This is a genomic window from Psychrobacter sp. ANT206 (assembly GCF_056880555.1).
This window is the reverse complement of the sequence record NZ_CP096271.1, coordinates 1,730,146-1,845,488: the sequence shown is the minus strand read 5'-3', so window position 1 is coordinate 1,845,488 and position 115,343 is coordinate 1,730,146. Positions and strand designations below refer to the sequence as shown.

General features: G+C 42.6%; 101 protein-coding genes, 1 tRNA gene and 1 pseudogene (1 of these 103 running past the window's edge). 61 read left to right on the top strand and 42 right to left on the bottom strand.

Features of this window, described 5'->3' with window-relative positions:
* Positions 1-270 precede the first annotated feature (270 nt).
* A complete protein-coding gene (locus M0221_RS07715; protein WP_483283464.1) occupies positions 271-1,143 on the bottom strand; it encodes a LysR family transcriptional regulator in 873 nt (290 codons plus the stop codon).
* 321 nt (positions 1,144-1,464) lie between these two features.
* Here M0221_RS07715 and leuC point away from each other — a divergent pair, with 321 nt between their 5' ends.
* From leuC to M0221_RS07690, 5 genes are all read left to right on the top strand, one after another.
* Positions 1,465-2,883, top strand: a complete 1,419-nt coding sequence (gene leuC / locus M0221_RS07710) for a 3-isopropylmalate dehydratase large subunit (RefSeq protein ID WP_020443717.1) — start codon at positions 1,465-1,467, stop codon at positions 2,881-2,883.
* A 47-nt stretch (positions 2,884-2,930) separates the two neighbouring features.
* Positions 2,931-3,581 carry a 3-isopropylmalate dehydratase small subunit gene (gene leuD, locus M0221_RS07705; protein ID WP_483283463.1) on the top strand — a complete coding sequence of 217 codons (651 nt, stop codon included), beginning with the start codon at positions 2,931-2,933 and terminating at the stop codon, positions 3,579-3,581.
* A 174-nt stretch (positions 3,582-3,755) separates the two neighbouring features.
* Positions 3,756-4,502 carry a hypothetical protein gene (locus M0221_RS07700; protein ID WP_483283462.1) on the top strand — a complete coding sequence of 249 codons (747 nt, stop codon included), beginning with the start codon at positions 3,756-3,758 and terminating at the stop codon, positions 4,500-4,502.
* Between the two features lie 87 nt (positions 4,503-4,589).
* Positions 4,590-5,693: a 3-isopropylmalate dehydrogenase gene (leuB, locus tag M0221_RS07695; RefSeq protein ID WP_483283461.1), complete on the top strand. Its 1,104-nt coding sequence runs from the start codon at positions 4,590-4,592 to the stop codon at positions 5,691-5,693.
* Positions 5,694-6,139: 446 nt separating this feature from the next.
* On the top strand, positions 6,140-7,315 hold the full coding sequence (locus tag M0221_RS07690) for a L,D-transpeptidase family protein (RefSeq protein ID WP_483283460.1): 1,176 nt from the start codon (positions 6,140-6,142) through the stop codon (positions 7,313-7,315).
* A gap of 183 nt (positions 7,316-7,498) precedes the next feature.
* Here M0221_RS07690 and infA read toward each other — a convergent pair whose 3' ends face one another.
* The 7 genes from infA to dinB form a co-directional block, all read right to left on the bottom strand.
* The gene (infA, locus tag M0221_RS07685) at positions 7,499-7,720 is read right to left on the bottom strand and encodes a translation initiation factor IF-1 (protein ID WP_010199824.1); all 222 of its coding nucleotides are present in this window, start codon (positions 7,718-7,720) and stop codon (positions 7,499-7,501) included.
* A 124-nt stretch (positions 7,721-7,844) separates the two neighbouring features.
* Positions 7,845-8,687, bottom strand: a complete 843-nt coding sequence (gene truA, locus M0221_RS07680) for a tRNA pseudouridine(38-40) synthase TruA (protein ID WP_483283459.1) — start codon at positions 8,685-8,687, stop codon at positions 7,845-7,847.
* A 33-nt stretch (positions 8,688-8,720) separates the two neighbouring features.
* On the bottom strand, positions 8,721-9,806 hold the full coding sequence (locus M0221_RS07675) for an asparaginase (RefSeq protein ID WP_483283458.1): 1,086 nt from the start codon (positions 9,804-9,806) through the stop codon (positions 8,721-8,723).
* Between the two features lie 156 nt (positions 9,807-9,962).
* Positions 9,963-11,570, bottom strand: coding sequence for a FimV/HubP family polar landmark protein (locus tag M0221_RS07670; protein WP_483283457.1), 1,608 nt, complete (start codon positions 11,568-11,570; stop codon positions 9,963-9,965).
* 51 nt (positions 11,571-11,621) lie between these two features.
* On the bottom strand, positions 11,622-13,424 hold the full coding sequence (locus tag M0221_RS07665) for a type IV pilus assembly protein FimV (protein WP_483283456.1): 1,803 nt from the start codon (positions 13,422-13,424) through the stop codon (positions 11,622-11,624).
* A gap of 120 nt (positions 13,425-13,544) precedes the next feature.
* Positions 13,545-14,762, bottom strand: a complete 1,218-nt coding sequence (gene queA, locus M0221_RS07660) for a tRNA preQ1(34) S-adenosylmethionine ribosyltransferase-isomerase QueA (RefSeq protein WP_483283455.1) — start codon at positions 14,760-14,762, stop codon at positions 13,545-13,547.
* 176 nt (positions 14,763-14,938) lie between these two features.
* Positions 14,939-16,054 carry a DNA polymerase IV gene (gene dinB, locus M0221_RS07655; RefSeq protein WP_483283454.1) on the bottom strand — a complete coding sequence of 372 codons (1,116 nt, stop codon included), beginning with the start codon at positions 16,052-16,054 and terminating at the stop codon, positions 14,939-14,941.
* Positions 16,055-16,621: 567 nt separating this feature from the next.
* Between dinB and M0221_RS07650 the strand changes: the two genes are divergently transcribed.
* A complete protein-coding gene (locus tag M0221_RS07650; protein WP_020443706.1) occupies positions 16,622-16,867 on the top strand; it encodes a hypothetical protein in 246 nt (81 codons plus the stop codon).
* Between the two features lie 104 nt (positions 16,868-16,971).
* Here the strand turns inward: M0221_RS07650 and maiA are convergent, their stop codons facing one another.
* The gene (maiA, locus tag M0221_RS07645; protein ID WP_483284771.1) at positions 16,972-17,616 is read right to left on the bottom strand and encodes a maleylacetoacetate isomerase; all 645 of its coding nucleotides are present in this window, start codon (positions 17,614-17,616) and stop codon (positions 16,972-16,974) included.
* A gap of 172 nt (positions 17,617-17,788) precedes the next feature.
* Here maiA and M0221_RS07640 point away from each other — a divergent pair, with 172 nt between their 5' ends.
* Positions 17,789-18,649 carry an IclR family transcriptional regulator gene (locus tag M0221_RS07640; RefSeq protein WP_483283453.1) on the top strand — a complete coding sequence of 287 codons (861 nt, stop codon included), beginning with the start codon at positions 17,789-17,791 and terminating at the stop codon, positions 18,647-18,649.
* Positions 18,650-18,713: 64 nt separating this feature from the next.
* Here M0221_RS07640 and M0221_RS07635 read toward each other — a convergent pair whose 3' ends face one another.
* The 4 genes from M0221_RS07635 to M0221_RS07620 form a co-directional block, all read right to left on the bottom strand.
* On the bottom strand, positions 18,714-19,289 hold the full coding sequence (locus M0221_RS07635; protein ID WP_483283452.1) for a VOC family protein: 576 nt from the start codon (positions 19,287-19,289) through the stop codon (positions 18,714-18,716).
* Between the two features lie 153 nt (positions 19,290-19,442).
* Positions 19,443-20,732, bottom strand: a complete 1,290-nt coding sequence (fahA, locus tag M0221_RS07630) for a fumarylacetoacetase (RefSeq protein ID WP_483283451.1) — start codon at positions 20,730-20,732, stop codon at positions 19,443-19,445.
* A gap of 376 nt (positions 20,733-21,108) precedes the next feature.
* Positions 21,109-22,305, bottom strand: coding sequence for an amino acid aminotransferase (locus M0221_RS07625; RefSeq protein ID WP_483283450.1), 1,197 nt, complete (start codon positions 22,303-22,305; stop codon positions 21,109-21,111).
* 188 nt (positions 22,306-22,493) lie between these two features.
* Positions 22,494-23,423: a LysR family transcriptional regulator gene (locus M0221_RS07620; RefSeq protein WP_149491785.1), complete on the bottom strand. Its 930-nt coding sequence runs from the start codon at positions 23,421-23,423 to the stop codon at positions 22,494-22,496.
* Between the two features lie 154 nt (positions 23,424-23,577).
* Between M0221_RS07620 and hppD the strand changes: the two genes are divergently transcribed.
* The 4 genes from hppD (at position 23,578) to nhaC (ending at position 27,718) form a co-directional block, all read left to right on the top strand.
* Positions 23,578-24,684, top strand: a complete 1,107-nt coding sequence (gene hppD, locus M0221_RS07615) for a 4-hydroxyphenylpyruvate dioxygenase (protein WP_483283449.1) — start codon at positions 23,578-23,580, stop codon at positions 24,682-24,684.
* 204 nt (positions 24,685-24,888) lie between these two features.
* Positions 24,889-25,764: a phenylalanine 4-monooxygenase gene (gene phhA / locus M0221_RS07610; RefSeq protein ID WP_483283448.1), complete on the top strand. Its 876-nt coding sequence runs from the start codon at positions 24,889-24,891 to the stop codon at positions 25,762-25,764.
* Positions 25,765-25,859: 95 nt separating this feature from the next.
* Positions 25,860-26,201 carry a 4a-hydroxytetrahydrobiopterin dehydratase gene (locus M0221_RS07605; protein ID WP_020443697.1) on the top strand — a complete coding sequence of 114 codons (342 nt, stop codon included), beginning with the start codon at positions 25,860-25,862 and terminating at the stop codon, positions 26,199-26,201.
* 92 nt (positions 26,202-26,293) lie between these two features.
* Entirely contained in the window at positions 26,294-27,718 is a 1,425-nt protein-coding gene (gene nhaC, locus M0221_RS07600; RefSeq protein WP_483283447.1) for a Na+/H+ antiporter NhaC, read from the top strand.
* Between the two features lie 32 nt (positions 27,719-27,750).
* On the opposite strand, the gene M0221_RS07595 is transcribed toward nhaC, so the two are convergent.
* Positions 27,751-28,623, bottom strand: coding sequence for a LysR family transcriptional regulator (locus tag M0221_RS07595; protein WP_483283446.1), 873 nt, complete (start codon positions 28,621-28,623; stop codon positions 27,751-27,753).
* Between the two features lie 276 nt (positions 28,624-28,899).
* On the opposite strand from M0221_RS07595, the gene speB reads away from it, so the two are divergent.
* The 5 genes from speB (at position 28,900) to M0221_RS07570 (ending at position 33,759) form a co-directional block, all read left to right on the top strand.
* Positions 28,900-29,868, top strand: a complete 969-nt coding sequence (gene speB, locus M0221_RS07590) for an agmatinase (RefSeq protein WP_201532048.1) — start codon at positions 28,900-28,902, stop codon at positions 29,866-29,868.
* A gap of 120 nt (positions 29,869-29,988) precedes the next feature.
* Positions 29,989-31,749 (top strand): 5-guanidino-2-oxopentanoate decarboxylase, encoded by a 1,761-nt coding sequence (locus M0221_RS07585; protein ID WP_483283445.1) that lies wholly within the window; start codon positions 29,989-29,991, stop codon positions 31,747-31,749.
* 120 nt (positions 31,750-31,869) lie between these two features.
* A complete protein-coding gene (locus tag M0221_RS07580) occupies positions 31,870-33,276 on the top strand; it encodes a YjiH family protein (RefSeq protein WP_483283444.1) in 1,407 nt (468 codons plus the stop codon).
* Positions 33,277-33,453: 177 nt separating this feature from the next.
* The gene (locus M0221_RS07575) at positions 33,454-33,627 is read left to right on the top strand and encodes an aldehyde dehydrogenase family protein (RefSeq protein WP_228707432.1); all 174 of its coding nucleotides are present in this window, start codon (positions 33,454-33,456) and stop codon (positions 33,625-33,627) included.
* Between the two features lie 21 nt (positions 33,628-33,648).
* Positions 33,649-33,759 (top strand): hypothetical protein, encoded by a 111-nt coding sequence (locus tag M0221_RS07570; RefSeq protein ID WP_483283443.1) that lies wholly within the window; start codon positions 33,649-33,651, stop codon positions 33,757-33,759.
* Positions 33,760-33,907: 148 nt separating this feature from the next.
* On the opposite strand, the gene M0221_RS07565 is transcribed toward M0221_RS07570, so the two are convergent.
* The 4 genes from M0221_RS07565 to M0221_RS07550 all read right to left on the bottom strand — a co-directional run bounded on the left by M0221_RS07565 (position 33,908) and on the right by M0221_RS07550 (position 36,791).
* Positions 33,908-34,516, bottom strand: a complete 609-nt coding sequence (locus M0221_RS07565; protein WP_483283442.1) for a nitroreductase family protein — start codon at positions 34,514-34,516, stop codon at positions 33,908-33,910.
* Between the two features lie 135 nt (positions 34,517-34,651).
* Positions 34,652-35,362, bottom strand: coding sequence for a pirin family protein (locus tag M0221_RS07560; RefSeq protein ID WP_483283441.1), 711 nt, complete (start codon positions 35,360-35,362; stop codon positions 34,652-34,654).
* Between the two features lie 239 nt (positions 35,363-35,601).
* Positions 35,602-36,324, bottom strand: coding sequence for a YoaK family protein (locus M0221_RS07555; RefSeq protein WP_133104535.1), 723 nt, complete (start codon positions 36,322-36,324; stop codon positions 35,602-35,604).
* A gap of 77 nt (positions 36,325-36,401) precedes the next feature.
* Complete coding sequence (locus M0221_RS07550; protein WP_011513873.1) at positions 36,402-36,791, bottom strand: DoxX family protein; 390 nt, start codon at positions 36,789-36,791, stop codon at positions 36,402-36,404.
* A 150-nt stretch (positions 36,792-36,941) separates the two neighbouring features.
* On the opposite strand from M0221_RS07550, the gene M0221_RS07545 reads away from it, so the two are divergent.
* Positions 36,942-37,847 carry a LysR family transcriptional regulator gene (locus tag M0221_RS07545; RefSeq protein ID WP_483283440.1) on the top strand — a complete coding sequence of 302 codons (906 nt, stop codon included), beginning with the start codon at positions 36,942-36,944 and terminating at the stop codon, positions 37,845-37,847.
* A 292-nt stretch (positions 37,848-38,139) separates the two neighbouring features.
* Here the strand turns inward: M0221_RS07545 and M0221_RS07540 are convergent, their stop codons facing one another.
* From M0221_RS07540 to M0221_RS07525, 4 genes are all read right to left on the bottom strand, one after another.
* A complete protein-coding gene (locus M0221_RS07540) occupies positions 38,140-39,198 on the bottom strand; it encodes a CaiB/BaiF CoA transferase family protein (protein WP_483283439.1) in 1,059 nt (352 codons plus the stop codon).
* Positions 39,191-41,374, bottom strand: coding sequence for a 3-hydroxyacyl-CoA dehydrogenase NAD-binding domain-containing protein (locus tag M0221_RS07535; RefSeq protein WP_483283438.1), 2,184 nt, complete (start codon positions 41,372-41,374; stop codon positions 39,191-39,193). Before M0221_RS07535 ends, M0221_RS07540 begins: the two co-directional genes overlap by 8 nt.
* Positions 41,375-41,451: 77 nt before the next feature.
* Positions 41,452-42,660: an acetyl-CoA C-acetyltransferase gene (locus tag M0221_RS07530; RefSeq protein WP_483283437.1), complete on the bottom strand. Its 1,209-nt coding sequence runs from the start codon at positions 42,658-42,660 to the stop codon at positions 41,452-41,454.
* Between the two features lie 175 nt (positions 42,661-42,835).
* On the bottom strand, positions 42,836-43,987 hold the full coding sequence (locus M0221_RS07525; protein ID WP_483283436.1) for an acyl-CoA dehydrogenase family protein: 1,152 nt from the start codon (positions 43,985-43,987) through the stop codon (positions 42,836-42,838).
* 238 nt (positions 43,988-44,225) lie between these two features.
* Between M0221_RS07525 and M0221_RS07520 the strand changes: the two genes are divergently transcribed.
* Complete coding sequence (locus tag M0221_RS07520) at positions 44,226-44,879, top strand: TetR/AcrR family transcriptional regulator (RefSeq protein WP_011513867.1); 654 nt, start codon at positions 44,226-44,228, stop codon at positions 44,877-44,879.
* 242 nt (positions 44,880-45,121) lie between these two features.
* On the opposite strand, the gene M0221_RS07515 is transcribed toward M0221_RS07520, so the two are convergent.
* Both M0221_RS07515 and M0221_RS07510 read right to left on the bottom strand, forming a co-directional pair.
* Positions 45,122-45,208 (bottom strand) — tRNA-Leu (locus M0221_RS07515).
* Between the two features lie 139 nt (positions 45,209-45,347).
* The gene (locus tag M0221_RS07510) at positions 45,348-46,121 is read right to left on the bottom strand and encodes a ferredoxin--NADP reductase (protein ID WP_011513866.1); all 774 of its coding nucleotides are present in this window, start codon (positions 46,119-46,121) and stop codon (positions 45,348-45,350) included.
* 398 nt (positions 46,122-46,519) lie between these two features.
* Here M0221_RS07510 and M0221_RS07505 point away from each other — a divergent pair, with 398 nt between their 5' ends.
* From M0221_RS07505 to gspK, 8 genes are all read left to right on the top strand, one after another.
* Positions 46,520-47,401, top strand: coding sequence for a tRNA (N6-threonylcarbamoyladenosine(37)-N6)-methyltransferase TrmO (locus M0221_RS07505; RefSeq protein WP_483283435.1), 882 nt, complete (start codon positions 46,520-46,522; stop codon positions 47,399-47,401).
* Positions 47,402-47,459: 58 nt separating this feature from the next.
* Positions 47,460-49,247: a type IV pilus assembly ATPase TfpB gene (gene tfpB, locus M0221_RS07500; protein ID WP_483283434.1), complete on the top strand. Its 1,788-nt coding sequence runs from the start codon at positions 47,460-47,462 to the stop codon at positions 49,245-49,247.
* A gap of 150 nt (positions 49,248-49,397) precedes the next feature.
* Positions 49,398-50,186, top strand: coding sequence for a TatD family hydrolase (locus tag M0221_RS07495; RefSeq protein ID WP_483283433.1), 789 nt, complete (start codon positions 49,398-49,400; stop codon positions 50,184-50,186).
* A gap of 233 nt (positions 50,187-50,419) precedes the next feature.
* Positions 50,420-51,103, top strand: a complete 684-nt coding sequence (locus M0221_RS07490) for a TetR/AcrR family transcriptional regulator (protein WP_011513862.1) — start codon at positions 50,420-50,422, stop codon at positions 51,101-51,103.
* Positions 51,104-51,279: 176 nt separating this feature from the next.
* Positions 51,280-51,963, top strand: a complete 684-nt coding sequence (locus M0221_RS07485) for a prepilin-type N-terminal cleavage/methylation domain-containing protein (protein WP_483283432.1) — start codon at positions 51,280-51,282, stop codon at positions 51,961-51,963.
* 3 nt (positions 51,964-51,966) lie between these two features.
* Positions 51,967-52,446 carry a type II secretion system minor pseudopilin GspI gene (gene gspI / locus M0221_RS07480; protein WP_483283431.1) on the top strand — a complete coding sequence of 160 codons (480 nt, stop codon included), beginning with the start codon at positions 51,967-51,969 and terminating at the stop codon, positions 52,444-52,446.
* Entirely contained in the window at positions 52,443-53,312 is an 870-nt protein-coding gene (gspJ, locus tag M0221_RS07475; protein WP_483283430.1) for a type II secretion system minor pseudopilin GspJ, read from the top strand. The genes gspI and gspJ overlap by 4 nt, the downstream gene beginning before the upstream one ends.
* Before the next feature lie 3 nt (positions 53,313-53,315).
* A complete protein-coding gene (gene gspK, locus M0221_RS07470; protein WP_483283429.1) occupies positions 53,316-54,389 on the top strand; it encodes a type II secretion system minor pseudopilin GspK in 1,074 nt (357 codons plus the stop codon).
* A gap of 49 nt (positions 54,390-54,438) precedes the next feature.
* On the opposite strand, the gene M0221_RS07465 is transcribed toward gspK, so the two are convergent.
* The 3 genes from M0221_RS07465 to ychF all read right to left on the bottom strand — a co-directional run bounded on the left by M0221_RS07465 (position 54,439) and on the right by ychF (position 57,863).
* Positions 54,439-55,119 carry a TetR family transcriptional regulator gene (locus M0221_RS07465; protein ID WP_011513857.1) on the bottom strand — a complete coding sequence of 227 codons (681 nt, stop codon included), beginning with the start codon at positions 55,117-55,119 and terminating at the stop codon, positions 54,439-54,441.
* Between the two features lie 82 nt (positions 55,120-55,201).
* Positions 55,202-56,635, bottom strand: coding sequence for a deoxyguanosinetriphosphate triphosphohydrolase (locus M0221_RS07460; RefSeq protein WP_483283428.1), 1,434 nt, complete (start codon positions 56,633-56,635; stop codon positions 55,202-55,204).
* Positions 56,636-56,771: 136 nt separating this feature from the next.
* Positions 56,772-57,863, bottom strand: coding sequence for a redox-regulated ATPase YchF (gene ychF, locus M0221_RS07455; RefSeq protein WP_011513855.1), 1,092 nt, complete (start codon positions 57,861-57,863; stop codon positions 56,772-56,774).
* Between the two features lie 489 nt (positions 57,864-58,352).
* Here ychF and M0221_RS07450 point away from each other — a divergent pair, with 489 nt between their 5' ends.
* Positions 58,353-58,898: an Rrf2 family transcriptional regulator gene (locus tag M0221_RS07450; RefSeq protein WP_133104550.1), complete on the top strand. Its 546-nt coding sequence runs from the start codon at positions 58,353-58,355 to the stop codon at positions 58,896-58,898.
* 170 nt (positions 58,899-59,068) lie between these two features.
* The gene (locus M0221_RS07445; RefSeq protein ID WP_483283427.1) at positions 59,069-59,218 is read left to right on the top strand and encodes a hypothetical protein; all 150 of its coding nucleotides are present in this window, start codon (positions 59,069-59,071) and stop codon (positions 59,216-59,218) included.
* Between the two features lie 28 nt (positions 59,219-59,246).
* On the opposite strand, the gene M0221_RS07440 is transcribed toward M0221_RS07445, so the two are convergent.
* Both M0221_RS07440 and M0221_RS07435 read right to left on the bottom strand, forming a co-directional pair.
* Complete coding sequence (locus M0221_RS07440; RefSeq protein ID WP_133104551.1) at positions 59,247-59,993, bottom strand: hypothetical protein; 747 nt, start codon at positions 59,991-59,993, stop codon at positions 59,247-59,249.
* A gap of 193 nt (positions 59,994-60,186) precedes the next feature.
* Positions 60,187-60,609 (bottom strand): tetratricopeptide repeat protein, encoded by a 423-nt coding sequence (locus M0221_RS07435; protein WP_483283426.1) that lies wholly within the window; start codon positions 60,607-60,609, stop codon positions 60,187-60,189.
* A gap of 641 nt (positions 60,610-61,250) precedes the next feature.
* On the opposite strand from M0221_RS07435, the gene M0221_RS07430 reads away from it, so the two are divergent.
* The 8 genes from M0221_RS07430 (at position 61,251) to mmsB (ending at position 72,799) form a co-directional block, all read left to right on the top strand.
* Entirely contained in the window at positions 61,251-62,375 is a 1,125-nt protein-coding gene (locus tag M0221_RS07430; RefSeq protein ID WP_483284770.1) for an MFS transporter, read from the top strand.
* Between the two features lie 252 nt (positions 62,376-62,627).
* Positions 62,628-64,298: a fatty acid--CoA ligase gene (locus tag M0221_RS07425; protein WP_011513850.1), complete on the top strand. Its 1,671-nt coding sequence runs from the start codon at positions 62,628-62,630 to the stop codon at positions 64,296-64,298.
* 223 nt (positions 64,299-64,521) lie between these two features.
* Positions 64,522-66,567, top strand: a complete 2,046-nt coding sequence (locus tag M0221_RS07420; protein WP_483283425.1) for a propionate--CoA ligase — start codon at positions 64,522-64,524, stop codon at positions 66,565-66,567.
* A 309-nt stretch (positions 66,568-66,876) separates the two neighbouring features.
* Complete coding sequence (locus M0221_RS07415; protein ID WP_483283424.1) at positions 66,877-68,361, top strand: CoA-acylating methylmalonate-semialdehyde dehydrogenase; 1,485 nt, start codon at positions 66,877-66,879, stop codon at positions 68,359-68,361.
* A gap of 63 nt (positions 68,362-68,424) precedes the next feature.
* Positions 68,425-69,585: an acyl-CoA dehydrogenase family protein gene (locus M0221_RS07410; RefSeq protein ID WP_483283423.1), complete on the top strand. Its 1,161-nt coding sequence runs from the start codon at positions 68,425-68,427 to the stop codon at positions 69,583-69,585.
* Positions 69,586-69,629: 44 nt separating this feature from the next.
* Positions 69,630-70,412 carry an enoyl-CoA hydratase gene (locus tag M0221_RS07405; RefSeq protein WP_483283422.1) on the top strand — a complete coding sequence of 261 codons (783 nt, stop codon included), beginning with the start codon at positions 69,630-69,632 and terminating at the stop codon, positions 70,410-70,412.
* 81 nt (positions 70,413-70,493) lie between these two features.
* Complete coding sequence (locus M0221_RS07400) at positions 70,494-71,735, top strand: enoyl-CoA hydratase/isomerase family protein (RefSeq protein WP_483283421.1); 1,242 nt, start codon at positions 70,494-70,496, stop codon at positions 71,733-71,735.
* A 194-nt stretch (positions 71,736-71,929) separates the two neighbouring features.
* Positions 71,930-72,799 carry a 3-hydroxyisobutyrate dehydrogenase gene (gene mmsB / locus M0221_RS07395; RefSeq protein WP_483284769.1) on the top strand — a complete coding sequence of 290 codons (870 nt, stop codon included), beginning with the start codon at positions 71,930-71,932 and terminating at the stop codon, positions 72,797-72,799.
* Between the two features lie 87 nt (positions 72,800-72,886).
* On the opposite strand, the gene M0221_RS07390 is transcribed toward mmsB, so the two are convergent.
* Complete coding sequence (locus M0221_RS07390) at positions 72,887-73,645, bottom strand: IclR family transcriptional regulator (RefSeq protein WP_483283420.1); 759 nt, start codon at positions 73,643-73,645, stop codon at positions 72,887-72,889.
* A 643-nt stretch (positions 73,646-74,288) separates the two neighbouring features.
* On the opposite strand from M0221_RS07390, the gene M0221_RS07385 reads away from it, so the two are divergent.
* Complete coding sequence (locus M0221_RS07385) at positions 74,289-75,161, top strand: hypothetical protein (protein WP_149491735.1); 873 nt, start codon at positions 74,289-74,291, stop codon at positions 75,159-75,161.
* A 128-nt stretch (positions 75,162-75,289) separates the two neighbouring features.
* On the opposite strand, the gene M0221_RS07380 is transcribed toward M0221_RS07385, so the two are convergent.
* Positions 75,290-75,949 (bottom strand): 4'-phosphopantetheinyl transferase superfamily protein, encoded by a 660-nt coding sequence (locus M0221_RS07380; protein ID WP_483283419.1) that lies wholly within the window; start codon positions 75,947-75,949, stop codon positions 75,290-75,292.
* Between the two features lie 163 nt (positions 75,950-76,112).
* Positions 76,113-76,631, bottom strand: coding sequence for a peptidoglycan-associated lipoprotein Pal (gene pal / locus M0221_RS07375; RefSeq protein ID WP_483283418.1), 519 nt, complete (start codon positions 76,629-76,631; stop codon positions 76,113-76,115).
* A gap of 404 nt (positions 76,632-77,035) precedes the next feature.
* Between pal and pepN the strand changes: the two genes are divergently transcribed.
* Entirely contained in the window at positions 77,036-79,636 is a 2,601-nt protein-coding gene (gene pepN, locus M0221_RS07370) for an aminopeptidase N (RefSeq protein WP_483284768.1), read from the top strand.
* Between the two features lie 92 nt (positions 79,637-79,728).
* Here pepN and M0221_RS07365 read toward each other — a convergent pair whose 3' ends face one another.
* Positions 79,729-80,811 (bottom strand): 3-deoxy-7-phosphoheptulonate synthase, encoded by a 1,083-nt coding sequence (locus tag M0221_RS07365; protein ID WP_133104564.1) that lies wholly within the window; start codon positions 80,809-80,811, stop codon positions 79,729-79,731.
* Between the two features lie 364 nt (positions 80,812-81,175).
* Here M0221_RS07365 and lpxB point away from each other — a divergent pair, with 364 nt between their 5' ends.
* The 3 genes from lpxB (at position 81,176) to M0221_RS07350 (ending at position 84,814) form a co-directional block, all read left to right on the top strand.
* Entirely contained in the window at positions 81,176-82,486 is a 1,311-nt protein-coding gene (lpxB, locus tag M0221_RS07360; protein ID WP_201532274.1) for a lipid-A-disaccharide synthase, read from the top strand.
* A 53-nt stretch (positions 82,487-82,539) separates the two neighbouring features.
* A complete protein-coding gene (locus M0221_RS07355) occupies positions 82,540-83,403 on the top strand; it encodes a ribonuclease HII (protein WP_483283417.1) in 864 nt (287 codons plus the stop codon).
* Between the two features lie 220 nt (positions 83,404-83,623).
* On the top strand, positions 83,624-84,814 hold the full coding sequence (locus tag M0221_RS07350) for a CAP domain-containing protein (protein ID WP_483283416.1): 1,191 nt from the start codon (positions 83,624-83,626) through the stop codon (positions 84,812-84,814).
* A 115-nt stretch (positions 84,815-84,929) separates the two neighbouring features.
* Here M0221_RS07350 and M0221_RS07345 read toward each other — a convergent pair whose 3' ends face one another.
* Complete coding sequence (locus M0221_RS07345; protein ID WP_483283415.1) at positions 84,930-85,595, bottom strand: DUF924 family protein; 666 nt, start codon at positions 85,593-85,595, stop codon at positions 84,930-84,932.
* Positions 85,596-85,684: 89 nt separating this feature from the next.
* Between M0221_RS07345 and M0221_RS07340 the strand changes: the two genes are divergently transcribed.
* From M0221_RS07340 to M0221_RS07320, 5 genes are all read left to right on the top strand, one after another.
* Positions 85,685-86,929 carry a carboxynorspermidine decarboxylase gene (locus M0221_RS07340; protein WP_483283414.1) on the top strand — a complete coding sequence of 415 codons (1,245 nt, stop codon included), beginning with the start codon at positions 85,685-85,687 and terminating at the stop codon, positions 86,927-86,929.
* A 277-nt stretch (positions 86,930-87,206) separates the two neighbouring features.
* A complete protein-coding gene (locus tag M0221_RS07335; RefSeq protein WP_149409490.1) occupies positions 87,207-88,481 on the top strand; it encodes a saccharopine dehydrogenase family protein in 1,275 nt (424 codons plus the stop codon).
* Positions 88,482-88,626: 145 nt separating this feature from the next.
* Entirely contained in the window at positions 88,627-89,250 is a 624-nt protein-coding gene (locus M0221_RS07330) for a hypothetical protein (RefSeq protein WP_483283413.1), read from the top strand.
* Between the two features lie 277 nt (positions 89,251-89,527).
* Positions 89,528-90,340: a PhzF family phenazine biosynthesis protein gene (locus M0221_RS07325; RefSeq protein ID WP_483283412.1), complete on the top strand. Its 813-nt coding sequence runs from the start codon at positions 89,528-89,530 to the stop codon at positions 90,338-90,340.
* A 3-nt stretch (positions 90,341-90,343) separates the two neighbouring features.
* Complete coding sequence (locus tag M0221_RS07320) at positions 90,344-90,676, top strand: YnfA family protein (protein WP_483283411.1); 333 nt, start codon at positions 90,344-90,346, stop codon at positions 90,674-90,676.
* Between the two features lie 243 nt (positions 90,677-90,919).
* On the opposite strand, the gene M0221_RS07315 is transcribed toward M0221_RS07320, so the two are convergent.
* Positions 90,920-91,042: a hypothetical protein gene (locus tag M0221_RS07315; protein WP_020443648.1), complete on the bottom strand. Its 123-nt coding sequence runs from the start codon at positions 91,040-91,042 to the stop codon at positions 90,920-90,922.
* Between the two features lie 224 nt (positions 91,043-91,266).
* Between M0221_RS07315 and M0221_RS07310 the strand changes: the two genes are divergently transcribed.
* The 11 genes from M0221_RS07310 (at position 91,267) to radA (ending at position 102,251) form a co-directional block, all read left to right on the top strand.
* Positions 91,267-91,866, top strand: coding sequence for a 6-pyruvoyl trahydropterin synthase family protein (locus M0221_RS07310; RefSeq protein ID WP_483283410.1), 600 nt, complete (start codon positions 91,267-91,269; stop codon positions 91,864-91,866).
* 5 nt (positions 91,867-91,871) lie between these two features.
* Entirely contained in the window at positions 91,872-92,414 is a 543-nt protein-coding gene (tsaE, locus tag M0221_RS07305; protein WP_483283409.1) for a tRNA (adenosine(37)-N6)-threonylcarbamoyltransferase complex ATPase subunit type 1 TsaE, read from the top strand.
* 71 nt (positions 92,415-92,485) lie between these two features.
* On the top strand, positions 92,486-94,228 hold the full coding sequence (gene mutL / locus M0221_RS07300; protein WP_483283408.1) for a DNA mismatch repair endonuclease MutL: 1,743 nt from the start codon (positions 92,486-92,488) through the stop codon (positions 94,226-94,228).
* 103 nt (positions 94,229-94,331) lie between these two features.
* The gene (gene miaA / locus M0221_RS07295; protein ID WP_483283407.1) at positions 94,332-95,555 is read left to right on the top strand and encodes a tRNA (adenosine(37)-N6)-dimethylallyltransferase MiaA; all 1,224 of its coding nucleotides are present in this window, start codon (positions 94,332-94,334) and stop codon (positions 95,553-95,555) included.
* A gap of 455 nt (positions 95,556-96,010) precedes the next feature.
* Positions 96,011-96,562, top strand: a complete 552-nt coding sequence (gene hfq / locus M0221_RS07290; RefSeq protein WP_483283406.1) for an RNA chaperone Hfq — start codon at positions 96,011-96,013, stop codon at positions 96,560-96,562.
* 272 nt (positions 96,563-96,834) lie between these two features.
* Positions 96,835-97,827: a KpsF/GutQ family sugar-phosphate isomerase gene (locus M0221_RS07285; RefSeq protein ID WP_149491721.1), complete on the top strand. Its 993-nt coding sequence runs from the start codon at positions 96,835-96,837 to the stop codon at positions 97,825-97,827.
* A 39-nt stretch (positions 97,828-97,866) separates the two neighbouring features.
* The gene (locus M0221_RS07280; RefSeq protein ID WP_149409482.1) at positions 97,867-98,433 is read left to right on the top strand and encodes a KdsC family phosphatase; all 567 of its coding nucleotides are present in this window, start codon (positions 97,867-97,869) and stop codon (positions 98,431-98,433) included.
* Positions 98,430-99,014: an LPS export ABC transporter periplasmic protein LptC gene (lptC, locus tag M0221_RS07275; protein ID WP_440824618.1), complete on the top strand. Its 585-nt coding sequence runs from the start codon at positions 98,430-98,432 to the stop codon at positions 99,012-99,014. Before M0221_RS07280 ends, lptC begins: the two co-directional genes overlap by 4 nt.
* Before the next feature lie 75 nt (positions 99,015-99,089).
* Positions 99,090-99,659, top strand: a complete 570-nt coding sequence (gene lptA / locus M0221_RS07270) for a lipopolysaccharide transport periplasmic protein LptA (protein WP_011513820.1) — start codon at positions 99,090-99,092, stop codon at positions 99,657-99,659.
* A 105-nt stretch (positions 99,660-99,764) separates the two neighbouring features.
* Positions 99,765-100,562: an LPS export ABC transporter ATP-binding protein gene (gene lptB, locus M0221_RS07265; RefSeq protein ID WP_440824616.1), complete on the top strand. Its 798-nt coding sequence runs from the start codon at positions 99,765-99,767 to the stop codon at positions 100,560-100,562.
* 243 nt (positions 100,563-100,805) lie between these two features.
* Positions 100,806-102,251 (top strand): DNA repair protein RadA, encoded by a 1,446-nt coding sequence (gene radA / locus M0221_RS07260; protein WP_483283405.1) that lies wholly within the window; start codon positions 100,806-100,808, stop codon positions 102,249-102,251.
* 156 nt (positions 102,252-102,407) lie between these two features.
* On the opposite strand, the pseudogene M0221_RS07255 reads toward radA, so the two are convergent.
* Both M0221_RS07255 and rodA read right to left on the bottom strand, forming a co-directional pair.
* A pseudogene (locus M0221_RS07255) lies at positions 102,408-102,755 on the bottom strand (septal ring lytic transglycosylase RlpA family protein); the annotation flags it as partial.
* A 1,291-nt stretch (positions 102,756-104,046) separates the two neighbouring features.
* The gene (rodA, locus tag M0221_RS07250) at positions 104,047-105,189 is read right to left on the bottom strand and encodes a rod shape-determining protein RodA (protein ID WP_011513816.1); all 1,143 of its coding nucleotides are present in this window, start codon (positions 105,187-105,189) and stop codon (positions 104,047-104,049) included.
* 333 nt (positions 105,190-105,522) lie between these two features.
* On the opposite strand from rodA, the gene M0221_RS07245 reads away from it, so the two are divergent.
* Positions 105,523-106,389 (top strand): D-Ala-D-Ala carboxypeptidase family metallohydrolase, encoded by an 867-nt coding sequence (locus M0221_RS07245; RefSeq protein WP_483283404.1) that lies wholly within the window; start codon positions 105,523-105,525, stop codon positions 106,387-106,389.
* An 84-nt stretch (positions 106,390-106,473) separates the two neighbouring features.
* On the opposite strand, the gene M0221_RS07240 is transcribed toward M0221_RS07245, so the two are convergent.
* From M0221_RS07240 to M0221_RS07230, 3 genes are all read right to left on the bottom strand, one after another.
* Positions 106,474-108,021 carry a M16 family metallopeptidase gene (locus M0221_RS07240; RefSeq protein ID WP_483283403.1) on the bottom strand — a complete coding sequence of 516 codons (1,548 nt, stop codon included), beginning with the start codon at positions 108,019-108,021 and terminating at the stop codon, positions 106,474-106,476.
* Between the two features lie 83 nt (positions 108,022-108,104).
* On the bottom strand, positions 108,105-109,586 hold the full coding sequence (locus M0221_RS07235) for a M16 family metallopeptidase (protein ID WP_483283402.1): 1,482 nt from the start codon (positions 109,584-109,586) through the stop codon (positions 108,105-108,107).
* Positions 109,587-109,831: 245 nt separating this feature from the next.
* The gene (locus tag M0221_RS07230; protein WP_483283401.1) at positions 109,832-109,984 is read right to left on the bottom strand and encodes a hypothetical protein; all 153 of its coding nucleotides are present in this window, start codon (positions 109,982-109,984) and stop codon (positions 109,832-109,834) included.
* Positions 109,985-110,887: 903 nt separating this feature from the next.
* Between M0221_RS07230 and ftsY the strand changes: the two genes are divergently transcribed.
* On the top strand, positions 110,888-111,799 hold the full coding sequence (gene ftsY, locus M0221_RS07225; protein ID WP_223145334.1) for a signal recognition particle-docking protein FtsY: 912 nt from the start codon (positions 110,888-110,890) through the stop codon (positions 111,797-111,799).
* Between the two features lie 66 nt (positions 111,800-111,865).
* Complete coding sequence (locus M0221_RS07220) at positions 111,866-112,438, top strand: methylated-DNA--[protein]-cysteine S-methyltransferase (protein WP_483283400.1); 573 nt, start codon at positions 111,866-111,868, stop codon at positions 112,436-112,438.
* An 85-nt stretch (positions 112,439-112,523) separates the two neighbouring features.
* On the opposite strand, the gene M0221_RS07215 is transcribed toward M0221_RS07220, so the two are convergent.
* On the bottom strand, positions 112,524-113,273 hold the full coding sequence (locus tag M0221_RS07215; protein WP_011513810.1) for a YebC/PmpR family DNA-binding transcriptional regulator: 750 nt from the start codon (positions 113,271-113,273) through the stop codon (positions 112,524-112,526).
* Between the two features lie 343 nt (positions 113,274-113,616).
* Here M0221_RS07215 and M0221_RS07210 point away from each other — a divergent pair, with 343 nt between their 5' ends.
* Entirely contained in the window at positions 113,617-114,447 is an 831-nt protein-coding gene (locus M0221_RS07210) for an ion transporter (RefSeq protein WP_011513809.1), read from the top strand.
* Positions 114,448-114,491: 44 nt separating this feature from the next.
* On the opposite strand, the gene M0221_RS07205 is transcribed toward M0221_RS07210, so the two are convergent.
* Positions 114,492-115,343: the 3' portion of an ABC1 kinase family protein gene (locus tag M0221_RS07205; protein ID WP_483283399.1), read on the bottom strand. 450 nt of this gene lie beyond the right edge of the window; the window shows 852 of its 1,302 coding nt (coding positions 451-1,302); its start codon lies off the right edge, out of view — the gene reads right to left on this strand; its stop codon occupies positions 114,492-114,494.

Here is a 115,343-nt window from a genome sequence, read left to right as displayed (position 1 = left end):
ATATTAATCGCTTATATAACCAATCATTTAAAACCATTTAACCTACTGTTTACTATCATATATTACTAGAGATGTTCAATATATGATTATCAGTGCCAGTTGGGTAAAATTATGTTATAAAAAACGTCAGAGGCATTATAACGTATGAGCGTCATAAATGCTAACTCAGTATCTTTCAGCAAGTAATATTTTAGAAAGTTATTTTATCTTAGCTATCCAACCATAATAGACAAGGGGTTTTATTGAATGATCTGTTATTTAATAGCACCGTTATTCAATGGGTGCTAGCAGATCTAATAGCGCAGTTACACTGTTTGATTGAGTCAGTTTTGGGTTGATTACCACGCCTAAATGACGCTGTAACTCGATATTATCTGCCATATCAATACGCTCTAAGTCTTGGCTAATCATCGTTTGCGGCAATACTGACCAACCAAGTCCTACAGACACTAGCATCCGAATAGATTCAAGTGGGTTGGTGCTCATGGTGGCATAAGGCTTTAGATTGTGTTTGGCAAATTCAGCCAAGGTAATTTGACTGGTAAAGGTATTGGCAGATGGCAAGATAGCAGGGTAACGTGCCAATTGCTCTAGTGTAACATTAGATTTACTGGCCAAAAGTGATAAGGTACCAGTCATAAAGTAAAGTGGATCTGACCATAGGGTATGATAGGTTAAACGCTTGTCATAAACGGGTGGCAGCGTCAAAAAGGCTAGAGATAAGTCACCATCAAGTACCGCTTTATGTGCGGTTTCTGAATCGACGAAATGTACCTCTAGCTGTACGGCAGGATAGGCTTGGATAAAATGCTTAAGAACAGGGGCGAGATGGTGTAAGCCTATATGGTGGCTAGTACCAATGACAAGTTTGCCGGATACAATATGCTTAGAGTGCTGCAGATTGATTTTAAAGTTTTCGTAGTCTTCAAGCCATCGTTTGGCATGAGGTAACATCTCACTGGCTGCTTGAGTTGGGACAATACCGCGACCCACCGTATCAAATAACGTGATATTAAACTCATCTTCTAAGTTTTTGATGCGTTTACTGACCGCAGGCTGAGTAATAAAAAGCTTTTCTGCTGCACCCGAAATACTACCTGTATTCATCACAGTCACGAATGTCGTCAAATTTGTGGTATTCACACCGATGTCCTTAGCTACATAACGAGCTATAAATAAAAGTTGGCTGACCCAATCATAATGTATTAGAAATAAAAGTTTGCAACTATGAAAGAATCATCAATTATTATTATAGGATTAGCCTGCTATAATCACAAGACATCGAAACGTATTTTAGACATATTTATTGTATTTACTTGATAATCTGCGCCATAAATCTTATTTTAGGCATCTATTATCGCAACCATTAGTAATTAACAGATAAAACCATAGCAAACTATGGTCCTAGTACTAGGGTTTTAGTAAATGAGAATAAAGTCATTAGCCACTAAAAAGGATAGCAATATGGCCGGTCAAACGTTATATGACAAACTTTGGAATGCTCACGAAGTCACCAAGCGTGATGATGGTTCGAGCCTGATTTATATCGACCGCCATTTGCTACATGAAGTAACAAGTCCGCAAGCATTTGAGGGTTTGGAATTGGCTAATAGAGCACCGTGGCGTCTGTCGGCTAATATTGCAAGCCCTGACCATAATGTACCGACAGTCACTAAAGAGCGCTCAGAAGGTGTAGCAGGTATCAAGGATAAGGTCTCGCGCTTACAAGTACTGACCTTAGATGAAAACTGCAGCAAATTTGATATCGCTGAGTTTACGATTAATGATGCTCGTCAAGGGATCTTGCATGTCGTCGGTCCTGAGCAAGGCTTGGTATTGCCTGGTATGACAGTTGTTTGCGGCGACTCGCATACTGCCACGCACGGAGCACTTGGCTGCTTAGCACATGGTATCGGTACCTCTGAGGTTGAGCACGTATTGGCAACCCAGTGTTTGATTCAAAAGAAATCAAAGAATATGCAAATCCGCGTCACGGGTGAGCTTGGCGCTGGCGTAACCTCAAAAGATGTGGTGCTTGCTATCATTGCAAAAATCGGTACTGCTGGCGGAACAGGGCATGCGATTGAATTTGCTGGTCAAGTATTTGAAGACATGAGCATGGAAGGTCGTATGACCGTCTGTAATATGGCGATTGAAGCGGGCGCACGCGTGGGTATGGTTGCAGTCGATGATACGACGATTGACTATGTTAAAGGTCGTCCATATGCGCCGAACGAGTCACAATGGCAGCAAGCAGAAGCTTACTGGCGTACTTTTTACTCAGATGATGACGCTGTGTTTGATAGCGTGATTGAGATTGATGGTAGCCAAATTGCACCGCAAGTATCTTGGGGTACCTCGCCTGAGATGGTGGTTGATATCACACAGTCAGTGCCAACGCCTGATCAAGCGATTGATGAAGCACAAGAAGAAGGATGGTTGCGTGCTTATACCTATATGGGTTTGGAGGCGGGTCAAAAAATTACCGATATTCAGCTGGACCGTATCTTTATTGGCTCTTGTACCAACTCGCGTATTGAGGATTTGCGTGATGCCGCAGCCGTGATCAAAGGTCGTAAAGTGGCTGATACTATTAAAGAAGCCATCGTCGTTGCGGGCTCTGGACAAGTTAAATTACAAGCAGAAGCAGAAGGCCTAGATGCTTTGTTTACGGATGCAGGCTTTGAATGGCGTGAGCCTGGCTGCTCGATGTGCCTTGCGATGAATGCTGATAAGCTTGAACCACAAGAGCATTGTGCTTCGACATCCAATCGCAACTTTGAAGGTCGACAAGGCAATGGTGGTCGTACGCATTTGGTCAGTCCAGCAATGGCTGCGGCAGCGGCATTGGCGGGTCATTTTGTGGATGTGCGAACTTTTTAGTTATTACGCGTCATTTAATAATAAGCACAATATTGATAGGAAATACTATGCAAGCTTATAACACCCAAACAGGTATCGTTTGCCCACTTGATCGCGCAAACGTTGATACCGACCAGATTATCGCCAAACAGTTTTTAAAGTCTATTAAGCGTACCGGTTTCGGCGTCAATTTATTCGATGATTGGCGTTATCTGGATGAAGGCTACCCGGGACAAGACAATAGCACACGTGTTATTAATCCTGACTTTATTTTAAATAAACCACGCTATCAAGGTGCTACTATTTTGCTAGCCCGCCGAAACTTTGGCTGCGGATCAAGCCGTGAACATGCTCCTTGGGCGCTTTCAGAGTATGGCTTTCGTACAGTCATTGCCCCAAGCTTTGCCGATATTTTTTATAATAACTGTTTTAAAAATGGCATGCTACCGATTGTATTGGATGAAGAAATCGTTGATACCTTAATGAAAGCCACGTTTGCCAACGAAGGCTATGAGCTGACTGCAGATCTTGAGCGTCAGGTGGTCATCACCCCAACTGGCGAAGAGTATGCGTTTGAAGTCGATGACTTCCATAAGCATTGCCTATTAAATGGTCTTGATGATATCGGACTGACTTTGCAGCAAAGCGATGCTATTAAAGAATACGAGCAAAAAATGATGCAAAAAACGCCTTGGATATTTAATGAAGTCAGAGCCTAGTGTTTAATCATGAAATAAAACCGCTAATGGCAAACGATTAATAACGAATATGAATCGCCATAAAAACGAGCTTAACGCTAATACAGCGTTGAGTTATGGTGACTAAGTGGCTAAAATGAACGGTAATCTATTCTTATATTATATATTTCCATCTGATAAATAGTAGCCACCATTATGAATAAAATACGTTTTGCGGTATGGACAAGTACGGCTATTGCCATAACCTTATTATCTGGTTGTCAGGCATTGACAGGCTATCAACAGATAGATAAAGCAGAAAGCGCAAAGGTATGGACGGGTACTATTAAGCCCATCGCTGGCGAGGTAAATATTGCCTGTGTCGGCACCTACCACTGTGAGATTGTAAAGATAGATCGCACGATGGTGATATCGCCTGAAAATCACAAACCTGTGAATGCCACCATGGTGGTTGCGATGAATGCTGCGAGCCAAAACAATAAAACTCGCACAAGAAGTAAGCATTCTCAAGCTGCTATGACGATGGATATGACGCCGCTTATTCATAATAATGCCATTAAGATTGTGCCATTATCAGCGTCTGCTATGCCAAATCTTATTAACTATTATGCTCGGGTCAAACCCGCTAAACGTGAAGTGCACGTTAATTTTTATCCAGAAAATAATCTAGGCTATGTAGAGCGTTTTGCTATGATTCATGACTTTGCTGGCCCAGGCACTTATCAGCTGCGTGCTTATCAAAAAAAGTCTGGCCAGAGCTCCGGTAGCTTGTTAGATACAGCATCGCCAGAGCCTTTATGTGTTGAGCTTTATCAAGGCAATACCGTGCAGCGCCGCTTCTGCAAGCAGATTGGCACTGAGCATCAAGGAGAGTTTGTAGAAACTGGTATCGCTAAGGCGGCATCAGTGCCATCAAAAGTAAAGGTAAAAGCCAAAGTATAATTATTAAAAGACTGTCGTTATTAGCTAAAATAATCAAGTATAAAATAAGTCATAGAAATATAAATTTACTCAACCTCAAGGACCAGTATGGCAACGATTTTAACATTAGCGGGCGATGGTATTGGCCCTGAAATCATGACTCAGGCCATTGATGTGCTGAACGCTGTCAATGATAAGTTTGCGTTAGGTTTTACCCTTGAGTCTGGATTGATCGGCGGTGTGGCAGTTGATGCAACAGGTGAACCTTTGCCAGAAGAGACGCTACAACGTGCACGCGCAGCAGATGCAGTGTTATTAGGTGCAGTTGGTGGTCCTAAGTGGGATGGTATCGAACGTAGCAAACGTCCTGAGCGCGGTTTGCTAAAAATCCGTAGTGAGCTTGGTTTGTTTGCCAATCTGCGTGTAGCCAAACTTTATCCGCAGCTTGTGAATGCTTCAAGCATTAAACCTGAGATTATTTCAGGCTTAGATTTGCTGATCGTGCGTGAACTGACTGGTGGTATTTATTTTGGTGAGCCGCGCGGTATTCGTACACTAGAAAATGGTGAGCAGCAAGGCTATAACACTATGGTGTATAGCACCAGCGAAATCAAACGTATCGGCAAAGTTGCTTTTGAATTGGCGCAAACACGCGCGCAAGCAGCAGGAACCGCTGCCAAAGTTTGCTCTATCGACAAAGCCAATGTATTGGAAGTTACTGAGCTTTGGAAACAGACGATGATTGAATTACAGCAGTCAGAGTATAGCGATGTGGCGTTATCTCATATGTATGCTGACAATGCTTGTATGCAGCTGATTAAAGACCCCAAACAATTCGATGTTATGGTCACTGGCAATCTGTTTGGTGATATCTTATCTGATGAAGCAGCGATGCTGACGGGTTCTATTGGCATGCTGCCATCAGCCAGCCTTGATGAAGCGGGCAAAGGCATGTATGAGCCTTGTCATGGTTCAGCGCCTGATATCGCAGGACAAGATATAGCCAATCCACTAGCGACCATTTTATCGGTTGCTATGATGTTACGTTATACTTTTAAACAAGAAGCAGCAGCACAAGCGATTGAACAAGCGGTCAGTGATGTGCTTGATGATGGCTTACGTACGGTCGATATCTTGGATCGTAATGAAGCTGGACTTATACAAGTCGGTTGTCAGCAAATGGGGCAAGCCGTATTGGCAAAATTGATTTAATAGAGATTACTTTATCCTAATCTGAATTTTTGAAAATTTATAATGAAAACCCATAATTTGCTAAGCAAGTTGTGGGTTTTTTACTGTTCGCTTTTAGAGAAGATAAGCATTCGCTAATGTTAACGTCTTTAAACAGAAAGCTGCATAAAAGCGTTTGTTTTAACACAGATACTGCAGTCTAATGCGCTTATTAACACAATGCTGTTATATGCTCACATGGGAATATGTCACCATAGCTTATCTATAACTGGTTTAGATAAATCAATATCTACTGGCTCAATCCACATTGTAAAATCAGTCCTATACTAGTCACAGGATTTTTGACATGGACATATGGTATGTTGAACTAATTATATAATCCTAATTGGGCATTAATGGTAATAATTTTATAATTACTTATAAGTTGTTTGTAATAAAAAATATAACTTAACAAATTGGAGTAATACATGTATCAATTGACCAAAATCAGCACGGCAATCGCAGCGCTTGGTCTATCGACCATTTTATTTATGGGGCAAAGTATTGCAGTAACGAGCGATGTCAAAAATGACACGGTCGAAGGAAGTGCAAAAGGTACTGCCACTAAGAGCATAGAGTCCAATAATACAAATCAAGTAACTAGTAATAACAACGATGTCAGCCCAGTAACCAATGGCGTAAGTCAAAAAGTTGCTGGTAAAAGTAAGACAGCAGTATCGTTGAATAAGTATTTACCGACCATAAAATATACCACTGAAAATCTACCAATGGAGGCGCAAAAGGTAAATAGTGCTACTTGGAAACAAGGTATGAAGAGAAATCGTGATACTACCACTAAGCTGCAAGCTCTATTAAACTGGCATCAAAATGGTGTTGGTGCAGTTGATGGCTATTGGGGAAAGAACTCTCGTAAGGCGATGCAGGCTTTTCAGATGGCAAATGGGTTGGCAGTGACCGATACATTAAATACTGAGACGTGGCAGGCATTGACCAAGAATGATAAGCTTATGGCACAACCGGTATTGGTCAACTATCAGCTCACTGATGCAGATATCAATATAAAAACCACGGTTATTCCAGCAGGAGCAGAAGCCAAATCCAAGCTTGAAGGGATGTACTATGAAACTGTCATTGAAGGTTTAGCGGAAAAGTTTCATATCAGTGAAAGTTATCTTAAGGCGCTCAATCCTAATGCTAAATTTGCAGTAGGCGAAACCATTACTGTCTACAATCCAGGCAATCCTAATATCAAACCTGTTAGTCGAGTGGTTGCTGATAAGACTACCGAAACATTGTATGCATATGATGATAAAGGCATCTTGGTTGCTAGCTATCCAACCACAGTAGGAAGTACAGCGACGCCATCACCAACAGGTACGCATACAGTTGCAGTTAAGGTACACGAGCCCAATTATACTTATACAGCAGAGAACGGCAGCAAGTCTATTTTACCACCCGGTCCTAACAACCCTGTAGGTTCGGTATGGATTGGACTCAGTAAGCCGTCTTATGGGATTCATGGTTCGCCTGATCCTGCTCGTATCAGTCGTCAGGCATCAGCGGGATGTATACGTCTAACCAATTGGGATGCGCTTGCATTACTTGGCGTGATACAAAATGGTGCAACTGTTGAATTTAAATAACGACTAAATTCTAGACAAAAAAATACCGCTGATATCTAGCGGTATTTTTTATGGTAAAAACCATATTAACTTACTAAAATATGATAGGCAATAATGAGTAGGTTAGCAGTATCATTATTATTATCAGTTAAACCACTCAAGCATTATACATATGCTCTTATAACTATCTTAGTAGATAAGAATTTAGTTTTTACCACGATAAGTAATGCGACCTTTAGACAAATCATAAGGTGTCATCTCAACCTTAACTTTATCACCAGTCAAAATTCGGATGTAATGCTTACGCATCTTACCTGAGATGTGCGCAATAATTTCGTGTCCGTTTTCTAAACGAACTTTAAACAAAGTATTTGGAAGGGTGTCAATGACTTCGCCTTCAAATTCAATAATCTCGTCTTTTGCCATAATTTGTATCATCAATCAATTTAAAATAAGCCCATATTATACGTAAGTTAGCAGATTAAAGCAATACGGAACCTGATTTTTACTTGACAGCCTGTAAGTGATATGTATGCCAGATTATATGAATTTAATCGGGAAGGTTGAGCCAAATAGGCGTGAGCGGCGCATCGGGCAGTAAGTTTTGAAAATGCTCAGGATAATAAGCATTAATGAAATACAAGCCATCACCTGAAGCAGTTGGTGGTGCTATTGTCCGATCTTTTTTCGCCAAAATATTTAAGAAGTCAGCCGGTTCTAACTCGTGTCTGCCGATCGCATATAACGTCCCCATCAGGTTTCGCACCATATGGTGCAAAAATCCATCAGCTTGAATATCGAAGACGATAAACTGACCATGAGTAAAAAGATTGGCATGGCTAATATGGCGCACGGGCTGATTAGATTGACAAGCGGCAGCACGGTAGCTACTAAAATCATGTGTACCAACGATATCAGATGCTGCAAGCTGCATGGCTTTTAGGTCAAGCGGCTCGTGAATATGTGTCACTTGATGGTTGAGGATGGCAGGTCGCTGAGTTTGATTGAGAGTAATGTAACGATAACGACGAGCAATTGCGGCAAAACGCGCATGAAAGTCAGCAGGCATCGGCTGAACCCAGCGTAAAGCGATATCATCAGGCAAAAGACTATTTACACCACGCAGCCAATTGTGCGTTGGTCGATAAGCATGAGTAACAAAATGTGCAATCATATTGCCAGCATGAACACTTGAGTCTGTGCGCCCTGCAGCAATCACTTCTACTGGTTCATTGGCAACAGTACTAATGGCGGTCTCTAACGCTTCTTGTACGCCAAGTACCTCTCTTTGGCGTTGCCAACCATGATAGTGAGTGCCCAAAAATTCAATAGCAATGGCTAAGGTATAAGTTGGGCGCTTTGCTTCGTTGTTTTCAGTTATGAACATGGTCATTTTGGAACTTATACAGAGTTTATGAGTGATAGTTTAACGTTTTTTGATACTGGTGCCCGTTTGCTGGACGTTATTTAACCAGCGTTGTCGACGCCTTGCTGGGCTATCGTAGCGTAGCAGTAACCACAGTAAGCGTGCATAAATGGCTGGAATAGTTAGACGACCGCCTGCAATCACTTGATAATCGTATTGCCAACTGCCCGCAGCATAAGTGTCACTTACGCCGCCAAACGGCGATTGGCTAGCGCACACTATCATATGACCTTTTTCATAAGCCAGTTGCAAGGCTTCTGCTAACTCTATTGAATAAGGAACGTTGCCAGCGCCATAGCCTAATAAAATAATGCCACAAGGCGGCTGTGATAATAAGGCACGCAGCTGTTGGTTTAATGCATCGGTTGCATTGGGCAAGCAGTACAACGCATGAACGTAAGCGTGCTCGGCACGAACTGCAATATCAGCACTAATATCTTGTTGGTCATCAAGCCAGTGCTGCTGACGAGTATCTGGTAAGCTTTTGACATAACTATTGGCAGGATAAGCCGCTCTAGAGTGACCAGTAAATGCCATAAAGTCATGGCTATGTATTTTTTGCACCGTTTGCGCTGGCCATGATTCGCCGCCGAAGGCAATCTTCACCCCAGATTCACCTGCACTTGCTAGCTTTAACGAGTCAGTAAGGTTGTTCCAAGCATCACTCTGTGCATCTACTTTATAAGAGTGCAGTTCCTCACTATCTAGCAGCGGACGCATACTACCGGTAACGACAATACAAATATCGCTACCTGCAAAGGCTTCTGCTAAGAACGCTCCCAAATAACTGAGTGTATCTGTGCCCGTAATTAACGCAAAACGTCTACTGCCTTGTTGATATGCCGAAAGTAAAAGCTGGTAAAAATGCACAAAATCACTGGGTGTAAACTGACTGCTGTCCTTAATCAGAGTATTGTGAAGCCAAGCAATGGGCGATAGATTAAGCGCATTATCCGATTCTGCCAGTAGTTGCTGCAAAGTTGGCAAAAAAACCTCTGCTGATAGCGGCGCTAATGGACGACCATAACTCCCAAAAGTGCCGCCAGCATAAATAAGTTGGATAGGTACAGGGATTGTATTTGTCATAGATGAGTGCACTGTATTGGTTTTAAATTGAATAGACGATAGAGCAGAATTATTGAAAGAGAAATCATTGCTAGAGAAGAGATAGAAAAAGCACTGTTATTATAAATGCAGCGAGTATTCTAAGTGGCTAGAATACTCGCTGTCACACCAGTCATTTTAAGCAGTGCGATCAAGCAATCGTTGTGCTTGCTGCTGCTGTTCACTATTGCCTTTAGCAATGACTTCATTGAGTAGGCGTTTGGCACTATCGTATTCGCCAAGTTGCACGTATTGACCTGCTAAATCTAGCGTGACTTGATTGCTGTCTAAGGATTTAACAAAATCAAAATCTGCTGCGAACCGTGACGAAAAATCTTCAGTACTGCTAGTGTCAGCTGCAGGAGCTATATCAATAGCATTGTCGATATGAGTATTGGCATATTCGCTATCAACCTCAACTGGCGTGCTTGCTGTTGTAGACTCTGATAAAGATAAAGAATCAAAGTCAAAATCATCGTCTATTACCGTATCATCATCGAACATCAGAGTAGTAGGGGCACTGCTAGAAGCGTCGGACTCATTTTTCATGATATCTATTTCTTCAGCGCTTGTATCTTCAATATTTGCATCTTCAATACTGATATCTTCGAAACTAAAATCTTCAAAATTATCTTCGACCATAGAATGCTGAATTTTTATTTGATTTGGCGTGTCATTCGACACATCATCACTGTATAAAGATAAGGTCAGATGGTCATCATCTAAATAAGTTGTCTCTGTTGTGACAGGCGCATTATTGATAACGTTATTGGTATCGGCGTCACTGTTTAAATCTAAGACAAAGTCATCTTCTAATGATAGCTCATTTAAGCTGCTGTTAAAACTATCATCGGTAGCGTCATCGGTGGGAGCCTCTGTAGATGCAAGACTGTGCTCAGATAATTCAAAATCAAAATCACTGTCAGTAATAGGACTATTATCAGTGTCTATAACCACAGTTGCAGGCGCAAAAATATCTTCATCTACTACATCAAGCGTGGTGACAGGTGCCGAGTTATTACTAGTATGGACAGGTTTATTATTGCCATCTTCTAAATCACTCAGACTAAGATCAAACGCCTGCTCAATATCATCGAAACTATTATCATCAAAAGCATTCGAAGCCGCTAAGGTTTCATTGGTAGCCTCTGACAAGTCATTTTTGTATTCAACATTTTGAACCGTATTAGTATCAAGGACGGGACTATTGCTGCTCGCTTTATTGGTCGGTAAATCGAAATCTAAACTTTCAAATCCAGCATCTTCGCTTTTGTCTGCTAACATAGTTTGTTTAGTGACTTGGTTTTGTTCTTCAGTCAGCAAAGCTTTTAACTCATCAGCTTGTGCGATACTTTTGTCATCATTATTTGCTTTGATAGCATCATAGACTTTATTGAAATTCTCAGACTCATCTATCGTGGCATATACCGCAAGGAGCTTGAGAGATAATTGGCTATCATTTGGCTTTTCGCTTAAGCCGCGATTGAGCGTTTCAATCGCTTTATCATAGCGCTGTTGGTCCATAAAACGTTGAGCAATCTCAATATGATCAAACTTTTTCTCATGATTGATAGCTGTTTGAGTAGGCGTACTTCTAGAAGCAGCATGCTTCGATAAGGGCTCAATTTTGCCAGTATTTGTACTCAAATGCTCTGATGGCTTTTGCGCTTTGTTTTTGCGCATGACCAAGACCGCAACGAGTAAAATAACCACCAATCCGGCGATGATATATAGCATATTGTCCATAGTTACTCCCACGCCTACGATCAGAGCTGCTTGCATTGATCTGTTAGGCAGTTATTGATTGCGTAATTTTTTGAGACGAGCTTGCAGCTCAGCCAGTTTTTGATTTTGTAATTGTAATTTGCGAGTATAGCTCTCAAGCGTACCACTAGTTTTTGATAACTGCTGAGCTTGTGATGCGGTACTTTTTCTTGATGATTTAAGCAGGTCTAACACTTCCATGCTAAGTCCGTTACCTGTTGCCATGCCTGCTTTGGTTTTAGTGCCATCTGCGCTGCCTTCATGACCGGGAGCAAGGACAGAAAACTGTGCCTTTGGTAAAATTTGAGTCTTAGTGGTCGCCGGCTTTTCAGTATGTTTTGTTGCTTGCGTATTGTCACCTTTGGACACAGGATTTGATGCAGTTGGTTTTTTTGCGACAGGTGTATTGGCGCCTCTATATTGCCTTTGAGCACTGATAGCAGCTTCAAGTTTTTGCTGTGAAGGTAGCGCATCATAATTAGGTAAACTCAACTGTGCATCTGCTTTTAATTGATTGGCGTTTCTATTGATAAAAGCGTCAGGATTTTGCGTCTGAATTTCTTTCATAACGGTTTGAACGTCGATATTGTTCTTCTCTGCGATTTGCTGTGCAATCACCCACAAGTTGTCATTACGCTGCACGGTATAATTGATCTCGCTACTAGCTGACTTATCTGATACTTGGCTTGAAGTGTTTTTTGCTGCGGCCGACGTTTTAGGCGTCACTGCTTTCTGCCAGGTATTCGAGTTAGGGGGCACATCATTGAGAGGAGCTGTAGCGACCATATTATTACTATCATTTGGGATAATAGCTTTATTTTTATTGGTGAAAGCTGCTTCATTCGGCGTCAGGGTTTTGAGCGCCATAGGACTAGCAACCATCATATCTGTATTGCTTTGACTCTTCGGCTGTATCTGACGAGTAATTTGTATGTTTAAAATATCGAACTGTTTATCAGTCTCGCTAGCAGAAAGCGTACTATTTGATGAGACGGTTAAAGCTGTATTATTATCATTATTTGCGCCCGCCATGACACTATCGTTTTTTACATCAATAGGATTATTTAATCGACCGTTTTCTAAACGGCTAGGCGCATAGGTTGTGATATTGCTTTGTGTCGTTGTTGCAACTGCTGTTGGTAAGCCAGAGGGTATAGTCGTTGCCTGAACGCTTGGTATTTGTGAGCTTGACGCTTGGATACTTGGCGTTTGAATAACAGGTACTCGTATATTAGGCGATTGAACATTGCGCTCGGGTAATGTTGCAGCCTTTAGTGTAGGTTTCGATGAGCCAGATGATAATAAAGGTGGCGGTGCCCCATTTCTAACCGTCAATGGCTGCGCGTTAGTTGTAGAAACCACGGGTAAGTTAGGCTTTTTTGCCCCTGTTACGATATTTTTAGAAGTCGCAATCGGTAAGCTATCATTAAGCGGCATCAGTAATGTTTTTGGAATAACATTACGCTGATTGCCATCATTAATTGCTAGAACCACATCAGCAAAGGGTTTGGACATAGGCTTGGTGGTGGTAATAAAAACTTGACCACTTGTAGCTGAAGTCGGATGAAAGCGTACGATCATGGAATCAGTTGGGGTTAGACCCATTTGCTGATAAATGGCAGAATTTGCCAAACTGGCTGAAAAGTCAGTGTTTTCAATATCAGTGACCATAATACTGGCAACTAAAGGTTCGTGCTGAGCTGAAATAACAACTGTTTTGCCAATGTTTGCTGCTTGGGCGCTAGATACTAAGGCTGCATAACTTATTGAATAAAACAATGCCATCGATACTGCGCGATGTATGCTAGTCAAGCGGTAAGATAAATGACAAGACATATGCAGCCCTTTGGAGTAAAAGTTGTCTGTGTTGTTATAACAAAATACTGTTTAGTTTACCAGTTTATTCCACTGCTGTTGTGACCAATAGTTCAATTGCATGCTTAATATTTACACACATCAGTCAACTTTTTTATCAAGCAGCATGGCATCACCATAACTAAAAAACCGATACTCGGATTCGATGGCATGTTGATAAGCTTCTTCGATAGATTTTTTTGTGGCAAATGCGGACACTAGCATCAGCAATGTAGACTTTGGTAAGTGAAAATTGGTCAGTAGCTTATCTACGACACCAAACTCAAAACCGGGATATATAAAAATCTCTGTATCACCTGCCCAGCCAGAAAGTGGCTGTCCATCGACTGCGGTTTGTTGGTAAGCCGTTTCAAGGACACGTGTGACAGTAGTCCCGATAGCAATGACTTGCTTGCCATTGGCATGGGTCTGATTGATAAGGTCGGCAGTGGCTTGAGGCAGGTGTGCATATTCGCTATGCATCGTATGATTCAGCAGGTTCTCTGTTTTTACCGGAGCAAAAGTACCTGCGCCGACATGCAGTGTAACAAAAGCAGTTTGAATACCTTTTGCCGCCAGCTTTTCTAATACAATATTGTCAAAATGTAAGCTTGCTGTCGGGGCAGCGACGCTGGCAAGCTTAGCAGGGTCATGAAAAACAGTCTGATAGCGAGTATTGTCGGTCGCATCGGCATGGCGTTCGAAATAGGGTGGAATAGGCAGCTCACCATATAGCTCTAAATCAGGCAGAATGGGCGTATCAAAAGCCAAGATAAATAAGTTCTCTTGGCGTCCAATCATGACACCAGTCATATGACCATCAGCAAGTACAAGACCTTGTCCAAGCTTCAACGCTTTACTGGCTTTAACATGACAAAGAGCGATATGCTTTTTTGCAATAACCGTCATGTCTATGATGTCAGAGTTTGACGTTATTGTGTCTAGATCCGCGCTATTTAAGTCGGATAGAGCGACCAAACGCTCTATTAATACTTCAATCTTTCCACCGGTATCTTTTTGACCAAATAAGCGCGCTTTCATCACCTTAGTATCGTTAAAAACAATCAAGTCGCCTGCATTAAGCAATTCTGGCAACTCAGAAAACAGCTTATCTTCAACTTCAACCTGACGATTAACATTGTTAGCAGGCAAATAAAGTAGCTTTGACGCGGAGCGCTGCGCCAATGGATAACGGGCAATCAGCTGGTCTGGCAGTTCATAATCATAATCATCAACACTTAGATACTCTAAAATATCGTCATTATGACTGGCAGTAATTTCAGAGTTATTATTTAAGGTTTGAGGTTTAGAATCAGTCATAAGAAAGTCTTTCGATAGGTGGGAATTTTGAGAGCAATTGTAGCAGAAATGAGGATATGAAAGAATGTTTTACTAAGTAGTACTTTTTTATTTACCTCTAAATATAAATAAAATAGCCTAAGTAAAAAATTGAGATATTTATTTAGGAAAACTCTCTAAAGAATTCAGGCGAAAAATCATTCAAATAAATTTAATTGTGGCGTGACTTGCGTTGCAGATGTCAGTGAGGAAAATGTCACACCAACCAATCGAATAGGAAGGGCACGCGGAATGTCCAAAAAGAGTTTATCTAACCAAAAGTGAGCGGATTCTGCGCTATCAAATGCCGTCGATAAGGTATGCGAGCGCGTGACTTGAGTAAAATCTGCGTATTTGACCTTTAGAGTAATAGTATAGGCAATGAGCTGTTTTTTGTGCAGCTGACTAAAGGCATCAGCATTTTGTTCATAGACTTGTATTTTTAGTTCATTATCATCCGTTAAGTTTTCTCTAAACGTAGTCTCAGAGCCAACCGATTTGTGTGTACGCTCAGACTTGACCGCACGCTCGTCACGTCCATGAGCGATATCATGATAAAACTGTCCACGCTTACCGAACTCATTGACCAATATGGTAGCTGGCGTGCGCCGAAGGTCAGCGCCGTTACTAACACCCATTGCATGCAGGCGTTTGGCCGTTGCCTTACCAATACCGTGGAAGCGTTCAATAGGCAAAGCGCTGATAAAGGCATCAGCATCCGCTGGCGTGATGACCGCTGTGCCATTAGGTTTATTAATATCAGAGGCAATTTTCGCCAGCATTTTATTAAATGAGACACCGGCAGAGGCGTTTAGACCTGTTTGTCCTAAAATCTGCGCTCGTAACCAATTTGCCATTAATGTGGCTGAGCCTTGATGAACAGACAACCCAGTAACATCCAAATAGGCTTCGTCTAATGATAACGGCTCAACATGTGGGGTCAGACTGTGCATGATACGACGTATCTCAACACTAACAGCACGGTAAACATCAAAGCGCGGCGGTACAAATATCACGTCAGGACAGCGCTTTCTAGCTTCATAGCATGACATGGCGGAGCGTACGCCAAACTTACGAACTTCGTAACTGGCAGCAGCAACCACGCCGCGACCATTGGGATCGCCGCCAACCACCAATGGCTTGCCACGCAGCTCAGGAAAATCACGCTGTTCTACACTGGCATAAAAAGCATCCATATCGATATGAATGATTTTGCGAAGGTTAGATTGGCTAACGTCAGGTTTAGTGTTTGTTGTTGTAACATGTATTGTCATAAAACTATTTTACCTGATTTTTCGCACTGATTTTGGTCTCTAATACTCACTCAAAAAGTGAGAAGTGTTACATAGATTGATAAAAAACAAGATTTTCATTAGGGTTTTTAACTACTGAAAACTATTCTAAAAATTTAATATCGATAGTGCATCATCATCGTTCATGTAATCGATAATATTCAAAGAACTATTAGATTATAAAATGCCAAATCTGATAAATATGCATAATAATTAGTAGTATTTTTAAATGTACTGACCGTTCATATTCCTATCTTGACCATTCATCGGAAATACTATATCTGGTTGTTACACTTTTGCTTGCATAGCGTTACAATAAGATAGCTAGGATACAAAGCGTTTATAGATATAGAGCAAGAAAGGTAAATCATCGTTAAATATAGGCATAATGTTTGATGGGTACAGATGAGTAGCAAATGGACTTGCATCGCTTATATCAAGCTCATCACTTTAGCAACGATAAAGATCATTAATAAATATCAGTATAGAAAACCCTATATTTCATGACGAATAGCTCAAACTATGGTGAGAGAAGTTAAGGAGCTGGGTATGAATAATGAGTTGAGAGGAAGTGATTTAACACGCGCATTGCTTGCACGAGGCGACAAACAAATATGGTGCGCAGTCGATGACGACAGTGATGAACAAGCGATGATGGATCATTGTGGTAACGATTTTACCGCTTATATTGTCGAATTTAAAGATGGCTGTTTTTACTGTAATTGTGGTACGGCTTGGCTGTTCGCAGTACCTATAAAAACAGTGGCTGCCACACAATCTGATATGAATATTTGAATAGCCTACTTTCCATACTTTAAGTTAGAGAGTATAAATGGCAATAGCACCACTATATTTCCAGAAAAAAGCCTCCTAAATCGGAGGCTTTTTTGCAGCTTATATCAAGCATTTGGTGCATCAGACTGCACCATAGGGTCAGCGTCGGCAAAAGCTTTTAATGTTCGACAGTGAGCGTCGATCGCAACGATATTTGGATAAGCACTGAGATCTACCTTGAAGCGTTCGGCAGAAGAGACCTGCGGAATCAGATAGCAATCTGCAAAAGTAGGGCTGTCGCCATAGCAGAATTTACCGTGTGTTTTGTCTTGTGCCAAGCGTTTTTCGAGAGCGTCAAAACCTTCACTCATCCAGCGATGGCACCAAGCCATGACTTGATCTTCAGCTACTGATAGTTCATTACGCAGATACTGCAAAATACGTCGGTTATTTAGCGGATGGATATCACAGCCAATCATAGCGCTCAAAGCTCGTACTTGCATGCGACCTGCTGCATCTTTGGGCAACAGAGGATGCTCAGGATAGACCTCTTCTAACCACTCCAAAATAGCAGGACTTTGATACAACCATAAATCATTTATTTGTACGACGGGTACCAAGCCTTGAGGATTAATAGATTGAAAGACGGCTTCTAATTGCTCATCTTTTGCTAAATTAACCGCAATGTAATCGTAATCTAACTGCTTTAAATTCATTGCGATACGTGTACGGTAAGAGGTACTACTGCGAAAGTAGCCATAAAGTGTCATCATAGGGCATTCCTTTTATTGTGCTGTGTTGTGAGTAAGATAAAGGGTTATAATTACTGAGCTTACTAATGTCTTAAAGAGTAAAAGATACCTATTATGACATTAAGTCTTTATTTCAATTTTCTAATATTGTATTGATAACGCATTTAGTTAATCATTCACAGAGTAAACCATGCCAGCAGCTGAAAACCTGATAGAAAATCTTCCTACGATAAATAAAAACCAAGGCGGCGTACAATCGCTTGAGATTGGGCTGTCGATATTAGACGTGCTCATCGATTGTAACGAGCCGATGATGCTAAAGGATATTGCACAAGCCATGCAAATGCATCCAGCAAAGTGCCACCGTTATTTGGTCAGTCTTATTCGTAAACACTATGCTCGCCAGCTCAGTGATGGACGTTATGGACTTGGTGATAGAGTTCATGCAATGGGCGCGCTAGGAGCAGTAGGTCATAGTGGGTTTAATCAAAATAATATCTTGGATCGTCTGACGCATATTGCTAATGAGATCAAAGACACGCTTAATTGCGGTGTACAAATCGCTAAATGGTTTAGCGAAGGTCCCATTATCATTCAATCTGTTGAACCAGATAGCGCTATTAGTATTATTACTCGTATCGGATCGCGTATGCCGTTGACCACGTCGGCGACAGGTCATTTGTTCGCAAGCTATCAGCCAGATACCATTATCAAACCCTTGGTCATCGCAGAATGGCAGGCGAAGCAAGAGCAAGCAATAACAGAGAAATGGCAGCACTTTAACCAGTTACGAGCGAAAGTTCGTACCCAAGGCTATGCGACTGTTACTGGTGATATGTTAATGGGGATTAATGCGATTACTATTCCCGTTATCATACCGCAGCTATCAACCACTGCGAATCTATATGACAAAGACAAACTATCTGTTGAAAGTTTGTCTTTGGAGTATGCCATTACTATCATTGGTACCACAGAGCAGTTGCCCATGAGTGAGCAGCATAATGTGGTCGAGCAAATATTAGCAATTGCACAGCGCTATCAAATAGTGTAGCTCGTAAAATAGCTAAAACTTATCTTAGCTATTTTATAAAGAATACTCTAAACGCTAAAAAATATTACTCACCAGCAGGCGCGACTTCTCGTGCTTCAGCTAGTTCAGCCGCATGTAAAAACTGAGTATGAGCGGGCGCACGTTTGGTACGTGACCATTCGTCCAGCATCTCATATTTCATCTCTTCAGTAATCATCGAAACTTTTTCTTCTGAGGTAATATCATCGTAAGTAAGCTCCATACGATGTCCATTTGGATCGAAGAAATAGATAGAATGGAAGATACCATGATTCGTCACACCGACCACGTCGATGCCGTTTTCTTCCAAATGCTTTTTAGCTGCCATTAAGGCATCCCGGTCTTTTACCTTCATCGCTAGATGTTGTACCCAGCTTGGCGTATTAGGGTCAAAGCCCATTTCAGGCTGATTAGGCACTTCAAAAAATGCCAATACATTGCCATTGCCCGCATCTAAAAACACATGCATATAAGGGTCAAAGGCTTTGGTCGAAGGTACATGATCCTCAGCGAATGCTAGGATGAAATCCATATTCAGATATTTTTTATACCATTCAACGGTCTCTTTAGCGTCTTTGCAGCGATAGGCCACATGATGGATTTTTTCAATTTTAAAACTCATATCAAACTCCTTTTGATAGGACGTACAATTTATATCAATCGATTGGCTGTTAGTAGTTATGGACATAGGCCATTAACGACTAACAGCTTGACTCTATTATTTGCATGCCTTTTTATAGGCACACATTGTTATATAAAAATCGACAGATAATTGCTATTTGTCAAAATCGAAGGTAAGCGCCGGCAAGACCTTGCCGCGTACTTCGCCAAAGCCAACACGAATACCGTCTTTTTCGCTATAGCCTTTCATGATGACTGTGTCACCATCTTCGATAAAGCTGCGTGTCTCACCGCCTTGGAGGGTGACAGGTTTGGTTGCATTCCACGCAATCTCTAACATCGAGCCATAAGAATCAGGCGTCGGTCCTGAGATAGTCCCTGAACCCATCATATCGCCCACTTCTACTTTACAGCCAGTAATAGTATGGTGAGTCAGCTGCTGCGCCATTGACCAGTACATATATTTAAAATTGGTTTCGCAAACCACCGTAGCTTCTTCAGCATTTTCAGGCAATAGTTCTACTGATAAATGAATGTCATAGCTATTATTGCTGTCTTTTTCGTTCAGATAAGCAAGCGGCTTTGGTTCTTGCGTTGGGCATGGCATCTTGAACGGTGCTAAGGCTTCCATCGTCACAATCCATGGGGATACTTCAGAGGCAAAAGTTTTGGCGTTAAATGGACCTAACGGCACGTATTCCCATTTTTGAATGTCACGAGCTGACCAATCGTTTAGCAAAACCATACCGAAAATATGATCAATAGCATTATCTACGGCAATTGGTTGACCAATATTATTACCTTTGCCAACGACAAATGCCGTTTCAAGCTCAAAGTCCAGACGCTTACAAGGTGAGAAAATAGGGCGGTCATCGGCATTGGGTTTTAGCTGACCCGATGGACGTATCACATCTGTACCACTGACGATGACGGTGCTGGCGCGTCCGTTATAACCTACTGGCATCTCAGTCCAGTTAGGCAGTAAGGCGTTACTTGGGTCACGGAACATAGTACCTACGTTGGTTGCGTGTTCTTTAGACGAATAGAAATCGGTAAAGCCAGGTACTTGAACCGGCAGATGCATAATGACGTCTGATTGTTGAAATAGGGCTTTTTGCTGCAAATCTGTGTTGTCACGTAACGTATCGCAATCACTAGAGAGTAGCGTTTGAATCGTTTTACGCGCTTTGCTCCAATTGTCTCGACCAGAATCAATAAAGGCATTTAACGTGTTTTGATCGAAATATGGACCACCGTCTAAACCCAATAACCCTTCAGATTCAAGTACGGATAAATCCAATACGTGCTCGCCGATAGCGATACCAGCGCGACGTTTGCCATCGATGCTGTCACTAAAAATGCCATAAGGCAGATTATGAATAGAGAAGTCAGAATCGGTTGCGATATCGAGAAAAGATGAGAGGTTTTTGTCAATCGTTGACATGATCGGCTCCTTGCTAAAGCGAATATTAAATTACGTTATAATTAACTACTTACGTATAATGTAATTTATAGCGTAATCGATTGCAAGTTTTTTTATGTGCTCGTCCTATAAATTGATTGAGTTTTGACCGAGACTAAAAGCTATAGTCAGTGAAAAGTCATATCGACACATTAGGTACTGCTGGTATCAATTTTTCTTGCTTGCTGTGCCCATGCAGACAGAGGCTGCAAAAAATTTGTACCAGCAGTACCGTAGCGTTTTGACTATATTTGCCTTTTTTGCTAAAAATATCACCACTACGAAATCCAACGCATGAAAAAAGGCTAAGTAATGATACTTAGCCTTTGTTTATATTTTAATAAAAGCGATTAGGGAATTAATCTTTTAAAACGTCAACCATAGCATTGGCAACATAGTCGATATTGGTACTGTTTAAGCCGGCAACACACATACGTGAGTTCGATACCATATAGATACCATACTTGCTTTGTAGTTGTGCAACTTGTTCAGGCGTCAGACCTGTAAAGCTAAACATACCGTTTTGTGCAGTCAAGTAATCAAAGCTACGACCTGGGATTTTTTCTTCTAATACTGATTTGAGTTTGGTACGCATAGATTTGATACGGTCACGCATCGCATATACTTCGCCAACCCATTGCTCATGTAGCGCTTCGTCGTTCATAACGATATCAACCACACGACCACCATGTGATGGCGGGCTTGAGTAGATACGACGTACCGTAGAGTTCAGCTGACCAAAGACGCGATCAGTTTCATCTACCGTTGGGCAAACAACTGATAGACCACCGACACGCTCGCCATATAGCGATAAGTTTTTAGAGAATGAGTTGCTGACAAACAATGGCAGACCCATATCGACGGCTTTACGAATCGCGTAAGCATCGCTGTCCATATCTTCGCCAAAGCCTTGATAAGCGATGTCCATAAACGGAATCAGCTCGCGCGCTTGAATGACGTTTAGGACTTGATCCCATTGCTCACGAGTCAAATCAACGCCCGTTGGGTTATGACAGCAAGGATGAAGCAGCAGAACATCATCTTTATTCAATGTTTCAAAAAACGCGATCATCTCATCAAATTTGATGCCACCAGTAGCAGTATCGTAGTACGGATATTTACCGACCTCGACGTCAGACCCTTCAAAGATCGCAATGTGGTTGCCCCATGTAGGGTTGCTGACGTAACACTTAGACTGCGGGAACCATTCGTGGATGAATTCTGCGCCGACTTTTAGTGCACCAGAACCACCAATGGTCGCGATAGTAGCCACTAAGCCATCTTGTAAAATCTGAGCGTCTTTACCAAACAGCAATTCTTGACAGCCTTTGCGATGTCCTGGTAAACCTGCCATTGGTAAGTACGGACGCGGCGAGATAGGGTCAGCAATACGTTGTTCAGCGGTTTTTACACACTCAAGTACGGGCATTTTGCCATCTTCGTCATAATAGACACCGACACCCAAATTGACTTTATCTGGGTTGTTATCGGCTGCAAATTTGTCCATCAATCCTAAGATTGGGTCGCCGGCATAGTAATCGATACGTTCAAACATGTGTTTTCCTTACAAGGGATATAAGTACAAAGGTATAAGTTGAGGCGCTAAAAAGCATAAACCAGTTTGGGCATTAACTCAATGTTAGATTCCATTATCCCCACCAATTCATGCATTTTTTTGCCTAGTGATGCCATTTTCTTGAATCATCGTCTGACTTGTTTTGATAAAGGGTAGAAAGCTGGCTGTTAAATATTTTGCAAATCATCAAAATGGGTCGCAAAGTAGCCCTGCAAAAAATGCTTAAAAGCGATACTCGCCGGCGATAAAGCTCGCGATGAACGTTGGTAAATAAAGAATCGGCGCATTTTGACAGGTTGCGTCAACGGTCGCATCTGCAAACCATTAGCGCTGACCCAGTCTATCACCTCAGGCATATAAGGCAGACACAAGGTAATACCAAAGCCTTGACGGGTCATCTCGAGCGCTGTCGACATAAAATTTACTTTATAGCGTGCTTGTTGTATGTGGTTTGCGATACGCTCATCAAGCTCTGCGGTCACTTGCTCAATAAATGGACCTTGCAGGGTAATAAGCGGCGTATCAATCAAATCCTGCCAAATAATTTCAGATTTACATGCCAGCGCATGACTATCAGGCATGACCACACAGAATGGCAGCTGATATAACAAGTCGGCACTGATGTCATCTTCAGCGTCCATAAATTCAAGCTCAGTGCCCACGCCCAAATCCACCTCAATGTTTTGAATGTGTTCTAAGACATTTTCTGCTGAGCAATCAAGCAAAGACACGCTGATGTCAGGATATTCTTTGGCAAACTGAGCGATAACCGCTGGCATAGAGGAGGCCGCAAACTGTGATACGGCGAGCCTGACTTGACCTTGCGCTAAGCTCGTTAAGCTACTGGCTTCATTCTCAAACAGCTGCATCTCATTTAAGATGCGCCGAGCTTGCGGCAATAGATGCCGTCCAACTGCCGACAACGACAGCTGGCGTGTAGTGCGATCAAACAACACAATGCCAAGGCTAGATTCAAGCTCTTTTATCAATCCACTGACCGCAGATTGGGTCAAATGCATCTGGTCGCTGGCACGAGTAAAGCTGCCGTTGTCAGCGACTTTGATAAAAGCGGTAAGTTGGCGAATGCTGATATTCATAAGTAAACCTGATAAATAAATCAAAAAATACGATTAGTCTTATAAATCAAGCTAATCTAATATAAATGAATCGTCAATAGGAATGATTGATGAAACTTATTTTTTGCTAATTTTTAGCGCTTTATACCACCAATTGCAATTAAGGATGATGACAATGGCAGATTTATTTGACAACCCTATGGGTCTACAAGGCTTCGATTTTGTTGAGTTCGTCTCACAAGAGCCTGAGCTTGTCGAAGAGCTGTTTCGCAACCTTGGCTTTACCCATGTCGCCAATCACCGCTCAAAAGATGTTTCCTTGTTTCGCCAAGGAGACATCAATCTCATATTAAACCGCGAACCAAAAAGTCATGGCAGCTACTTTTTAGGTGAGCATGGTGCCGGCGCTTGTAGCATGGGTTTTCGTGTAAAAAATGCCCAGCAAGCTTATGATTTAGCGATCGAAAACGGTGCTGAGCCAGTCGATGTCAAAACAGGGGTGATGGAGTTACGTCTGCCAGCGATCAAAGGTATCGGCGGCTCTCTCATTTATCTTATCGACCGCTTTACCGCTGGTAACTCTATCTATGACATCGACTTTGACTATCTGCCTGATGTTGATAAGCATCCAAAAGGCTTTGGCTTCAAAGTCATCGATCATCTAACGCATAACGTCTACCGTGGTCGCATGGCTTACTGGGCTGACTTCTACGAGCGTATCTTTAACTTCCGCGAAATCCGTTATTTCGATATCAAAGGTGAATATACTGGCTTGACCAGTAAAGCCATGACGGCGCCTGATGGCAAAATTCGTATTCCATTGAACGAAGAGTCAAAGCAGGGCGGCGGTCAAATCGAAGAGTACTTAATGCAATTTAATGGCGAAGGTATCCAGCATATCGCGCTGTTGAGTGATGACCTATTGTCTAGCATCGACAAGCTAAGAGAGATGGGCATTCCGCTTATGACAGCGCCAAACGACACCTATTATCAGATGCTTGATGAGCGTCTACCAGGTCATGGCGAGAATATCTCTGAGCTACAGATGCGCGGTATCTTGCTAGATGGTACAACTGAAGGCAATGTTCCACGTCTGCTGCTACAGATTTTCTCTGAAACCATCTTAGGCAGCCCAGTATTCTTTGAGTTTATCCAGCGTAAAGGCGACTACGAAGAAGGCTTCGGCGAAGGTAACTTTAAAGCATTGTTTGAATCTATCGAGCGCGACCAAGTACGCCGCGGCATGGTTGGTCAGACAGAGATAGAGACAGAAGCGCCATAATTTTCAGAGATTTCTTAAGAGTGCCTTTCATCTTGCACTTTTAAACAAGTATCAAAAGGGCAAGATGAAAGGGGTTTATCTTGTCCTTATTACCTTTGTTACTCTGCTATTAATAATAAACGTTAAAAGCGAGGTGGATAAAGTGAATAAAGCAAATGACTGATACCAAGGTATTAGACTCATTGCAATATAAGGAAACTAGGCATGGAAAGCCGTCACCAGACAACTGCGTACACAAAGCCTCTCAGTAGCAATTCGTTAAGCACTGAAGCTTCTACTCATCATCTAACTCAGAAGAAGCAACCTTACGTATCGCGTCAGCCAGACGATCATGGTCATATACATTATAGTGACGATGAAAACGCGATGTGGCAAGCACTGCTTGAACGTCAAGCCAAGCAAATACCCAATCGTGCCAGTTCAGCCTATCTTGAGGGTTTAGAGAAACTCAAGCTACCAGCAACGCATATTCCGCAACTACAAGATATTGATGAAGTATTGCAAGCCAGTACCGGTTGGCAAACCGCTGCTGTACCGGCGTTAATCAGCTTCGGTAAATTCTTCAAACTCTTAGCTGATAAACGCTTTCCGGTTGCGACCTTTATCCGTCGCTTTGATGATATGGATTATATCGAAGAGCCAGATATTTTTCATGAAATCGTCGGACATTGTCCGCTGCTGACCCATCCTGCGTTTGCAACTTTTAATGAGACTTATGGCAAGCTTGGTCTCAATGCGACTAAGCAAGAGCGTCTTTATTTAGCACGCCTGTATTGGTTCACCATCGAATTTGGTCTAATGGGCGCGACCAAAGAAACCCGCAAGATTTATGGTGGCGGCATTTTAAGCTCACCGTCTGAAACCATCTATGCCCTAAGCGATGATCCGGACTGTCGTGCGTTTGATTTGATTGACGTATTGCGCACGCCTTACCGTATTGATCAAATTCAGCCTATCTATTATGCAATTGACAATTTGGATACGTTATTTGATATCGTGAATAGCGACATTATGGGCGCTGTAAAAAAAGCGATGAGTTTAGGACTGTTTGAGCCAACGTATGCTATCAAAACTGCTTAATAGACAGTACATTTTTTATAAGTAATAAAAGAACCAACGTCAACACGGACGTACATTCATTAAAAAACTAATAGTTAATATAAAAGGATATTATCATGACGACATTATCACAAGCCAGCTGTGAAGCCTGCCGTATTGGCGCACCAACAGTCAGCGACAGCGAAGCAACAGAGTTATTACAACAAATTCCAGAGTGGACGTTGATTGAAATCGATGGCATCAAGCAATTACAGCGCCAATATAAATTTAAGAATTTCGTTTTAGCAATGGCATTTGCCAATGAGCTTGCTGAGATTTCTGAAGCAGAAGGGCATCATCCGGGCATATTGGTAGAGTGGGGCAAGGTGACGGTCACTTGGTGGTCGCACAGTATTAAAGGTTTGCATCGCAATGACTTTGTCATGGCAGCCAAGACCGACAGTTTGCTCACCAAATAATCAGAGTAGCAATACTGCTAGCAACTGATTAAACTTGTCACCCTAAAATCAAACCCTGTTGCCAGACTCTACTGGCACTCTAAGGATGTGTGATGCCTCCAAAAATTTTAACCCAAATCTCACCGCAACTGGCATTTATGATTTCAGCCATTGTCATTGCTATCATGGGCGTTACCATGATTGGCTTTGGCTGGGTACCACATTTATCATTAATCCTCGCTATCTGTGTCCTGCTAGGCATTGGTATATTTAAAGGATTAAGTTTTGATGATATGCAGACGCAAATGGCATCCGGCGTTATGCGCGGTATTGGTGCGATCTATTTATTCTTCTTTATCGGTTTGATGGTCGCTGCCTTAATGATGTCTGGTGCCATCCCAACGCTGATGTATTTTGGTTTTGAGCTGATATCACCGCAATATTATTATATCTCCGCCTTTGTGTTGACCTCTATTATCGGTATTGCTCTGGGCAGTAGTTTGACGACTGCTGCGACGCTTGGCGTGGCTTTTATTGGGATGAGTGATGCATTTGATGCTAACGTTGCGATAGCGGCAGGCGCTGTGGTATCAGGGGCATTTTTTGGTGATAAAATGTCGCCATTATCGGATACTTGTACCATTGCTTCAGCCGTTGTAGGCATCGATTTGTTCGAGCATATACGCAATATGATGTACACCACAGTGCCAGCATGGATATTAACGGTTATATTATTTTGGTTTTTCTCAGGACAGACGGCTGGCTCAGATTTAAGTCAAGTAACGGTGCTAAAAGGACAATTGATTGACAGTGGTTTGGTACATGGTTATGCGGTATTGCCATTTGTAGTCTTGATTGCGCTAGCTCTATTTCGAGTTAATGCCATTTACACCATTATTTGTACCATTGCTGTGGCAATTATCATTACTTATATGCATAGCACGCCAAACGTTGGGCAGTTGGGCGGTTATTTCTTTGCAGGTTATACACCCGCAGAGTCATTGGAGCTTGGTGAAGTGGGCGGTATGCTGTCGCGTGGCGGTGTGCAAAGTATGTTCTTTACTCAAGCGATTGTGATATTGGCGCTGAGTTTAGGCGGATTGCTGACGGCGTTGGGTATCTTGCCAGCACTGTTATCTGGTATTAAAGACAGTTTAACGACAGCAGGACGCGCCATTTTTGCCGCTGCCATGTCAGCACTCAGTATCAATGTCCTTATCGGTGAGCAGTATTTGAGTATTCTTTTATCGGGTACGGCATTTCGTCCGACGTTTGAGCGCTTGAACTTGCATCCAAAAAATCTATCACGCACCATTGAAGATGCTGGTACAGTTATCAATCCACTTGTACCATGGAGTGTGTGCGGTGTGTTTATCAGTCAAGCGTTAGGCGTACCAGTGCTTGATTATCTACCTTATGCGTTCTTCTGCTATTTATCATTGCTACTGACGATATTGTTTGGCTTTACAGGGATAACGATTACGCGTAAAGATGGGTCTAGCGTCCGTAAGCATCAAAAAGCGCAATCAGTTAATTAAATAATGGCTACATAAACCCCTTTAAAGAATATTCATTCTTTAAAGGGGTTTTTTCGTAATAGGCTAATCATCTGCTCTAAAAAATCAGCGACGTGCTTATGAAGGTTTTCTCGATAAGCCCAATGATGCTTGACCTCGTAACTTGCCTCATTGGGCAGTAGTATTTTCATCATCCCCATCTCTTCATAACGCTTTGCCAAATCATTGGGCAAGTAGCCGACATGATGACCCGCCAAAATCAACTGCGCGGTCGCCTCCATATGGTAAGTGGTGGCGCTTAACGTTTTTGGACGGACATGATTGATACTCAAATCAGTAATATAGCCTCGTTTTATCCATGGATAGTTTTGTTCCAAATCCTCAAAGGTTAAACCTTCTGCCTCATAAAATAGCCGATGCTCGCGTCCGCAGCAGACCACTTGCTTTTCGATAAATGCGGGCTGAAAGGTCAATAGGGGTGGGAAGCTGCCAAAATAGCCCACGCCAATATCACTTTCATTGCTAAGTAACTTGTCGAGCATACTCTCAGGGCTTTGCACATCGATAGAAAAATGTATCAATGGATTATTACGATAGCTTACTGCCAAGCACTGACGTAACGCATCATAAAAAACCGTTGGCATCTGATCAATGAGACATAACCGAATATGACCGCCGCGTACCGAATCTAATTGCCGAATATAATGCAGTTGATGCTGAAAGCTGGCCACCGCTTCGGTAAAACTTAAGCAAGCCTCGTAAACCGCTGCACCGTCCTCGGTGAGCTTAAAGCCTGCGCGCCCGCGATGACAAAGCGTCATACCCAAACGATCTTCTAAATGGGTTAAATGACCGCTGATGACAGACGGCGTGACATTTAAGCGTGACTGCGCGGCGGTCACACCTTGACACTCCACGATGGCCATAAAGCTCCGCAGAGTTTTGATATCAATTTTTATTAATTCATCTAGCATCGAAAGTCATGTCCCCGTATCTATTGTCTTAACCGATTTTTTTATAAAACTTCTATAAATAACGAATAAATCAAAGTTACTACGAAAAATCAGAAGTTTACTTCTAAATTTTACCATGGTCTCGCCTCTGATATTTAGGTATTGTCAGAGCTATAGAAAAAGTGACATAGACAAAAAGTAATATAGATAAATTGTCTGTTTTGACCAATCGATACAAGGATGTAAGTGATGAAATTCAATCAACCATTAAGCGGCAACGATATGCCAAGATTTGGCGGCTTCGCTTCTATGATGCGCCTGCCAACCCAAGCTGATGCTGAAGGACTGGATGTAGCATTCGTTGGGGTGCCTTTAGATATTGGCGCATCAAACCGTAGCGGTGCAAGATTGGGACCACGCCAGATTCGCGATGAATCACGCATGATTCGCCCTTATAACGTCGCCACTCGCGCAGCTCCCTTTGAGTCCTTACAAGTCGCTGACATTGGCGACGTGCCTATCAATACCTTTAACCTGCTAAAAAGCGTCGATATTATTGAGAAATTCTATACCGATAAAATCGTCAGTCATGGCGCTATTCCTTTAACGTTAGGCGGCGATCATACGATTGCACTGCCTATTTTGCGTGCGCTCGCCAAAAAACATGGCCCTGTCGGTATGGTGCATATCGATGCGCATGCTGATATCAATGATGAGATGTTTGGCGAAAAAATTGCCCATGGTACGCCGTTCCGCCGCGCAGTTGAAGAGAACCTCATCGATGGTAATCGTGTGGTACAAATTGGTTTACGTGGTACGGGTTATAGTGCTGAAGAGTTTGATTGGTCAACCGAGCAAGGTTTTCGCGTAGTGCCTGCTGAGGAATGCTGGTACAAGTCGCTGACGCCATTGATGGCAGAAGTGCGCGAAAAATTAGGCGATGGCCCAGTATATTTAAGTTTCGATATTGATGGGATTGATCCTGCGTTTGCACCGGGTACGGGAACCGCTGAAATCGGTGGCTTAACGTCAACACAAGCTATTGAGATCATTCGTGGTATGCGCGGACTTGATGTGGTTGGTGGCGATTTGGTCGAAGTATCACCGCCGTATGACCCGTTTGGTAACACCTCGGTACTAGCCGCGAACCTGCTATTTGAGATGCTATGTATCCTACCGGGTGTGCGCTATGACGATAAGGTTAAAGCCATTTATTGAGCATGACTTATAATCTTAAATTGCCTTTTATAAGGAATTAAAGGGCAGTTTGGGTTTAGCTTGGATTTGATATTGAACGACTTATTTAATTGCTATTGAATTTTTTAGGATGATTAACTCATGACGCATTCTCTACAAACGCCTTCTTCATTGCCAAATTCCGCGCCCGTTACCTCATCTCTAACTTGCGGTGAGCTACTCGTACAGTGGCTAGAATATTACGGGGTTGAGACGGTATTTGGTATTCCGGGCGTACATACGGTCGAGCTATATCGTGGCCTGCCCAATACCAATATCCGCCATGTGACGCCGCGTCACGAGCAAGGCGCAGGCTTTATGGCCGATGGTTATTACCGCGCTTCTGGTAAAGTCGGAGTATGCTTTATTATCACCGGTCCCGGCATGACCAACATCATGACGGCAATGGCGCAAGCATTGGCAGATTCTATACCGATGCTAGTGATATCTAGTGTCAATAAAGTGCAGCATACCGGCAGCGGTGAAGGGCACTTGCATGAATTGCATGACCAGCAAGGTATGGTCAGTAAGGTTGCGCTCATAAGTAAAACCATCTGGCAACCTGAGTCGTTACCCAAAGTCATCGCTGAAGCTTTTGCGTTATTTAATGGCGCGCGTCTGGGACCGGTGCATATCCAGTTGCCCATTGATGTGATTACCGCCGATGCCAGTCAGGTCGCCAAGCCGCCTGATTTAACCTCTAATTTTAATAAAACTAAAAATTTAGATAACACTGCAAAAAGCCAAGCTGATGATGGTTTAACACTACCGCAAGTCATGAGACCACTACCTCATCCTGCGCAATTATATTTGATTGTTGAATCTCTAAAAGCGGCAAAAAATCCAGTATTGCTCTATGGTGGTGGCTGCGTTGATGTCGATCATGACGCACAAAAATTGGCAGAGCTGATAGATGCGCCGACATTTTTGACCATTAATGCCAAAGGTCTGCTACCACCCGCTCATCCGTTGAGCTTAGGCAGCAATCAATCATTAGCAGCAGGTCGAGCCGTTATTACTGAAGCCGATTTGGTATTGGCGATTGGTACTGAGCTAGGTGAGACTGATTATGATGTGTTTTTTAATGGCGAGTTTAAAATCAACGGTAAGCTGATTCGTATCGATTGCGATGCTCAGCAATTGCAGCGTCCTTTTAGAGCGGATATCGCCGTATTATCCGATGCGCAAATGGCCATTAGTGGTCTATGTACGCGCTTAGAAAATAAACCGCTGAATCATCAAGCCCTCGTGAGAGTAGCAAAAGTAAAGCAAGCGTTAATAGAGGAAATGACACCAGACTTTTCTGGTCAAAATGCGCTGCTACAGCTGATTCGAGATGAAGTAAAAGAAGTCATATTCGTTGGCGATTCAACCCAGCCTGTTTATAGTGGCAACCTTGGTTTTGAGGCCTTAGCGACGCGCCGATGGTTTAATTCATCGACTGGCTTTGGCACCTTGGGCTATGGTTTGCCTGCCGCTATTGGTGCCATGATTGGCTCAAAATCGCCGGTTGTGAGTCTGATTGGCGATGGCGGCATTCAGTTTACTATCGCAGAACTAATCTGCGCCGCCGAGCTTGAGCTGCCATTGATTGTGCTGTTATGGAACAACCAAGGTTATGGTGAGATTCGCCGCTATATGGAAGAGGGTGGCCTGCCACTGATTGGGGTCAATATTAAAACCCCGAACTTTGAGCCATTAGCAGCAGGATTTGGCGCAGGTTATCGCAGAATCACAGATAAGCAGCAGCTGCTCGACGCATTGCAAAAAGACATTAAAGGCACACAACCCATCATTTATGAAATTGATGAAGCTGATGAATTTCTTCTTGAAATGGGTAAGACCTTTGCCTGCTTTAGCTGAATATTGATTTGTACTAAAAATAATTAATAAAATTAGATCCGACCAATTCACTCAATCCAAGCATTGGTCAGACCGCCAAAGGGAAAAATTGGTGATCGTCGCTTATCAAGGAGGAATCAGATGTCAAATGTTATTGATCAATCGCAGCAGCCCATATTGGGCAATCATGTTAGTGTGTCAGAGACCCCGCAAGGCGCACAGTGGCGCGCCGCAATGTGGAAGTTCTTGCTGTTTTCAGCATTGGGTATTGCGTTATTTATCATCCCGTTTCAATGGGACGGCAAGGTTACTATTTTATTGGGCGTACTGACCGATACCTTGCAAGCATTGATCGGAGGTTATGTTGTTTATGCTGCATTAGCGATTGTTACGGTTTCTTTTATCGGAGCGCTAGCGCTCAAAGGTTTGAAGCCTAACCTGCCAGCAGACTCTATGCGCGCAAAGTTGTTTGATGTCGATTGGTTTTGGCTTGCTGCGCGGTTTTTAGGGGCGCTGTTTGTTTGGATGATTTACCTACAAATCGGACCTGAGTTTATTATCAACCGCAATACTGGCGGCGTCATTTTTGAAGATTTGATACCGATTTTGATTCCTTTGTTCTTCTTTGCCATTTTATCATTGCCGTTTCTTACGGATTTTGGTTTGATGGAATTTTTGGGTACCTTGTCGAGTAAGGTGTTTGTCAAACTGTTCCGGTTGCCGGGTCGCTCAGCCGTCGATGCTATGTCTTCTTGGTTTGGCGCCGCATCTATCGGTTTACTTGTGACCATGCAAGAGTATGATAAAAGCTACTACAGTCAGCGCGAAGCAGCCATTATCGCAACGACTTTTTCGGTCACCTCCATCGCTTTTACCTATGTGGTTGCCAAAACCATCGGCGTTGACAATAACTTTGTGTATTTTTATCTGACCATTGCCTTAACGGGCTTTATTGCTGCCATTATCATGCCGCGCCTACCACCATTGTCTTTGAAGCCTGATACTTATCACTTAGGTAAGAGCATGCTTGATGAAGAGATTCCAACTGAGTACACCACCTATCAATGGGCGATCAACCGTGCAATCACGCGCGCACACTCTATGCCAAGTTTGGGTAATGTCTTTAAACACAGCCTAAAAAACCTATTTGATATCTATTTTGGCTTAATTCCGGTGGTTTTTGCTATCGGTACCATCGGTCTTGGCTTAGCCGAGTATACGCCGGTATTTAATTGGTTGTCGGCACCGCTCGTACCAGTGCTTGAATTGCTACAAATTCCAGAAGCTGCTGAAGCGGCACCAGCGATGATTATGGGCTTTGCTGATATGTATTTGCCGGCGTTAGTTGGTAAGAGTATCGAGAGTGAAATGACGCGCTTTATCGTTGGCGCAGCTTCTATTACCCAGATTATCTATATGTCTGAAGTCGGTGCGCTGATTTTAAAATCAAACATCAAGCTTAACGTGTTAGAGCTATTTATGATTTTTATTCTGCGCACGCTGATCAGTTTAGTGGTTATTACTACCGTGGCGCATCTGTTGTATTAAAAAATGTGCTTGTGCGTAATGCTATGCCAGCAGTCGGTTGTGCCTGATTAAAGGTAGCTATTGAAGCGGTAGACCGAGATGATGAGAAAGATACTTATGCATTATATGACCCAAATTTAGGAGAGGTGATTACTAAGACCAGACTGAGCACAAAAGCCCGCGTAGATATGGCAGTGGATGTCGCTACTCAAGTCTATCGGTCTTACACCCGTTGATATCTGTGCGCTTATTGTCCCGTGGAATTTTCCAATGGTAACCACTGCTTGGAAATTAGCCTTTGCATTGGCTGCAGGCTGTAACGTACTGTTAAAACCTTCTGAGGTGACATTAATCCAAGCAGGTCGTATTTAGATAAATGAGCAAAAAATAGTATTGCCAGAAGCAGGCTGGGGCGGGTTTAAGCAAAGTGGTATTGGTCGAGAGTTGGGCGCAGGTGGTCTATCGGCTTATCAAAAGAGCAAGCATATCTTGTTACCGCAATAATGCTCAAAATCTGTACATAGAAAAGCCTCCAATAAGAAGGCTTTTTTAAGCCAATAAAGAATGTCAGAACAATAAAACCGCTAAGATATTTCGATAGCGGTTTTATTGTCTATATTGTGAGCAGCTTAGTATTGAAAACTATGCGATATTAACCGAATACTTTCATGCGCTCTTCAACAGGCTTAAACGTTTTGTCGCCTGCAGGCTGCTCGATAGCACCAAATACCATTTGAGCGTTTAGCGTCCAGTCTTTGTCAATATTCCATGCTTCAGCAACTTTGTCATCGATAATAGGATTATAGTGTTGCAGATTTGCGCCAACGTCGATACTGCCCAAAGCCGTCCAAATAACATACTGATGCATCGCGTTGGTTTGATGTGCCCAAATGGGGAACTTATCCGCATATAACGGCGCGTTTTCTTGCATGCTTTTCACGACACTTTGATCTTCAAAGAACATGATTGTACCTGCACCCGCCTTAAAGCCCGCGATTTTGTCTTTTGTTGATTTAAACTTCTCTTCATCACCAACGATTGCATGTAGCATCTCTTCAGTGATATTCCACAGTTTCTGATGCTCTTCACCAAACAATACGACAACACGCGTCGATTGTGAGTTAAATGATGACGGCGTATGCAAGATTGCATGCTCAACCAACTTAACGACCTCGTCATTCGATACGGGCAATTGATTGCTCAACGCATAGATAGAACGGCGTTTTTCGGCAAGTTGTTGTAAGGTATTTAGGTCTGACATAGTATTTCTCCACAGGGTTAATATAAATTGATTCGAACTAATAAATGATCGGTACTGTTAATGGTTATATGCAGTATCTACACTTCCAATAATTATCCTTTAGTATAGATAAATTAAAATGCGTTGAAGCGTCCATTAGCTCATTGGTACTTCCATTAGCAATACTTTAGCATCATCGATGACGTCCATCGTGAAGCTTTTGGTGTCCCAAACACCAAGGCCATCGCGGGTATCTAAAGTGTTACCGTTTACGACGACTTTACCGCTAATGACAAAGATATAAACACCATTGCTAGGATCTTTTAGCTGATAGGTTTGGGTAACACCTTTATCGAAATCACCCATGCTAAACCAAGCATCTTGATGAATCCATACACCTGCATCGTCCGCATTGGGTGACAATACTTGATTGAACTCATTTGGCTTTAGAGTATTATCCATACGGATTTGCTGATAACGAGGCTCAACGTTCATTTTATTTGGGATAACCCAAATCTGTAGGAACTTCACCTCTTCTTTGTCATCGCCATTCATTTCACTGTGCGTGATACCAGTACCCGCTGACATGACTTGGATTTCACCGGTTTCGATAATGCCATTATTACCGATATTATCGCCGTGACCGAGCTTACCTGATAAAGGAATACTGATAATTTCCATATCGCGGTGTGAGTGCTTACCAAAGCCTTGACCACCAATGACGAAGTCATCATTGATGACGCGTAGCGCACCAAAACCCATACGTTCTGGATTATGATAATTAGCAAAGCTAAAAGTGTGCTTGCTTTTTAGCCAGCCATGGTTGGCATCGCCACGAGAGTCTGCTGCATGATAGATCGTTTTCATGATTTATCCTTAGATATTAATAAGTTAAATATCTATAAATGTATTATTAATTAACTTATTTAAACAATGGGTCTATTATAATTGTTGTCCTCTAATAGATAAACAACGTTAACTGCAATTAACTATTCTTTTTTTTAGAACAATTGGATGGCAGAGATAGCGCCACATATTCATAGTAGAACCATGGACTCTATAACAGGGTCAGTTGCATAAACGGTTGCCATAAACCCAAAAATCGATTACGCAATATGTTGTAAAAAGTCTCTATCACGCGCCCTAACTGATAGATACAGCACGGGCAAAACAAATAAGCCTACTGCCCAAAAACTTAGCTGCATATATAACAACGCACCCACTAATGCGCCTACTAAAAAGCTAGATACCAATACTGAGCTGTGTGCCAGTTTTTTGCGATTATCGGCTGTACGATTGACCAAGTAATCGGTCAGATTGATACCCAGTTGCGTAGTATTACCCGTCATCAATACTGTCGGACTCATATGCTTAATCACCGTTTTACTAGCGGTATTACGAATCGCCAGCGCAATTAAGCCTAATCCACCCGTTATCGCCACGGTTATATCACCAGCATCGACAAAAGGCTGATAGTACAAACCGGCAATCATAAAAGTGGTCAGAAAAAATGCTTCCGCTAAGAATAAATGGCTCAGTGTTAGCTGTTTATTTTTACTATGGTCAATAAATATCTTGGTCACCATGACCGTCAAAATAAATAACGGTAAGGCGGCAAGTTTAATCCATAGACCGGCTTCACCTTTCACCAAGCCACTGCCCGCCATCACTAAGTTACCCGTGACATGTGCGGTGAAGAAACCAAACAAGGTGATAAAACCAATGGTATCAATGGCACCGCCAACCACTGTCAATAACACAGGCGTTTGATGACGCTGCCAAAAACTTGGTAAGTTATCATTAGATGGGCTGTGAGCGTTAGTTGTCATGATAAGGAACTGTCATAAGTATTAGTGAGCATAAATACATGTTTAACCATTGTTTTCTTACTTTTAGTTATAGGCATTTATCTACGCGTGTTGCTGTGATCAATTGAATAAGCGCCTGCACCATGAGCAAAAATCATCAAGAAACCACCTGCTATCGCGATGTTTTTCATAAACGGGTTCATTTGTGATTCATCAATCCAGAACTGATGGAAAAGCAGTGCTGATATGATGTTAAAACCCACGAACAATAACGCAATCAGGCGTGCTTTAAAACCAAGCAAAATAGCAATGCCACCAAATAACTCAAGGGCAATCACCAACGGTAGTAGCATACCAGGTACCCCCATCGACTCCATATAACCTTGAGTAGCAGCATAGCCTGTGATTTTGGTAAAGCCTGAAAAGATAAAAATCATTGATAAAAATAGGCGACCAATTGGGGCGCTAAGCTCTTGTAATTTATCCATAGTAATTCTCCAAAAATGTCACAATGTGGATCTAAATCGTTTGTATGTCGCTAAGTAATGATTGTATTTTAATTGTTGACCACGTATAGATAAACCGTAATAATCGCAAATAACAGTTCTTATTTAGAGAACAGTCAAGGAGCATTTTATATGGGACAATTAGAAGACATGGCAATGTTTGTGCGCATTGTTGAAGCCGGCAGCATCACAAAAGCCGCTGAGCAATTAAACATTGCCAAATCAGCCGTTAGCCGTCGTCTCAAGGATTTAGAGACGCGCTTGGGTAGTCAACTTATTAGCCGAACCACGCGCCAATCCAACTTAACCCAAGCCGGTGAGCAGTATTACCAAAAGGTGAACAATATACTGAGCGAAGTTGACGCCCTAAACGAAGAAACTAGTGGTGCGCCCACGCGTATCGAGGGCACCTTAAAAATGACCGCGCCATTGTCATTTGGCTTGATGCATCTAAATGATGTCATTGATGAATATGCCAATCAGCATCCCAATTTGAACTTTGAGCTCGATTTCTCTGACCGGCATACAGATTTGGTTGAAGAAGGATTTGAATTGGGGATTCGTATTAGAGAACTGCAGGACTCGAGCTATCAAGCCAAACGTCTGGCGCTGATTCGCTATACCTTATGTGCTAGCCCTGAATATTTGAGTAAAATGGGCACACCAACCACCCTAGAAGATTTTGCCAAGCATGAGTTTTTACAATACGGTTTAAACAAATCCAGCACGATAGAGCTCATAGATGAGCAAGGTAAAAAGTACCAAGTCGCTATCAACTCAAAGATAAAGGTCAATAATGGCGACTTTTTACGAGAAATGGCGGTAAAAGGTCATGGAATCGCTTTTTTGCCCAATTTTATTACTTACAAAACCTTAGCCAGTGGTGCACTTGTGCCCATCATGCAGCACTATCAATTGCCGACTTTAAATGCTTATGCTGTTTATCCTAAAAACCGTTTCTTATCGCAGCGCTGCCGTTATCTAATCGATTTTATCGCTGAGCGTTTTGGCGATGATCCGTATTGGGATCGTTTTTAACTTTGTTTATGCGTTGGTGTTTGTTTTGGCTAAGTTTGTAATGCCTGTATAGATTCGCTTAGAGCAACTTAATAGGTGTTAAATACCAGCGCGCAATGCACCGATGACGATAGGCAAATACTGATTGACATTGGGTATAATAATGTCAATCACTGAATCTTGTGTGAGACCAAGCCCTTGAATCCAAGCCGCAATAAGCTTTTAGGATAATTTTCTACCCAAATCTTTTCCAGCATAAACCTTCTTTGGTTTTTGACGATTAACTTTAAAACAGCGTCCTTAGTATGTCATTTTACTGCCAGCCTAATGTTGCACCATGCTCATCTTGGTGCGCAAATAAAGGATGTGCGCGGGCTTCTGCTAATGTTAATACTGGCGTAACGCACACATCTGCCGATTCAAAAACCTGATGCCAGTGAGCAAGACCATAGCTGGCAAAGGTATCAGCGACCAATTGCGCCGCTTCTTGGCTGTCTCTGGTATTAGGCATGACACCCATTTGCCAATGCTTAGTTTTGAGCTCAGGTAACTCTAATACGTCACATAAACCTTGCCAAAACTTTAGCTCTAAAGAGCCGACTGCCATATGACGATCATCTGCTGTTTTGTACAAACGATAGCAGGGTAGTAGACCACCTAAAAAATCATGCTCCGGCTTTGGGTTTTTACCAGAGAAGCTTGCAACCAACTTACCAGTTGCTTTTGGCATGACCAGATGCTGATACAAGCTATGGGTCATACTGACCGCAACGTGACGACCTTTACCCGTGCGCTGTGCTGACAACACGGCAGCCAAAAGGGTAATGACTGCCGTATCACTGCCGCCTGCCAAATCTGCAAACTGGATATTAGGCATTGCTTGATCACCATCTGCGGTTTTGAGCTGATCAAGCACGCCGCTCATCGCCATAAAGTTGATGTCATGACCAGCTTTATTAGCCCAATCATGGGTAATGCTCTCGCCATCAACAACGCCATAACCCGTAATCGATACCATGACCAGCTTTGGATTAATAGCATGCAGGATCTTAGCGTCCAGCCCCATACCTTCAAGCACTTCTGGGCGAAAACTATCAAGCATCACATCGGCATCTTTAAGATGCGTTTTGATTGTTTCAATACCTGCTGGATCACGAAAATCAACTTTTTGATTCTCTTTACCATGGTTTAACGCGGTGAAAAGCTCGCCAAAGGCGCGGGCAGGATCACCATTAAGCGGTTCAATCTTAATAACATTCGCGCCTAAATCTGCAAGTAGTCTAGTCGCAAAAGGCCCTGGGAGGTTGCGCGTCAAATCAACAACGCGCAGCCCCTCTAGGCAGTTTTTCATAGTATCAGCTTGATTAGCCATCAACAAACTCCTCACCACTTGAAGCCATATCCACTAATATTTGAGCCGGTTCAAACCGCTTACCATATTTGCTAGCAAGCTCGCGGCTACGTTCAACAAATTTATCAACGCCTACTGAGTTGATGAACTGTAATGTACCACCTTGGTTCGGTGCAAAGCCCCAACCGAAGATTGAACCTACGTTTGCATCAGCTACCGTACGTACGACGTTTTCCTCGAAACACTTCGCGGTCTCATTGGCTTGCACGTAAAGTAGGCGGTCTACCAAGTCTTGCTGAGTCGGCTGCTCATCTGTTATTGGGCACATTTCAGTGAGCTCAGGCCATAAATGCTTTTCACTATTTTGCAGATAGTCATAGAAGCCTTTAGCAACCTTTTTACCTTCACGGCCAAGTTCTTTGACCATTTTTTCTACCACTGGCATGGCTGGATGCGGTGTAAAGGTTTTGCCTTGCGATTCCAAGGCACGCTTGGTTTGCTGCATGACATGTAATGATAGGCTTAGTGACACCTCATCTTGCAGTGCGAGTGGCGGCATCGGCATACCTGACTTCATACCAGCCACTTCGATGCTGCGTGGGTGAATACCTTCACTTAACATGGCAATACCTTCTGAGACATAAGTACCAAAGACGCGAGAAGTGTAGAAGCCGCGGCTGTCATTGACAACGATCGGTGTCTTACCGATTTGACCGACATAATCAAAACCTTTAGCCAAAGTGGCATCATCGGTTTCTTCGCCAACAATAATCTCAACCAATGGCATCTTATCTACTGGAGAGAAGAAATGTAGACCGATGAACTGGTTTGGACGATTGCTGGCTTTGGCCAGTTCAGTGATAGGCAATGTAGACGTGTTTGACGCATAAACGGTATTTTCTGGAATTACTGCTTCAGCATTACGCGTGCATTCAGATTTAATGTCTACATCTTCGAATACCGCTTCGATAATTAAATCACAGCTTTCTAAATCGTCGTAAGACGTTGTGGTTTTAATAAGGTCTAATAGTGCTTGTTTTTTCTCTTCCGTTGAACGACCACGACTAATAGCCTTGTCGAGCAACTTAGTAGAATAGTTTTTGCCTTTTTCGGCACCTTCGATAGTCGTATCTAACAATACTACGTCCATACCCGCTTTAGCTGAGATGTAAGCGATACCAGCACCCATCATGCCAGCACCAAGTATGCCGACTTTGCTCACTTTAGAACGCTCAAACCCTTCTGGGCGTGACTGACCTTTTTTAATACTATTTAACTGTGTCCAAAGCGTATTTATCATATTTTTGGACACGTCTGATAATACACAAGCGACAAAAAAGCGTGATTCGATTTTAAGACCGTTATCGATATCGGTTAGGCAGCCCTCAAATACGCTAGATAAGATATGGGTAATGGCAGGATAATTGCCGTGCGACTTTTGATTTGCCATCGCTGGCGCAATTGAAAATACTTGTACCACTTTAGGATGCTTGCTGTCACCACCCGGGATTTTAAAGCCTTTTTTGTCCCATGGCTGCTGCGCTTTTGGGTTTTCATTAATCCACGCTTTAGCCTTATTGATAAGCTCATTACTGTCATGAGCCACATCATCGATAAGACCAATGTCAACCGCTTGCTGTGCGCTAAGCGTTTTGCCTTGCGTCATCAGTTCAAGTGCTTTTTGAATACCGACTAGACGTGGCAGACGCTGTGTACCACCGCCACCTGGCAATAGGCCTAGCTTAACTTCAGGTAGACCAAGCTTTGTTTTAGAAGCGGTCTTTGGAGAGTCAATAGCGATGCGATAATGACAGGCTAACGCTAGCTCTAAACCGCCACCTAGTGCCGTACCAGTAATGGCAGCAACCACTGGCTTACCTGACGTTTCAAGTGTACGCAGGCTAGCTTTTAAGTCCTCAACCAAGTTAAACGCTTGCTCAGCTGTTTCAATAGTGGCCAGTTGGTCGATATCTGCGCCAACTACAAAGGTTGATTTACCAGACGTTAAAATCAAACCTTTTGCTTCTTGGTCGTTGACAAAAGCATCCGTCAATTTGGCGAAGGCGTCATTAAAGCCATCACCGATGACATTCATTTTACGATCTGCTTGATCGATAGTAACCGTGATAATACCGTTGTCTGATTCTGCTGAAAAACTGTTTAATTCATTAATGGCATTTACGCTGTTTGTGCTCATATTCAGTCCTTCTTAATTTATTATGCTGTACGATTAGTCATCGAAAACCGCTATTTATAAATGTTTTATCAACGTTTTTATACACGTTCAATGATAGTCGCAATACCCATACCACCACCGACACACAGTGTGATCATTGCTGTTTTTAGATCGCGGCGCTCAAGCTCATCAAGCACCGTGGTCAGCAGCATCGCGCCTGTCGCACCCAGTGGGTGACCCATAGCGATAGCACCACCATTAACGTTGACAATATCAAGCGAGAGACCAAAGTCATCCGCAGTATTAAGAGGTACAGCAGCAAATGCTTCGTTGATTTCCCAAAGGTCGATATCAGCAGCAGTCATACCGGCTTTAGTCAGTGCTTTTTTGCAGGCAGGGGTAGGGCCAGTCAACATGATGGTTGGCTCTGAACCAATCACAGATGCCATCGTTATTTTAGCGCGTGGTTTTAGACCTGCTTTTTTGCCAGCAGCCTTACTACCCACAAGACACAATGCTGAACCATCAACGATACCCGATGAGTTCCCCGCATGATGAACATGGTTAACGTTTTCAATAGTGGTGTATTTATCAAGAATAACGCCATCGAAGCCCATTTTACCGGACATCATAAATGAAGGTTTTAAGCCAGCCAAAGTTTCTACTGACGTGTTTGGGCGAATGGTTTCGTCCTTATCTAATAGCAATAAACCGTTTAAATCTTTGACTGGAACCACTGATTTATCGTAGTAGCCTTTTTCCCATGCCGCCGCGGCTCTTCTGTGTGATTCTGATGCAAATTCGTCAACGTCTTTACGACTAAAGCCTTTTAGCGTTGCGATGGTATCAGCGCCAACGCCTTGAGGTACGAACTGAACGGCATCGTTTACTCGTGGATCCATATACCAAGCGCCGCCATCCATACCCATTGGTACACGGCTCATTGACTCAACACCACCGGCAACGACTAAGTCTTCCATACCAGACATGACTTTGGTTGCCGCAAGGTTAATTGACTCGAGACCAGACGCACAAAAGCGTGACAGCGTTAACCCTGCCACACTCTCATGCCAATCGGCGTCGATAACGGCGATGCGTGCGATATCAGAACCCTGCTCACCGACTGGTGTCACACAGCCTAAAATGATGTCGTCTACCAAACTGGTATCTAAATTATGGCGTTGTTGCATCTCTTTGAGTAGCGTGCGAATCAGCCAGATAGGTGACGCCTGATGGAGGGAGCCATCTTTTTTACCTTTGCCACGTGGGGTGCGGATGGCATCATAGATATAAGCGGTCTCAGTCATAATAAATCCCTTTAATATTTCATTGGATATTTGTTAAATAATGAAATTTTGAGGAGAATGTACTCTCCTCAATTCAATACTTAACATTTGGCTTAATAATATTCTTATATTGGCTGGCATGTATTTATTTGCATGTAGCGGTTTTCATAGAGCGGCTTGGTTTCACCTAACGCTATTACATAAAGCGTGAGGCCAATTCCTTCATAATCTCATTAGTACCGCCGTATATTTTTTGGACGCGAGCATCAGCATACATACGAGCGATTGGGTACTCTGTCATATAGCCGTAACCACCGAATAACTGTAAGCATTCATCCATGACATTGCACTGTTTTTCGGTCACCCAATACTTGATTAATGACGCTTGCGGTGCGGTTAAGGTGCCATTAATCATTGCTTCAACAGCAGAGTCACACAACGCTTTTACGGCTAGATAATCAGCTTGAACTTCAGCCAGTTTAAAGCGCGTGTTTTGGAACTTCCAAATTGACTTTCCAAAGGCTTCACGCTCTTTTACGTATTCAAGCGTCAGCTCTAAAGCCAGCTTGATAGCACCGCAACCACTTAGCGCAATGATTAAACGCTCTTGTGGCAACTCTTGCATCATTTGGATGAAGCCAAGGCCTTCTATACCGCCCAATAGGTTTTTCTGTGGCACACGGACATTGCTGAAGAACAGCTCTGAGGTATCTTGAGAAGATAGACCGGTCTTTTTAAGGTTACGACCGCGCTCGAAGCCTTCTAAACCATCCGTTTCGACCACAATCAGAGAGACACCCTGAGCGCCCTGATCGCGATCCGTTTTGCAAGCTAAAACGATAAGGTTGGTATGCTGACCGTTAGTAATGAACGTTTTTGAACCATTGATAATGTAGTCGTTACCATCTTTCACTGCGTAGGTTTTGATTGCCTGTAAGTCAGAGCCTGTCGTTGGTTCTGTCATTGCGATAGCGCCAACAGATTCGCCAGTAGCCAGTTTAGGTAGCCATGCTTTTTTCTGCTCTTCAGTACCGTGCTTTAAAATATATGGCGCTACAATACCTGAGTGAACCATACCACCAAAACCAGCTTGGTTGGCCTGTGCCTGAGCCAACAAAATAGCGGCTTCGTGACCAAAATCACCACCGCCACCGCCATATTCTTCAGGCATTGACGCACATAAAAAGCCCATATTGCCAGCCTCGTGCCAAGCTTCACGGTCGATCATGCCGTTTTCACGCCACTGCTCGTCTTTATCTTCCCAGCTCTTAAACATCTTCAAAGCACTGTCATATACCATGCTGTGTTCTTCGGTCATCCAGTTTGAGGCAAAAGCTTCAATACTCATGTTGTCCATCCTTGACATTAATTATATAGAAATTGAATTTAGGGTAATTTATATTACCCTTTAGTTCGGTGTTAAAAACTCTTTAAAATAAAAACTTGTAGAAGATATACTAGATGACCAAAATGCTTTATTCAACACGTTTAAAATAAATGGTAATACATCTTACCTTAGACAAAATTGGCTCATTGAATAAAGTGATTGACTCTAGTCCAAGTAGATTAAAAGGGAGTAAGTAGTAATGACAATGAAGGCGGTCAAGCAAAAGGATGGTATTGAGACCTCTCAACATTTAGCGCCCTTATCAGATATGCGACCTGCCACCTTGGATAAGATTGAACAAGCGGTTCGTAAAGTGTTCGCAGGCTTCGACCCTAGTGAAGTAACGATGGCTCAAATTGCAAAGTCTGCCAACGTTTCATTGCAAACGCTTTATAAATATTTTGGAGACAAGCAAACTTTGTTTAATACCATTATGGATATCGTGCTTGGTAGGTTGGCGACGCGGATCATGGACCATTTACAAGGGATTGATAGCGTGAAAGATCGATTGCGCAAGACACTCTGGGTATGTTTTGATTTTGTCGACAGCCATCCAGATGCAGTGATGGTGCTGTCCTCGATATCGGTATCCCGCATTCGCAGTATTGCTATTTATGAGAATAAAGAACTGATTGGTGCATTTTTGGATGTATTAGAAGATGGGCAAAAACGGGGTGTATTGAATGACAGTGTGCCGCTATATATTTTGTTTGATGTTTTTATGGGTTTTATTAGCCGTCTAGGTTTTATGCATATTATGCGGCAGACCAATACGCCGATAAACGCAGAATTTGACGCGCTATTTGTGATTTTATGGCGAGCGATATCTAAGCCTGAAACAGAGAAAGTGTAATGGCTTATCGCCTAGACCATACTAGAACCTGACTTTCTAACAGTGTTTCTAATCTTAACTTTTATCGTTAGACAGTCATTTTAACTAATGAAAACAGTAAAAAGGGGCATTACTGTCTGGTTTACTGTTATTAATCTCAGTTTGCTATAAACCTGCTCGGACTACTACAGACACAAAAAAGCCCTTATGCTATTAAACATAAGGGCTAATCAGTCATTCTCGGACTTGCTTGTACTGCTAATTGGTACCGGTGGTCGGACTCGAACCGACACGCTTTTAAAGGCAACGGATTTTGAATCCGTCATGTCTACCAATTCCATCACACCGGCGTGTTAGGTAATAAAGTTTATATACTGCAAACATTATCGAATTGGGCTACAGGGTTATCTCTGTATAGGCTGCGTATTATAGCAGCCTATTTTTGAGCGTCAAGAATTATTTATTGTATTTTGAATAAAAGTTTAGATTTTAACCAACGAAGGCGCGTTCAACCGCATAATCTGCCTGAACACCCATACGCGGTGATACTGTTAGACCAAAATCATTCAAAATAGCTGAAACTTCAGCGTTAAATGGCATACTACCGCAAATTAGGACACGATCATCTTCCTTATTCATCGGAGGCAGTCCGATATCTTCAAAAAATTTGCCAGATTTCATTAAGTCGGTAATACGACCAGTGTTTCTAAATTCTTCGCGAGTGACCGTTGGGTAGTAGATGAATTTCTTACGGAAATCTTCACCAAAAATTTCATCATTCGGCAGCTCGTTTTCGAACATGTCACGATAAGCCAAGTCACTAATACCGCGCACACCATGCACTAATATGACCTTTTCGAAACGCTCGTAGACTTCAGGGTCACGTGCCAATGCTAAAAATGGTGCAACACCTGTACCGGTTGAGAGCATATAAAGGTTTTTACCCGGTAATAGATCATCTAATACCAAAGTGCCCGTTGGTTTTTTACTGACCAATAGCTCATCACCAACTTTGATATGTTGCAGACGAGACGTTAAAGGACCGTCTTGCACTTTAATGGAGAAAAACTCCAAATGCTCTTCATAGTTAGGACTGGCAATCGAGTAAGCGCGCAGCAACGGCTTGCCATCAACGACCAAACCAATCATCGCAAACTCGCCATTGCGAAAGCGCAAGCCGTCGTCGCGTGTGGTTTTGATGCTAAATAGTGCATCATTCCAATGATGAACCTCTGTAACCGTTTCGGTGCGAAGTTTTGACATAAATTCCTCGTTAGTAAGTGGTAGTCTGTATCAATCTAAATAAATGCTGAATACCCATTTTTCATGATAAAGTCAAAATGGTGCAAAATTTTAATAGAAGATGAATGCTATCAATGCTAATGAAGCCATCACTCTGTTATTTTAACATTATTATTCGGCGTTATAAGGTGATGCGGCGCGCATGACCGCGATTTTTAAGCCATTAATGATGAATGCAAGCCATTCTCAATAAATTTCTCGCTCATCATAACAAACTTTAAAATAAAAATCCGTCAAGCGGCTTTGGTATAGCATGATAAAATGGAATATCGTTAGTGAGTTATTATCTATAATTAGTCACAGATGGCTTGTATAGCGCTTATGTGGAACTATAAAACCCTGTTTTTTGGATTTGATTTATGTCTTGTCAGACTGCTTCTTCATTGAGTAATCATATAGCACCGATTATCGGCTACCATCGTGCGCCGCTTTCACAGAAATTTGGCGCACCAAGACAGCCAAATTTGGTTGCATTGACCAGTGTTATTGAGATGATTGCTCCTTATGATACGCCAGCTGCGTTTGTTGGTTTGGAAGATTTTAGCCATATATGGGTAAGTTGGCAGTTTCATCATAACTATTTATATAAAGACAAGTTGCATAAAGACAAGCAGGCAAGCTCAAATGATGATAATCAGAAAGAGAAAGTGGAGAGCGCTTTTCGCCCGCAAGTGCGACCGCCACGCTTGGGTGGCAATCAGAAGATAGGCGTGTTTGCCAGTCGCAGTATGTATCGACCCTCAGCGCTTGGATTGTCTGTGGTTAAGCTTGAAGCTATTGAGATTGTAGAAGGACGGGTGCTACTTATCATTAGCGGTGCTGATATGATAGATGGTACGCCAATTATCGATATTAAGCCTTATGTGACTTATAGTGATGCGCTACCTGAGGCAAAAAGTGGCTTTGCGCCCTCTGCGCCGCATTTGTTGGAGGTGACTGTCACTAAAGTTGCCTATGAGCAGTTTGTGCAAATTATAGACAATCAACATATTCATAATGAAGCAGAAAAAACCGCTCACAATGAAAAAGCAAAGGTAAAAGCGGTCATTGATAAAATACAGAAACAGTTACTTATACCTGATCTCGATAATATAAAAGCCTTGATAGCACAAGACCCACGCCCAGCTTATCGCCGTATAGAAACAGATTTGTCATTTGTCATGCGTTATAAATCTGTTGATGTCAGCTTTCAATTGCTGGAATCGGGCGAATTACAGATAACCGCAGTGGTAGAAATATAAAACATCGCAGTGCATATAATCATTAATGACACGACTTAAACCATAAAAGAAGAAAATTATGCCCGCTCAACCGTACTCGATAGTGATTGATTTACGTTGGTGCCTTGATGAGTTGTTGGCAGATAAAGTCATCGATCAACGAGGCTATAATCTTGTGATTACCAGTCGCCGCACTAAGGGCCAACATCCGCTATTGACCATTAGTGAGTTTGGTCTGCCTAATAGCCATGCACTTGATAATAATACTGAAAATAAATTAACTTTGGCATGGCTCAATCAATGGTTGGCTGCCAAAGCAGATATGTCGCTGGTCCGTATTGACCCGTTAAAAGTCGATGTACCAGCAGTGACGCAGCTCATGTCGTTTGAGTATGCACGCTCGCAGCATATTTTGCCGATTGAAGTAACGCTTGATGAGGTGGTTATCGGTACCGATCAGCCATTTTATACCGATTGGCATGGCAATATTGAAAAGCTCATTAAGTCAAAAAGCTATCGTACAGTCTTTATTAATCCTGAACAAATCAATCGCTATCGGCAAGAATTTTACCAAGTCACGCAAGCGATTGCAGGGGCGAACTCACTACATAAACGTGCCGCATCTGATATCACTAATGTTGAAGCACTATTACAGCTAGGGGACAATACCAACCCCGATGCCAATGACCAACATATTGTCAAAGTCGTCGATTGGTTGTTGCAATATGCCTTTGAGCAGCGCGCCAGTGATATCCATTTAGAGCCACGTCGTGAGACGGGCAAGGTGCGTTTTCGCATTGATGGGGTGCTGCATAGTGTTTATGAGATGCCACTCGCTATTATAGTGGCGGTAACGGCACGTATTAAAATCTTGGGACGGCTCAATGTTGCAGAAAAACGCAAACCACAAGACGGGCGACTAAAAACACGTACACCAAAAGGCTTAGAGACGGAGCTGCGTTTATCCACGATGCCGACTGCCTTTGGTGAAAAGTTGGTTATGCGGGTATTTGACCCTGAGGTACTAGTACGCTCCTTTGCTCAGCTTGGTTTGTCAGGTAAGCAGCTGGAGACTTGGCACGAGCTGACAGCGCATCCAAATGGCATTATATTGGTTACCGGTCCGACGGGTTCGGGTAAAACGACCACTTTATATAGTACGCTCAAGCAGCTCGCCACTGAGCAAGTCAATGTCTGTACTATTGAAGATCCGATTGAAATGATTGAACCTGCCTTTAATCAAATGCAGGTCAATCCAGGGGTTGATTTACATTTCGCTGATGGTATTCGCTCTTTGATGCGCCAAGACCCTGATATTATTATGGTTGGTGAGATTCGTGATGCTGAAACGGCTAATATGGCAGTACAAGCGTCTTTGACAGGACATTTGGTGCTCTCAACCTTGCATACCAATGATGCACCAAGCTCAATTACTCGACTGCACGATTTGGGTATTCAGCCTTTTTTGACGTCAGCGACTATCTTGGGCATCATGGCACAACGTTTATTACGGACATTATGTCCACATTGTAAGCAAGCCGTGGACGTGACCTTAGATAGCGAGATTGCCATTCAATGGCAAGAATTAGTACAGCCGTGGCGCGCGTCCGTGCCAGCGCAGATTTATAAGGCACAGGGTTGCGAGCATTGCCGCCATACTGGTTATCAAGGTCGTATTGGTCTTTATGAGATTATGCCATTATCAAATGAGTTGAAAAAACTGGTCGCTGCTGATGCCAATCTGGATGTATTAAAGCAGCAAGCATACCGTGAAGGCGTACAGCCATTACGCCTATCGGGTGCGAAGCGTATTAGTGAAGGGGTAACGACCATGGAAGAGGTGATGCGCGTGGTACCTTTGCATTAGTAGAGAGCCGCTATATTAAAAGATGCCATTGCATTAAAAGTAAGTTTGTTAAGCAGTGCTTGAAAAGTGCCCGCTTCAAAACAATAAATACCATACAAATTGAAATTTTTATCCCAATAATTTTTAAAAATGACTATAACGAGATTGTTTATGTTTACCGATAGCCACTGCCATCTTAACCGTTTAGATTTGACCAAATACGATGGTCAATTGTCTGGCGCAATTGCCGCGATGAAAGAAGCCAATGTCACTCGCGCGATGGCAATTATGTGTGATTTTGCTGAATATGATGAGATTGCCAATATCGTCAGTACCTACGGCGATGAAACGCTCAATCTTGGCATGAGCGTTGGTATTCACCCTTGTGAAGATATCAGCGTTTTACAATCTGCAACCGTTGAACGTTTGATAGAAACGGCTAGCGCTGACCATGTGTGGGCAATAGGGGAGACGGGACTTGATTATTACTGGTCGACAGAAAATAAAAAAGCGCAACAAGCCAGCCTTGCCCGTCATATTCATGCCAGCCAAAGCCTAAAAAAACCGCTTGTCATCCATATGCGTGATGCTAAAGAAGATACGATTGATATTTTAAAAGCAGAAGGTGCTGAGCATGGCATTATTCATTGTTTCACCGAAGATTGGGAAACCGCAAAACATGCCTTAGACTTAGGATTTTACATCTCATTTTCAGGCATTGTCAGCTTTAAAAGCGCCCAAAATATCAAAGATGCGGCAAAAAATATGCCAAGAGACAGGATATTGATCGAAACGGATAGCCCTTATCTAGCGCCTGTCCCCAAACGTGGTCGCCCTAATGAACCTGCCTATGTACCTTATGTCGCCAGTTGTATTGCAGAGATGTATGGCTGCAGTAGCGAAGAGGTCGGTACATTGACTGCAAAAAACTTTGAGAATTTACTAGCACAGTATCATTAAAATGGTTATGCTATGACCACTCAGTCATTTCTTGCAAGTGGCAGCTGTTTTATGCATGCCGTCTTGCAGTGTTAAATATAAGTACATGATTATAAATGATTATTTAGCAAACATAAGCATATTTCTTTATTGTGTTCGTCAAGCAGTCTTTGAAGTATTTGATACTCCGAATGCCGATATGCCAATACGAACTGTGGTCATATGCATGATATTGTCAAGTTTTAGGAGAAGTTATGAGTCGTCAGCATCAATTCAAGGTACGAGAAGAGAATATCTTAGCAATGGCAGAGCAATTGCTACTTGAGTCAGGCGATGGCGACATCACTTTAGACAGCTTGGCAGACCAGCTTGATTTGGCTAAAGGCACATTGTATAAGCATTTCTCCAGTAAAGATGAGCTCTATCTGCGTATTATCATTCGTTATGAAGAGCAGCTGTTTGAGATTAATCGTATTGACGATTGCCCATCAGCAGGCGTCGCTCGTATGATTTTCCAGCAATTATTTAATCCACAAAAAGCCATGCTACTCAATCAAATCGAAGAGCGTTTAGCAGCATCAGTGACAGGTCTTAACCGCTTATTTGGTGAGCTATATGATATTCGCCGTCAGCGCATGAAGCGCTTGATTGATATCATCAGTGCTTATCTGAAGGATGAGCACAGTAGCTTGAGCACACGTGATTATCTATCATCTATCTGGGCGATGGGTCAGGGCGGTGCAGGGCTGTTGAACTCAAGTTTTTATCAGCGTTATTTGGGACGCCGCGATACTCTGCGTTATGCCTTTGTCCAACAAATGCTAGAGCTGCCAAGCCATTACCCGGCGGCTGAGGATGAAGTGATGGATGAGGATATGCAGGAATTGGTCGAACAGATTGATACTGAGTCAGAGGAACATCGCAATACCAATTATTAGGTTTTTACTGTAACGTGAAAACCATGAGTGGTTATTTTATAAAAATCTGTGTTGTTATATGCTATATAGCAGCACATTAACCTTTACTTGATACGATCAATCCTCTCTCCCGTTTTATATCTCACCCAATATAACGTCATTTTTAAAAGAATGACGCCATTCAAGATGACTTTTGTATGTCAAAACTCTCATCACCAATGAAACATCATCATACCCAAGCTGGCTTTACACTGGTTGAAATCGTCGTCGTCGTGGTTATTTTGTCTATATTCGCTGGCATGATGAGCTTATCAGTAGGTAGTAGTGAATCGCGTAAAAATCGCGCTTTTTATGAGCATCTGACGGATTCATTAAGCTATGTTAGGCTGTTATCGGCTGAACGTATGCAGCCGATGGGTTTGAGTCTGCAAGCCAATAAGCAAGGTCAAGTAACTCCGGTTATAGTCACTTTATCTAATCCTTATGTGGCTTATCAAACTGACGCTTCTATATCTTCTAATACAAATGGCACGCCTAAAAATTCAATGGAGCTATCTGCCGATTTATCCAGTATGTCTAGTGGGATTAAAGACAAGCTACCAACACCAAGCTGGGAGCTTGAGTCCGAAGTCACTTTGCCTGAGCTGCCTGCTGGGGTGAGCTTAGCCATACAAAGCCTAGATGCTGGTAATATGTCAAATAGAGGACAAATCCAAACGCTACAACCTTGGTTTACAGATCAAACAGTGCCGCAAGTATTATGGTTTGGCACAGGGCAAGCAGCACCGGTGACCATTGAAGTGCGCCATAATTCGCGTCTGGTAGGTGAGGTCATTACGATTATGCCAGATGGCAGTATGTCGATAGGTCAAGGGCAATAACCGATGATAAATAATGACAGAGCCAAACCTAACCATGTAAACCGAAAGCCAAACCTACCAAAGCATGAGAGCGGATTTACCTTGATTGAGGTGATGGTTGCTCTAGCGATTTTAGCGGTTGTGGCAGTGGCTGCGAGCCGTGCCAGTAGTGCTTATTTAAGCTCGGTCGATGTATTACGGACACGTACGCTTGCGCATTTTGTTGCCCAAAACGCTGCTGCTGACTTACGTATTCAAGACACCTGGCTAACTGCTAATAGTGCCCAGACAATCAATGCACAAGGTCGCGACTGGCAAATTACGATGACTGTGGGTGAGGGTATAACGCCAGCATTAAAAAAAGTGAATATCGCCGTTGCGCCTATCATAGATGGTCAGACGCGTACCGCAGTCAATGATATCAATGTGATACTGAGCAACTCAAAGCAAGATATAGGTAGTTTGGACTTGACTGGCTCAAACCCAAATGGAGGTAGTCTGTGAAATCTCAGCATGGATTTACCTTACTTGAGCTGATGGTCGCCATGGCAATATTTGCGATGCTAGCAGTGGCAGGCTGGCAGGTGTTTGATAGCGTCAATCGTGCTCGAGAACGTGCCCAGTTCCATGCAGATAATTTAGCCGTTTTGCAATATGCTTATCTGCAGCTACAGCAAGATATGGGGCAAATCGTTCCTTATCAAGCAGTAGATACTCAAATTGCCAGTGCTTCAAATGTCGATAATGCAAATAATAGCAATCAAGAAAATGCACTACAGCCTGCGCCTGAACCTTTTATGAGTCTGGATAGTACGCGTATCAGCTTTGTCCGTTTTGCTGATCCTGATCCTCGATATCAAAGCAGTCCTAGTATGCAGCATGTCGAATATATTTTTGCTGATGAGCGTTTGATTCGCCGTCAATATGCCAGTATAGGCGGAGGTAGTGATAGTATCAGTTTGGATAGTGTCTTGCTTGAAGGGGTGACAGCAGGGCAATGGCAAGCGTATTTGCCAGAAATAAGTACAAAGTTTCCCAATAAAGACAGTAATAGTGACAATGCCAGCTTGAACAGCCAGTTTGGAAAAGGGGCGGCGTCAACCACTGCTCAGCCTGAGAGTGTGCTGCTACCGAAAGGAGTTGCTATCACTTTCACTTATCAAGATATGCCGATTACCTGGCAGTGGGCGCTTGCTCCGCAGCCAATACCAAATAATAGTGCCAATAAAAATAATACTCCTGATAATTCTAACGGCAACGGCAACGGCAACGGCAACGGCAACGGCAACGGCAACGGCAATAGTAATGGCGCAAGCAACAATGATGCAGCCAATGGCAATGTAGATAATAATTCAGGGAATGGAATTTAATATATGCCAAGCATGCCAGTTATGCCCATGAAAGCCGACTCTCAGCGTGGTGTCGCGCTACTTACCATTTTATTACTAGTGGTTAGTATTACGGTGGTTGCAGGGGCGATGCTTGCCAGCCAAAAAATTGCGATTAGACGCAGCGGTTTGTTGTTTGATCAAAACCAGCTCTTACAAGATATCGATGCCGGTCAGCAACTAGCGGTTACGATGATTCGTGCCGATGCTAATCTAAATGACACTGATAGTACGCAAGATATCTGGGCAAAGCCTGTACCCCCTTATACCTTGGGCACACATAGTATTGGCATTGAAATACGTGATGAAGCCAGTCGCTTTAATATCAATAATTTATATCAAAACGGCGCAGTTGATAGTAATGCTTTGGCAGTGTTTCAACGGCTATTAACCCAATTGAATTTGGCGCCAGATATTGCTATTGCTGTTCTTGATTATCAAGATACAGACAGTGAGGTTTATCAAGATGGTGGTGATGAAAGTACGGTTTATAACCAGCAGTCTAATAGCTCAGCGGATAACGATTTACCCAATCAACGATTGGTCAATATCGATCAGCTGCAAAATGTAAAAGGCATCAATGCGGAAGTATTGGCAGTGCTACGACCTTATATCGCAGTGGTGCCACATTATTTACCTATTAATATGAATACAGCCAGTCCGGTGATACTTGCTGCTCTGATCGACGGCGCAACTAGTCAGCAAATGCAAACCATCGTTGATCTACGGGAAAAGCAAGTAGTCGAGTCTATTGATGAGATATGGCAGTTGCCAATATTAAGCAGTTTGGATAATAAGCAACGAAAAGCACTAACGCCACTCCTGGCGGTTGATAGCCAAGCTTTTACGGCACTGATCACTGCTACGGATAATGCAACTGTTGGTCAGGCAAGACAACGCTATGCAACCATCATGATTAGCAAGACTGCTACTGATGTTACGGAAAATAGCAATAACAGCGATGATACCAATATCAATAATAAAAACGCTGATAACAAAAAGCCCAAAGAGGTTCGCGTGGTGACGCAACGACTTTGGGCATTTCGACCAAATTTTTGATGATTATCACTAAACGATAATCATCAAAAACAATCAAATATATGTCTTATTAATCACTTAAGTGAGTTTCTTCAGTAGATTTCCAATTATAAGCGCCATAAAACAACATCTGTGCTTGGCGCGTACAATTATGTAGCATCAGCTGCTTTCGTTGTTCAATTTCAGCCAAGTCGACTTCATCATCATGATCTTCAGTATAAGTCAGCTCTAGCCAATCAATAATCCAAGAGAAGAACATATTGACCCCAGCCTCAGCCAGCAGTCTACGATCATAAGTATTAATGTGGGTAAAAGCAGGCTGTAACGCCAAATCGTCTGCTAAGCTTCCCCCATGCTGTTTGATAAGCTCATTGATGGCTTTACGGACGGCGTCCGAGCCACCATAGCGCTCACTGACCAAAAACTGCCAATAGTAGGGTTGCTCACTGACCATATGCAAGAATAGCTGGATACTTTTGGCAATTTGACGCTCAAAGCTGCGTTTACGTCCAATATGCAAACTCTCACTCAAAGTGGCTAATGTACCACCTAGCTCTTCAATAACCAAAGCGCGACCGAGCGATTCCATATCATCAAAATGGCGATAAAATGCGGTCGGCACGACACCAACCTCGCGCGTGACTTGTCTGAGGCTAATAGAGCTAAAAGATTGTCCTGTCATACATAAATCAAGCACTGCATTAAAAAAGGCGTGCCGAGTTTGAAGTTTTTTTTGTTCGCGACTGCTCATAATATTTCAAAATTAACTGATAGATGTCTATCATACTCATTTCATTGCAAAAATACGAATGAAATACGCTTAAATGTCGCTTTTAAACAACAGTCCCCCAATGTCCTTGTAGCTCTTGAGCCAATCGATAAGCTTCATGGTCGTTCATGCCCGTTATAAAATCTAAGACATTGAGCATATTTTGATAAATATTATCTGTTAAAACACGGTGATGCTCATCAAGATGTGGCTTTAGCAACATGAGCAAACGCTGTTGTTCAAAGGACATCGGTGTGCTTGTCTGATTTGTCCAAGCTAACGGCATAAAAGCATCTAACAGGCGATGCAGACATTGATTGGCCATTAGCTCCATGCGCACTTTACTTGGGTGGTTAAAAATTTTTTCACGTGCTAACTCTTTGGCTTGGGTAATACCGTGCTGAACGGTCGCATCACAATGGGTAAATAGACTGCCTTGCAGTGTACCCGCTAGCATCGCATCACTATTATCAACAAACGCATCGGTGACGGTATTGACCAATCGCATCATTGCCCGTGCACGTAGTGATGCCAGATGCTGCCTGACGGACATATGTGTAGGCAGGCTGATAGTGCTAGGACGCTCGCCAATCAGCTCATAGAAGATAGCAGCCACCTCATTGTAGGTAAGCATATTTAGATTGATACCATCTTCTAAGTCTATCAGCGCATAACAAATATCGTCAGCAGCTTCCAACAAATAGGCGAGGGGATGGCGAGCATAACCGTCATGCTGCTCTGAGCGAGGTAGATTCAAGCATGCTGCTAACTCTTCTAACTGTGCGGCTTCACTATAAAAGCAGCCAAATTTCTGCGCCTTAGCTGATATCCTGCTGTGCGGAGTACTTTGATGACTGCTTTGAGTGTCATTATTACTATGCGTCGCAAGCCAAGGATATTTCATAAACGCGCCTAGCGTGGCACAAGTCAAGCGCATACCACCTGCATCAGGGTGATGCTCATTACGGATGAGTATGCGAAATCCTTGCGCATTACCCTCATAAGCCAACAAGTCTAATTGCTCATTGCTGCTCATATTTTGCAGAATGGTTTGACGTTCAGAGTGCATAAACCAGTCACGAATAGCGTACTCTCCTGCATGCCCAAAGGGTGGATTGCCGATATCATGGGCGAGGCACGCCGCTTGTACGATGACACCCATATCAGCTGGCGTGACACCATCAGGTAAACCACCGTCTAGTTTGTCATGTAGCTTCTCGGCTGCCATGATCCCTAAAGAGCGCCCAATGCAAGAAACCTCTAGTGAATGTGTAAGTCGGGTATGAATGCCCAATTGGTTGGTCAATGGATGGACTTGGGTCTTTTGATTGAGTTGACGAAAGGAATGCGAAAACACCAATCGGTCATAGTCTTTATGAAAAGAAGAGCGCGCAGTATCTTGAGCAGGGGCTTTTTTCTGACTACCTAAACGCTGGGCACTAAATAGTTTTGCCCAGTGGCTACGGCTATTAAGTGGTTTATTGATAGGAGCGATCATAGTACATAATCCTTTATTCTTATTATTTAATGGTTGTCGCTCCCAGTATAATAAAAAAAGCCAGCATCAAGGCTGGCTTTTGGTTGTTCTATGCTAAGACTGTGTAAACATGCTGTCTAGTATTAAAGGTTAAGCATTAAACATTAAAACGGAAATGCATCACATCGCCATCTTGTACGATATAAGTCTTGCCTTCTAAGCGTGATTTACCGGCAGCAGCAGCACCTTTTTCGCCGTTATGTTCGATAAAGTCGTCATAAGCAATGACTTCAGCACGAATAAAGCCACGCTCAAAATCCGTATGAATCACGCCAGCTGCCTGAGGTGCGGTTGCGCCAACAGCGACTGTCCATGCACGCACTTCTTTTACACCAGCGGTAAAGTAAGTCTGCATATCAAGCAAATCATAACCACCACGAATCACTTGGTCAAGGCCGGCCTCGAGCATGTCCATTTCAGCCAAGAAGTCTTTTTTATCATCTTCATCAAGCTGGGCAATTTCAGATTCGATTTGGTTACACAATGCGATAACGATAGAATCTTCGCCAGTGGCATAGTTGCGTACGGCATCAAGATATGGATTATTCTCAAAGCCGTCCTCAGAGACGTTAGCGATATACATGGTAGGCTTCAGAGTAATTAAACCATAACTTCTGATTAATTTTTTCTCATCAGCATCAAGATTGGCGGCGCGTGCGGCTTGACCTTCTGCTAATAACGGCTCGATTTTCTTAAAAATATCAAGCATGGCGCCAGCGTCTTTATCACCGCCTTTGGCTTTTTTGGTCAAGTTAAAGATCGCGCGCTCAACCGCTTCTAAATCGGCTAATGCCAATTCAGTATTGATGGTCTCGATGTCGTCGATAGGGCTAACGCGACCATCAACGTGTACGACGTTGTCGTCATCAAAACAGCGTACCACGTGCGCAATCGCATCGGTCTCACGAATATTGGCTAAGAATTGGTTGCCCATGCCTTCGCCTTTTGACGCACCAGCGACCAAACCTGCGATATCCACAAACTCCATCGTCGTTGGTAGTACGCGCTCAGGGTTAACGATATCAGCCAGTTTCTTTAGGCGTGGGTCAGGCACTGGAACGATACCCGTATTGGGATCTTTGGTACAAAATGGAAAGTTTTCAGCGGCGATACCCGCTTTGGTCAAGGCGTTAAACAGGGTGGATTTACCCACGTTTGGTAGACCGACGATGCCGCAATTAAAACCCATAACATGCTCTCAATATATTGATAAAATCAGTTGATATAAGACTTAGTAAAATAGTAAATCAAAATTGGGCGTATTGTAGCAAATTTAACCGAATATGGGTGAGGTTGTTATACTGGTTAATTGGAATTTCATCGAGCAGTATTAGCTGCCTTTTTGGTTCTCATTATTATGCTAAGCTACTGTAGTTGAAGCACTTCAAAATAGACAACGATAGGGTGCTTTTGTTGCCAGAATAGCATTCATTAACTTCTATTTCTCTCTTTAGACATTTAGACTCCTGATGGTTTTTATACGTGAATAGTCTAAGTCGCTGAAAGCAATAGATTTCTACTGTTTTTGTGAGATCGGATAATAACTGATTCGATAAGCTTGGGGCGTTATTCCACATTCAATCCATTTCTTTTTATAAAGCGGTTTTAAATCACTTTACTTATCTAGCACAGCCCTTAGAATAAATGAATAAACCATTAAAAATAGGAGCACTTTAAGGTGCGATTGACCAATTACAGTGATTATGCACTGCGCTCGTTAATATATTTGGCGACTAAGCCCGAGCCGACGTTATTGGCAAATATCAGTGATATTGCCAATAGCTATCATATATCTAAAAGTCATTTGACCAAGATTATCCAGCAGCTCGGACAGCTTGGTTATATCGATAGTGTGCGCGGTAAGAATGGCGGTATTCGCTTAGCGCACGCGCCAAAAGACATTAATTTGGGTGAATTGATTAAACAAATAGAGCCGGATTTTGCTTTGGTTGAGTGCTTTTCTACAAACTCATTGGACAGCTCGATCGCTGATATTAATAGTGCTGTAATAAATGAAGACAAGAACGCTAGCGCCAACGATATGTCATTAAAACTGATTGATGAAACTGTAAGTCACATAGCTTCAGGCTGTATTATCAGTCCGGTCTGTCAGCTAAAACAGGTGCTTGCTGAAGCGTTGACAGCATTTATTGCCGTGCTTGAACGCTATACATTGGCAGACATTATCGAGAATAAGGATGAGCTTGCAGCGTTATTATCATAATTTTCATAACATATTTTCTCTATTTTGAAAGGCAATTTAAATAAGACAGGATGTTGTGATCTACTTAGCATCATTGTGAAGTTATTATTAATATTATGCCATTCTAGTGAGAATTATTTAAATTAACTTCAAGATTATTAAAGAGTCATATTATAAAATGCGTTTGCAAAATGAGCGCATCAGCTGTTATGGCAGTTATGTTATTAACAGGTTGCTCAAGTTTAGATACGGTTAGCAACGCCACTCAAGACAGTACCATACAAGTTGCCCCGACGTTGCAAACAGGGTTTCGCGCTAAAAAAGGCTACCCATTTTGGTAGCCTTTTTTATCGTTTATCCAATCAACAATTACGCGTTTTCAAGCTTAGGTCGTGCTTTTGCAATCGCTTTTAATAATGCCTTCTCAAAATCGCCATCTTTAAATTTGACCAAATAAGAATGTGCTGCGCAAAAGTTGCGTACATCGCGCCAGTCATTTGCCAAGTTGCTCGCCCAATCACAATACTCTTTGCCAGCATTTGGCTCATTTTTTAGTGCTTTTTTGGTAGTAGGATGTAGCAATAATTCAGGTAACACCGCTTCTAATAGCTTTGTCGGTGGACTCATAAAAGTATCATCGACGTGTAAGCTTTTGCTAGCAGGATGGAATGCCAGCAGCGAACCTGCATGAATCATCTCATTAGGTGCGATATAGTGAACCCCTTGTGACAATGAGAACTTAAGCTCAGGATAACGCTCAGCGACCGCATCACTTTCGACCAAATCGTCTGCCCATTGCACTTCAGGTACTTTTTGATGATGCCGACTACTGCCATAAAAAGTCGCTTGCGAAAAGTCTTTTGCCATTTGCGCGCAATGGACAGTATGAAAGGGGTGCAAATTAAGTACCGCTTCGACATCTTGCCCATTATTAGTCAGTGCCATCACTTGCGCTCGCACGTCATCAGTCAAGGTGTAGCTGTCTAAAAAAACAAATCGTCCAGAGGCAAGCTTAACCAATGAGCATTGTGTACCGATATTCAGCACACCGCCTAAACGAAACGTACCACGAATGTTCCAAAATCCTGCACCCAAATCTATGATTTTATCGCTCATTAATACTCGTCCTTATGGTTTATTTTTTTAACTATTTTAGTGGTTATACGGCTGCTGATATATAAACGCTTATGCCTATGTATAGGTATACAAAGTTTGCCATAAAAAAGATAGCAGGATGTGTATCAATATACGAATGTAGAAATGTATTGATTTGATGTTGTGTTGGCACCGGATCGAAAGTTTGAGTTGTTTATTCTGCTAACAATTTGGTAAGTAATTCATCTATTTCCGCTTTAAACTCTTTATCTTCGATTTTATTGGCGGTAATTTTTGCGTTCTGCAGGCTGGTAATTGCAGTATCTTTTTGCCCCAATTCAACTTGGATAACTGCCATAGAAAACGCAATGGATGACAGATGGTCTTTTGAATTGATGGCTTTGGCTTTTTCAAGTGCCTTATCATAAATGACCAACGCTTCATCTAACTCTGCAGTGAAGTCGGCTAGCGTTTCCCATTGCTCTGGATGGTCTTTATCGGTATTTTCATTATCGACACAAATCGCTTTTAACTCGCTATATAGCCAATTAAAGGCTTCTTGATGTCCTTTTCTATCGGCTTCTAGTAGCTTTTCAGCCAAGGTATAAACGGACTTGTATATTTTGGTGTTAATCATGACTTACATCCTTTTTAAAATTAAGCATAGCGTTTTAGGCAACATATGGCTGAAATTACGGGCAACACTGTAGGTAAAATACGGACAAATCGTTATTTTAACATCATTTGTGTTACTGCTGAACGCCATACATTGGAAGGGACTGTAAAATAGCACCCTACCTGCGCTGACTCAAGAGACGATTGAGTTTATCCACGGTTTCTTATTGAGCGCTTTATAAGCCGTTTTTATAGTTATAGGCTTATATTTGCAGGCTAATGCCATTATGGTGTTGAATGCTGTTTTGTAACATAGCGCAACCTGTGTTTGTTATGTGCTGTGATAAAATGCAACTTAACTTTTTAAGAATTATTGGCTTTGGAACTCAGCTGATTTAGTGAATAAGACTTTAATGGAAAATACCGTGATTAAAATTGCCTTCATTAAATTTTTTTGATGTTAAGTCATGATTTTTACAGTTATTAGATTAGATATTTTGTGTACGATTGCCATATTTCTATCACCCACGCCCAATTAGCCTAAGCTAAATGAGCCTTTTTATAGTCAGTACTCTTTTGAATAATCATATAAATAACAACACGACAAAGATACCCTTTGATTCGCCTTCATGGGTGCTGAAGTTAACTATTGGTCTGATTGGGATGTTCGCCTTTTTGCAGGTGTATTCTATTCAAGCGGTATTGCCAGTATTGATGGTAGATTTTTCAGCGACTGAAGTGCAGGCAGGGATGGTTGTTGGCGCAACAGTGATGGCGATTGCCATTATGTCACCGTTTTTAGGGATGCTATCTGATGCGGTCGGGCGCAAATCTTTTATCGTTGGGGCCTTGTTGTTTTTAGCGATACCTACTGCTTTAATCGCCCAAAGTCCTAGTATTGGCTGGCTCGGTATGTGGCGCTTTATGCAAGGATTGTCTGTCCCAGGCATTACGGTTGTGACCATTGCCTATATCGGTGAGGAGTTCGAGGGGCGAGCTGTCACAGAGCTGATGTCATTCTATGTCTCAGGCTCGGTACTTGGCGGCTTTATGGGGCGGTTCTTACTGGGGCATTTGCATGAATATATTGGCTGGCGTGCAGGCTATTATGTGATGGCAGCGATGACGCTTATCGGTGCACTATGGGTTGGCAAGATGTTGCCATCGTCGCGGCATTTTGTAGCCAATCCAAATTTTCGCTCAGCGATGCAGACGCTTGGTGAGCATTTGACCAATCGTTATGTGGTAACCGCATGTTTGCTCGGTGCTTGTGTGCTTTTTTCGCTCGTTGGTTGCTTTACCTTTATCAATCTACATCTTGCTGGCACGCCTTATGAGCTTAGCACTGGCGCGCTTGCTAATATTTTTGCGGTGTATTTAATCGGAGTGATTATCACGCCATTGTCGACAACATTATTACGTCGATTTGGGGCAGCACGCACCGTTCGAGTGGCAGTGATTTTTTCGATGCTTGGTGCGTTATTAACGCTGGTCACGCCATTATGGGGCATTATTATTGGGCTTGCCATTATGTCGTCAGGCGTTTTTGTTACCCAAGCGGCAACCATTAGCTATATTGCCGTCAATGTCAAAAACGGACGTTCATTAGCTTCAGGTTTGTATTATATGGCTTATTATGCGGGCGGCACGATGGGCGCCTGGCTGTGTGGTATCGTTTATGCACGTGGACAATGGTCATTAACCGTTTGGCTATTATTATTTGTACAAGTATTGGCACTTTTGGTCGCAAGTTTTGGCATGATAAAAACAAAACCGCGTTCTGCTTAATGCCAGACAAAATAACACCAGACAAACCAACATAAGAGATAAAATAAGCTATCACAAGCTAAGCAATTGAGAAACGATTATTTTCGAACAATGAGTATTGTGCCACTTACGTGTCATGCCTTTACATGAGGCTGGTTTTTTTTTACTATCAAGAGGTTATTGATAAAAACATCATTATGTAATCACGACTGATATCCAGTCGATTGGTTTTTATCTGCACTCAAAAATACTATAAACAAGGACGTCAAACTTATGTCAAATATCTATCACAGTGCGCCATCCGCCTATGATTTTCCGCTATTGGTTAAGCAGTTATTAAACCGAGCCAAAACCGTATCACAAGATCAAGAAATCGTTTATGCAGATAAAAAACGTTTTACTTATAAAGACTTATTTAACCGTATCAATCGTTTGGCGAATGTTTTAGACGGCTTAAACCTTGATGCTGGTGATGTGGTTGCTGTGATGGATTGGGACAGTCATCGCTATCTTGAATCCTACTTTGCCGTACCGATGTCAGAGTATATTTTGCAAACGGTCAATATTCGTCTATCACCTGACAAAATCCTTTATACCATTAATCATGCTAAGCCAAAGGTGCTGCTACTCAACTCTGAATTTGCGCCGTTGGTCAAAGATTATCAGTTTGAAAACTCCAGCATTGAGCATATTATTTGGTTAGATGATAATGGCGTGACCTCTGAGGGCGTATTCGGGGGTAACCAGAACCGTGTCAAAGGTGAATATGAGGCGCTACTTGATGCTGCTGATGACCATTTTGATTTCCCAGATTTTGATGAAAACACCATTGCTACAACTTTTTATACCTCAGGTACGACAGGTGATCCGAAAGGCGTGTTCTTTAGCCATCGTCAGTTAGTACTGCATACCCTGACGGAAGCAGCGTCGATTGGTATGTTGCCAAATAAACAAGGCGTCAGCTATGGTGATGTCTATATGCCAATGACCCCGATGTTCCATGTCCATGCGTGGGGCTTTCCGTTTACAGCTACTATGACAGGTCTAAAGCAAGTATATCCTGGTCGTTATGCACCTGATTTGTTGATGGATTTGATTATCAATGAAAAGGTCAGCATCACCCACTGTGTACCGACAATTTTGCAAATGGTACTCAAAGAAGCGCAAGACCGCGGTGCCAGCTTTAATGGTCTAAAAATGATTATTGGTGGTTCACGATTGACAGAAGGCTTGGCAAAAGCGGCGATGGATCAGGGTATTGAAGTTTATACCGGTTATGGCATGTCGGAGACCGCACCTCTAATCAGTCTGACTGACTTTAGCCTCAATGAGCCCCAGCTGAGTGAAGAAGAGGATATTGCTCGCCGCTGTATGACGGGTAAGCCTGTACTTATGGTTGATGCTCAAGTATGGGGAGAGAACAATCAGCCAGTTGGTACAGGTCAGGACAATACTGGCGAGCTGGTATTACGCGCACCGTGGTTGACCCAAAGCTATTTAAAAAATGATGACGCTGGCAAAGAGCTGTGGGAAAACGGCTACATGCATACCCAAGACATCGCTTATATACGACCTGATGGCTATATCAAAATCACCGATCGCTTAAAAGATGTGATTAAGTCAGGTGGCGAGTGGATATCTTCACTAGAGATTGAGACGATTCTATCGCTACATCCTTCGGTAGCAGATGTGTCTGTGATTGGGGTACGTGATAAGCAATGGGGCGAACGTCCATTAGCATTGGTAGTACTCAAACCAAATTGCCAAGATACCAAAGTTGATGACATCAAAGCGCTGGCAGAGCAGGCAGTAGCCCGTGGTATCATTCCAAAATACGGTATACCTAGTCAGTTTAAGTTTGTCGATGAACTACCAAAGACCTCTGTTGGTAAACACGATAAAAAAGTGATGCGTGAGATGTATGCCAATCAGAGCGAGGTATAGTTTTTTTAAACTAACTCAACTATTAAGGAGATAACAGGCTTAATAGTTGACCTTTATGATTGGCTCTGCTACATTTTAAACCGATACACACTAAATCGATACGTAGTGTATCGGTTTTTTTTGATTTAGTAAGGATAGCTGGCCGGGATAGCCAGTCTTATATTATGATATTATCGGACAAATCACATCGCATTACCCATCATTTATGCTAAGGACAGCTATTATGAGCGCGCAAACCGCCACTGCAGTGACCAATCAAACGTCAGCTCCAACATTTCAAGCACTAAATACGACTCAAACCTTTGCTGAGATTTATCAGTCTTCTATTGAAAATAAAGAAGAGTTTTGGGCGGAGCAAGCCAAGCGTATCTATTGGCATAAAGAGCCTGAGCAAATCCTTGATGACAGTAATTTGCCATTTGCTAAATGGTATGTCGGCGGCGAAACCAATCTTTGCTATAACTGTGTCGATCGTCATCTTGAAGAACGTGCAGAACAGGATGCTTTTATTTGGCTATCATCAGAGATTAATCAAGAACTCGTAGAAACCTATCCTGCTGTAGTCGATGCTTTTAAAGACTTGGGTAATAACGTTGAGTTCTATACCGACTATACTAAGCGCCGCCTGACTTATAACGACCTTTATAAAGAAGTGAATTATTTTGCCGATGTATTAAAGCGTCACGGTATTGAGAAGGGCGATCGTGTCATCATTTATATGCCGATGATTTTAGAAGCCGCTTATGCAATGCTGGCATGCGCGCGTATCGGTGCGGTGCATTCGGTGGTATTTGGTGGCTTTGCCGCCCATAATTTAGCCATTCGTATGGATGATGCTGAAGCAAAAATGGTCATCACAGTGGATGCAGGTTTGCGTGGTGGTAAAGTCGTCAACTATAAAAACCTTGTCAATCAAGGTATCGAGCAGGCAACCACCAAGCCTGAGCATGTAGTAGTGGTCAATCGTGGTATTTTGCCGTTTGAAGTAAAAGAGCTGGATGTGGACTATGCCACTGAACGCCGTATCAGCTGCGAAGCCAATGCTATCGTCGAGCCTGTATGGCTTGAGTCTAATACGCCATCGTATCTGCTTTATACCTCTGGTACGACGGGCACACCAAAAGGCGTGCAACGTGATACCGGTGGTCATGCAGTAGCACTGACCACATCGATGGACTATATCTACGACGGTAAGGCAGGCGAGACGTTTTGGGCGATATCTGATATCGGTTGGGCCGTTGGGCATTCTTATACCATCTATGCGCCATTGCTCGCTGGCATGACCAGTGTTATGTATGAAGGCTTACCACATTTGCCAAATCCTGGTATCTGGTGGCGAATTGTAGAAGCTAACAAGGTCAATATTTTGTTTACCGCACCAACTGGTGTGCGTATGCTGAAAAAGCAAGATGAGACATGGATGACGCGCTACGATGTCTCAAGCGTCAAATCCTTCTTTTTGGCAGGTGAGCCACTAGATGAGTCTACTGCCAGCTGGCTGACCAAGCATTTGGGCGTACCGATTTTAGATCATTATTGGCAGACAGAATCAGGTTGGCCTATTCTGAGTAATACTCCTAGGTTCGCTGATAAACCGCACAAACAAGGCTCACCTGGCTATCCTATGTATGGCTACGATGCGCAGGTCATCAATGAAGAAACTGGCGAGCCGTGTAAAGCGGGCGAAAAAGGTTTACTCGCTATTCGCGCGCCCTTACCACCGGGTTGTTTGACCACAGTTTGGGGTAATGATAAGCGCTTTATTGATAGCTACTTTAGCTTAGCGGATAGCAATCAATATTCGACGTCAGACTATGCAGTCGTTGACGAAGACGGCTATTTTCATATTCTTGGGCGTACCGATGACGTCATTAATGTCGCTGGTCATAGACTGGGCACCCAAGAGATTGAAGAGGCGATCAGTATGCATGCAGAGGTCGCAGAGTGTGCGGTCGTGGGTATTCAAGATGAGCTAAAAGGCGAGCTGCCGATTGCTTTTTGTGTGTTAAAAGATCATGAACTGGTGGCAACGACTGAAAACCGCTTCCGCCTTGAGCAGCAAGTAATTGGCGCGGTAGTAAAATCCTTGGGTGGTATCGCACGACCTGCTGCGATTTATTTCCCGCAAGCATTACCAAAGACGCGCTCTGGTAAGATATTGCGCCGTGCTATTCGGGCGTTAGCAGAGGATAAACCCACTGGTGATATGTCTACCCTTGATAATCCAACGGCTATTGATGCGGTCAAGCAATCTATGAAAGATTACTAGGCGCATTTTCAGGCACGTTTTAAAATTACCTTTATCTGAAAAAGCTCATGAATGCTCATGGGCTTTTTTATTGTCGTTAATAGCTTATGGGTTATGGTAGATAAATCGGACATTAACGTTAACTTTACTAAAAGCAGCATAAAGAGCTTGACCCTAAAATTGTTTTATTGTTATAGTCAATAACGATACGAAATAAATCATTTTAAAATTATATAACAGAATGATAAATTCTAAGTTTTTAGATTTAAAGCTTTCAAAATTCTAAGCCGTCACCTAATGGCGGTCTTACAAACAAGATAAGGATATCTTATGCACCACGTCAAGCAGCTCATCAATGGTCAATTTGTTGATTCTAATACTAGCGAATGGATTGATATTACCGATCCTGCCACTCAAGAAGTCATTGCCAAGGTACCGCAAACGACAGACGATGAAATCAATCAAGCAGTCGCTGCCGCTCAAACGGCTTTTCAAACGTGGCGCAAAACACCAATTACCACTCGTGCCCGTATCTTTTTAAAGTATCAAGCACTGATTCGCGACCATATGGATGAATTAGCAGAGATTTTGACTGCAGAGCAGGGTAAGACCATTGCTGATGCGCGTGGTGATGTATTCCGAGGTTTAGAGGTAGTCGAGCATGCAGCAGGCATTGCAAATCTACAGATTGGGGACTTTGTTGAAAACGTTGCATCAGGTGTTGATACTTACAGTATTTGGCAGCCACTTGGTGTTTGTGCAGGCATTACGCCGTTCAACTTCCCAGCGATGATTCCACTGTGGATGTTTCCAATGGCGATTGCCACGGGTAATACTTTTATCTTAAAACCTTCTGAACAAGATCCGATGGTGACCATGCGTTTGGTTGAACTTGCGGTTGAAGCGGGTGTACCTGAAGGGGTTCTAAACGTCGTACATGGCGGCAAAGCCACCGTTGATGCGATTTGTGATCATCCTGATATCAAAGCAGTTTCTTTCGTCGGTTCGACCAATGTCGGCAAACATGTTTATGAGCGTGCCAGTCAATCAGGCAAACGTGCTCAGTGTATGATGGGCGCAAAAAACCATGGCGTTATCTTGCCGGATGCCAATAAAGAGCAGACTCTTAATCAGCTAGCAGGTGCCGCATTTGGTGCTGCTGGTCAACGTTGTATGGCATTGTCTGTCGTTGTCCTTGTCGGTGCTGCTGGTGAGTGGATTGATGACATCAAGGCCAAAGCAGAAGGTTTAATCGTCTCAGCCGGTAAGCACGATAAAGATTTGGGTCCACTGATTTCTCCTGCGGCAAAAGCGCGTGTTGAGCATTTGATTGGCACAGGGGTTGAGGAAGGGGCGAGCTTGATACTTGATGGCCGTGGTATTACAGTTGAAGGGTATGAGAAGGGCAACTTCGTTGGTCCAACTATCTTTGATAACGTCACAAGCGACATGCAAATTTACAAAGAAGAAATCTTTGGACCTGTACTGTGCATCATGCGTGCCAATAGCTTAGATGAAGCGATTGAGCTACTTAATGCTAATCCGCATGGTAATGGTACTGCTATCTTCACTCAGTCAGGGGCTGCAGCGCATAAGTTCCAGCAAGATATCCAAGTCGGTCAAATCGGTATTAACTTGCCGATTCCTGTGCCACTACCGATGTTCTCGTTTTCAGGCTCACGTGCTAGTAAGCTTGGTGATCTGGGTCCTTATGGTAAGCAAGCGGTGCAATTTTATACCCAAACTAAAACTGTGACGGCGCGCTGGTTTGATGATGAAGCAAGTCGCGGTGTTAATACGACTATTTCAATTTAACGCTGAATCACCTATATTTGCATTGACGCTTTAATATACTCTATTCAGCACAAGGATGATCTTATGGATTTCTCATTGACAGACGACCAAATTGCCTTTCGCCAAACTGCCAGACAGTTTGCCCAAAAAGAGCTAAAGCCCAATGCTGCTGAATGGGATCGCACCTCGCATTTCCCGATTGATGTCATCAAAAAATCAGGCGAGCTTGGCTTTTTAGGGTTATATACCAACCCTGAGTATGATGGCTTGGGCTTGCCGCGTTTAGATTCTGCCATGGTTTTTGAAGAGCTAGCCTGGGGTGATACCGCAGTAGCTGCTTATATGAGTATTCATAATATGGCAGGCTGGATGATTGGTGAGTTTGGTAGCGATGTGTTGTGCAAAAAATATTTGCCAAATATGGTCAGTGGTGAATGGCTAGGCAGTTATTGTTTGACCGAGCCTAATGCCGGTTCTGATGCCGCATCATTACGTACCAAAGCCGATAAGCACGGCGAGTATTATGTGTTGAACGGTGAAAAAACCTTTATTTCAGGCGCAGGCTCAACCGATGTGTTAGTGGTTATGGCTCGTACGGGCGGCGCAGGACCGAAGGGGATTTCAGCGTTCGTGGTTGATGCAGATAGCGCTGGTATCGAATACGGCAAAAACGAGCATAAAATGGGCTGGAAAGCACAGCCGACACGGACGATTAGCTTTAAAGATGTCAAAGTTCCAGTAGAGAATCTCATTGGCGAAGAAGGTCAAGGTTTTCGTATTGCTATGAAGGGTTTGGATGGGGGTCGAATTAATATTGGTATCTGTGCAGTAGGAACGGCGCAAGCGGCGCTTGAGACAGCGACCAATTATGTACAAGAGCGCAGTCAGTTTGGCAGCCCGATTGCCAGCTTACAGTCGATACAGTTTAAGCTTGCCGATATGTTGACTCAAACCATCACCGCACGGCAAATGCTGTATTTAGCGGCGAGCAAAGTCGACAATAAGGATGCGCAAGCCTCTACTTATTGTGCGATGGCAAAGCGTTTATCGACCGATCTTTGTTTTGATGTAGCCAATGAAGCTCTACAATTACATGGTGGCTATGGCTATCTCAATGAGTATCCGCTTGAGCGTCATGTGCGAGATTTGCGTGTGCATCAGATTTTGGAAGGTACCAATGAAATTATGCGCGTGATTGTCTCGCGCCAGCTATTACAAGATGATGCATTGAGCCAACTGCGCTAACTATTTATATGAATAAAATGATTTTATGATAAGGATGTTTGATCATGACGGATTATACCAACTTAAAACTATCGATTGATGGTCATACTGCAACGCTAACATTGAACAATCCACCTGCTCATACGTGGACGATGGACAGTCTTAAGGCGCTTAAGCAATTGGTCACTGACCTCAATGCTAATGATGAGGTATATGCACTAATCGTTCATGGTGATGGTGAGAAATTCTTTTCAGCGGGCGCCGATCTAAATAATTTTGCAGATGGCGATAAAGGTCGCGCAATCAGTATGGCGATAGCCTTTGGTGAAGCGTTCGAAGCACTGTCAGCCTATCGCGGCGTTAGCATTGCAGTGATCAATGGCTATGCGATGGGCGGTGGTCTTGAGTGCGCACTCGCTTGTGATATCCGTATTGCAGAAGACCATGCTCAAATGGCATTACCTGAGACAGGCGTTGGCTTGTTGCCGTGTGCTGGTGGTACCCAAAATCTAACGGCTTTGGTAGGCGAAGGCTGGGCAAAGCGCATGATATTGTGCGGCGAGCGCGTCGATGCCGAGACTGCACTACGCATTGGCTTAGTCGAAGAAGTTGCTGCGAAAGGTGAAGGATTACAAACAGCTCAAGCACTGGCGCAAAAAGTTGCTAAACAATCACCCGTTGCAGTCAGTTATTCCAAAAAACTTATTCAAGCAGCAAGACACACACCACCTGCGCAAAACCTTATCGATGAACGTGAAGCCTTTGTTAAATTGTTTGATACTGAAGATCAGCGCGAAGGTGTGCAAGCATTTTTAGAGAAGCGTAAGCCTGTTTGGCAAAATAAATAAACGATACCTTAATTACTTTAACCAAAAGTTAGTTTAATCAAAATAATATTTTCTCACTTTTTCATTTTGTAGGTCACATTTATGACAGCAGCTATAGAAGGCATATCAGACGCGCCGGTATTATTCAGCACCGAGCCGACAGATTGTGGTCACCTTATTGGGATAATGACGTTAAATATGCCCAAATCTCTTAATGCCTTGAGCGTTGAGATGTGTCAATTGTTATCGCAACAACTAGAGCAGTGGCAAGGTGATGAGCAAGTAGTGGCATTGCTATTAAAAGGCGCAGGCGACAAAGCGTTTTGTGCAGGCGGTGATATTCGTAGGTTATATGACAGTATGTCAGCAACAGCGCCTATGCCAAATCCTTATGCGACGGATTTTTTTGGTCATGAGTACAGTCTTTATCGACAAATGCACTTTTATCCTAAACCGTTAATCTTGTGGGGCGATGGCATCATTATGGGCGGCGGCATGGGGTTGATGGCAGGCTGTAGCCATCGCTTGGTCACTGAGCGTACCCGTTTTGCTATGCCTGAGATTACCATTGGTCTATTCCCTGATGCCTCTGGCAGTTGGTTTTTGCAACGCATGCCGGCCAAAACTGGTTTATTCTTAGGGCTGACAGGTGCAATGTGTAATGGTAGCGATGCATTATTGACCAACTTAGCAGAGTATGCAGTTGCCAGCTCTGATTATGACGCTATCATGCAACGTCTGAAGCAAAGTGATTGGCAACCAGCAGCTAATGCAGACAATAAGGAAAGCTATAAAGAAAATAACAACAGCGCCCATAGTATCGTGAGTCGGGCATTGGCGGCGCAGCCTGTTGCTGAATTGCCTACTAGTAAGCTTGCGCAGCATTGGTGTGCTATTCAGCAGCTAATGAACAGGGGCGGTTTGGGTGATATCGATGCGCTATTACAAAGTGATGAGGCGCTCACAGAGCTCGATGCAGATTTTGCTGCCGACAGTTGGACACAGCGAGCCATTGCAACCTATCGACATGGCTGTCCAGTGACTGCGGCATTGACCTATGCGCTATATCATAAGGTGACGGATTTATCGCTAGAGCAAGTTTTGTACCTAGAGACCAATGTCGCTGTACATTGTGCGGCTAACCCTGATTTTAAGGAAGGCGTACGTGCGTTATTGATTGATAAAGATCGGACGCCAAACTGGTCTCGTACGTTAGCTGAGTGTTTGAGTGCAGAGGGACAAGATTATATCCAGCAGCATTTTACCAATCCATATGCCAAAGGCGAGCATCCTTTAGATGATTGGCTGAGCGATGCTGCACTGGGTAATGAGGCTGTTCGCTAACCAGATATTTAGCATCTGATTTAAGCCAACTTAACTGGATTAAGTGAAATTTGAAAAATTAAAACTAATTGCATAATCAATCATCAAGGAGCGATGAGATGGCTACAAAGGATATAGGTTCAAGTAGTACAACTACGACTGATAATGATGGTAATACAGCAAAGCCAAATATCGCCTTTATTGGACTAGGTAACATGGGCGGTCCAATGGCAGCAAACTTGTTAAAGGCAGGTTATACGCTATCGGTTTATGATTTATCTGTAGAGGCGACCGCGCGCTTGCAACAAGCGGGTGCCAATATAGCAGAGAGTCCGAAAGATGCTGTTCAAAATGCCCAAGTGATTATCAGTATGTTACCTGCTGGCAAGCACGTGCATTCTGTCTATCTAGGAGAAGGTAGCTCTGACGGTCTACTTGTAGACTTACCAAAAGGTACTTTGGTTATCGATAGCAGTACCATAGCAGCAGCTGATGCTAGGAAAGTAGCAGAAGTTGCAAGTAAGCTTGGTATTGATTTTTTAGATGCGCCAGTCTCTGGCGGTACAGGTGGCGCTATCGCTGGCACATTGACCTTTATCGTTGGTGGAGACGATGCAGCCTTTGCCAAAGCTGAACCGATACTGGCTGTAATGGGAAAAAATATCTTCCACGCAGGCGAGCATGGTGCAGGACAAGTAGCTAAAATCTGTAATAATATACTGCTTGGAATTCTGATGGCAGGAACGGCAGAGGCGATTAATCTAGGCGTCAAAAATGGTCTCGACCCAAAAGTGCTATCCGATATCATGCTACAAAGCTCCGGTCGTAACTGGACGCTAGAGGTCTACAACCCGTACCCGCAAGTGATGGAAAATGTCCCATCGAGCAATGGCTATCAAGGCGGCTTTATGAGTAAGCTGATGCAAAAGGATCTTAACCTTGCCATGCAAACCGCTCAAGACACGCATGTAGAGACACCAATGGGCGCTAAAGCAACTGAGCTATATGCTGCGCATACCATCGAGAATGGTGATAGAGATTTTTCTAGTATTATGGCGCGTCACGACAGCTCTGTATTGTCTTAAATTATTAAGCACACAAATAAAAAAGGTCGGCATTATAGTAATAGTGCAGACCTTTTTTTGACTTATTTCTAGTTTATATCAAGGCATTTAACTTGGCAGCTCGTAGACCAGAGACTGAATATCTTGCGCCGCTTTTTGCAGTCGTGGCACATAGGTTAAGAGGTCATCTAAAGACACCCGTATGGTCGGTGCATGCAGATATAACGAAGCAAGGTAGCGTGATTTCCTATCCCTTATCGGTACGGCGATTGCCACCATCTCAGAGATAAACTCTTCGTTATCGATACCTATGCCTGTTTCAGCGATACGATCAAGCTCAGCGTTTAGCGCATCGATATCAGTGATGGTGTTTTTAGTGAACTTATCTAGTGACAAATTTTGTAGTATTTTTTCGCGGCTTGCACTCGGCAACTGACTTAAATACAGCTTCCCAGTCGCTGTACACCACATTGGCGACTTTGCGCCCACTGGTAAATAAATCTGTATCGGCAAGGTCGTTTGTGCGCGGTTGGTATAGATCATATTCATGTGATAAGGAACACCGATACCGCAGGTTTCTTTTAGCTCATCGACCAGTTTTTGCAAAATCATTTGACGTTCATTAAAGAACAGTCGCTGCTGCCAAAGCTCAACACCCAAATTGCGTACGCGTTTACCCGGTATAATACCGCCGCCAATATCAATTGTCACGAACCCTTCATCAACCAGATTTTGAATCAATCGATGAATGGTTGGCTTCGGAATATCAAGCTCCTGCGATAGCTCTAGTGGCGAAATCGGTTTTGAGGCATAAGATACCGCCTCAATAATCTCTAGCACACGGGTAATCGACGATACTTTAGGCATATAAATGACTCAGTAATAATAAAAAAACAAAGCAAGTAGCTATATCATAACGGATATAATCGCCTCTAAAAATAGAGCAGAACAGTCAAGGCGATAAGGCTAAAAATGAATAAGCGCAAAGGCATACAGTAATTGGCTTACTGACTCTAATTTAGCACAATATAACCCTTAGACAAGCCTACCTCTTATTATATAGTAACGTATTTACATTGCGTGGATTTATAACAAAATTATCTGAGAATTTTTCGGTTTTCGTAGCAATATTAGATACGTTTAGTCACAAAGTACAACAATCTGTAGTAATTAACTCTATAACTGTTATTGCGTTATTTCACAAGATGCTTCATCATGCAGACATATTTTGTAATACCTTTACATGAGCATTAAGCATTCCAATAATCATGTGTAGGCTGCGCGGTGGCTTTAATAGCATTGTGTAACAAAAGGGCGAAGTATTGCGGGCTGGTGTAGTAATTATTACAATATCTATGCAATCTTTACATAATGGTAAATAAAAAGTGCATCTTTAGGGGTGACTTTTTGAGCCAAAATTGTTTTAATCCTCGCATCAAAATGATTGTTTAAAAAAGTTAGATTTTCATTTTTTTATGGGCGTGTTATTTCATACTTTAGGAGAGTAATTATGAAACTTATTCAATTAACAGCAATCACTGCTGCCGTTTTAGCCTCAACTGCTGCTCTTGCAGCTGATCCAGTTATCGTTATTGATGGCAATGACGCTGTTGTATACGAAGCTGAGCCAGTAGCAGTTGCTTATCAAGCAGACGCTGGTTATGCCTATAATGCAGACGCTGGTGTGTTACGTAACACCACTGGTGCAGTTGTTGGTGGTACTAAGACTTTCTTCCAAACTGTTACTCATCCAGCAGCGATCAGTGCTGAAGTTGGTACTTTAGGTTATGGTGCTAACATCGCTTGGGGCTTAAACGACAAAACTGAAATTCAAGCTGGTTGGGCAGGTGGCGATGTTGCTGATTTATTCGGCGGCGATTTTGATGCAAACGACGTAAACTACGAAGTCGATTCTGACTTCAGCAACCCGTACTTAGGCGTACAAGTACGTCCTATGGCGAACTGGTTCACTATGGGTGCTGGTATTATCGTTCCTGATAACGATTTTGATGTACGTGCAAATGCTAATGGTCCTAACTTTAGAATCAATAATGTTGACTACGATGCGAATCAAACTGGTACTTTAGAAGGTACTATGGAACATCGTAACAAACTAGCTCCTTATGCTACTATCGGTTTCCGTCCTAACATTACCAATAATTTTGGTCTGTTTGGCGAGCTAGGCGCTGCATATATGGGTCAAACTGATGCTACTGTCACTTCAAGTAATGCAAATGGTCCTGTTACAGCTAAGGACTCAGATGGCAATATTACTGTAGTTCAAGGTAAAGATGTTGCAGCTGCAGCAGAAAGAGAGCTAGAAAATAAAGACTGGTTAGAGTGGATGCCAATTGTTAAAGTTGGTGCAACTTACCGCTTCTAATTTAACAACCGTTTAAATACTGTTGTTAACAGAAGAATAAGCATAAAAAAACGATCCTTTTCAGGGTCGTTTTTTTATGTCTAAAATAAAGTAATAAATGTCATTTATTATCAGGTATTTGAGATTTATCAATAAACAATAACAGTTTGCTGTGAGGAAATAACAGAAATTCGATAGTTAGTCTTATCGTCAGTCAGAGTAAGCAAAGGTAGGATTTCTATAGGCTGATTGAGTACATCAATAATGATGGCGGAATAATCCATGCCTAAACCTTGGGCAAGCGTATATTGATCTATCTTGATAAAGCTTTCTTTTATTTGCCAAAGACATTTTATGGCAGAGTTACGCTGTATCATTGGCAATGCTTGCAAGATAGCCAGCTCTTTTGGATGATAGAATCGCTTTGCTACCTGCCATTTCACGGCATTGACTTCGATATCAATACCCGAGGCACGATGGCGACTGATAACGACAGCGACCTTGACGTATGGTATGTCTGATTTTTCTATATCATTTTGTATTCGAGTAGTATTTTTATTATTGCCATTGGTATGGCTAAAACACACATAATATTGGCTATGAGTGAGTCGATAAGGAAAATTTGATTCATCTAAACGATCGACGATATCCAGTCTTTTGAGCAATGCCTTCAATAATAGCCTTACGCCTGCACGTTGCTGCTGGCGTTGGTTATAAGCAATTTGAGGGGCAGTTAAGCAAGTAGTGGTTTTTTTAATATCGCAATGTGAAGCACGCACTTTAGCAGTCGCACACCACGTCATTGTCATGGGGTCGAGCTGAGTATAGAGAATATCGTGTAGCATTAAGTTTTGCATAGTCTGTATATTGTAGAAACTTATGGTTTATATCGCGATTTATCTTAGCCTAACAAAAAGCCCAACAATAGGCTTGTTGGGCTTTTGAATGCTTATAATGTCTTATGCTATATGCTTAGTAAGACAGTTCAGCACGGCGGTTTTGGGCATAGGCATCTTCGTTCGTACCAGCAGCAGCAGGACGCTCTTCGCCATAGCTGATGACACGGATATTATTTGCTGCAACGCCTTGTGCTGCAAGATAATCACGTGCTGCTTGGGCACGGCGCTCACCCAATGCGATGTTATATTCGCGGCTACCGCGCTCATCGGTGTGACCCGCGATAACTACGCCTGCATTTGGGTTAGATTTTAACAGACCCGCGTGTTGGTTTAAGACACCTGCAGATTGTGAAGTGATTGCACTGCTGTCAAAGGCAAAGTATACAACGGCTTGGATGTTCTCAGCACCGGTGATAACTGTGTTTGAGTTGTCTACGATAACTGCACCATTGTAGCCAACTTGACCACCTGGGATACCTAGTGGGGCAACGACGACTTCAGAAGTGGCGCGCTTGGTGGCACAACCTGATGCTAGAACAACAGCGCTTGATAATACAGCGAGGGCAGCGATTTTTGAAAAACTGGTTGACATAATAAGCTCCAAAAATTTTAATGAATTACATTTGTTGTTGTAAACTGCTTACGATAAAACTTAGGCAATTGCTATCTATAATATACTAAATGTTACTTTATGTAAGTACTATTACTGTAAATAATGCTAGAGTTTACAAATAGATATAATGCGCATTACGCCAAAATTTACGTCATTATATAGGGATTCTTATCATCGTTACCTTTCTTATTTTAATTTATCAGTAACCTTGAAATTTGGCGCTTTAAGTCAATGTACTTAGGTATCTTACATAGGTATTGCGACAGTATCAAAGTGTCGCTTAAGTCTTGCTATAAAGGCTGTTATAAATATAACCATCATAAAAACCAATAGGAATCTATATGTCTACCGCTGAAAACGATGCGCAAATCATCAATGCTGAAATGCCTGATGTACCTCTCCATGCGCCTAGTAAAATCAATTTAAAAGACTATCAAAAGCCAAGCTTCGATGTTGAAACTGTCAGCTTAGATATCAAGTTATTTGAAGACCATGCACAGGTAGACAGTACTCTAAAGATGGTACGTCAAAGCGCAGGCGATATCGTTTTATTTGGTGAAGATTTAGAGCTGTTGGCTCTGTCCATGAATGGTGAGGTATTGAGTGCTGAAGGCTATGAGCTGTCAGCAGGTAAGCTTACGATTAGTGATGCTCCTGATGCGGTGACATTGGCGCTACAAGTGCGTATCTGTCCACAGACCAATACTGCCCTTGAAGGGTTTTATATGGCGGGCAGTGGTGATGAGACGATGTTCGTCACCCAGTGCGAGCCAGAAGGTTTCCGTAAAATTACCTTTTATCCAGACCGCCCTGACGTACTCGCGATATTTACCACTCGCCTTGAAGCAGACAAGCGCTATCCAACACTACTAGCCAATGGTAATTTGGTTGAAGCGGGGGAGATGATCGATGCGCCAAACCGCCATTATGCGATTTGGCATGATCCGACCAATAAGCCAAGCTATCTGTTTGCTTGTGTGGTCGCTGACTTGGATGTATTAGCGGATAGCTATACGACCAGTGAAGGTCGAGAAGTCTTGCTTGAAGTATATGCAAAGTCTGCCGATATCGATAAGTGTGATGTTGGTATGCAAGCACTCAAAGATTCGATGCAATGGGATGAAGTTAATTACGGTCGTGCTTATGACTTAGATCGTTATATGATCGTTGCAGTCAGTCAATTTAATATGGGTGCGATGGAAAATAAAGGGTTAAATATCTTTAATACTGCCTGTGTATTATCGAGCCCTGAAACTACGACTGATACTCGTAGCTTTAGCGTAAAAGCTATTATCGCCCATGAGTATTTCCATAATTGGACGGGCAATCGGATTACTTGTCGTGATTGGTTTCAGTTATGTTTAAAAGAAGGCTTTACCGTTTACCGCGATCAGTCGTTTTCAGCGGATCAGCAATCAAGCGCGGTACAACGTATCGATGACGTCGCGACTTTGCGTGCCCATCAGTTTGCAGAGGATGCAGGACCACTTGCCCATCCTGTACGTCCTGAGAGTTTTGTTGAGATCAATAACTTTTATACCACCACCGTTTATGAAAAAGGCGCTGAAATTGTCCGTATGATAGCCAATACCTTGGGCGCTAATGATTTCCGAAAAGGGACGGACGAGTATTTCCGTCGTTATGATGGTCAAGCGGTCACGGTTGAAGACTTTTTATCTGCGCTTAGTATTACTAACGATAAAGTAGAAGAATTTATCGATTGGTATCGCCAGCCAGGTACGCCAGTGGTGTCCGGTCATCAAGACTATGATAGCGCCACGCAAACATTGACCATTACGTTGAGTCAGCAAACCCGCCATGTGAGCGGCTTTGATGCGCCAAAACCCTTGCCTATTCCAGTTGCAACGGCATTATTTGATAAAGAAAGCGGCAAAATTATTGCTGAGCGTATGTTGCTATTAGACCAAGCCAAACAAACCTTTACTTTTGAAGGCGTAAGTGCTGAGCCTGTGGTGTCTTTGCTACGTGATTTTAGTGCGCCTGTACAGCTGAATTATGATTATCAAGATGAAGATTTGGCATTTTTACTTAAACATGAAACCAATGGCTTCAATCGTTGGCAAGTGACACAAATGCTGGTCAACCGTATTTTATTGCCCACCCAAAGCACAAAGAGCAATCCTGATGTTTATCTAGCGGCATTGGCGCAGACATTGCCAGTGCTCGCAGGTGAAGATGCAATGCTAGCAGCGCGTTTACTTGATATTCCATCAGCTCAAGAGTTGGCGGCTGCTATTCCTGAAGATTATGATCCAGAAGTGGTCAAAGCGCAGCGTGAAGGTTTGTATCAGCAGCTAGCAGAGGCGTTAAAAGATCAATGGGAAATGCTTTACAAGCAACTGCCATTGCACTCTTATGAAGACAGTGCAGAAGCTCGTGGTGAACGGGCACTACGTAATGTGGTACTCGATATGGCATTGACGGCGAACGTGGAAGGCGCTGGAGAGTGGGCACAGCAGCAGTATGATAATGCCAGCTGTATGACGGAACGTTTTGGGGCACTAAAGGCCATGGTCAATCATCAAGTGGCAAATGCTGATGCGTACTTGGCAGATTTTTATCAGCGTTTTCAAGCCGATGATTTGGTGATTGATTTGTGGTTTAGTGTCCAAGCATCTGCTGACAACGTCAATGCTGATGTTATTAAATCACTATTAGCACATGAAGATTTCGATTGGAATACGCCCAATCGCGTACGTTCAGTCATCAGCGCTTTTACCTCGCAGCCAACTGCATTATGGACGCAACAAGGTTTGGATATCTATACAGACGTGATTAAGAAGCTAGATGATTCTAACCCGATGATAGCCTCGCGCTTACTACAAGTATTGGCACGTTGGAATACATTAGCTGAGCCACGCCGTCAAATGGCTCATTTGCAGCTGCTCGATGTGCAGCAGCAAGTATCCTCTAAGCATGTGCATGAGAGTCTAAGCAGTGTACTGGGTACAGTGACTGCATAGAGCTGTCTTAGAAAACTAAAGTCATAATCTTAAACATGAAAAAAGCCCGTCTGACAATTTAGTGTCAAACGGGCTTTTTTGATAAGTAGCTATTAACGGTTAGGTAGGATGTCTTTGACCATATCACGTAAGTTACGTAGTGCTGTGACCGTGCTGTCCCAATCTAGGCAACCATCTGTAATTGACATGCCGTATTCGAGCGCATCCAAATCAGCAGTCAGCTCTTGGCGACCGCCTTTTAAGTGACTCTCAATCATCATACCGATGATGGACTTGTTGCCGTTTCTGATTTGCTCCGCGACGTTTTGGATCACCATCGGTTGCAAGTAAGGGTCTTTACCAGAGTTGGCATGACTTGAGTCAATCATAATCTTGCTACTAGTTTTACCTTTGGCAAGCGCGTCTTCTACTTGAGCGACTGCTGTTTCATCGTAGTTAGGCTTACCATTGCCACCGCGTAATACCACGTGAGCATAAGGGTTACCTTTAGATTTGATGATAGACACTTTACCATCTGAAGAAAGACCTAAAAAGCTATGACCCGCTTTTACCGCTTGCATGGCGTTGACCGCAACAGTCATGCCACCATCAGTACCATTCTTAAAGCCGACTGGGCATGATAAGCCTGAGCTCATCTCACGGTGCGTTTGGCTCTCGGTCGTACGTGCGCCAATCGCTGACCAGCTGATCAAGTCCTGCATATACTGCGGTGTATTCGGGTCAAGCGCTTCAGTAGCACAAGGTAGGCCTTTTTCATTGAGATCAAGCAGTAGCTTACGGGCTGTACGCAAACCTTTTTCGATATCAAAGCTGTCATTCATATCGGGGTCATTAATCATGCCTTTCCAGCCAACGGTCGTGCGCGGCTTCTCAAAATAGACACGCATCACAACGAATACGCTGTCTTCAATCTCTTTCGCCAATATGGCTAAGCGATCAGCATATTCATGAGCGGCTTTGATGTCATGAATAGAGCATGGACCAATAACCACAAACAAACGCTTGTCTTTGCCATCCAAGATGTTTTGGATAGTGTGACGACCATTTAAAACGGTTTTATAGGCTTCGTTTGATAAAGGAAGTTCGGTTTTTAGCTCATTGGGTGTGATTAATGGAATAAATTTTTCAATATTCACGTCGTCAATTTCTGCATTATGGGTAGCGGTTGTTATCATGATTATATATCGTCTAGCTGATTTATAGGGACTTTCATTATGCGGACAAAAGTACCAGTTGACAAGGGCAGTCAAGCAGTTAATTGACTGATAACTGGAATGCTGATGCGAAAACTTGGTTATACTTGATGATTATAGGTAGGATAAAGAGACGTTTATGCCACTGTATTTCTTCGGGCAGCTTCGCTATTTTTATCATCGTCACGTATGATGGCAGTATAAATAGCTGAATTTTAGCACCACAAATGCCGCTGATTATGATGGTGCGTATCCTATAATAGATACCCTATGTTATATTTTATAATATCCATGTTTTTTCCCTTGTACGACTTTCACTGTAACACTTTATTATTAAGAGCTTTTCATGACCGATAACCATACGCTTCAGACTGATTTAACTGCGCCATTTGATACTCACGAGTTGGCTAATGTAGCGCGTGAGCCGCTCGTTATCGGTATCGTCGCTGGTGAAGTATCAGGAGACAGTCTGGGTGCAGATTTTATGCAGCAGATGAACAATCTACGTGATGACATCGTTTGGGTCGGAGTGGGCGGTACCAAAATGCAGGAACAAGGGCTTAATAGTATTTTTCCATTGTCCCGTTTGGCAGTGATGGGTCTGGTAGAAGTCATGGGGCAATTGCCTGATTTGCTTAAGGCGCGTCGTGAGTTGCTGGCTGCTTTTAAAAAGGCGGATATTGATTGGTTTATTGGCATAGATGCCCCTGATTTTAATCTACGAGTGTCTAAAAAATTAAAGCCTAAAGGCGTGTTTTGCGTGCAATATGTTAGTCCTTCTATCTGGGCTTGGCGCGAGTCACGTATTCATAATATTAAAGCGGCAACCCACTTGGTATTGTGCCTGTTTCCGTTTGAGCTGCCTGTTTACGAGCGTTATAAGCATCCGGCGATATGCGTTGGGCATCCACTGATGCATACCATTGACCAGTCACTGCTCGACATACCAATCAATCAGCGCCGTAGTGAGCTGGTCTGGCACAACGATGGCTTGCAGCAGTTTTTTATCGAACGCTTTGATGAGGTCAGTCAGCTTATTTGTGTGATGCCGGGCTCACGCCGCGGTGAAATAACGGCTATTTTACCCTTGATGCTAGACGGTATCCAAAAGCTGCTTTTATTGGACCCAAAGCTTTGCTTTATCATCCCAACTGTCGATCAAAACCATCAATATATCGTCCAAGACGTGATTGATCAGCGCTCAGAGCAGCTGCGCGCCGCCATCGTGGTGGTCTATGATGATAGCCAGCCAACCTTTAGTCAGCAGGCGATGGCGGCATCAGATATTGTGATGTTAGCCTCAGGTACCGCAACGCTTGAGGCGATGCTACTTGAGCGTCCGATGGTCGTCGTCTATCAGCTGAATCAGCTAACCTATCAGATTGCTAAACGTCTGGTCAAAGTGCCCTATGTGGGTTTGCCAAATATTTTGGCAGCTACCGCGATCGTACCGGAGCTTATTCAAGAGCAAGCAAGTGGTGACAATATCTGCCGTACCGTCATGCGCCTTTTGCAGCCACGTGCTTATGCGGAGCAATTGAATGCGCTGATTCAGACCAAGCATCTTTTGCAACAGCAAAGCAATCATGAGCCTGCCAATAGCGTGATTGAACAATGGTATCTGCAAAATTATCCGTCGAAAACGCCGCAGATCTAGTAAGAAAATTCATTACATACCTTTTCATTTCATAAAATAAGACAATAAAATTAATGAATAGCATGCTACATATAGAGAGTAATCTTTTAAAAATTGAACGCAGTATCGAGCAGATTGATATAAAAGGACAATATATTAATTTGGCTTCTCCCATTTATTTATCTGGTCAACTTAATATCAACGAATTACTTGCGCAATATTCGAACACTATTGCACAGAGTGATACGAGCTCAGTGCTTCAGATTGGTGTCGATGAAGCAGGGCGTGGACCATTATTGGGCAGCGTGAATGTTGCATCGGCAATATTACCACGTGCTTGGTCAGGACTGATTGAAGGGCAGCCTCTCAAAGATACGCCCTTATCGATACTGACGGACTCCAAGCAGTTGAGCGAAAAAAAGCGCGATATGCTGTATCCCTTGGTTCAGCAATATGCCATTGGTTATGTCATTGCTGATATTCCAGCGGCAGTGATTGACCAAGTGAATATCTTACAAGCTACCATGCTTGGGATGCGCTTATGTACTGAGATAATGTTAGAGGTCATTGCTTATCATTTGAATGACATGGCACAAGACATACATCAGCTGCATGCTGAAGTTTTGTTCGATGGGAATCGCTGTCCAGATTTAGATTATGCAAGGCTCGTAGAACTTGGTGTCGAAGAAGAAGTAGTTGACTGTCAAGCATGGGTCAAAGGTGATGCTCGTCATACCAGTATTGCTGCTGCCAGTATTTTGGCAAAAGTAAGCCGTGATAAGACCATGTATGCACTTGACGCTGAGTATCCTGAATATGGCATTGCCAAACATAAAGGCTACCCAACCAAAGCGCACCTCGAAGCGATTGAAACGTATGGTGTGTTGCCCGCTCATAGACGTAGCTTTGCACCAGTGAGAAAGGCGTTAGAGAATTAAGATTGGATAGAGATTGGATAGAGATTGGCTGATTTATTTAAATAAATAGCCTAAGTAAAAATATCTATTAATTTCATAATAAACGTACTTTGGTCAAATATAGTAATTTCCTAAAGCTTTATACTTTTTATTAAATGATATCCGAATAAGTATTCGATAATATCCGTTATACCCAAATTATTGTTCATAATAACCACGCCACTATCTTATAGGATAAGAGATGATCCTCAAATTGCCAGAAAAAAACCTCGCTGCAATCATATTATTAACGGCTTTTTTGACGGCCTGTGGCGGTGGCGAAGACTCAAACAATAGCGCTAACGACGTTACGCCAAAGCCAACAGCACTTGCTGCTAGCTCTGATGATACCTCGACTGATAAGCCCGATGACCAAACTGATAATGTAGCAAGCGACAATGAGGCACAAGCAGCATTAATCGCAAGTAATACCTTTAGTCTAGCGCGAACCAGCTGTGGTCTTGGTGGCTTGTCCGCTGACACCGCACTGGATAATATTGCGATTCAACATGCCAAATACATCAAGCACGTATTTGCTAACAGTACACCGACTACTTTTAGTCCACATTATGAAAATAAGATTGCGGATATCGCAAACGTTACAGGTGATAATAACCCGTTCTTTAGGGGCGTTAGCTTCACAGACCGGTTATTACAGGCAAAATATGGCAACGCCCGATATGGGGTGACTGAGAATATTGCCCAATCGGTTTACTATAGCTCGGCAGGCAATATTATAGGCTCTGATACAGTGGCAGGCTCAATGGCTAAGTCGTTATTGGCAGCGCCTTATCATCTGCGTTCTTTGATGCTACCCGGTTCAAGTTTGACAGGGACGGGCATGGTCACCTATAAGCCTTTTGGTAAGGATACGGCTAATAATCAAGGTTATGTATTAGTCAACCATGCCTCAGCGACGCAGGCGACCGAAGATAATACGGTAGCAGGAATATTCACTTATCCATGCCAAGGGGTCAGTGGTACCGTCACTGCGTTGTATAACGAAACACCAAGTCCGGTCAAAGGAACGGATCGTGACTTACAAACTGATCCTATCGGACAGCCTATTTATGTCAGTATGCCGTCTGCTCAAACGATTGATATCAGCAATGTTAAATTCCATGATATGCAGCGTAATATGGATGTGCCCATTGAGCTATTAGACTATCGCCAAGATCCCTATAAAAACACCATATATGAGCTACCAGCGAACGAAGCGTTCATCTTGCCCATTACGGACAATTTGAAAAGCTGTACAAGCACCAGTAAAAAAGACGCAAATTGTGGTTTACATGGCAATAGTGATTACCGTGTCAGCTTTGATATCTTAGTCGATAGCAAAGCCACAGAGCGTGAGAGCTTTACCTTTAAAACTGGTGCTGTGAACAATTAATTGCGTGATCTAAAAGACTTATTATAGAACAAGTTATAAAACAAGGGCTGAACCAGTTATCTGATTCAGCCCTTGTTTTATACAATGGTGAATCCACTATAAAAGCGTTATCGCGTCAAAACGACGAGTTCCACTGCTGCAAAAAGGCTTCTTCTTCATCCGTTGACGCACGATCTAACGTGTTATTGCGATGTGGGTAACGTCCAAACTGTTCGATAATCTCTTTGTGCTGCTGCTCAAAATCTAAAGTAATGGCATCATCGAGCTGCTCAAATAATGGCAGATAGCGACTATGAATCCTTAAAGATTCTGAATGCATAAACGGCATAATAGCAAATTTGCGCCATGTCATTGGTAAGGTAGAAAAATGTGGCTGCAATACGATTTCTTGAGCCAACACCAGCGCCATACCGTCTTGCGCAAAGGCTTCCGCTTTATTGCGGCATAAATTGCGTGAAAATTGATCTAAAACGATGATCTCTGCCAGACGCCCAGCTAAAGCGGTAATGGAGCTGTTGCAGTCGGTTGCTGCTTCTGAAATGCGCCAAGTGACGCATTCCCCTTGCTTTGCTGCTTGCCAAATTTTACCAAACCGCTCTTTTATTTGCTGATCAAATTCATGGCTTTGCTCGAACCAATACTGTTCATTGTCCTTATCAAACCAAAAATCCAATACAGCACACGCCTCTGAATCGAGATACTCTAAACTTATGTTTTTTGGATCAAGTGACGATAAATTGGCATGGCTTTTTGAGGTGGAATAATCGGTTGAGAGAGACATAAGCTATTCTAATTATGATAGATTTAGTCTACTATAGCGCAAATATTTATGTCTGTCATGATACGACCAGCAGCTATTAGGTAAACCTTATGAATACAAAAAATTCGCTACAAAACACTCAGTCATCATTACCACCAACGCCATATTACTTGCTTGATGAAGCCGCAATCGTCGCCAATATGCAGATTATCGCGCGCCTGTGCGAGTTGTCTGGCGCAAAAGCACTGCTTGCGCTCAAATGTTTTGCGACTTGGGGCGTGTTCGATATCATGCAGCCTTATCTGCATGGTACGACATCATCTTCGCTAAATGAAGTCAGATTGGGTTATGAGACTTTTGGTAATAATAGCGATGCTAGTAGCAAAGATAAAAAAGAAACACATGCCTATAGCGTGGCGTACAGCGCTGATGAGATGCCTGAAGTGCTCAGCTACGCCGATAAGATTATCTTCAACTCAATCTCCCAGTTAAATGCGTTTAAAGATCAAGCATCAGCGCAAAACATACCGATTGGGCTGCGCTTAAACCCAAAGACCAGCAACTCGTCATTCATTATTGCCGATCCTGCGCGTCCGTTTAGTCGTCTTGGCGAGCATGATAAAGATAAAATTGCAGCCGTGTTGAGTGATATTAGCGGTGTTATGATTCATAACAACTGTGAAAATGACAGCTTTGAGGCGTTTAGTGAGAGCTTGGCAGATATCGAAGCTCGATTTGGCGATGTTTTGCAGCAGCTTGAATGGGTCAGTTTGGGCGGTGGCATTCATTTTATTGCTACTGATTATCCACTCGAAAAACTTGCGGAGAGATTAAAAGCATTCAGCGAAAAATATGGCGTACAAGTCTACCTTGAGCCAGGTGAGGCAAGTATTCATGGTGCTGGCACGCTAGTCACAAGCGTTTTAGATACGATGCACAATGAAAAAAACCTAGCAGTAGTAGATTCATCCATTGAAGCACATATGCTTGATTTGCTGATTTACCGTGAGTCAGCGCCGATAACGGCTGTTAATAGTGATTTAATTAATATCGCCTCTCTTGATATCGATCCTACCAACATTGCACCCATAAGCGAGAACGCTAAATCAGCTGATAATACGATTATCTATGGTCGTTCTTGTTTGGCAGGCGATATCTTTGGTGAATATGCATTGCCAAATAAGCTAAAAGTAGGTGACACCGTTACTTTTGGCAACGCAGCAGGCTATACCATGGTGAAGAAAAACTGGTTTAATGGCGTGAATATGCCAGCGATTGTTATTCGCCGCTTAGATGGCAATATCGATATCCAACGCGAGTTTGATTATCAAGATTATAAGGCGAGCTTGTCATAACGCTATTAGGCGCATATTTGGCATGACCAAATGGTAATGCCAAACAACTATCTATAAATTTTTATTCGCTTTGACGTTTTTAAGTTATGTTGTAATTTTTGCCGAAAAGCCAGTAAAAATTGTTATAATTGCTACTGGCAAACACAGTAGGATTTGTCTAACGGGTGCGTGGGTTTTCCTCGGTCTTCCTTTTTAATTCACGCATATCATTCACTCGTTTCTGTTTTGCATAGCCAATATCAATGGTATCGACAGGGACACAAAGGAGGATTGTTCTTTGAACACAAACCAACAAGTTAAGCCTAGTAAAAAAGATGTACTTATTATCGGTGCTGGCGGCGTCGCTCAAGTAGTCGCACATAAATGTGCGATGCATAATGACGTACTTGGCGAGATTCATATCGCTTCACGTACCCAAGATAAATGCGATGCCATCGCTCAGAGCGTTATAGAAAAGAACAGCTTTAAGCAACCAGCGGTACTACATACGCATGAAGTCGATGCCATGGATACCCAAGCGCTGATACAGCTGATTGAAGATACGGGTATTCAAATCCTTATCAATGTCGGTTCGGCATTTGTGAATATGACTGTATTGGAAGCCTGTATTGAGACTGGCGTAGCATATATTGATACCGCTATTCATGAAGATCCTCGCAAGATTTGCGAGACGCCGCCATGGTATGACAACTATGAATGGAAGCGCAAACAGCGTTGTGCCGATAATAATGTCACTGCGATCTTAGGTGCAGGTTTTGATCCTGGTATGGTCAATGCCTATGCACGTCTTGGTTATGACATGATGGATGCAGGTTCAGTGACTGATATTGATATTATTGATATTAATGCTGGTAGTCATGGTAAATACTTCGCCACCAACTTTGATCCTGAGATTAATTTCCGTGAATTTACTGGTACGGTTTATTCTTGGCAGGACAGTAAGTGGCAGTCTAATAAGATGTTTGAAGTAAAGCGTACAGATGACTTGCCTGTTGTTGGTGTGCAAAACAGTTACTTAAGTGGTCATGACGAAGTGCATTCTTTATCAGCCAACTTAGATGTGCCCAATATTCGTTTTTGGATGGGCTTTGGTGAGCACTATATCAATGTCTTTACCGTTCTACAAAACTTGGGCTTATTGTCTGAGCAGCCAGTGATGACTGCTGAAGGACAAGAAGTTATTCCATTAAAAGTAGTGAAAGCGGTCCTACCAGATCCAAGTTCACTTGCGCCAAATTACACCGGTAAAACCTGTATCGGTGACAAGGTCAAAGGCAAGATTAATGGCGTCGATAGTGAGATATTTATCTATAATATCGCAGATCATAAAGATGCCTATAATGAAGTTGGTAGTCAAGGTATCTCTTATACTGCAGGCGTGCCACCAGTCGCCGCGGCGATGCTAGTTGCTACAGGCGAGTGGGATGCAGGAAAAATGGTCAACGTTGAAGAGCTTGATGCCAAGCCATTTATCAATCTATTGAATAAAATTGGTCTGCCTACGCGTATCAAAGATAGCGAGGGCGATAGAGCGCTTGAGTTTGATATCTAAATTCTCGTGTTGGCTTTTATTGTTCGTTAAATAAAAAGCACCCTATTGAGGCAGACTCGATAGGGTGCTTTTTTACGTATCTGCTTCTATAATAAAAATGAGTATCATAAAACTGATAGCTATAAATGGCATAAGGAGAATTGCTATGTCTTTAGAAAAATATAAAGTCTTCAACTTGATTGAGGATGTGACAAAGTTAAAAGTGTTATTTATTCTAGAATCTCCCTATATCAATGAATATATCCATCAGCATTCAGCGGCAGGCGAGTCGGCGATTGAGCTCACTCAATTTTTGATGACTCAAGGGTATTTAAAGGATTTTGATGCCCAATTGCCATTAGGCTGTAATATCAAAGCACTAAATTATCAGCCACTGGGTATTTTGAACTGCTCTACATTGCCACTAAATAAAGCGTTTTACCCTTGCGCTCTAAATAGTGAAGACTTAGCAAAAATGAATGAATTGGCAGCTATTAAAAAAAATTTAAATCAAAGTAATCCGAATAAATTACCTGTATATTTGAAGAAAAACGGTGTTTTTAAAGACTTTGTTAGCCGATTAACTGAAGTGCTTGAGCAAGCGCCAGCTGATATTATTATCGTACCTTGCGGCGATACCGCGATTGGGTTTGTGGATGCTTTTAAAACAATTTATCAGAAGCCTTTGACGGTTTTAAAGGGTTTGCCGCATCCAACTGAGCCAGATTGGGCTGAGAAGATAGCCACCATTAATTTGACCGATTATATCGCGCCTCAGATATTGCCTTAGCTATGATTGTACTCTGTCTATAATCGCCAAATAATAAATGCAAACCTTTCAAAGATGTATACTGATGTGCAAAAGATAAGCTCGAGAGTCTGTAGGAAAATACAGAGGATGATAAATACCAAGTTATTTTCTACAAATATAAGCTCTTCAAACCGATGCGACAATCCTTTAGATAGAGCCTTATAAAGGCTGTGAAATTTCATTCTACTTCTATTAACAGTAGTGTGTTTTTTACCGTAAATCAGCGATATCCCTATCATAAAAATAAGAGCGTAATATGCAATTAGAAATCAATGTTATCGATGCCTTTACTAATACTGTGTTTAAAGGCAATTCAGCGGCAGTGATTATCACAGAAAGTTGGTTGTCTGAGAAGCTCATGCAATCTATTGCTTTTGAAAATAATTTATCAGAAACGGCTTTTATAGTCTTGGATAATAAAAGTACTTATCATATTCGATGGTTTTCACCGCTTACGGAGATTGATTTTTGTGGTCATGCGACCTTGGCTTCTGCCTTTGTACTGTTTAAGAAAAACCCTACTTTGACGTCTATTAAGTTTTCAGCTGAAGCAGTTGGGGTTTTAGCGGTCAAGCAAACCGATCATGATAAAATACAGATGGATTTTCCCAATACTAAGCCTGAGAAAGTCAGTGATATCCCTGATAGTTTGCTGGCAGGATTGTCTATTGTCCCTATTGAAGTCTATAAAAACTCACAGGCATATTTTGTGATTTATGACTCGGAATCTGACGTGTTAAATGTAGAGCGTGATAATGACGCGCTAAAACAACTTGCGCCTCTCGATGTGGTTGTCACTTGTCAGGCTAAATCTGCTGACTACAAAGACTACGATTTTATTTCACGTTATTTCTGGCCTGCCAATGGTGGTGATGAAGATCCAGTTACGGGTTCGGCTCATACTGGACTAGCGCCATTATGGGCACAGCGACTGGGTAAAAATACATTGGTTGCTTATCAAGCGTCAAAACGTGGCGGGGTACTAGACTGTGTGGTTGCAGGAGATAGAGTGCTTATCTCCGGTCATGCTGTGCATTATTTGACGGGATTTATCACGGTCGAGGAGTAAGTTTTGTCTGAATTAAAAACAGTGGGGCTTTTTGCTCTTACTGCATTGGCTGAAATCGCAGGTTGTTATCTGCCTTATCTGTGGCTACGAGAGGGTAAGTCAGTTTGGTTGCTCATACCTGGTGCCCTGAGTTTGATAGCTTTTGTATGGCTGCTGTCATTACATCCCACTGCTGCCGGTAGGGTCTATGCCGCTTATGGCGGTGTTTATATTTCGATGGCGATTTTATGGTTGTGGACAGTGAACGGGATACGTCCAACGACTTGGGATATTGTAGGTTCTGCTATTGCTTTACTGGGCATGGCAATTATTATGTTTGCGCCGCGCAGTGCCTAGCTTATGAGTCAAAGTGCGCAAATTCAAGATTTAGTAAATTCAATATACAGTTAAAATACCCTAAAAACGCTACGGTACTGCTGGTATGAATTTTTTGTAGCTTCTGTCTGCGTAGGCACAGCAAGCAAGAAAAATTCATACCAGCAGTACAATAAGGTATCGATATTGCTTTTCACTGATCATATAAATAAAAAAATGCCAATCAAACCATTAAGCTTGATTGGCATGTTAAGACACTTACTATTAATGCTTTCCTAAGATGCTACCATTATCATCTTTCTTTGATTGCTTAGCCGCTTTTTTCTCTTTTGCCGTTAACAGCGGCTTCTTTTTGACATTCTTCTTACTATCTTGACCTTTACTCATGATGTTTTCCTTTTATGTGACCGATTAATACTTGTTAAAATCAGTATAGCCCTAAGGGTGATTAATAGCTAGCTTCAAGCAAATGGACGCTGGCGTTAATAAGTGCTTACTTACGAATACATCACGATTTGCTATAATGAGCAGCAAGCCGATAAATCGCGGCAAACCTTTATCCTATTATTATTTAGCACAATGATGCTTACTGTTTTGGTTGATTAATTATTATGCGTATCCGTAAACTGTTTAAATTTGAAAACGCCCATATTGTGCGTAACTGTAGCTCTGAGCGCTGCAAACACTCGATTCATGGTCATAGCTATCAGATTGAGCTGATACTTGAGGCCAAGCGTTTAGATCATGGGCAGATGGTCTATGATTTTGGCTTATTAAAATCCTCTATTAAAGACATTATCGACAGCTTTGATCATGCGATTTGTTTTTGGAGTAAAGACGATCCTGAGTACATCGCTGCCTGTAAGAAATTCAGTGCACGCTGGATCAGCTTGCCGGTATCGCCATCAGCAGAGCAGTTCTCGCGGGTGATATTCTTTTGGGCGCAAGAGATTCTACAACAGACGCAAATGCAAAATGGCGAAGCGGATGTCAGCGTATATTCAGTGATTGCGCACGAAACGGCAACTGGTTACGCGCAGTGTTTTGCTGATGATGTGAGCAATGAGCAAATGGGTAAGTTGGTGCTAAAGGATTTCGAATTTAGCGAGCAAGTATGTGCAGAGTGGCATGATTCTGAGCTATATGCCAAACTGATACGTGGTGAGAGTTTCGTTAATCCAGCAGTCACAATGCAAGTACAGGTAGATTGAGTTTAATGAATAATAATCAAACGATTGAAGACGCAGCTATAAGTGGTGGTAAGAACTTGCAGACTTTGACGCTGCATTCAGAAAAAGATACTCAGCGTTTGGCTGAGCAATTGGCAGCTTTGCCGCTGGCAGGTAGTGTGTGGCTGGCAGGAGATTTGGGTGCAGGTAAAACCACATTAACACGCTATTGGTTGCAGGCGCTAGGGCATAAAGGATCGGCGAAAAGTCCGACTTATACCTTGGTTGAGCCTTATAGTATTACCCAAAATGACGGCGCAATTAAACCTGTTTATCATGCTGATTTATATCGTTTGCAAGATCCAGAAGAGCTGTCTTTTATTGGCTTTGATGAGTATTTGGATGAGCCAAATGCGTTGGTTATCATTGAATGGGCGAGCCGTGCGGACAGCTATTTGCCGCTGCCTACTATGTTTATTGATATGACTCAAAGTAATAGCAATGATGATAAAGAATCTCGCCAAGTTGCAATACGATTGTCAAAGGCAGGACAAGCACAAGGTTTTGACTTATCCAGTCTAAATCTTTAGTCCAAATCGTGCTACAGATGTTTAAAGCCTTAAAATCTGCCTCTATTATTTTCAATATATGATACCAATCAATGCTACATAGCCACACCAATACTCGCATTAAAAAACTATCGCCGCTGCTTATTAATCAATTAGCAGCGGGTGAAGTCGTGACGCGTCCAGCAGCTGTGGTCAAAGAGCTCATCGAGAATGCAATTGATGCTCATGCCACAGATATCGAGGTCCGCATTACCCAAGGTGGCATGGGTATGATTGAGGTGATTGATAATGGCGTTGGGATTCATCCTGATGATATGGTGATGGCAGTCACGCGTCATGCCACTAGCAAAGTCGCTGATGTGGCACACTTGCACGGAATTACAACGCTGGGTTTTCGCGGGGAAGCACTGGCAGCGACGGCTGCTGTTTCCCGTTTGACCTTAACCAGTAGTCATAATGACAGCGGTATTGGTCGTCAGTTGCAAGTTGCCGGTATATTGGGCGATACGCCAAAGCTGATACCGGTTGTGCATCATCGCGGTACTACTATTACAGTCAAAGATTTATATTTCAACGTACCAGCACGCCGCGGTAATTTGAAATCTATCGCGACTGAGTTCAGTCATATCGAAACGATTGTCCGTGAAGTAGCTTTAGCACGCGCTGATGTGGCGCTGACGCTTTTTCATGATAATAAAAAACGGATATCACTGTCGGTAAACACTATAAATAAAGATACTGAAAATTATCTGCCGCTATCACGTTTGGAGCAAGCGACTGGATTGGCACTTATAGAGCAGGCAATTGAAATCGCGGTTGATTTATCTAGCCTAACGCAGCAATTTGGAAGTTCTTCTGCTACTCATGCTAATGGTGACTATGCTGATAATGTACGCACTATGCAACCGGCGAGTATTGGCGGTTGGTTGTGGGCAAGTTATGATGCCAACCATAGTTTACCCAAGCTTATTTATGTAAATGGCAGATTGGTAAAAGAAGCATTAATTAGCAATCAGCTTCGTCAAATGGTTCAAAGTGTACAGCTAGCAGGTATGGGTTATGCGCTTTATTTTGAGTTACCAACTCAGTGGCTCAATGTTAATGTTCATCCTTCCAAGCAGCGTATCAAGATTAGCCCACTGAACAATATCATGGCGCATTTAAGTCATGCGGTTCGTGCGAAGCTAAGAACGATTAATACCACGAAAATTGTTCGCTCTAAAGAGGAAGCTCCAAATGATAATATCTCCACAAGAAAGTCGTTTAATGCGTTAGACGCAATAGCATCATATACCAACAATGCAACGGCAAGTCAGCAAGTTCAAGCTCCTAAGCAACCATATCAGCTGTCAGAAAATGAGTCGTTATCCGAAAGTATTAAAGACTTTCATATTGATGAGCCTGTAGAAGATAGTCGTCATGCTGTTAACAGTTACCCTGTAAACACACCGCCTTTACCAGTTTGCTTAGAAGTTATAGATAGTGTCACTGGTCTGGTAGCTTCTTCAGTTATATATAGCCATGACGATAAAGCGCTGCCTTGGTTGCTATTTTATTATCAAGGACAGTGTGCGCTAATTAGCGCTGAGAGATGGCAGTCAAGATTAAAAGTATTGTTTGAGTCAACTGTCTTTAGCAGCACTATGTATGGCAAAGCCAAAGAATTAAATAGCACTACTATTAATCAGCAATTGGCGAAGATAATCAAGCAGATGTCATCACAAGATGTACAAGCTTTTGTATCAGATATGGAAGCTATACTGAGCAAATATGCTATCCACTCTATAGATAGTCATCAATTAGTCACATTGATGTTATCATCTGCGCTTAAATAGCGCTATTGTGAAAATAGCGTATTTTCTATAGTTAGGACATATCGCTGAGCTATCAATAATTTACCTTATTGTTCTTAAAACCATGACCATCAAAGGCAAGTATATGCGACTTTCGTCTGATAGCCTATCTTCTTACTTAAGTCCCAATTTGGCGGACAATAGCGTGGTGTGCTTGATGGCACCAACCGCGAGTGGTAAGACTGCTTTGGCTTACGAGCTTTATGATAGCGGTCGTTATGAGCTGATTTCGGTAGATTCAGCATTGGTGTATCGTGACATGACGGTCGGTACCGCAAAACCAAACGCTGCTGAGCTGGCACGATACCCTCATCATTTGGTCGATATCATTGATCCTATGCAAAGCTATAGTGTCGCTGAGTTTGTCAACGATGTGGCAAGATTGATTGATAGCTGTCATCAGAATGGCAAAATACCCTTGTTGGTCGGCGGTACGATGATGTATTACATGGCATTACTCGACGGACTCTCACCAGTGCCTGATAGTGATGACAGTGTTCGCGCGCGCGTTGAGCAGTGGCGCCAAGATGAGGGTATCAGTGCGCTATATGATTATCTTGGTAAAGTTGATGCTATCAGCCATGAGCGTCTTAATGCAACTGATACCCAGCGTATTACCCGTGCTGTTGAAGTATATTTGCAAACTGATATTCCTATTAGTGACTGGCAGCGTCAGCCCAAGCAAGCATTGGCTCATAATCCCAATCAGCAGTGGCATGCTTTGGCAGTTATGCCAGACCGTCCATGGTTGCATACGCGTATTGAGCAGCGATTAGATATCATGTGGCGTGAAGGGTTAGTAGCAGAGGTTATCAGTTTGCTTGAGCATTATCCTCTGACCCCAAGCTTACCTTCGATGCGCTGTGTTGGTTATCGACAAGTGTTAGAGTATCTGGTACAGACTAATCACCCTGTATTTGAACAGCCCCATTTGGATAAAGCGCAGTTTTATGATGCTTTTGCTCAATCGGAACCATCAAGTAACGAAAGTAAAGAGCAAGATACTACGATTCAAAATAGCATAACTCAGACGCATCTACCAATGGCAAATGACCAAACCGAAGCGCTTGCTTGTCAGCAAATGCAAAATAAGGCATTATATGCTACAAGGCAGTTAGCAAAGCGCCAATACACGTGGCTGCGAAAAGTGATGCAACTGTCTAATACGGCAGCAGTGCCTACAACAGAATCAATAACAGCGTCGTCGACATCCACTGTTGGCTTTGATGATGTGACAGATTTTCAAAAAAATAAGTTAATATTGCACTCATTTAGCACTATGGAGCAGGCGAGAGCGTATTTGGTTTAATGAATGATATCAGTCGTTTGCCTATATCTAGATTTGTCAGACCATTAGTGTTCTGTAATATTAATGGTCGAGCTGTAGTAATAAAAACACAGCATGACCGTATAACATCATACAAAGATACGAAAGTAATGACAATTAGTTTCAAAGTATAATGTATATAACTGTTATAATTTGATTATATGAAAGTGTTAACTGTTGCAAGCGTTGATTGCTTTTTAGTGTTTATTCATCAACATTTGGTGATAGAGGTGACCCATGCAACACTTGGTTACTTAATTTATGAAAATAACGACATATTCACGATAAAGTAGAATGACTTAACAAGCTTTAGCACTTATTTAGATACGTTTTATAAATAAAACTTATTATTGTATCTACCCTTAGCCATTATAATTGCAGTAACCCTTAAAATAATTGGCGCTAACAATAATTATATAATATTTAGGAGAGATTTCATGTCAAAAGGACAAACTTTACAAGATCCGTTCTTGAACTCACTACGCAAAGATCGCATTCCTGTTTCTATTTTTTTAGTGAACGGTATTAAGCTGCAAGGTCAAATAGAATCATTCGATCAGTATGTAGTTTTGCTGAAAAACACCGTCAGTCAGATGGTATATAAGCATGCTATCTCAACAGTCGTCCCAGCACGTAATCCTCGTAGCAGCACAACGCCAAGCGCGACTACTCAAAGCCAAGGCGCAGCACCAATGGGCTATCCGAGTCAAAGCGGCGGCGTGAGTAGTGGTTTTGAGCGTGGCAGTAGCGTAAATCCAGCTACTGGCGGCGGCTTTGAAGAACGTGGTTTTGCCAATCGTAGTGGCTTTAATCGTGGAGGCTTTAGTCAAGGCCAAGAGCGCGGCTTTGAGCGTGGTAGCTTTGGTCAAGGTCAAGAGCGCGGTTTTGAGCGTGGTGGTTTTGGTCAAGATCGTGGTTTTGAAGCGCCGTCAGAGAATGTGGGTTATGACAACAAACCTAATGACGAATCTGGTGATAGCAACTCTTAGACCCTCCTACTAAGACATGAGATATCCTATTGAGACCTACTATTATAGTGGGTTTTTTTGTATTGATATTCTTATAAGCAATGACATTTTAATGCGTCCAAGATAGCCTTATGGCTGTATTCCTACAGCATCATATTAATATTGACCATAATTATTAATATGGTTCATAGTATTATAAAATGTATAGTAAAATGATTCATCAAATTATAAGAATATAGCCAAAAATATAGAGTCATTGAAAACAAAAAATTAATAAAATATAGAGCCACTGTATGAATAGTCCTGAACGCAATCTAACCCATGAGCAATTTATTAGTACCGCTATTGATGCCATCAATACTGAAAAGGCGGCACTAGCATTACTGACCGAGCAAATAGATGATAGATTCGCTCAGGCTTGTGACATCATTTTGGCATGTCAAGGTCGTGTGGTTGTGACAGGGATGGGTAAGTCGGGATTGATTGGTCGTAAGATAGCGGCGACATTTGCGTCCACTGGTACGCCATCGTTCTTTATGCATCCTGGTGAAGCAGGGCATGGTGACCTCGGAATGTTGGTCAAAGGGGATGTGTTGCTTGCCATCTCTAACTCTGGCGAGTCAGATGAGATCAAAATGCTCTTGCCTGTGGTCAAGCACTTAAATATTCCGCTGATTAGTATCAGTCGAGATAAACGAGGTATGCTGCCACATGCTGCGGATATTATCTTGACTCTTGGTAAGTCGCAAGAAGCTTGCCCGCTCAATCTTGCTCCTACCTCAAGTACCACAGCAACTCTAGCACTCGGTGACGCATTGGCAGTTGCCTTAGTGCATGCCCGCAATTTTACCTCAGAAGATTTTGCGTTATCGCATCCTGCAGGTGCATTGGGTCGTCAATTACTGACCCGCGTAGAAGATTTGATGCATACTAAAACAGAGGACTTGCCACTCATCAATCAGCAAGCACCGTTACAAGAAGCATTATTTATCATGTCAGCTGGGCGATTGGGCATGACGGTGGTCACAGATGATGAGAAAAAAGTAGTCGGTATATTTACCGATGGTGATTTAAGGCGAGGATTGGAAAAAGGCATTGATTTGCAGACCCCGATGCGTGAGCTGATGGTGAGTAGCCCTCGTCGTATCAGTAAATCCATGCGAGCATCAGATGCGCTTAGCGTGATGAATGAGAATGCTATCAGTCAATTGCTTATTATCGATGATGACCAGCGCCTAGAAGCAATTATTACGGTACATGATTTACTACAAGCTGGTGTAAAATAAACGTTATATTAGAATAGCTATTAATAAAAGAGATGACTGATGCAAGACTTAATCAAGAAAGCCGGACAAGTGAAGTTATTGGTCATGGACGTTGATGGTATTTTATCAAATGGTCAAATTATCTATGATGCCAATGGTGTTGAGACCAAAGCGTTTTCTGTCTATGATGGTGTAGGCATCAAGTCATTAGCCCGTTATGGTATTTTGACTGCGATTATTACCGGTCGTAGCAGTTCTATGGTCGATAAACGCGCCACTGAAATTGGTGTAGATTATATTGTCCAAGGACGTGATGATAAGTTAGTAGCATTAAACGAGCTGCTTGCAAGCCTTGATCCGGCACTTAATATCACGGCTGCTGATTGCGCTTATATGGGTGATGATTTGCCAGATATCAAAGCCATGCAAACAGTAGGATTTGCTGCTACTGTGCCAAATGCCCAAGCAGAGGTTATCAATCGCAGTGATATGGTAACCACGCGAGCCGGCGGTACAGGCGCCGTACGTGAAGTATGTGATCTCATTTTAAAGGGTCATGGACATTACCAAGACTTTATCGCGCACTATACGCTTGATGAAGTAAAAAATCAGGATGACTTATCGTGAATACTCGTGTTTTAATAGTCATTACCTTGATCATCGCTGGTCTTGCTGGTTGGTTTTTTAAGCAGCAAGGGGACATTACGCCGCCAGTCAATATTGAAACCTCTGATGTCGATTATGAAGCAACAGATATTAAAGCGGTACAAACCAATGAGCAAGGCGAGACCGAATATGAGCTGAGTGCTGAGTCATTGACGCACAATCCGGTGACCAATAAAGATGAGATGAAAGGCATTACCATGAACTGGGAACCGTCAGATGAGCAGCGTTATCGTATTGAAGCGGGTACAGCGGCTATCAGTCAGCAGACGGGCGAGCTGAGCTTATCGGGCGGTTTCTCTTTAATCAGTGAAGGTAAAACAGCTAAGCCTGAAGTTGAACCTATTAAGGTCACTGGTGCCACATTGAAAGGCAATACCAAGTCAGGTCAAGTGTATAGTAATGAGCCAGTTAAGGTTGAACAAGGTATGAACCGTTTTGAGGCATCGAGTATGAAAGCCAATCTTGAAACGGGCGACTATGAATTTGGTCAAGTGGCTGTCTCTTTTACGCCCGCTGATCGTCAAGACAAAGCCCTGTTTTAATTAGCATATTATTCAGTGAAGCATCTAGCAGGAAGTTTGCAAACTCTACTACCCATTATAAAACGAGTAATTTTCATGAAATCTAATTCTTTGCCTACTTTACGCTTGCTATCGACACGCTCTATTCAAGTGTCGCATAGATTGCGTGCACTGCCAGTGGTTATGCTGTTGGCGCTGCCACTATACAGCCATGCTTTGCCATCAGATGCCAATCAGCCTATTAAATTATTGGCAGACAAAGCCACTTATAGTGAGCGTAGCGGTATTACAAGTTATTCTGGTACAGTAGTTATTACTCAAGGTACGTTTAAGATGACCGCTGATAATATCACGGTCAATTTATCACAAGGTCGAAGTATCAATTCTGCAGTAGCAACAGGGCGTCCAGCGACGATGCAGCAAGTTGTGACGCAAGAAAAAGGTCTGGCAAAAGGTCAGGCAAATAAGATTGACTATAATGCTGTGACGGGTATCGTGACGCTAACGGGCAATGCAAAATTGGTACAAAATGGTGCAAGCTTCGCAGGTAATGTCATTCGTTATAGCCTAAAAGCTGGTGATGTGGAAGCGACTGCTGGCGGCAATCAGCGCGTCGAATTGGTATTCCCGCCTAACAATAGTACCAGCCAGAGTGGTATACGTTAGGCTATATGACGACTTAAGTCATAACACCTGCGATAAATATAAACAAAAGACTAAACATTTCAGTGGTTGCTATCCATTTAAATGCGACCACCTTATGAGTAAGTTATGAATGATAATAAAAATAATGCCAGTTTAGTAGAAAACCAAACCATAACAGCGAATGAGACTGTTGAGCCGGTCGCTCGTTTGTCGATGCAAAACTTGGGTAAGCGCTATGGTAAACGATGGGTCGTCAAAGATGTTTCATTCTCTGTTGAGCAAGGGCAAGTTGTTGGATTGTTAGGTCCAAATGGAGCAGGTAAAACGACCAGCTTTTATATGGTAGTCGGACTGGTCAATATGGATAAAGGTCGTGTCACCTTGGGAAATATGGACTTATCTAAATATGCTATGCATGAGCGTGCGCGTGCCGGTATTGGTTATTTACCGCAAGAAGCCTCTATTTTTCGTAAGCTATCCATTGAAGACAATATTTTAGCCATTTTACAAACTCGTAAAGATTTGAATGGTAACCAGCAGCGTCAAGAGCTTGAAAAGCTCATTGGTGATTTTCACTTAGAACATGTACGAAAGTCTCTAGGTATGAGCGTATCAGGCGGTGAGCGTCGTCGTTGTGAGATTGCTCGCGCTCTAGCAGCTGACCCCAAGTTTATCTTATTAGACGAGCCTTTTGCCGGTGTAGATCCTATCTCTGTTGGCGATATCAAAGATGTCATTTTAGCGCTCAAACGACGTGGTATCGGTGTGTTAATCACTGATCACAATGTTCGTGAGACTTTAGCGATTTGTGAAAAAGCCTATATCGTATCAGAAGGTGCTATCATTGCTGAGGGTACCTCAGAAGAAGTTCTGGAAAATGAGCTGGTGAAATCTGTGTATCTTGGTAAAGATTTTCAGGTATAGACTAATTGATTGATTACTGAATTATGCTGACATAAGATTTGTTACTTTGCATTCTTAGTCAGCCATCTCTATATTGTGCCGTTCGCAAAAATCCTTCTATAAAACATTGCTTCTTACAGCAACTGCTTGTTTATCTTAATATTTATACTTTAGTTCTTATCTTCAAAAATATGCTTATAAGCGTCATTCCCTTTCATATACTCTCTCTTTTAAACTTGAACACCTGCATAAGGCTTCTATATTATGGCAAAAAATAAAACCAGTTATGTCTGTCAAGCTTGCGGTGCTCATTTTGGCAAGTGGGCAGGGCAATGCAGTGATTGCGGCGAATGGAATACCTTGACTGAAGCGCCTAACGTCAGTATGCCACATCATAATAAAAACGTAGCAAAGCCCAATGCTGGTCGCGCCATACCTCGTAATGCAAGTGGTGCTGGTACACCGGCGGGCAATTATGCAGGAACGCATAGTGCTGTGATGCCGCTCAATGCGGTGAGCGTAGGTTTAGATACTAGGTTGCCGACGGGTATTAGTGAGTTTGATCGTGTGTTGGGCGGTGGATTGGTTGCAGGTTCTGTGGTACTGATTGGCGGAGACCCCGGTATTGGAAAATCGACCATTCTATTGCAAACTGCGACCAATATGGCAAAAGCGGATTCACTGGCAGGTAGCGCTCTGTATGTGACTGGTGAGGAATCATTGGCACAGGTTGCTATGCGGGCAAAGCGCTTGGATTTACCTGCGGACAGACTTCGTGTGCTTGCTGAAACCAATGTCGAGACTATTTGTGCCGCCTTGACTCAAGAGCAGCCAGCGATTGCTATTATTGATTCTATTCAAACTATTTATACTGAAGCGATTAACTCTGCACCAGGCGGGGTCAGTCAAATTCGAGAGTCAGCGGCGATTTTGACACGTTATGCTAAGCAAACGGGTACGGCGCTGTTTCTAGTGGGACATGTCACCAAAGAAGGAACACTTGCTGGTCCACGCGTTCTTGAGCATATGGTCGATACGGTATTGTACTTTGAGGGTCAGTCTGATTCGCGTTTTCGTATGATTCGTGCCGTTAAAAACCGTTTTGGCGCGGTCAATGAGCTAGGTATTTTTGGCATGACGGATATGGGACTAAAAGAGGTTGCCAATCCATCAGCGATATTTTTGAGTCGCTATGACAAGCCCGTGGCGGGTTCTGTGGTTATGGTCAGCCGAGAAGGCACAAGACCGCTATTGGTAGAGGTACAAGCCTTGGTTGATGACTCTCAAGGATCACCAAGACGTATGGCATTAGGATTAGACTTTCAGCGCTTGTCTATGCTGTTAGCAGTGATGCATCGCCATGGCGGTATCCATACTAGCGGGCAAGATGTGTATGTCAACGTCGTGGGCGGTGTTAAAGTGATAGAAACTGGGTCGGACTTGGCAGTATTATTAGCCTGTGCATCTAGCATTAGAGAAAAAGCCTTGCCATCGTCGTTGGCGGTCTTTGGTGAAGTGGGGTTATCAGGAGAAATTCGTCCTGTACCCAATGGACAAGAGCGTTTAAAGGAAGCCATGAAGCATGGTTTTAAGCATGCCATTATTCCTAAAGCCAATGCGCCTGCCAAAGATGCGCCGCAGTTTAAAGGCATTAATGTCATTGCAGTCGAACGTCTTGATGATGCGATTGCGAGTGCATTCGAGTTATAGTTTGTTGATCTAACATTTATAACTATAAACCTTATAAATTTAAGACACGAAAAAGCGCCTAACTATCAATTAGTTAGGCGCTTTTAGTTAAATCTAAAAATATTTGTACAAAACCGTTAAAGGCTTAAACCGCGAATGGTCTAAAACGTTAATGGTTTAAGAAGAAGGTCCTGAAACACGTTCAATAGCGACGTTGCCGACACCTTTAGCAGTAATACCAAGTTTTTTGGCAGCACCATAAGATAAATCCATCACACGATTACCATGGAACGGACCACGATCATTTACTTTAACGATGACGCTTTTACCATTGGTTTTGTTAGTCACTCTAACATAGCAGTTTAATGGCAATGAGCGATGTGCAGCCGTTAAACCATTCATATCAAAAGTTTCACCACTGGCGGTTTTGCGACCATGAAACTGGCGACCATACCAAGAAGCTAAACCGGTTTGCTTGAATTTACTGACAGAGTTAGAGGCAACAGCTGTTAAGCGCTCTAACACATCTTCATCATTACTGACTTGGGCGGTATCACTGGCTAACAGTGAGCTGCTAAGCGCTAATGAAGCAGGTTGGCGTGCAGACTTGACTAAGCTTGATGCGCCATCATGTTGACGACTAAGTTCACCAAGTACGCGGTCGATATGGGAGGCGTTATCTTGCGAGATCATAGCAAGGGAGGTTCTTGATTCTACAGCATTTGCATTAGAAGCGATTGCAGAGCCAGCAAATAGTACCGCTGACATTGTAAGTAAACCAGATAAACGCTTATTCATAAATACCTCTATGACTTATACCTTAGAACCTAACTCTAAAAACATCTTAGATTGAGCGAGATAGTGTTAGACCAATCTAACAATACCGCAAACTCCAAAACCGATATCAATCTATCTTCTTTATAATGACTGATTTTATCATTCGGCTTTTATAAGTTCTAACGTATGGTAATTTTTAATTCATGATCATAACTGGATTGATGATTGTAAATAATCCACTTATGACACGCTCAAATGATAGTTAACAATCTTAATTAAAATATTCATCAACAACTAAAATCAGATACTAATATTCGATAAACAGCCTTTTTAACATTGCTAAGTTAATAAAGGGTTTCGAGAGTTTTACGTATGAGTTTGTTATTAAACCGTTAATTAAGTAGTGACTTTGAAAGTCTAAAATCTACAAGTTGCTAACTATACGGATGAGCTACAACGACAATATAATTAAATGCTAACTTTCTTAGTAGGTCTGTACGGGTTATGTATAAATGACACTAAGACGAGATTAACGCAAATAATTGTAAAAGACAAGGAATAAAACAGACTGGTATTCAATCCTAAATACTGAATATTAGGTATAATTTGCAAGAATGGTATTTGAAAATATTAGTAATTAAATCATAATCTTATATATTTATAGGGAGTAATAAAATTATAGTTTTTATCACAGTTCATGCATAATTGATTACAAATAAGATGGGCAAAAATGAACTTATTTACTAAGATTTTTGCACATTCTATCTTTACGTATAGTTACTTAGTAATTAGATTTTAAGTCAAATTTGTACGGTTATTTGTTAATCGATTCAATTTTGAAACATGCTATGTTATGTTTTCTTTATGTATTCAGCCATCTATGTATCATCGCCATTTTTACTATTTTAGATACTGACATAAGCTATTGAATACTTAATTTCTGAAAAATCCATTGCACCTTGATATAGCTTATAGGGGGTATAAAAAAAGAGACCGTATTATTAAAATATTGTCTCTTTAGATATAAAAACAGAGATACTTAGTCTGACTTGTGCGTATGAATGGACATCAGTAAACCAAAACCTGCCATTAAAGTAACAATGGCAGTACCACCATAACTGATAAAAGGCAGAGGTACGCCAACGACAGGTAAAATACCGCCGACCATACCAACATTGACAAAGACATACACAAAAAATGACATCGCAATCGCGCCTGCTAATAGTCGGCTATAAGTATCAGGATGAGAAAAGGCGATATATAAGGCGCGGGTCAATAAGCATGCATAAATAAACATCAATAGTATGACGCCAAGCAAGCCAAACTCTTCAGAGAAAGCCGCGATAATAAAGTCGGTATGACCTTCTGGTAAGAAATGCAAATGCGACTGCGTACCCTCTAAATAGCCTTTACCCGTTAGGCCGCCGGAGCCGATAGCAGTTTTGGACTGAATGATATTCCAGCCAGCACCTTGCACATCTGCCTCAGGATTGAATAGTGTGAGTACACGGGTACGCTGATAGTCGTGTAACAAAAAATTCCAAGCAAAGGCAACAAGCGGGATCGACAAAGCAACCGCACCAGCTATCAGTTGCCACGATAGCCCTGCCAAAAACAGCACAAAGATACCGCTAGCAGCGACTAATAATGAAGTGCCAAGATCTGGCTCTTTAGCGATTAATAAGACTGGCACCACAATTAACGCCAAGGTAATGCCGATACTGGGTAGTGAAGGGGGCAGATCACGCTTAGACAAAAACCACGCACACATCATAGGCATGCCAAGCTTCATAAACTCTGAGGGCTGCACACTACCAAATCCTGGTAGATTAATCCAGCGCTGCGCCCCCATGCGTACTTCACCGATAATATCAACCAACACCAGTAGTATCAGACCTAATACATAAAAGATGGGCGTAAAGGTACGATAAAGGCTCGGTGGTATCTGCGCCATGATAAACATAACGGTAAAAGCGACACCATAGCTGACCATTTGTCGTAGCACCATACTCGTATCTTGAGCGGCTGCACTATATAAAATCGTTAGCCCAATACAACAAACGGTCAATAATAAAAGGGTCAACCAAGGGTCAATATGACTACGTTGCCAAAAGGTCGGTGTCTGACCTTGACCGAAATGGTGGCTCTGTCGGGAAAAACGATATTGCGGGTTAGAAGACATAGGCAAAGTGTGACTGGCAGTTGGCGTGGAAGAAGGGCTATATTTAGCAGAAGACTTAAGAAAATCGATAATTATAGGGCATTTAACCGATTAGATGATAAAAAAAGTAACTTGTCGGTAATAAAGTAACGTTAATATAAAAATAATGAGGATAAGTGTTAATAACGAATAAGTCGCTGCCAATTGGTGACGATAGTTTAGCTTGCTTGCTTAAAATTTGATAGTATCGATAAAACGTTTTTAGCGGTGTTTGTTGCAATGATCGAAATAACAAAACAAGTTTATAGGCAAATCCACAAGCCTATTATTGCACTCTGTATTTGTGCCAGCATTATGAGTGCCCATGCCGCTATTATTAGTGATAATAGTGAGCGCCGTATCCAAGTACGTCAGGGTAGCAGTGTGAACAACAGCAATGCTAATACCTATATCACGCCATCTGCACAAAGAGCGCCTTATAATGCAGGGGTGACTATTTTAAGCGGATCAAGTGGCGATAGTATGCAAGGACTTATTCAGCAAAAGCAGCGTGAGTTTGAATTTGATGCCAGCTTATCAATAGAAGAGAACAAACGTGTCATTACCAATAGAAGTACGCCGCGTTATAACACCACCTATAGCACAGGTAATAGCAATTACAATGATTTTATCAGCATGGATTTTAATACTTGGCTCAACAGTAATAGTTATCGCGCAAGCCAAGTAGCAAACTATCAGCGCTATTTAAGCGCGCGTGTCGGCGCTCGAAACGTACCGCCTTTGTCACAGCTACTGACCACCGCTCGCAGTTGGGACAAATGTGGCTATGAGCCGTATCAGCTGCCTCCTCAGGAGCTGTGGTCAAACATTGTACCGACATTGCAGCTATATAGTCAGCTGAAAAGCCAAGGGATTCTGCCAGCAAACAGTGAGATACGCTCGGTATATCGTAGTCCCGGATTAAATGACTGCGCAGGCGGCGCGAGTAGTAGTAAGCATATGACAGCTGGCGCGATTGATATTTGGGTGCCAGATTATGAAAGTAGTCCATGGCAGCTGAGCCGAATGCAAGACAGCTTATGTGAGTTTTGGCAATATCAGGGTCAGTCGCACAATTTTGGTCTAGGATTATATTCTACGGGTGCTATACATTTAGATACCGATGGTTATCGTAAATGGGGCTTTAATCATGCCAGTAGCAGCTCTGCCTGCCGCTACTGACGATAATTCTAAGATAGAAAAAAGCTCAGCCCGTATATATATAATGGGCTGAGATTTTTTATAGCACTATGAAAGATAAATTAACTATTTAGCCGCCTTCTTATCCCAAGGATTGACCTCACCAACGGTCACAATTAAGAAGTCATTAGGCTTTAAGGTATCACGCAGGGTCTGATTCACCTCTGCTAATTTGACTTGTTCGATACGATTGACATAGTTGCTAAGATAGCTTGTTGGTAGCTGATAAAAATTCATCATACCAAGCAAACCATTAATACCAGCGTTACTGGCAAAACCCATTGGGAAGCTGTTTTTTAAATTATCCGTGGTCAGCTTCATCTCAGTACTAGTAATACCATTTTTTAACGTGTCATTAATAACGTCTAAGCTAGCATCAATCGCAGCACGAGCCTTGTCATTGCGCGTCGAAAAACCTATCTGATATGGTCCGCGTGTCAGCATCGGACTCATCGAGCCTGAAATACCATAAGTATAGCCAAGGTTTTGTCTGATTTCCGTCATCAGTCGTGCATTAAAATCGCCCCCTGCGAGCACCTCGTTGCCAACGGCAAAACTGGTTTGCTTTTGCTGCGCTTGCGGATCCGTTGCACGCTTATCACCAAGTTGCCCCATCAGTACTGTCGTTTGAGTGCTAGGAAAGGGAATATGAATATGCTGAGACTTCGTCAATGGTTTTGGTTCAGGCAGAATAGGCGCTGCTTGACCAGTAGGTAAACCCGCCGTGATGTTTTCTGCCAGTTTTTTGGCTTGCGTTAAAGTGAGATTACCTGTCATAGAAAGGCTAGCGTTGGCGGCAACCAGATAGCGATTTTTAAAGTCTATCAGCTGTTGTTTTGTGATATTAGGTACTGTTTCAAGGGTGCCAACAGAAGGATGAGCATAAGGATGGCCGCCATAGAGTGCTTTATCAAAAGCAAGGCTGGCAAGGCTGTTTGGGTCTTGTTTTTGCTGCTGCAAGCCGACCAATAAACGGGCTTTATTACGAGCTAGAATTTGCTCATTAAAACTTGGTTCGGTGAGCATTTGGGTCATCAAATCGATGGCAGGTAATAGATGTTTATCGTCAGATAAACTGCGTAATGAGACCGTAAACATATCTTTATAGGCACTGCTGCCTAGATTGATACCTAAGGTTTCAACCGCGCGAGTAAATTCATTTTCATCTAAACGTTTGGAGCCTTGTTCGAGCATAGTCGCTGTCATATTGGCGATACCAAAACCTGTGCTACTGATACTGCCATCGCGCGCGCTACCAGCATTAAAACGTAAATCGATGTCGACAATGGGTAATGCCGTCGTCGGTACAAAAAGTACTGGCACACCCGCTTTGGTCTTAAACTGTTGAATCTTTGGAACGGTAACTTTTAAAGGCTTGGCATTATCGAGGCTAGTCAGCTTAGACAACGCAGCAATAGGTGCATTAATATCGACTGCAGATGCCTGAGTACGATAATCCTCACCAGTAATGCCATCAGCCTGCGCGGTCATGGTCAAAGTAGTCAGCCCCAAAAATAACCCCATGCTCAAATAGGGTAGTCGCTTAAATGTTGGCTTTATTGATGACACCAGAACAGTATTCTTTTTAGCATGGAGAGTAGGATTTTGAGTCATATCTTTCTTCTTATTAATAGTGTTTTAGTCATTGGTATTTTGAGTCATGATATTTGATAACATTATCCAATATTACAGTACCCTTATTTTTTCTTAACGACCTTTTTGACTGGCTCTTTAGGTGGGATAATATGCATGACCGTCAAATTGTCTTTGACCAAATACTTTTTACTAGCTGCTTGTATGTCTGCAACCGTTACGGTATCCATTTTGGTGGGTAGCTGAGCAAGTAACCTATCATCGAGACCGATAGATTGTAGTGAGCCAATTATACGCGCTTGACCTTCCATGCTGTCTTGCGCGTATACCAGACCAGTGACCGTATTGGTTTTGGCGCGCTCAATTTCATCGGTGGCAATTGGATCGGTTTTAAGCTTTTCTATTTCAGAGAGGATAGATTGCTGCGCTTGCGCTAAGCTGACGCCTTCACGCGGAGTCGCTTGTATCAAAAATAGCCCGTCGCCTCGATCTAATAGATCATAAGACGTACCCACTGTGGTCAGGAGCCCTTGCTCGCGTACCAATCGACTCTCAAGGCGCGCTGACAAACCGCCATCCAATACGTCTTGCGCAAGCGATAGTGCATAGGCTTGTTTTTCATTGCTTGCATCTGTTGTCACAAGGCTTGGCACGTTATAACCCATAAGCAATACAGGCACTTGTACTGCTTGCTCGGATTCTACTTGCTGATAACCACGAAAACCTTTTTGATTAACGGCAGAACGTTTTGGCAGCTTACTCGGTTTTAGCTCACCAAAGTAGCGCTTTACTTGGGTTAAGACTTCAGTGGGCTCAACGTCGCCAACAATAACCAAGGTGGCATTATTTGGTGCATACCATATTTTATACCAGTCTTTTAAGTCTGAGAGCGTAATCGATTCAAGCTCATTCATAGGTCCGATGACTGACTCGCCTTTGGGGCTATTTGGCAAGGCCAGCAAACGAAATGACTCATAAGCCTTGGCAAGTGGATTATCATCAGTACGTTGACGGCGCTCTTCCATGACAACTTGATGTTCTTTAGCAAACTCTTTTTCGTTAAATACCAAGTTTTTCATCCGATCTGCTTCAAGCTCAAGTGCTAAAGGAAAACGGTTAGCAGGGAACAGCTCGTAATAACCCGTATAATCATAGCTAGTAAAGGCATTATTGACGCCGCCAAACTTAGCAATTAAGCGTTCATAATCAGCGCTTGAAACGTTACTAGTGCCTTTAAACATCATATGCTCAAGCACATGCGAGATACCACCTTTATCGAGTGGCTCATCTGCTGAGCCTACCCGATACCAAATCTGTGTCATCACCACAGGCGCACGGTGGTCTTCTTTGACGATTATTTTTAGACCATTTTCCAACTGATATTCATGGCGACCAGACATATCCATAGTCAGCGCTGATGATGGCTGAGCGTCCTTGGTAACTATGTTTTCAGGCACTGGATTCTTGACCGCAGTCACGGAATTGGCGTTAATGGTACTGGTTTGACAAGCGGCAAGTGTGGTCGCCATGGCTAAGGCAGATGCAAGACGTAAAGAGAGTGTGGTTCGAGATAAAGGGACAGACATGGTATGTTCTACTTATATAAAAGGGAGACTTTTAAACGGGCAGCTTGTAAATGGATGAGAGTGTATAGTAAGTTCAATGTAAAAGAGTTACGTTCAGAATAGCATTATGCTGGGATAAATTTCTCTCGCTTGCTGTGCACTTAGCACTCCAAAGGCTTCGCAAAATTTATCCCAGCAGTACTGTGTTCTTTTTAAATTGAATTGACTACATATCTATTTTCATCATGGTACTGATACTTATACCATCATAAAGATTTGTGCGCACCAACCATGACACTGGCAGTCGGCTTGAATTCTTGAGTCGTGTTACAACCTGTCGCTGATAGTGCCATCGTCGCCAGTAATAAAGTAGCAGTGATATGGGTGATATTTTTATAATGATTGGATAAAGACAACATAAGACATTCCTAATATAAGTAAGAAGCATGGAGATAAAGGCTATAAATAGGTATTTAATTAGCTTTGCTAAGAGTAGGCGAAGTTTGCCATCGCAAAGGTCAGATTTATGTGTCCAAACCTTAAGCGAAACTTGCTCAATGAGTGATCTTATTTATCATCTTTTTTATGTGAGAGGTTTAATGTCGCTCTTGCATCACTGGATGATTTTTGCCATTTATAAGCAATCTAGGATGCGAAAGGCTGAGCTCAACTTGAATTATGCTAAACTAGACTAAAAATAATCTCTGCATTGAATCATAGAAAACGGACAATACAACGATATACAGATCCGGTTTTACCATAAACACATTACTGATACTGATGAACTTTAGGGCAAACTTATGAATAACCCCAATAATAGCAATCGTGTGGTCATTAATCTTGACAGCGGACTTGATGAATTAGATGACGATGATATTACCTTACCCAGTCTGTCAGTGCAATCTGTCCCTATTATCGATGCGCCTGAAAGAAATGAGGTAAGTAATAGTGATGAGCCAGTAACGCCTACAGTCAATAAGCAAGTATCAAGCACCGATGCAGCCGAGAGCATTGCTCTAGGCGCGCCTATCCTTATGACGCAAAAGGAGAGTCATACAGACAATACCTCAGAGAGCTTTGCAAATACCAATGAAACAGAGAAGACAACACCAGCTGTCTCTGGATCAAAAATCCCTACTATGCCCTTACAAGCACAATTAGGGGATCTGCCAAGCGTTACGCCTAGCAGTGCAAGTAGCATTAATAGTAGTAGTAATCAAGCGTCTTCTGAGCCACAGCAAACGATTCCAGTAGAGTCGCAAGCAAATAAAGCGTTGCAAGAGGAACAAGAAAGCAGCAAAAAAGGCAGCTGGTTTAACCGGATGAAAACCGGTTTAAGTAAGTCGCGTAAGAACTTAGCCGAAGGGATGGTCAGTATCCTTATTGGAGGCAAAGAGATTGATGATGAGCTATTAGAAGAGGTTGAAGACCAACTGTTGGTGGCTGATATCGGTGTCAATGCGACCAATCGTATTATCAAAAGCCTTACTGAGCAGACAGATCGCGGTGATTTAATCTACGCGCATTCATTATACAAGGCATTACAGACTGAATTGGTCGATATCTTAACGCCGAAAGTTGCGCCGCTTATTATTGATAGCAGTAAAAAACCATTTGTGATTTTAGTCGTAGGCGTGAATGGCGTAGGTAAAACGACGACTATCGGTAAACTTGCCAAACGTTTGCAAGGCGAGGGTAAGTCTGTGATGTTAGCAGCAGGGGACACTTTCCGCGCAGCAGCGACTGAACAGCTGCAAATCTGGGGTGAGCGTAATCATATTCCAGTTGTGGCGCAAGGTCATGGCTCTGATAGTGCATCAGTTATCTTTGATGCCATGCAATCTGCTAAAGCAAAAAATATTGATGTGTTAATTGCTGATACGGCAGGGCGCTTGCAAAATAAAACCCACCTGATGGCGGAGCTCGAAAAAGTCGTACGTGTGATGCGCAAGGCGGATCCAAGCGCGCCACATGAAGGCATGATTGTGCTTGATGCTGGCACAGGTCAAAATGCCATTAATCAAGTGGAATTATTTAATAAAGTGGTACCATTAACCGGAATCACGATTACCAAACTAGACGGGACTGCCAAAGGCGGTGTGGTCTTTAATATTGCCGAAACGACAGATGTGCCTATTCGTTATATTGGCGTAGGTGAGTCGATTGATGATCTTCGCGCCTTTAGTCCAAAACAATTTGTCGCCGCGTTGTTTGAAACTGATGACAAAGAATAGCGCTCAACAGTTTATTTTAGCCAATACTCAAGTCTTGAAAATATAACGATTTGAAAAGGAGTAGTCATGATAGTCACCACAGCCGCTTTTGGATCTAATCAGTTAACATTAATTGCGAGTGTCAATGAGCATAGCAGTCCTGAGCTGGTTGAGGTCAATTGGCTGCTGGCAGGTGACTCTTGGCACAGCTCAAAATCTATTCCCAAGCTTAAAAAGCATTATGGTATTGACGATCAAAGCTTCACATTCATAGATAAAGACAGCCTAAGCAAAAATAAACCTACTCAAGCATTATTAATAGAGGCCATAGCACAATTAACGGAGTATTTTAACGGTGAGCGTCAAGCGTTCGATTTGCCATTAGATATTAGCTTAGGAACGAAGTTTCAGCAGCGAGTTTGGCAAGCATTACAAGATATTGGTTATGGCGAGACGATTAGCTATGCAACGCTGGCACAAAATGTAGATAGTCCCAAAGGCTTTCGTGCGGTTGCGAATGCCAATAGTAAAAACCCTTTTAGTATTATTGTTCCGTGTCATCGTGTTATTGCAAGCGACGGCAAACTTGGTGGTTATACAGGCGGCTTAGATAAGAAAACGCATTTGTTAGCGCTTGAAGGCGTCACGTGTAAAGCTTAGTTTGAAGTAATTGCTCGTCACATATTGCTGAACAAAAAAGCCAAACGCTAAAAACGTTTGGCTTTTTTAATACAAAGCACAAAAATTATTGCTCAAGCTGTGCCATGACTTCGTCTGAAAAATTGACGTTGCTATAAACTTCTTGCACATCATCGATATCTTCTAACATATCAATCATCTTCATGACTTTTTCGGCATCTGCAACGTTGTCTATTTCAGCACTGGTTGATGGCGACATGGTTACTTCAGCATTGTCAGAGACTAAACCAGCAGCATTAAGCGCGTCTTTAACATGACCGAAATTTTCCCACTCAGTGATAACCAGCAAGCTTTCGCCATCATTTTCGATATCAAGCGCGCCTGCATCTAATGCCACTAGCATGACTTCATCTTCTAAACTTGTGTCATTAAAGCTTATTTCACCGCGTTTATTGAATAGGTAAGCCACAGAGCCAGTAGTACCAAGATTACCATCATTTTTGGTAAAAGCATGGCGTACTTCACTGACTGTCCGATTGAGATTGTCAGTCATGGTTTCGACTAATACGGCGACGCCGCCGATGCCATAACCTTCATAGCTGACTTCGTCCATATTGTCATTGTCATCACCGCCTGTACCACGAGCTACCGCACGATTGATGGTGTCTCTTGTCATATTGACGGACAGGGCTTTTTCAATGACCGCACGTAGGCGCGGATTCTTATCAGGGTCAGGATCACCTTGCTTGGCAGCAGAAACAATTTCACGAATAATTTTGGTAAATACTTTACCTTTTACCGCATCCTGACGGGCTTTACGGTGTTTGATATTTGCCCATTTTGAATGGCCTGCCATATGACGTCCTTAAGTATTACGAGTGATGTATTGTACAGCTAAAACATTTATTGGTAAAAATTTTTTATAGCTACAGCAGTTTTATTACCTGATTGCGCTGTTAAGTGATCTGTCGCTAAGTTAACGATTTGTATGTTGTTAATAGCGCTTTTTTGCTACACTGCTATGTTCTGGCTTTTGACCCGCTATCGATTATTATCGTAGTGACGGATAGCAGCCGATAACCACATTACTTTCAATATTATAAACCACTTTCACGTATTTTGACCAATCTTAGCTTACGCATATACGCCTAAGTTGTCCGGTTTTAGATATCCATTGATCCTATGATTTGATTGACTTTATGAAGCAGCCGAATACCGAAGCCGTTACTCATTTGCGTAACCGCATTCATATTATTATTGAAGGTACAGATACTCGTTTGGGTAAGCTGTTTGATATTGTATTGTTGATCGCGATTTTGGCCAGTGTGGCGGTCGTGATGCTCGATAGCGTGCTCTATATGCGCTTGCAGTATGGCACGCTGTTTTTGTATGCAGAATGGTTTTTTACTATTTTGTTTACGATTGAGTATATGCTCAGGTTGTTCTCAGCACCCAATCGTTTTCGTTACGTGTTTAGTTTTTTTGGGATAGTGGATTTATTGTCCGTACTACCGAGCTACTTAAGCTTAATGTTTGTGGGCGTACAGTACTTACTTGTCATTCGTATCTTACGTATTTTACGTATCTTTCGGGTACTTAAGCTTGAAGCCTATATGCAACAAGCAGGGTTTTTGGCGTCTGCGCTTAGAACCAGTCAGCAAAAAATCACGGTATTTTTCTTGTCACTGGTGTTACTGGTCACCATTTTCGGCTCGATTATCTATGTCGTAGAAGGACCAGAAAACGGCTTTACCAGTATTCCGCTATCTATCTATTGGGCAGTTGTTACTATGACGACGGTTGGTTACGGCGACATGTCACCAAAAACACCATTGGGGCAAGCCATTGCAACCATGGTCATGATTACAGGTTATTCAATCATTGCTGTACCGACAGGGATTTTCACCTCAGAGCTTGCACGTAATATGCGCCCGCAGCTCAATCCTGTCACGTGTCCGAACTGTGGTAAATTTGGTCACGCAGTAGGTGCGGATTTTTGTGACCGCTGTGGACATGCCTTGCATGTATAACCAATACTAAAACTTGTCCTATATATTTATAGCCATTTAACGCTCTAAAAACCTATATATTCATGTACCAGTGGCGACAAATCTATCGTCACTCCTAGATTGACTAGGTTCCAGTATTGTCCTGATATAGTACGGTCGAGCATCATCGTAGAGGCTGATGGTTGAAACTGTCCAAAGTATTTCAAAGAAGTGCGCATTTGGGCGATGGCTTCATGATGGGTTTGACTGCTTGCAAAATCAAAATCACCGTCTTGATAGGGTTTGATAGATAAGGGTTTCAGCCCAATCTCTAACCATTTTCCATAAAACTCGCCCGGTACGATTTTATCGTCTTCACGGCGTATATCAAGAGCAACCAAATCTTGCTCAAGGGCAGTGACATCACCTTTTAAGGCATGCTTGGCAAATCGGCGAAATAATTGAACTTCGCTGTCGCTATAGCTACGAATCCCGCCAAAATCATAGACAACCACACTGCCATCAGCACGGAACGCAAAGTTGCCCGGATGAGGGTCGCAGTGCATTCGATATAACCCAAACAGCTGCCCTGCAGTAAAATGAAACAAGCGCACTGCGATTTTCTGCTTAATATCATTATCCCACGTTGCTGCCACTGTTAAGGTTTCGCCGCTCTCTTCTGTCAAGGTCAAGATTCTTTTAGAAGAGTGACTGCTAATCACTTTTGGGATAATGAGACCCGTATCTTCGACATGAAAAGCGCCAAATACCCGCAGATTATGCGCCTCTTTAATATAATCAAGCTCATCATGTAAGCTTTGGCGAATTTCGTGAAATAATTGCTCTTGCAATTGCTTACTCATATTGAGCACGCCAGCGATTTTTAGTGCCATACGGACTTGTTTTAGGTCGCTATCACAATTTTTGTCGACATCAGG

Excerpts from the sequence above, each read along its gene's own strand:
- leuC (WP_020443717.1), top strand. The coding sequence starts at position 1,465 with ATGGCCGGTCAAACGTTATATGACAAACTTTGGAATGCTCACGAAGTC.
- leuD (WP_483283463.1), top strand. The coding sequence starts at position 2,931 with ATGCAAGCTTATAACACCCAAACAGGTATCGTTTGCCCACTTGATCGC.
- M0221_RS07700 (WP_483283462.1), top strand. The coding sequence starts at position 3,756 with ATGAATAAAATACGTTTTGCGGTATGGACAAGTACGGCTATTGCCATA.
- leuB (WP_483283461.1), top strand. The coding sequence starts at position 4,590 with ATGGCAACGATTTTAACATTAGCGGGCGATGGTATTGGCCCTGAAATC.
- M0221_RS07690 (WP_483283460.1), top strand. The coding sequence starts at position 6,140 with ATGTATCAATTGACCAAAATCAGCACGGCAATCGCAGCGCTTGGTCTA.
- infA (WP_010199824.1), bottom strand. The coding sequence starts at position 7,720 with ATGGCAAAAGACGAGATTATTGAATTTGAAGGCGAAGTCATTGACACC.
- truA (WP_483283459.1), bottom strand. The coding sequence starts at position 8,687 with ATGACCATGTTCATAACTGAAAACAACGAAGCAAAGCGCCCAACTTAT.
- M0221_RS07675 (WP_483283458.1), bottom strand. The coding sequence starts at position 9,806 with ATGACAAATACAATCCCTGTACCTATCCAACTTATTTATGCTGGCGGC.
- M0221_RS07670 (WP_483283457.1), bottom strand. The coding sequence starts at position 11,570 with ATGGACAATATGCTATATATCATCGCCGGATTGGTGGTTATTTTACTC.
- M0221_RS07665 (WP_483283456.1), bottom strand. The coding sequence starts at position 13,424 with ATGTCTTGTCATTTATCTTACCGCTTGACTAGCATACATCGCGCAGTA.
- queA (WP_483283455.1), bottom strand. The coding sequence starts at position 14,762 with ATGACTGATTCTAAACCTCAAACCTTAAATAATAACTCTGAAATTACT.
- dinB (WP_483283454.1), bottom strand. The coding sequence starts at position 16,054 with ATGACAATACATGTTACAACAACAAACACTAAACCTGACGTTAGCCAA.
- M0221_RS07650 (WP_020443706.1), top strand. The coding sequence starts at position 16,622 with ATGAATAATGAGTTGAGAGGAAGTGATTTAACACGCGCATTGCTTGCA.
- maiA (WP_483284771.1), bottom strand. The coding sequence starts at position 17,616 with ATGACACTTTATGGCTACTTTCGCAGTAGTACCTCTTACCGTACACGT.
- M0221_RS07640 (WP_483283453.1), top strand. The coding sequence starts at position 17,789 with ATGCCAGCAGCTGAAAACCTGATAGAAAATCTTCCTACGATAAATAAA.
- M0221_RS07635 (WP_483283452.1), bottom strand. The coding sequence starts at position 19,289 with ATGAGTTTTAAAATTGAAAAAATCCATCATGTGGCCTATCGCTGCAAA.
- fahA (WP_483283451.1), bottom strand. The coding sequence starts at position 20,732 with ATGTCAACGATTGACAAAAACCTCTCATCTTTTCTCGATATCGCAACC.
- M0221_RS07625 (WP_483283450.1), bottom strand. The coding sequence starts at position 22,305 with ATGTTTGAACGTATCGATTACTATGCCGGCGACCCAATCTTAGGATTG.
- M0221_RS07620 (WP_149491785.1), bottom strand. The coding sequence starts at position 23,423 with ATGAATATCAGCATTCGCCAACTTACCGCTTTTATCAAAGTCGCTGAC.
- hppD (WP_483283449.1), top strand. The coding sequence starts at position 23,578 with ATGGCAGATTTATTTGACAACCCTATGGGTCTACAAGGCTTCGATTTT.
- phhA (WP_483283448.1), top strand. The coding sequence starts at position 24,889 with ATGGAAAGCCGTCACCAGACAACTGCGTACACAAAGCCTCTCAGTAGC.
- M0221_RS07605 (WP_020443697.1), top strand. The coding sequence starts at position 25,860 with ATGACGACATTATCACAAGCCAGCTGTGAAGCCTGCCGTATTGGCGCA.
- nhaC (WP_483283447.1), top strand. The coding sequence starts at position 26,294 with ATGCCTCCAAAAATTTTAACCCAAATCTCACCGCAACTGGCATTTATG.
- M0221_RS07595 (WP_483283446.1), bottom strand. The coding sequence starts at position 28,623 with ATGGCCATCGTGGAGTGTCAAGGTGTGACCGCCGCGCAGTCACGCTTA.
- speB (WP_201532048.1), top strand. The coding sequence starts at position 28,900 with ATGAAATTCAATCAACCATTAAGCGGCAACGATATGCCAAGATTTGGC.
- M0221_RS07585 (WP_483283445.1), top strand. The coding sequence starts at position 29,989 with ATGACGCATTCTCTACAAACGCCTTCTTCATTGCCAAATTCCGCGCCC.
- M0221_RS07580 (WP_483283444.1), top strand. The coding sequence starts at position 31,870 with ATGTCAAATGTTATTGATCAATCGCAGCAGCCCATATTGGGCAATCAT.
- M0221_RS07575 (WP_228707432.1), top strand. The coding sequence starts at position 33,454 with ATGTCGCTACTCAAGTCTATCGGTCTTACACCCGTTGATATCTGTGCG.
- M0221_RS07565 (WP_483283442.1), bottom strand. The coding sequence starts at position 34,516 with ATGTCAGACCTAAATACCTTACAACAACTTGCCGAAAAACGCCGTTCT.
- M0221_RS07560 (WP_483283441.1), bottom strand. The coding sequence starts at position 35,362 with ATGAAAACGATCTATCATGCAGCAGACTCTCGTGGCGATGCCAACCAT.
- M0221_RS07555 (WP_133104535.1), bottom strand. The coding sequence starts at position 36,324 with ATGACAACTAACGCTCACAGCCCATCTAATGATAACTTACCAAGTTTT.
- M0221_RS07550 (WP_011513873.1), bottom strand. The coding sequence starts at position 36,791 with ATGGATAAATTACAAGAGCTTAGCGCCCCAATTGGTCGCCTATTTTTA.
- M0221_RS07545 (WP_483283440.1), top strand. The coding sequence starts at position 36,942 with ATGGGACAATTAGAAGACATGGCAATGTTTGTGCGCATTGTTGAAGCC.
- M0221_RS07540 (WP_483283439.1), bottom strand. The coding sequence starts at position 39,198 with ATGGCTAATCAAGCTGATACTATGAAAAACTGCCTAGAGGGGCTGCGC.
- M0221_RS07535 (WP_483283438.1), bottom strand. The coding sequence starts at position 41,374 with ATGAGCACAAACAGCGTAAATGCCATTAATGAATTAAACAGTTTTTCA.
- M0221_RS07530 (WP_483283437.1), bottom strand. The coding sequence starts at position 42,660 with ATGACTGAGACCGCTTATATCTATGATGCCATCCGCACCCCACGTGGC.
- M0221_RS07525 (WP_483283436.1), bottom strand. The coding sequence starts at position 43,987 with ATGAGTATTGAAGCTTTTGCCTCAAACTGGATGACCGAAGAACACAGC.
- M0221_RS07520 (WP_011513867.1), top strand. The coding sequence starts at position 44,226 with ATGACAATGAAGGCGGTCAAGCAAAAGGATGGTATTGAGACCTCTCAA.
- M0221_RS07510 (WP_011513866.1), bottom strand. The coding sequence starts at position 46,121 with ATGTCAAAACTTCGCACCGAAACGGTTACAGAGGTTCATCATTGGAAT.
- M0221_RS07505 (WP_483283435.1), top strand. The coding sequence starts at position 46,520 with ATGTCTTGTCAGACTGCTTCTTCATTGAGTAATCATATAGCACCGATT.
- tfpB (WP_483283434.1), top strand. The coding sequence starts at position 47,460 with ATGCCCGCTCAACCGTACTCGATAGTGATTGATTTACGTTGGTGCCTT.
- M0221_RS07495 (WP_483283433.1), top strand. The coding sequence starts at position 49,398 with ATGTTTACCGATAGCCACTGCCATCTTAACCGTTTAGATTTGACCAAA.
- M0221_RS07490 (WP_011513862.1), top strand. The coding sequence starts at position 50,420 with ATGAGTCGTCAGCATCAATTCAAGGTACGAGAAGAGAATATCTTAGCA.
- M0221_RS07485 (WP_483283432.1), top strand. The coding sequence starts at position 51,280 with ATGTCAAAACTCTCATCACCAATGAAACATCATCATACCCAAGCTGGC.
- gspI (WP_483283431.1), top strand. The coding sequence starts at position 51,967 with ATGATAAATAATGACAGAGCCAAACCTAACCATGTAAACCGAAAGCCA.
- gspK (WP_483283429.1), top strand. The coding sequence starts at position 53,316 with ATGCCAAGCATGCCAGTTATGCCCATGAAAGCCGACTCTCAGCGTGGT.
- M0221_RS07465 (WP_011513857.1), bottom strand. The coding sequence starts at position 55,119 with ATGAGCAGTCGCGAACAAAAAAAACTTCAAACTCGGCACGCCTTTTTT.
- M0221_RS07460 (WP_483283428.1), bottom strand. The coding sequence starts at position 56,635 with ATGATCGCTCCTATCAATAAACCACTTAATAGCCGTAGCCACTGGGCA.
- ychF (WP_011513855.1), bottom strand. The coding sequence starts at position 57,863 with ATGGGTTTTAATTGCGGCATCGTCGGTCTACCAAACGTGGGTAAATCC.
- M0221_RS07445 (WP_483283427.1), top strand. The coding sequence starts at position 59,069 with ATGAGCGCATCAGCTGTTATGGCAGTTATGTTATTAACAGGTTGCTCA.
- M0221_RS07440 (WP_133104551.1), bottom strand. The coding sequence starts at position 59,993 with ATGAGCGATAAAATCATAGATTTGGGTGCAGGATTTTGGAACATTCGT.
- M0221_RS07435 (WP_483283426.1), bottom strand. The coding sequence starts at position 60,609 with ATGATTAACACCAAAATATACAAGTCCGTTTATACCTTGGCTGAAAAG.
- M0221_RS07430 (WP_483284770.1), top strand. The coding sequence starts at position 61,251 with ATGTTCGCCTTTTTGCAGGTGTATTCTATTCAAGCGGTATTGCCAGTA.
- M0221_RS07425 (WP_011513850.1), top strand. The coding sequence starts at position 62,628 with ATGTCAAATATCTATCACAGTGCGCCATCCGCCTATGATTTTCCGCTA.
- M0221_RS07420 (WP_483283425.1), top strand. The coding sequence starts at position 64,522 with ATGAGCGCGCAAACCGCCACTGCAGTGACCAATCAAACGTCAGCTCCA.
- M0221_RS07415 (WP_483283424.1), top strand. The coding sequence starts at position 66,877 with ATGCACCACGTCAAGCAGCTCATCAATGGTCAATTTGTTGATTCTAAT.
- M0221_RS07410 (WP_483283423.1), top strand. The coding sequence starts at position 68,425 with ATGGATTTCTCATTGACAGACGACCAAATTGCCTTTCGCCAAACTGCC.
- M0221_RS07405 (WP_483283422.1), top strand. The coding sequence starts at position 69,630 with ATGACGGATTATACCAACTTAAAACTATCGATTGATGGTCATACTGCA.
- M0221_RS07400 (WP_483283421.1), top strand. The coding sequence starts at position 70,494 with ATGACAGCAGCTATAGAAGGCATATCAGACGCGCCGGTATTATTCAGC.
- mmsB (WP_483284769.1), top strand. The coding sequence starts at position 71,930 with ATGGGCGGTCCAATGGCAGCAAACTTGTTAAAGGCAGGTTATACGCTA.
- M0221_RS07390 (WP_483283420.1), bottom strand. The coding sequence starts at position 73,645 with ATGCCTAAAGTATCGTCGATTACCCGTGTGCTAGAGATTATTGAGGCG.
- M0221_RS07385 (WP_149491735.1), top strand. The coding sequence starts at position 74,289 with ATGAAACTTATTCAATTAACAGCAATCACTGCTGCCGTTTTAGCCTCA.
- M0221_RS07380 (WP_483283419.1), bottom strand. The coding sequence starts at position 75,949 with ATGACAATGACGTGGTGTGCGACTGCTAAAGTGCGTGCTTCACATTGC.
- pal (WP_483283418.1), bottom strand. The coding sequence starts at position 76,631 with ATGTCAACCAGTTTTTCAAAAATCGCTGCCCTCGCTGTATTATCAAGC.
- pepN (WP_483284768.1), top strand. The coding sequence starts at position 77,036 with ATGCCTGATGTACCTCTCCATGCGCCTAGTAAAATCAATTTAAAAGAC.
- M0221_RS07365 (WP_133104564.1), bottom strand. The coding sequence starts at position 80,811 with ATGATAACAACCGCTACCCATAATGCAGAAATTGACGACGTGAATATT.
- lpxB (WP_201532274.1), top strand. The coding sequence starts at position 81,176 with ATGACCGATAACCATACGCTTCAGACTGATTTAACTGCGCCATTTGAT.
- M0221_RS07355 (WP_483283417.1), top strand. The coding sequence starts at position 82,540 with ATGAATAGCATGCTACATATAGAGAGTAATCTTTTAAAAATTGAACGC.
- M0221_RS07350 (WP_483283416.1), top strand. The coding sequence starts at position 83,624 with ATGATCCTCAAATTGCCAGAAAAAAACCTCGCTGCAATCATATTATTA.
- M0221_RS07345 (WP_483283415.1), bottom strand. The coding sequence starts at position 85,595 with ATGTCTCTCTCAACCGATTATTCCACCTCAAAAAGCCATGCCAATTTA.
- M0221_RS07340 (WP_483283414.1), top strand. The coding sequence starts at position 85,685 with ATGAATACAAAAAATTCGCTACAAAACACTCAGTCATCATTACCACCA.
- M0221_RS07330 (WP_483283413.1), top strand. The coding sequence starts at position 88,627 with ATGTCTTTAGAAAAATATAAAGTCTTCAACTTGATTGAGGATGTGACA.
- M0221_RS07325 (WP_483283412.1), top strand. The coding sequence starts at position 89,528 with ATGCAATTAGAAATCAATGTTATCGATGCCTTTACTAATACTGTGTTT.
- M0221_RS07315 (WP_020443648.1), bottom strand. The coding sequence starts at position 91,042 with ATGAGTAAAGGTCAAGATAGTAAGAAGAATGTCAAAAAGAAGCCGCTG.
- M0221_RS07310 (WP_483283410.1), top strand. The coding sequence starts at position 91,267 with ATGCGTATCCGTAAACTGTTTAAATTTGAAAACGCCCATATTGTGCGT.
- tsaE (WP_483283409.1), top strand. The coding sequence starts at position 91,872 with ATGAATAATAATCAAACGATTGAAGACGCAGCTATAAGTGGTGGTAAG.
- mutL (WP_483283408.1), top strand. The coding sequence starts at position 92,486 with ATGCTACATAGCCACACCAATACTCGCATTAAAAAACTATCGCCGCTG.
- miaA (WP_483283407.1), top strand. The coding sequence starts at position 94,332 with ATGCGACTTTCGTCTGATAGCCTATCTTCTTACTTAAGTCCCAATTTG.
- hfq (WP_483283406.1), top strand. The coding sequence starts at position 96,011 with ATGTCAAAAGGACAAACTTTACAAGATCCGTTCTTGAACTCACTACGC.
- M0221_RS07285 (WP_149491721.1), top strand. The coding sequence starts at position 96,835 with ATGAATAGTCCTGAACGCAATCTAACCCATGAGCAATTTATTAGTACC.
- M0221_RS07280 (WP_149409482.1), top strand. The coding sequence starts at position 97,867 with ATGCAAGACTTAATCAAGAAAGCCGGACAAGTGAAGTTATTGGTCATG.
- lptA (WP_011513820.1), top strand. The coding sequence starts at position 99,090 with ATGAAATCTAATTCTTTGCCTACTTTACGCTTGCTATCGACACGCTCT.
- lptB (WP_440824616.1), top strand. The coding sequence starts at position 99,765 with ATGAATGATAATAAAAATAATGCCAGTTTAGTAGAAAACCAAACCATA.
- radA (WP_483283405.1), top strand. The coding sequence starts at position 100,806 with ATGGCAAAAAATAAAACCAGTTATGTCTGTCAAGCTTGCGGTGCTCAT.
- rodA (WP_011513816.1), bottom strand. The coding sequence starts at position 105,189 with ATGTCTTCTAACCCGCAATATCGTTTTTCCCGACAGAGCCACCATTTC.
- M0221_RS07245 (WP_483283404.1), top strand. The coding sequence starts at position 105,523 with ATGAGTGCCCATGCCGCTATTATTAGTGATAATAGTGAGCGCCGTATC.
- M0221_RS07240 (WP_483283403.1), bottom strand. The coding sequence starts at position 108,021 with ATGACTCAAAATCCTACTCTCCATGCTAAAAAGAATACTGTTCTGGTG.
- M0221_RS07235 (WP_483283402.1), bottom strand. The coding sequence starts at position 109,586 with ATGTCTGTCCCTTTATCTCGAACCACACTCTCTTTACGTCTTGCATCT.
- M0221_RS07230 (WP_483283401.1), bottom strand. The coding sequence starts at position 109,984 with ATGTTGTCTTTATCCAATCATTATAAAAATATCACCCATATCACTGCT.
- ftsY (WP_223145334.1), top strand. The coding sequence starts at position 110,888 with ATGAAAACCGGTTTAAGTAAGTCGCGTAAGAACTTAGCCGAAGGGATG.
- M0221_RS07220 (WP_483283400.1), top strand. The coding sequence starts at position 111,866 with ATGATAGTCACCACAGCCGCTTTTGGATCTAATCAGTTAACATTAATT.
- M0221_RS07215 (WP_011513810.1), bottom strand. The coding sequence starts at position 113,273 with ATGGCAGGCCATTCAAAATGGGCAAATATCAAACACCGTAAAGCCCGT.
- M0221_RS07210 (WP_011513809.1), top strand. The coding sequence starts at position 113,617 with ATGAAGCAGCCGAATACCGAAGCCGTTACTCATTTGCGTAACCGCATT.